The organism is Salinicola sp. CPA57 (genome assembly GCF_003206035.1).
Taxonomy (GTDB): Bacteria; Pseudomonadota; Gammaproteobacteria; order Pseudomonadales; family Halomonadaceae; genus Salinicola; species Salinicola socius.
The window spans coordinates 192,934-306,597 of sequence record NZ_PZJR01000009.1 but is presented as its reverse complement, the minus strand read 5'-3'; the positions used below and the strand labels follow the sequence as shown (position 1 = coordinate 306,597).

The following is a 113,664-nucleotide window of genomic DNA, read 5'->3' as shown; positions in this document are numbered from 1 at the left end:
AGTTCGAGGGCCGACGTTACCGAGTCGATCACCGCCCGCTCCTTGAGGCGGTACGTACCCAGACCGGGCTGCGGCAGAATATGGCGTGTCATCAATGCGCTCTCCTTGAGTTCAACGATCAGCCGAGGCTCGAAGTCGGGCACAGGACACCACGGATGAAAAACGACCTCTTCGAGCCTCGCTCTCAGCACATGCTAGACTGAAGTCCGACTCCCCGCCCGGATCGAGGCATGACGAATACCCAGCCGAGCCACCTTGACAACCGGCCCGTAGGCCAGCATCTGATACTCGTCGGCAACGGCGATTCCCATCTTCACGTCGCCGCCCACGCCGAGCGTCTCGTGCAGCGAGGCGCCCGGGTGACGCTGGTGACGCGACAGGACTTCGCGTTCGCCGACTGGCTCGGCGGCATGCTGGGTGGCGAATGGCAGCTCGATGATGTCCGTCTCCCCGCAGACCGTATCGTTGCCCACGGTGGCGAGCATGTTGCCGCCGAGGTGGTGCAGGTCGACCGCCGGCAGCGTCGAATCACCCTCGAGGACGGCCGGCAACTCGACTACGACTGGCTGTCGCTCGATCTACCGCCCGTGGTCGACGAGCATGCGATCCCCGGCTTCTATACGGCCAAGGGCGTCTTCACCGCCTCCGCCGACGATCTCTGGATACTACGTCAGCGACTGGAGACTCAGCTTGCCGGCGCCACAGGCGACCTGCCCAGTATCGCCGTCATCGGCAATGGACCCACCGCCGTCGAGCTCGCCGCCAACCTGCTGGCGCTGGGCGAGCGCTATGGCCGCCGGCTGACGGTGACTCTGGTCGGCAATGATCGCCGCCCGCTGCCCGGCGCCTGTCAGCGCGCCAATCGCTGGCTATTGCAGCGGCTACATCGTAGAGGGTTGCGGCTGGAGCTGGTCGCAACGGCAACCCGCTACGATCGCAACCAGCTGATTCTGGACGATGGCAGCGGGGTCGACGCCGATCTGCTGCTCGTTACCGAACATCTACGGCCCTCGCCGGGACTGACGCCGTTCGGCCTCGAGACCGACGGGAATGGCCGCATCGCCGTCGGACCCGCCTTACGCAGTCGCGAGGATCCGCGACTGTTCCTGGCACGTGGACTGCTGGCGGATCTTGCTCACCCGCCGACGACCCGCGAGCGAGCCGCCCTGCTGCTGGAAGCATTGGATCAGACGCTCAGCGGGGAATCGCGGACCCTGCGCTACGATCAGTTCGAGCGCTGGAAGGCGCTCAATCTGGGCGATCTTCGTGACATCGCATGGCGCGGCTCGTTGTGGTGCCGCGGTCGTTGGGTACGGCGCTGGAAGCATCGCCGCGACCGCCGCGAAGTGGCGCACTATCTCGGCAACGCTTGACCGCCGGCGCCGTTCCGAGCCGGAATGTCGAGTCGCCAGCCATGACCAAGCAGACCGGCGCAAACGCAAGATCCCGGCACCAGGGCCGGGATCTCCTATTTTGAAGGCGGCTTTTCGCGACCGCCTTGCATAGCCACCTTTCATGACCAGCGCGGCTAACGCTGGCTCCAGCGCGAACCCTCTTACTGACGAACGCCCTCGAGCACGATATACAGCTCGACGCTGTGCATCGGTTCCGGGAAATCGCTCATGTCGATATCGAAGTCCGCCAGATCCAGCGTGGTGGAAGCCTCGAAGCCTTGACGATAACCGCCCCAAGGATCTTCGCCACCGCCGATGTGATCGACCTCGAACGTCACCGGCTTGGTAACACCATGAATCGTGAGGTCGCCGGTCATCTCGGCCTCGTCGCCTTCGTCATCGACGTCGAAACTCGTCGACTTGAACGTGGCCTGCGGAAACTCGCTCACATTCAGGAAATCGCCGCTCTGGATGTGCTTGTCACGCTCGGCATGATTCGTGTCCAGACTGTCCACGTCCACGGTCACGTCGACGCTGGAGTCATCCGGCGACTCGGGATCGTAGCTGAAATCGCCCTGGAACTGCTTGAAGCTACCCAGAATGTACGAATACCCCAGGTGGCTGATCTTGAACTGGATAAAGGCGTGCTGTCCTTCGCTGTCGATCTGGTAATCGGCAGCCTGCGCCTGGGCCAGCGGCAGAGCCGACGCGGCGGCGATCAGCGTTGCGAGTGCGGTCTTTTTCAACATCGTCATGCTCCTTGAAGCGGTTTGAGTCTTCTAGCCAGAAGGTCCAGCCCCGGCGACGGCAGGCACTCGCCAGGGCGGGAGAATGAAACTGTCAGCGGCGTCTGGCCGCGCGGGGAGTGAGCATACGGGTTAGCGTATCCTGGCGATCTACCCAGTGATGCTTGAAAGCTGCCAGTCCGTGACCCGCGGCAAGGACGACCAGCGCCCACGCCGCATACCAATGGATGTCGCCGGCCAGCACCGCCTGATCCGGCAACCCGGACACCAGCGCCGGAACGGTGAACCAGCCGAACATGCTGATGCCCTCGCCTTCCGCCGTGGAAATCAGATAGCCCGAAATCATCACCACGAACATCAGTGCATAGATCAGACCGTGACCCAGATGCGCCGCACGCTGCTCCAGCGGCTTGCCATGGGCGACCGGCGTCGGCTGCAACAGCCGCCACACTACCCGGAAGATGCTGACCAGCAGGACCGCAATACCGATCGACTTATGCCACCACGGGGCCAGATGATACCAATGGTCATAGTAGCCCAGTCCGGTCATCCACCAGCCCAGCGCGAACAAACCGACGATCGCCAGCGCGCTCGACCAGTGAACGACGACGCTGACCCAACCCCAACCCGATCGCGTATTACCCCACACGGCACGTCTCCCTTTCATCTACGCTCAGCATACGGCGTGACCGGCAGGAAGCCAGACCCGATCCGTGAAACCATTGGTGACGAGAGGGAAACAATAAAGCCGTGGCCGAAGACACGCCCAAGTGCCTCGCACCCCAGGCGAGACCGACAGATACCCCCGTCACCAGCGAGCGATCGACGGCACAAGGCGTATTGCTGACTTCGGTGGTAGTGAAGACCTCTTCCGCGACAGCGATGACGCTATTGATCGCCGAAAAAAACAAAGCCATCGAATCATCGATGGCAGTCGTGGACTTACTTATCAAAAATGCTGCTTGTGGACTTCTTGGACACTTTTGCGGCTTTCTTCTCTTTGGCGGTTAGTAGCGGTTTCTTCTTGGCGTTCTTCTTGCTGTCTTGTCCTTTACTCATGGCACTTCCCTCATCGACATGAAGCCAATTTAGCCAGCCGGACAGCTGTGACCACCGACTGATTTCCCAAGCAGCCAAGCTGGCGTGACCATCAGTATGGCCCTAAGCATGACCAATAGATAGGCGCCGTCAGCGAGGGTCCGTCGGTCAAAAACGACGAAGCTCCGGCGGAGATGCCAGAGCTTCATCTGCAATCCAGAACCCACGAGCGCAGGCTTTTTCCAGATCGGCGAAGGCTTGCGAAAAGCCAGGCCAACCCGCTCGGTCGACTAGAGCAGCCTCAGACCTCGCTCGAGATCGGCCTTGAGGTCGTCCAGCGTTTCCAGCCCGACGGCGATACGAATCAGGCCATCGCGGATGCCGGCGGAAGCGCGCTGTTCATCGGTGAGACGACCATGCGTCGTGGTGCCGGGATGGGTGATCGTCGTCTTGACGTCGCCCAGATTGCCGGTGATCGACATCACGCGCGTATTGTCGATGACCTTCCAAGCTGCGGCCTGACCGCCCTTCACCTCGATGCCCATCACCGCCCCGAACCCCTGCTGCTGACGTTTGGCCAGCGCATGCTGCGGGTGGCTTTCGAGACCGCTGTAGTGGACACGCTCGATGGCCGGTTGGGACTCGAGCCATTCCGCCATCGCCTGAGCGCTCCGGCTATGCGCGTGCATCCGCAGGCTGAGTGTCTCCAGCCCCTTGAGGAAAATCCAGGCATTGAACGGACTCATGCACGGCCCGCAGGTGCGCACCACGCCGTAGAGCTGCTCCAGTTCCTCGTTGCGGCCGACCACGGCACCGCCGATCGCCCGCCCCTGCCCGTCGAGATACTTGGTGGCGGAGTGAATCACCAGGTCCGCGCCCAGATCCAGCGGCCGCTGCAGCGCCGGCGTCAGGAAGCAGTTGTCGATCGCCAGCCAGGCGCCATGCCGGTGGGCCAGTTCGGCCAGCGCGGCGACGTCGACCAGCTCGTTGAGCGGATTCGACGGCGTCTCGGCAAACAGCAGCCTGGTGTTGGGCGTGATCGCCGCTTCCCACTGCGCCAGGTCGTTGAGCTCGACATAGCGTGGCACCACGCCGAACTTGGCCAGATACTTGTCGAACAGCGCGATGGTCGAGCCGAACACCGACCGCGAGACGATCACCTCGTCACCGGCCTTGAGCAGCGCCAGCACGGTGGACAGAATCGCCGCCATGCCGGAGCTGGTGGCGACACAGCGTTCACCACCTTCGAGTGCCGCCAGCCGCTGCTCGAACGTGCGCACCGTCGGATTGGTGAAGCGGGAATAGACGTTGCCGGGCTCTTCGCCCTTGAACTTGCGCGCCGCTTCCGCCGCGCTGCCATAAACGAAGCTGGAGGTCGGGAAGATCGGCTCGGCGTGCTCCTGTTCATGGGTACGCTCATGCCCCGCGCGGATTGCCAGCGTCTCCAGGCCTAATGTTTCCGAGCCCGGCGTTTCCAACCCCGGCGTGAGATCGTCGTCAAAACTCATCCAGCAGCTCCTGAAAAACAAGATCCCGTGAGAGCCCGGCGTACGTCTCCGGGCTCAGGTTCGATCGCCTTGGCGATCAGTCGTCTTCACTGTCATTGTGCAGGTCGACGACGGCGTTGAGGCTCTCGCGCCCGGACTTGGCGGCATCGTTACGCGCCGCTTCCAGCGCCGCCAGGTAGTTGTCGTCGACATCGCCGGTGACATAGTGGCCGTCGAATACCGAACAGTCGAAATCGTCGAGCGCCGGATTGACCTCGCGGCACGCCGCCTTGAGATCCTCGAGATCCTGGTAGATGAGGCGGTCGGCGCCAATCAGCTCTCCCACTTCGGCATCGGTGCGGCCATGGGCGACCAGCTCGGTGGCGACCGGCATGTCGATTCCGTAGACGTTGGGAAAGCGCACGGCTGGCGCGGCCGAGGCGAAGTAGACCTTGTTGGCGCCGGCGTCGCGGGCCATCTGGATGATCTGCTTGCAGGTCGTTCCGCGCACGATCGAATCGTCCACCAGCATCACGTTCTTGCCTTCGAACTCGCTGGCGATGGCGTTGAGCTTCTGACGAACGGACTTCTTGCGCTGGGTCTGCCCCGGCATGATGAACGTCCGACCGATATAGCGGTTCTTCATGAAGCCTTCGCGGAAGGTCACGCCGATGTGCTGGGCCAACTCCAGCGCCGTGGTGCGCGAGGTATCGGGAATCGGGATCACCACGTCGATATCGTGATCCGGCCATTCGCGCTCGATCCGATCGCCCAGCTTGCGGCCCATCTGCATCCGGGTGCCGTAGACATACGCGCCGTCCAGCATCGAATCGGGGCGTGCCAGATAGACATGCTCGAAAATACACGGCGTCAGGCGCGGCTTGTCGACGCACATCTGCGTATGGATGTTCTTGTCCATGTCGACGAAGATCGCTTCACCCGGCGCGAGATCCCGCACCAGCTCGAAACCGGCAACGTCGAGTGCGACCGATTCGGAAGCGATCATCACGTCCTGGCCCTCGGCGGTCTGTCGGGTGCCATAGACCACCGGACGAATCCCGTGGGGGTCACGAAACGCCACCAGTCCGAAACCGTTGATGATCGCCACCGCGGCGTAACCGCCGCTGCAGCGCCGGTGAACGCGACGCAGCGAATCGAAGATATCCTCCGGCGTCAGCGTCACCCCCTGCTTGCCCAGTTCATGGGCAAACACGTTGAGCAGCACCTCGGAATCGGAGCTGGTGTTGATGTGACGCAGGTCGGAGGAGAACAGCTCCTGCTTGAGCTGATCGGAGTTGGTCAAATTACCGTTGTGGGCCAGCGTGATGCCGTAAGGGGAATTGACGTAGAACGGCTGGGACTCGGCCTCGCTCGCGGTACCCGCGGTCGGATAGCGAACATGACCGATACCGAGCTGGCCCTGGAGCCGCTTCATGTGACGCGTGTGGAACACGTCCCGCACCAGTCCGTTGTTCTTGCGCAGCAGAAAGCGACCTTCATCCCAGGTCATCATGCCGGCGGCATCCTGTCCGCGGTGCTGCAAAACCGTCAATGCGTCGTAAATCAACTGATTGACCGCTTCATTGGCCATGAGGCCTACGATACCGCACATGCCGCCTTACCTCGCTTGGTCGCACCCCGGTTCAGGGCGCCGGTTTTTCGTTCGGAACGGGGATCGGAATCGTCACCCCTTGCCCATCCTGACTTCGTGAAGAACTGTCTGAAGAGCCGTTTGAAGAATCGGGTGAAGCGCTGGAAGGAAAATTGCTCCGCCCCGGTAACGTCATCGGCAAGTGCCGCATGGCGTCCTCGGCAGCGGACGGATCCACATCCCAGCTCTGGAGCTGAACCACCGCCCATTCACGCAGCGATTCGAACGAAGGCCTCAACTGGGCCTGCTGCCAGGCCTGCAACTGGGCCAACGGCGTCAGGCCGATCACCACAGTGACGATAACCAGAATGGCCCCGCCGCGGGCCAGACCGAAGATCGCCCCGGCGACCCGGTTGAAGAATCCCATTCCGACCCATTCGATCGCCGCGTTGAGCAGCCGGATGATGAATCCGCAGACCATCACCACCACGAAGATGATCAGAACGAACCCCAGTACCAGTCGCGCATCGGGATGCGAGATGTAGGGTTCCAGCAGGTCCGCGATCGGTTTGGCGAATATTCGCGCCGCCAGCAGCGCCACGATCCAGGCACCCAGTCCGAGCGCTTCTCTCACCAGGCCCCGCATGAAACCTGCCAGCATCGATATCGTCAACACCAGCAGGAAAGCGTAGTCGAGCCAGGTCAATGTCATCAGCTACCCGGTTTGCGAATCAGCAGCCCCTGGATATTGGCGGCCTGCTTGAGTTCGGATCTGGCCTTCTCGCCTGCGTCAGACGAAGAGAACGGGCCCACGTAGACCGTGGTCAGGTTGTTGTCCCGTGGCTGCGAATAGGCGGCGAAACCCTGCTCCTTGAGCTTGGCGGCGAGCCGGGTGGCGTTGTCGGACTGACCGAAGCTGCCCACCTGCACGACCCAGCCCCCGTCGCTGCTCGCCGAAGTACGCTCGGGCGTGGAGGACGACGGTGAAGAGGACGACGTCGAGGAAGGCTGCGCCGGCGCCGCCTCGGACGGAGCCGGATTGGATGGGCGGGGCTCGGGCTGGGCCTGTTCGGACTGCGCGATATCGGCAATCGGATCATCGCCACCGCTCGACACCCTACCGTTATCTGACGAGCCATCGCTGCTCTGACCGAACGAATCCTCGCTGCCGGCACCCAGCTGACTGCGCGTATCCGGCTCCGGCACGGGGACGTTACCGGCGCTGCCGCCGTTCTGGTTTCCAGTGCTCTGACTGCCCGCATTCTGGCCGCCATTGGCAGCGACCGATGCCGGCGGCTCGGGCGACTCGATGATGCGCTGGCGCGTTTCGCCACCGTCGATCGGCTGCTCGATGACCATGACCGGTCCAGGTTCCTGCTGTCTCGGTTCGGGATCATCGAACAGCATCGGCAGAAAAATGGCCCCCAATGCGACGAGAATGACCGCCCCGCTGATACGCTCACGCCATCCATACTTCATAGGACCTTGACCTCCTTGGTAGCACCTGGACCTTCGTCACCCGCGCCAGCTTTCAATGCTTCGAGCGCACCGGCCACGGTCAGAAACGAACCGCATACTAACACTTCTTCGTCGGGCGCAAGACGTGGGGCCAGCCAGTCGACGGCCGCTGCCGGCGAAGAGGCCACCGATAACGTCTCGCCGCCGCGGCGCGCGATGGATTCAGCCAATTCTTCACCCGAACGACCACGCGGCCCTTCGAGTCCCACCGGAAGCCATGCATCGACCACGGGCGCCAGCGCCTCGATCAACGCTTCGGCGTCCTTGTCCTTGAGCACACCGAGCAGGCCGATACGTCGCCGAGGCGCCGAGCGCTGCGCCAACCTGGCTGCTACATAGTGGGCAGCATGCGGATTGTGCGCCACGTCGAAGCACCAATTTCCCACCCACTGCAGTCTTCCTGCCAGCCCAACGGTGGCCATCGCCTGGCGAGACTCCGCGGGTTGCGGCATGACGCCGCAAAGCCGGAGCACCTGCAGCGCGACGGCGGCATTGTCCAGCGGCAGCCCCGGATCGGGCAAGCTATCGAGATGATAGCGAGCTCCCTCGGCGGACTGGCCCTGCCAGCGCCAGTCACCGCCTTCGCCGATGGCGTGATCGAAATCGCGGCCGAGCCAATGGGCGACCGCGCCGAGCGTTTCGATACGCTGAGAGACACTGGCGGGTAGTTGACGGCTACCGAGTACCACCGGGCGGCCCTGGCGAAGAATACCTGCCTTCTCGGAGCCGATGATCTCGAGATCGGTGCCGAGGAAATCCGCGTGGTCATGAGCGATTGTGGTGATGACGGCGATATCGCTGTCGATCACGTTGACCGCGTCCAGCCGCCCGCCGAGCCCCACTTCGAGAATGGCCAGCTGGGGGCGGACATCGGCAATCGCCACCAGCGCCGCCAAGGTTCCCGCTTCGAAGTAGGTCAGGCTGACGGGGTCGCCGGCCAGGCGCGCCGCGTCCACCCGCTCGAACCCGTTCACCAGCGTGGCGTCATCGGCTGCCACGCCATCGAAACAGAGTCGTTCGTTGTAGCGCAGCAGATGGGGCGAGGTATAACTGGCCGTGGTCGAGCCGTGGGCGCGGGCCAGCCGTTCGAGCATGGCCACCGTGGAGCCCTTGCCGTTGGTACCGGCAACGGTCACCACCTGCTTCGCGATCGGACCCTGCGTCAGACCCAGCCGCTCGGCGACGATCGCCACCCGTTCGAGACCCATGTCGATGGCGATCGGATGCTGGCGCTCGAGGCGCGCCAGCCAGTCGTTGAGGGGGGCACTCATGAATCGGCGATTCCTCTGACAAATTCTAGCGCGCTGTCTTGGCCGTATCCGGCTCGTCGGCCAGCGGCGAGAAATCATCGCTCTCGTCAACACTGCGACCAACCGCCGGCTGATGCGTCAGCTTGCGCAGAATGCCACCCAGGCGCTCGCGCAACTCGGTACGCGCCACGATCATGTCGACGGTGCCATGCTCGAGCAGAAACTCGCTGCGCTGAAAGCCTTCCGGCAAGGTTTCACGTACCGTCTGTTCGATGACGCGCGGACCGGCAAAGCCGATCAACGCATTGGGCTCGGCCACGTTCAGATCGCCGAGCATCGCCAGCGAGGCCGAGACGCCGCCGAAGACCGGATCGGTGAGCACGGAGATATAGGGAACGCCGGCCAGCTTGAGCTTCTCCAGCGCCGCCGAGGTCTTGGCCATCTGCATCAGCGAGAACAGCGCTTCCTGCATGCGCGCACCGCCGGAGGCGGCGAAGCAGACCAGCGGTATCTCGTTCTCGAGCGCCAGCGTAGCGGCGCGCACGAATTTTTCGCCGACCACGGCACCCATGGAGCCGCCCATGAACGAAAACTCGAACGCCACCGCCACCACGGGCAGGCCATCCAGCGTGCCGCGCATGGCGATCAGGGCGTCGTTCTCGTCGGTCGACTTCTGGGCCGAGGTCAGCCGATCCTTGTACTTCTTGGAGTCACGAAACTTGAGACGGTCGCTCGGCTGAAGATCGCCCGCGATCTCTTCACGCCCTTCTGCATCGAGGAACCAGTTGAGGCGCTTGCGCGCGGTCAGCCGCAGATGGTGCTGACACTTGGGGCAAACGTTCTGGTGTTTCTCCAGCTCGGGGAGATAGAGCACCGCTTCACAGTTCGGGCACTTGCGCCACAGGCCGTCCGGCACGCTGGCGCGGCGGTCGTTGCGCTGGGTGCGGCTCATCGACGGGACGATCTTGTCTAGCCAGCTCATGTCAGGAACGATTCCCTATTTGCCAAAATAGAAAGTAATGACGACAGTCGTCATGAAAACGACTGTCGTGATAACCGCAGATGCCGAATGATACCAAATCGATGGCGACGGCTCAGCTAACCGCATCGCGGTCGAGCGCTTCGCGCATTTCGCCGAGAATCGATTTCAACGCGGCAGGAATGGACGCCGGATCATCGGCTCGTTCGGCAATACGCCCGACCAGAGCGCTACCGACGATCACACCGTCGGCGACACGACCAATGGCCGCCGCCGTCGCCCCATCGCGAATGCCGAACCCGACGCACAGTGGCAGCTCGGTCACCTGGCGCAGCTTGCTCAACTGCTCGCCGACGGCGTCGGCATCCAGCGTAGCCGCACCGGTCACGCCCTTTAGCGAAACGTAGTAGAGATATCCCTCGCCGTGCTCGCAGATCGCTCTGGCCCGCGCATCGGACGTCGTCGGCGCCAGCAGGAAGATCGACTGCAGGCCGTGCGCCGCGAACAGCGCCGCATTATCGCCGGCCTCTTCGGGCGGCATGTCGACCACCAGCACGCCGTCGAGACCGCAAGTCTGCGCCTGTTCGGCGAAGACGTCATAGCCCATTCGCTCGATGGGATTGAGATACCCCATCAGCACCACCGGCGTCTCGCTGTCCCGCTGGCGGAATTCTGCCACCATCTCCAGCACGTGCTGCAACCGCGTGCCGTGCTTGAGCGCTCTCTCGCAAGCCTTCTGGATCACCGGCCCATCGGCCATCGGATCGGAGAACGGCACGCCGAGCTCGATCACATTGGCACCGGCTTCCACGCAGGCGTGCATGAACTCGACCGTATGCGCCGGCGCCGGATCGCCAGCGGTGATGTAGGGGATTAACGCCGTGCGGCCCTGAGCCTTGAGCGTGGCAAAGCGCCGGTCGATGCGGTTCGGTTCGGTTCGGTTCATGTCGGGCCCCGTCAAAATTCGATGCCGTCGAGTTCGGCGACGGTGTGGATATCCTTGTCGCCGCGTCCGGAAAGGTTGACGACGATGTGCTGATCCGGCGACATTTCCCCCGCCAGCTTCTTGGCGTGGGCCAGGGCGTGCGCCGACTCCAGTGCCGGCATGATGCCCTCGACCAGGGTCAGCTCACGGAACGCTGCCAGCACCTCATTGTCGTCCGCCGCCACGTAGCGCACGCGGCCGACATCCTTCCACAGCGCATGCTCGGGGCCGACGCCGGGATAATCCAGCCCGGCAGAGATCGACTGGGTGTCGGCGACCTGCCCGCCTTCGTCGGACATCAGATAGGTCCGGTTGCCGTGCAGCACCCCGCGCGGGGCGTTGGCCGTCAGCGGTGCCGCATGGCGACCGGTGGCAACGCCTTCACCGCCGGCCTCGACGCCGTACATGGCGACGTCGTCATCCTCGACGAACGGATAGAAAAGCCCCATGGCGTTGGAACCACCGCCGACGCAGGCAACCAGTGCGTCGGGCAACCGACCGATCTGCTCGAGCGACTGCCGCCGCGCCTCGCGTCCCACCACCGCGCTGAAATCGCGTACCAGCATCGGATAAGGATGCGGGCCGGCCACCGTGCCGATGATGTAGAAGGTATCGTCGACGTTGGTCACCCAGTCCCGCAACGCCTCGTTCATGGCATCCTTGAGCGTGCGCGAGCCGGACTCGACCGGCACCACCTTGGCACCCAGCAGATGCATGCGATAGACGTTCAGTTTCTGGCGCTGCACGTCCTCGGCGCCCATGTAGATTTCGCACTTCAGCCCGAGCCGCGCGGCAACCGTCGCCGTGGCGACGCCGTGCTGACCCGCCCCCGTTTCGGCGATCACGCGCGGCTTGCCGGACTTCTTGGCCAGCAGCGCCTGGCCGATGGTGTTGTTCACCTTGTGGGCGCCGGTGTGGTTCAGATCCTCGCGCTTGAGCCAGATCTGGGCGCCACCGATCTCGCGCGACCAGCGTTCGGCGTGATAGAGCGGTGACGGTCGGCCGACGTAGTGCTTCAGATCACGGTCGAACTCGGCCTGGAACTCGGGATCGTTCTTGAGACTCGCATAGATGTTCTCGAGCTCTTCGAGGGCGAAACTCAAGGTTTCGGAAACGAAGCGGCCACCGTAAGGCCCGAAATGGCCGCGAGCGTCCGGGAGTTGCGTCAAGTCGTGGAATCGGCTCACGAAGGGACCCTCATGATGTGGCGGTGAATGAACGAGGCGTGCCGGAGTCGGCGCTGGACGACACCGCGTGGAGCGCGGCATTGGCTGCCCGCACACGATCGCAGAAGGCGCGGATACGCCGGGGATCCTTGATACCCTTGCGGCGGGTGTCGTCATCCGGAGATGACGTCACCTCGACGCCACCGGAGACATCGACCGCATAGGGGTGCACCTGCGCCACCGCGTCGGCGACGTTATCCGGCGTCAGCCCTCCGGCGAGAATAACAGGTTTCGCCAGATCCCCCGGAATGCGCTGCCAGTCGAAGGTCTCTCCCGTTCCCCCTGGCACGCCGGGACGGTAGGCATCGAGCAACAGCGCGCCAGCGCCAGCGTAGCTGTCGGCCGCAGCCTGCAGATCGATATCGTCATGCATGCGCAGCGCCTTGATCCAGGGTCTGGAGAAAAGCGCGCAGAATTCGGGTGATTCGTCGCCATGAAACTGTAGCAGGTCGAGATACGGCAGACACACTTCGACATCGGCCACGCTGGGGTCGACGAACAGCCCCACCCGTGTCACGAACGGTGGCACCGTGACGCTCAACGCTGCCAGCGTGTCGATATCGATAGCGCGCCCGCTGCCCGGCCACATCACGAAACCCAGCGCATCGGCGCCACTGGCAACGGCCGCCGCGATGTCTTCACGGCGGGTCAACCCACAGATCTTGATCCTGACGGGGTTCATGGCGTGGTCTCCAGACGGGCCCGAGGCGGCTCGTCGACCACCCGTCCCTCATCGTCGATCCATTTTGGCCAGACCCGGCGACGACGCATCAGCGGGGTATCCGGGATCTCGCCTCGTTCGCCGGTCCAGTCGCCCAGAAACGACAGCAGCTGTGGCCCCACCGGCTCTTCCGGGAGTTCGAAACGTTCGTCGAAGCGCACGTCGACGAAATGCAGGCCGCAGGCCGGTGCCGTCACGTTGCCCAGCCGACGATCCCTCAGCGCCAGCAGTTCGGCGGGATACGCTTCTCCCTCGTCACCCCGTCCGACCGCCACCAGCACGCCGGCGATGTTGCGAATCATGTGGTGAAGGAAGGCATTGGCCTGGACATCGATCATGACCAGTGGCCCGAAACGGCGGACGTCGATGAAATGCAGATGGCGCACCGGCACCTTCGACTGACAGCCGGCGGCACGATAGCTCGAGAAATCGTGTTCGCCGACCAGCGCCTGCGCGGCGCGATGCATGCGATCGGCATCGAGCGGTTCGCGACACCAGGTCACGTTGTGACGCTCCATGACCGGGCGCGTCGGCTGGTTGAGAATGAGGTAGCGATAGCGTCTCGCCAGCGCCGAAAAGCGCGAATGGAAGTCGTCACCGACCGGGACCAGCCAGCGCACCGCGATATCGCGAGGCAACTTGGCATTGGCACCGAACACCCACGCCTTCTGGGTGCGTACGACCGGCGCGTCGAAGTGAACGATCTGGCGCGTGGCGTGAACGCCGCTGTCGGTGCGACCGCTGCAGAGCACGCGCACGGGAGTGGCGGCGATCTTGCTTAATGCCGCCTCGAGCGCACCCTGGACCGAGTCGGCCTGGCGCAGTCGCTGCCAGCCGCAATAGCGCGTGCCGTCGTATTCGACGCCAAGGGCCAGGCGACCCGAGAGCGGCTGGTTATCGTCCTGCCGGGAGAAAAACGCCATCGAAAGCTGTGCAGCCCAAAGTCGTCAGGGGCGACCATTATCCCGATGCGACGGCTGGAATTCCACCTCATCGACATCCCACGCTGCAGGAACTTCCCGTTTTGTGCCACAGGCCCTCGCGGCAGCTGGCGGCGCGCCCTCCTTCGGCGTCTCGAGACCATCGCCCTGGGCGGATGTATCGAAGACGACCTCAGGCCCGCTGCCGGTGGCAGGCTCGGCTGGAGGTGTCATGGCTACCGGCTCCAGCGAAAATGCGGAAAAATCGATAACCGGCATGGCCGACGGCGAGCCGGGAGTCCCCGTCACGAGCGCGGCCAGGGAAGAGGAGTCCGGTGCCGAAGCCGATGTCTCGTTCTCAGCCGCGTCCAGCTCCAGGGCCGGCGCTTCGTAATCGATGCATGACGCGAACAGCGAGGTTGCCGATGGATCGACCGACGGGGTCAGATCGTCATCGAACAACGCCGACATCGGATCGGGGTGATCTTGCACGTCGTTCTGAATCGATGAAGGATGGCGCGGGATCGGGGCCGGGGAAACGAGATCCGGATCGAAACGAGCGGCGGCGGGGTCGGGCCGATCGACCTGCGCCTCGAACAGCGCATCGACGTCTTGTGCAGCCCCCCGCCAAACCGGCTCGGAGGCGACCTCTCCTGTCGCCTCCTGCCAGCTCTCCTCGACGTATCGGGCGCGGTAATCATCGACCAGGGCTTGCCCTTCACGACGCTGCTCGGCTGTGGCGTCGTCACCGAAGCCCGCCAGCGCCTGCTCCAGCGCGTCCATATCGCGCAGCTCCCCCAGTGCTTTCAACAGTCCCAGGCGAAACTGCGCATTCTCCCGATTCGCCAGCTGATCGCGCAGCCAGTCACGCGCTTCGGCGTGACGACCGTACGCCATGTAGATATCCGCCTGGCTGATCGAGACCGAATCCACATCCAGCTCGACAGCCGACCGGCGTAATGGCGTGGACTGACGGCTCGTCCCACGGGGTGATATCTCAACCGCGCCCGACACCGACTCGTCGAGAGATTCGGGGATGCCGGTTTCGCTGACGTCGGGTTCGGCGCGACGACGCCGGCGCTGCCAGACCCACAGCATCAGAAGCGCGATCAGCAACCCTCCGCCGATCCAGTCGAGGTGCCCGAGCAGTCGCTGCCACAGTGACGGCGGCGAAGCGGGAGAGGGATCCGGTGACGCCGCCACCGCCTGGCTGACCACACCGGATGCAGGAGCGTCCGATCCGGGGGCATCCGATACCGATACGGCAACGTCGGCCGTTTTCGACACCACAGGCGATACGCTGCCGTTGGATGCATCGCGCTGTCCGGGCTGGCGATCCGGATCGGCCTCGGCCGACGGCGTATCGACGACTGCCAGCGCCCCCTGCAGCGTATCGCGTTCGCGCCGCAAGGCTTCGATCGTCGCGCGCTGCCGTTCGGTTTCGGCGGTCAGATCGGATAGCCGTTGTTGCAGCATGGCGAGTCTGGCCGCAGCTGGCGCTTCCCCGGAGGATGTCCTGGAAACCGGCGCTTCGGACGCTGTCGACGTCGGGTCCCGCCCCACGATGTCGATGACCGGCCGACCGTCCCTGGTCTTGCGGACGAGCGTCTCGAGCCGGGACGCTGCCTCGGCGGGCGAGATATTGGCCACGGCCGCCAGCGTGGGCACATCCATTGCCACATTGGCGCGCAAGCGATCGATATCGCCATCGACGAACGCCGCCGGGTTGGACTGGAACAGCGCCAGCATCAGCGACTGACGGCTCATGCCGGCCTGCGGCAACAGCGAGGCCGCCAGCGTCGACAGCGAATCGCCGGGGCGAACGGTCACTCGCGAGGGCCACGCCAAAGGAGAGGAAGAGGAAGAGGAAGAAGAGGGAGAGGAAGACGGATGATGCGATACGGGGACTGGAGTCACGCCGTTCGATAACGCATAGGCGCGCGTCAGATCGCGGTCGCCACTTAGCAGCGGTTGGGCGCTGGCGTAATCGACCGGATCGAACAACAGCGACACGGCACGCTGCCACTGCCCTTCCGGCCAGGTCACCACCAGCACCAGATCCAGAAAGGGTTCTCTCACCCGCCGCGGGCTGTCGAGCACGACTGCCAGGCCACCCGCCTGACGCTCGACCGTGGCCGACACCGTGTCCGTGAGCGCGCTGCGCGTCAGTCCGGCCTGGCGATAGGCGGCGTCATCGGCAACGGTCACCGATACCTGCGAGGCCTCGAGGCCACTGTCGTCCGTCAGCGGCAGCACCACATGCAGCGGCCGATTGAGCGAGGACACCTGCCGAGGGTCACCGACGCCGAGCGCGTAAGTCGACGAGGCCAGTAACAGACAGAGCCCGCCGATCATGAGTGTGAGCCATTGCCGCATGGGGTCCTCGCCAACGCATTGGAGTGAGTCTCGACTCCCTCATCGGCGGCACCTCAGCAAACTTTAACAATTTGTAACGATTGGATAACAAAAGGCCTCGCCAGCCGATGCTGACGAGGCCCTTGTCGCTTAAGGCGAACGTAACGCTCCAGGAGAACGTGACGCTTACGCTTGCTCGCGCACGATCTTGAGCATGCGTTTGAGTGGTTCGGCGGCGCCCCACAGCAGCTGGTCTCCGACACTGAAGGCGGTCAGGTATTCCCCCCCCATGGAGAGCTTGCGCAGGCGCCCTACCGGCACGGTCAGCGTACCGCTGACGGCAGCCGGCGTCAGCTGCTCGAGCGTCGCGTCTTTCTCGTTGGGGACGACCTTGGCCCAGTCGTTGTGCCTGGCCAGGCGATCCTCGATCTCGTCGAGCGGCACGTCCTGCCTGAGCTTGATGGTGAACGCCTGACTATGCGAGCGCATCGCGCCGATGCGTACGCAGAGGCCGTCGATGGGAATCGGATTGGCGCCGGTGGCGAGAATCTTGTTGGTCTCGACCCCGCCTTTCCACTCCTCCTTGCTCTGGCCGTTGTCCATCGCCTTGTCGATCCACGGCAACAGGCTGCCGGCCAGCGGCGCGCCGAAGTTGTCGACCGGGAACTCCCCGCCCCGCATGGCGGCGGTGACGTCGCGATCGATGTCGAGAATCGCGCTCGATGGCGTGGCGAGATCGCTGGCGACTGCCGAATGCAGCGCGCCCATCTGCGACAGCAGTTCGCGCATGTGCTTGGCCCCGGAACCGGAAGCCGCCTGATAGGTCATGGAGGTCATCCACTCGACCATGTTGGCTTCGAACAGCCCGCCCAGCCCCATCAGCATCAGGCTGACGGTGCAGTTGCCGCCGACGAAGGTTCTGGCGCCCTTGGCAAGCTGAGCGTCGATCACGTGCCGGTTGACCGGATCGAGCACGATGGTCGACTCCTCCGCCATGCGCAACGTGCTGGCCGCGTCGATCCAGTAGCCTTTCCAGCCCGCCTGGCGCAGCGGCTGATAGACCGCGCCGGTGTAGTCGCCGCCCTGACAGGTGACGATCACGTCCATCGTCTTCAGCGACTCGATGTCGTTGGCGTCCTTCAGCGCCGGCACATCGACGCCGATGTTCGGCCCGGCCTGGCCGGCCTGGGAGGTGGAGAAGAAAACTGGCTCGAGTCCGGCGAAATCGTTGTCGTCCAGCATGCGCTGCATCAACACGGAACCGACCATCCCGCGCCAGCCGACGAATCCGACTTTCAACATAGTGGCGTACCCCGAAGCTTTTTGAATGTCCTGAATCGACACGACGACTCGTTCGAGTCGTCGCATCCTGTCAATCCTGAAAGCGCATTATAGCGCATGGGTCCAGGGCCTGTTCACGCCATACACCGCGAGCCGCGTGGATAGTGTGAACAGGCCTGGCATGCCCGCCCTCACATATCCGCGCTCAGGCCTCGGCGAATGCCGCCAGCACCGCGTCGCCCATCTCGCTGGTGGAGACCTGGCGGGTGCCCGGATAGGCGATATCCGCGGTGCGCAGCCCCTGATCCAGCACCTTGCCCACGGCGCGCTCGATGCGATCGGCCAGCGTCGGTTCGCCCAGCGAATAACGCAGCATCATCGCCACCGACAGAATCGTCGCCAGCGGGTTGGCCAGGCCCTGACCGGCGATATCCGGCGCACTGCCGTGGCACGGTTCGTACATGCCCTGCTGACGCTCGTTGAGCGACGCCGATGGCAGCATGCCGATCGAACCGGTCAGCATCGCGGCGGCGTCGGAGAGAATGTCGCCGAACATGTTGCCGGTCACCACGACGTCGAACTGCTTGGGCGCGCGCACCAGTTGCATGGCGGCGTTGTCGACGTACATGTGCGACAGCTCGACATCCGGATACTCCGGTGCCAGCCGATTCATCACTTCCCGCCACAGCATGGTGACTTCGAGCACGTTGGCCTTGTCCACCGAGCAGAGCTTCTTGCCGCGCTTCTGGGCCATCTCGAAGGCGACGCGACCGATGCGCTCGATCTCGGACTCGGCGTAGACGTAGGTGTTGAAACCGACGCGCTCGCCGTTACGTTCCTCGATGCCGCGTGGCTGACCGAAATAGATGCCACCGGTCAGCTCGCGCACGATCATGATGTCGAGGCCGGAAACCACGTCCGGCTTTAGCGTCGAGGCCTCGGCGAGCTGCGGATAGAGCAGCGCCGGGCGCAGATTGCCGAACAGATTGAGATTCTTGCGCAGCCCCAGCAGGCCCTTTTCGGGGCGCTTGCTCAGGTCTTCCAAGGTGTCCCATTTCGGGCCGCCGACGGCGCCGAGCAGGATCGCGTCCGCCGCCTTGGCTTTCGCCAGGGTGGATTCGGGCAACGGATCGCCCTCGGCATCAAAACCGGCGCCGCCGACCAGCGCCTCTTCCAGCTCGGCGTCCAGACCGGCCTCGCGGCAGGCGTTCAGGATCTTGACCGCCTCGGCGGTAATTTCCGGGCCAATACCGTCACCGGGCAACACCAGAATCTTCTTGCTCATGCAGTTTCCTCAAACATGTTCTTTGGTCGCCCACAGCACCAGCATATCCGTGGTGAAGGAGCCGTCATCGCTGATCTCGAAGGCATCGCGCACTTCCTGACCGACATCGCGCTGCAGGTGGCGAATCGCATCGCGCATCACATCCGGGGTACGCATGCGCTCGATCCAGGTCTCGAAATCCAGGCGCAGGCGCTGACGCGAGCTGGACGTCATCACAAGGCCCGCTTCACCGACCATCTGTGCCCATTCACTCGGGGCGTAGTCGCGCACATGACTGGTGTCGCGCAGCATCTCCACGGTCTGCAGGAAGCTGTCGAACAGCGGCTGCTCGGACGCCGAGACGTCGATGAATGCCGCCAGTCCACCCGGCTTCAACACCCGTCTCGCTTCGCGCAGCGCCAGCCCGACATCGCGCCAGTGGTGCGCGGAGAAGCGGCTGCAAACCACGTCGAAACTGTCGTCCGCGAACGGCAGCGACTCGGCGATGCCCTGCACCGTGCGGATATTGTTGAACCCACGCTCGATGGCCGCCTCGCCGACCACCGCGAGCATTCTCGGCGACAGGTCGTAGGCCACGATCTCCGCCGCCAGATCCGCCAGCTGGAAGCTGACGTGACCCGCGCCGCAACCGAGATCCAGCACGCGTGGCGCGTCGATCCGGGCAACGCGTTCGTGAAGCTGCGCGAACTCTTCACCCTGGGCATGCACTTGACTCGACAGGTAAGCCGCAGCCTGCCCTCCGAACTGGCGCTCGACGACGGCGCTATGGTCGCCGTGACCTGTCACGTCAGACATCCCGGAACAACCAGGGGTTCGCCGGACGATGGCGACTCTCGAAGTCGCGAATGGCCGCGGACTGCTCGAGGGTCAGGCCGATGTCGTCGAGCCCCTCCAGCAGGCAGTGCTTGCGAAACGCGTCGACCTCGAACGGGATCGCCTCGCCACTCGGCGTGGTAATCGTCTGCCCCTCGAGATCGATGTCGAGGCGATAGCCTTCCACGGCCTCGGTCTCCTGGAACAGTCGATCGACGGTGGCCTCGTCGAGCGTGATCAACAGGATCCCGTTCTTGAACGAGTTGTTGTAGAAGATGTCGGCGAAGCTCGGCGCGATCACCACGCGGAAACCGAAGTCATCCAGTGCCCAGGGCGCGTGCTCGCGCGAACTCCCGCAACCGAAATTGCGCCGCGCCAGCAGCACCTGCGCATCGCGGTAGCGCGACTGGTTGAGCACGAAATCCGGATTGAGCGGGCGGCCCGTGGCGTCCTGCCCCGGATAGCCCTCGTCGAGATAGCGCAGCTCGTCGAACAGGTTGGGGCCGAAGCCGGTGCGCTTGATCGACTTCAGAAACTGTTTGGGAATGATCAGGTCGGTGTCGACATTGGCGCGATCCAGCGGCGCGACCAGACCCTGCAGGCGTTCGAACTTTTTCATCGTCTGGCCTCCTTAGGCACTCATCGCATCGGCGCGATCATAGTCATAGCTCCGGACATCCACGAAGTGGCCTTCGATGGCAGCGGCCGCCGCCATCGCCGGACTCACCAGATGGGTGCGTCCACCGTAGCCCTGGCGCCCCTCGAAGTTGCGGTTGGACGTCGACGCGCAGCGCTCGCCGGCGCCCAGCTTGTCGGCGTTCATCGCCAGACACATCGAACAGCCCGGCTCGCGCCATTCGAAGCCCGCCTCGACGAAAACCCTGTCGAGCCCTTCGGCTTCGGCCAGGCGCTTCACCAGCCCGGAGCCCGGCACCACCATCGCCAGTTGAATGTTGTCGGCAACCTTGCGCCCTCTCGCCACCTTGGCCGCCTCGCGCAGATCCTCGATCCGCGAGTTGGTGCAGGAGCCGATGAACACCTTGTCGAGCCGGATATCGGTGATCTTCTGTCCGGCGCTGAGCCCCATGTATTCCAGCGCGCGTGTCATGCCCTGGGTGACGGTTTCATCGGCGGCCGTGGCCGGATCCGGCACTTCGGCGGAGACGTTGACGACCATTTCCGGGCTGGTGCCCCAGGTGACCTGCGGCTCGATCTCGGCGGCGTCGAGCTCGACGATCTTGTCGAAGTGCGCGCCGTCGTCGGAAACCAGATCCCGCCACGCCTCGACCGCCGCAGACCACTGCTCGGCCGTCGGTGCATAGGGGCGGCCCTTCAGATAGTCGATGGTGTTGTCGTCCACCGCCACCAGCCCGACGCGGGCGCCGGCCTCGATCGCCATGTTGCAGATCGTCATACGACCTTCCATGGAGAGATCGCGGATCGCACTGCCGGCGAATTCGATGGCGTAGCCGGTGCCGCCAGCGGTACCGATACGCCCGATGATCGCCAGCACGACATCCTTGGCGGTGACGCCGAGCCCAAGCTTGCCCTCGACGCGCACCTGCATGTTCTTCATCTTCTGGGCGATCAGACACTGCGTCGCCAGCACGTGCTCGACTTCGGAGGTGCCGATGCCGTGAGAGAGCGCGGCGAAGGCGCCGTGCGTCGCGGTGTGCGAGTCGCCGCAGACCACGGTCATCCCGGGCAGCGTGGCGCCCTGCTCCGGCCCGACCACGTGGACGATACCCTGGCGCTCGTCGTTGATCCGGAACTCCTCGATCTCGAAGCTCTCGCAGTTGGCATCCAGGGTCTCGACCTGGATTCGCGACACGTCGTCGAGAATCCCGGCGTTACCGGCGCTGCGCTCCTTGAGCGTGGTCGGCACGTTGTGGTCCGGCGTCGCCAGGTTGGCGTCGCGACGCCACGGCTTGCGCCCGGCCAGACGCAGCCCCTCGAACGCCTGGGGCGACGTGACCTCGTGCAGCAGGTGACGATCGATGTAGATCAGCGCGGAACCGTCGTCGCGCTGGGTCACCAAATGCTGCGCCCACAGCTTGTCGTAGAGCGTCTGGCTTGCCATCTGTGTCATCTCCTCCGTCCCGCTGTCTGACGGGAAACGCCGCATAAATGTCTGCGCCAGCGAATCGCTACGTTGCGCGGTACTCGAAGACTCAACTAACCCTATGTTATGTCTCGTCTCCTGCGTTCCGTGCGCCTTGCGATTCATCTTGCTCGTCGATTTATTCAGCCTTTCCCTACCGCAGCTTGGTGACGTAACGCTTGCGAATCGAGACGTCATGTGACGCCGCGAATGATTGGTTAGCCAAGATACGGCGCCTTTATGCATAAAATCAATTCATCTTGATTATGCTTTGGATTCCATAACAGAATTGAACGATACACCTGACGGAAAACGACGCCATGGACACACAGAGCCTGCAGGCTTTCATCGCGGTCGCCGATACGGCGTCGTTCTCGCTGGCCGGCGAGCAACTGCATCTGACCCAGCCGGCGGTCAGCAAACGGATCGCCACGCTGGAACATCAGACCGGCGCCAGGCTCTTCGACCGGATCAATCGGCGCGTCAGCCTGACCGAGGCCGGCCGGCTGCTGCTGCCCCGCGCGCGGCAGATCCTGCAGCTGGTCGAGGACAGTCGCCGGACCATGAGCAATCTGAGCGGCAGCGTCGAGGGCAGCCTGACGCTCGCCACCAGTCACCATGTCGGCCTGCACCGGCTCCCGCCGATCCTCAAGGCCTTTACCCAGCGCTACCCCGGGGTCGATCTGGATCTGCGCTTTCTCGATTCCGAACAGGCCTATCACGGCGTCGTCGCCGGCGAGATCGAGCTGGCCGTGGTGACGCTGTCGCCGCACCCCAACCCGCAGGTGGAATCGGTCCCGGTGTGGATCGATCAGCTGCGCTTCGTCGCGGCGCCCGAACACCCGCTGACGACGCGCGGCGAGCTGCCGCTATCGACACTGGTGAACTATCCGGCGGTACTGCCGGGGCCGCTCACGTTTACTCGCGACATCGTGGTGGGTTCGTTCAATCGGGCCGGACTGGCAATCGATGTGGCGCTCTCCACCAACTACCTGGAGACGCTGAAAATGATGGCGGGTATCGGGCTGGGCTGGAGCGTGCTGCCGGAGAGCATGATCGACGAGGAGATCGCGGTACTGCCGGTGTCGCATCCGCCCATCGAGCGCCGGCTGGGCTATCTGGTGCACAAGGAGCGCACGCTTTCCAACGCCGGACGCGCGATGATCGCGGAGCTGGAAGGCGCACGCGTGGCACCCGTTGCCTAAGAGCTATTGCCTTTCAGGCCTGACCGAGACGCGGCGTATCGACCCGAACGTCACCGTTCTGGGCACGATGACGCAGCAGATGATCCATCAGCGTCAGCGCCATCATCGCCTCGGCGATCGGGGTGGCTCGGATGCCGACGCAGGGGTCGTGTCGACCTTTGGTCACTACCTCGACCGCGTTGCCATGGATATCGATGGAGCGCCCCGGCTGAGTGATGCTGGAGGTCGGCTTCAGTGCCAGATGGGCGACCACCGGCTGGCCGCTGGAGATGCCGCCGAGTACCCCGCCGGCGTGATTGGAGAGGAAGCCTTCCGGCGTCATTTCGTCGCGATGCTCGCTGCCGCGTTGGGCGACGACATCGAAGCCATCGCCGATCTCGACCCCTTTCACCGCATTGATACTCATCAGCCCATGAGCCAGATCGGCGTCCAGCCGATCGAACACCGGTTCGCCCAGCCCCACCGGTACACCCTCGGCGACGACCGTGATCTTCGCGCCCACCGAATCCTGATCGCGGCGTAGCTGGTCCATGTAGGCCTCGAGCTGCGGCAAGCTGTCCGGATCCGGACAGAAGAACGGATTGTCATCGACGCCTTCCCATCCCTTGAAGTCGATCGCGATGGGCCCGAGCTGACTCATGTAGCCGCGCACCTGAATGCCCTGCCCGGCCAGCCATGCCTTGGCAATGGCGCCTGCCGCCACGCGCATGGCGGTTTCCCGCGCGCTGGAGCGGCCGCCCCCGCGGTAGTCGCGAGTCCCGTACTTGTGGTGATAGGTGTAGTCGGCGTGGGCCGGACGAAACTGCTCGGCGATCCTGGAGTAGTCCTTGGAGCGCTGGTCGGTGTTCTCGATCATCAACCCGATCGGCGTCCCCGTGGTCCGACCCTCGAACACGCCGGACAGAATCCGGACCTGGTCCGGCTCGCGCCGCTGGGTGGTGTGACGCGAAGAGCCGGGACGACGGCGATCCAGGTCGCGCTGCAGATCCGCCTCGCTGAGCTCGAGCCCCGGCGGGCAACCGTCGACGATGGCACCCAGCGCGGGGCCGTGGCTCTCACCGAAAGTGGTGACGGTGAACAGTTTGCCGAAGGTGTTGCCGGACATGCGCGATCCTCAGGAAATGGACGAAAAATTCGGGTTCAGGCCGGACGGGCAGCCGCGAACTGATCGGCGTGGCTATCGAGATCCTCGGCACTGAGCGCAAAGACCCCTTCGCCGCCCCGCTCGAACTCCAGCCACAGGAATGGCACCTCGGGGAAGGCTGCCTCCAGATGGCGCTGCGAGTTGCCCACCTCGACGATCAGCATGCCGCCGTCGTTCAGGTAGCGGCGGGCTTCTCGCAGGATGCGCCGGACGATATCGAGCCCGTCGCGACCGGCGCCCAGCGCCAGGCCCGGCTCATGGCGATACTCCGCCGGCATGGCTGCCAGATCGCGCGTATCGACATAAGGCGGGTTGCTGACGATCAGATCGTAATGCTGCCCCGCCACCCCCTCGAACAGATCGGAGGCCACCGCGCGAACGCGCCGACCGACATCATGCCGTACGATATTCGCCTTGGCGACCTCGAGCGCCTCCACGCTGATATCGACCAGATCCACTTCGCAGGTCGGCAGGTGGAGTGCGGTGGCAATGCCCATGCAGCCGGAGCCTGTGCACAGATCGAGCACTCGCGCCGGAGGCGTCTCGTCGAACCAGGCCGAAAACCCCTGCTCGATCAGTTCGGCGGTAGGCGAACGCGGGATCAGCACGCGCTCGTCGACCTCGAACGGGAACCCGGCGAAAAACGCCTCGCCGAGCAGGTAAGGCAGTGGCCGGCGAGATTCGATGCGGCTACGTACCAGCGAAACGATGCGGCGCCGTTCGAGCCCCAGCAAACGCGCATCGAGCACCGCCGGGTCGATGTCCCACGGCAGATGCAGCGCGCCCAGCACCAGCGCCACCGCTTCGTCCCAGGCGCTATCGGTACCATGACCGAAATGCAGCCGATGGGCGTGGAATTCGGTGGTCGCCCAGCGCAGGCAGTCGCGCACGCTGAACAGGTCTTCGACGATGGCTTCGTCGGTTAGCGTCAGGGTCGACTGCGGTGAGGACATCGGCAGGGCTCGCATCTGGCTGGAAAACGGACGACGATTGTACGCGCAAGGCTCACGCGTTCACAGCCGGCCATGTCATGACGCGCGGAATCGGTTACCCTTCCGCCGCTGAAGGACTCGAGCCCAAGACAGCGATCAGCGAAGGCACAACGGCAATGACCCACTTCCCGGGCGATGACGACGATCGCGCCGCTAGCGCCAAACCCGACAGTGCCTTCCGCGAGGCACTGGAAGCCGCCGGTATCCGGCGGCTGAGGATCAACCGCGCACAGACCGGTCGGCCGCGGCGCAACGCGCTCAACGTCAGCGCACGTCGCGAGGCGGCGGAGCAGGCGCCGCTGCAGACGCAGTCAACGCTGTCGGACGGCGGGGTCGAGGCGGTCACCCCGCACCAACGCCTGGAGTTCTCGATTCCGGATCTGCCGCCACGCACCTTTGCCCAGCTCAAGAAAGGCCACATCGCCTGGGAAGGCGGGCTCGATCTGCACGGCTATACCCTCGACGAAGCGCGCATCGAGCTCGAGTCGTTCATCAACGATGCCATTGCCAACCGCGCCCGCTGCGTGCTGGTGGTCCACGGCAAGGCGCGCGGCTATCGTGGCAGCGGCGCGGACTATCCGGTGATCAAGAGTCACGTCAACGGCTGGCTCAGGAACTGGTCGCGGGTGCTGGCATTCTGCTCGGCGAGCGATATCGACGGCGGGACCGGCGCGCTCTACGTGCTGCTGCGAACGCGCGCCGATTCAAATAGCTAGTGTGGTGTCTCACAAATACCATCCAATAATATCGGTCCCTGGCGCCGCCATGCATCCGATATTTCTTCGCGTTACCTGCGAGACGCCACACTAGGGTTTGTCTGAAAAATCGTCGAGCGAAGGTCAGGCAAAAATCGGCGAAAAGACGGGGTTTACGCGGTTGTAAATGAGTACTTCAAGCCGATTTTTAACGCCGTATGGCCGAGCGCAGGCACTTTTCAGACAAAGCCTGAGACGTCACATGGAGCGCCCATAAGGCGCTGATTGAGCTGCCGAGCGAGATGGCACGCAGGCGGTTATCCAGTATCTCCTTCAACCGTGTCGCTTGGGCGACGATAAAGGCAACGGCAGACGCCCCTGCGGGTCGGCGCTGCTGGCCGGATGTCGACGGCCGTCGACCGGTTCGGCGGCAACGGACGTTCGGTCCCGCTGGCGCTCATGCCGATCCAGGGCCTGAGCGGTGAGATAGCGTCCCAGTTCGATCAGCGCTTCCGCACGGTGAAATTCGTAGGCGCCACAAACACTCTTGGGAACTTCGATCAGAATGTCGGGCGGGTAACCGGCGATCTTGTACTTGGCCAGCGCCGCCTGAGTGATATCGAACGAAGCCAGCATCATGTCGAGCTTGCTCCAGGCGCGCTCGGTCTGGCTCGACCAGCTGACGTTTTCCGCAACCTCCTCCTCGTCGCCGAATGACGACACCATGCCCTGCACTCGCGTCCGCACGTTCCTCACCCAGCCGCTGAAACTCTTGCCTTCGGCTGCGCGCTTGATTTCGCGCGCGTGCTCCTGGGCCGCCTGTTCGGCGGGCAGCAATTCCTCCAGCGTGATCGGCCGGGAGGTCTGCGCCGTGGCGTTGACCGCCAGCACGATATCCGCATCGACCGAGACCGTGGGAATGATCGGGAGCGGATTCAGCAGCCCGCCGTCGACCAGCACGTGACCGTTTTCCTGAACCGGGGTAATGATCCCCGGCACCGCGATGGAGGCACGAATCGCGCGTAGCAAGGGGCCGCTCTGAAACCACACTTCGCGCTGGCGGCTCAGGTCCGTCGCCACCGCGGTGAATGGCATCGGCAGATCCTCGATGCGAATATCCCCGACCAGCGATTCGAGCTTGGTCATCACCTTGCCGGCGCGCATGGCACCCATGGCACTCCAGGTGATGTCGACCAGCCGCAGCACGTCGAAATAGTCGAGCTGACAGACCCAGTCGCGGTAACCCTCGAGTCTGCCGGCCGCATAGACCCCGCCGATCAAGGCGCCCATGGAGCAGCCGGAGATCGAGGCGATTTCGTAGCCGCGCGCCTCGAGCTCCTCGATCACGCCGATGTGCGCATAGCCACGTGCGCCACCACTCCCCAGTACCAACGAGACTCGAGGTTTCATGACACGGGCTCCCCGATTGTCGATCGATGCCAGCTTACGATTTCCGATGCCACCTGCGCCACGCTGACGCGCTCCAGATGCAGATGATGTCCGCCGGAGAGGATCCGTCGTTCGAGTCTGTCGATCCGGCGGCACGCGTCGCCAAGATGCGCGCGCTGCGTCAACACACCGGCGGAGGCCTGCAACAGCAGCACCGGCGCCCGAATGGCGGCAACCGTGGCCAGCATCTGATCCGGTGTCCAGCGCAGCAGCGAGGGATAGACCAGCCGCCGATCGGTGCGCCATTGATAGCGCCCATCCCCTTTTCTGGCGAGATTGCGTTCGACGATCGGGCGGGCGGTGTCGGCATCGATCCGGGTGACCCCACCCCGGACTCGGGCGGTTACGGCATCGTCGAGACTCGCGTAGCCGCCGGCATCGCTGCGCGAACGGCGCCGCGCACGCAATCCCGCTTGCAACTGCGCCACCGTCTCGCCGGGCTCGTTGGTGGTCGAAGCCAGACCGTCGATCAGCACCAACCGGTCGACCCGCTCCGGCGTCGCGGCCGCGATAAGGCTGGCGACACCGGCACCCATCGAGTGGCCGACGAGCGTCGTCGCGTTCAGATTCAACGCATCCAGTGCATCGAGCACATCGGGCACGTAGCCCCATAGCGGGTAGTCGGCATGGGCGCCGCGTAGCGGCGAGTGGCCGTGACCCGGCAGATCCAGCGCCACCAGACGAATGCCAAGCGCCGTGACCAGCGCCGGCGCCAGACGCGAGAAGGTCGCAGCGTTGTCGAGCCAGCCGTGCAATGCCACCCACGTGGGCGCCGCATCGTCACCCCAACTCAGCGCGGCGAGACGCCCTTCCCCCAGGATCATTTCTCGAGCCCTCAAGGGTTCTCTCCCAGCATGTCATCGATCGCCGTCAGGATCGCTCCGCGGGCGGCCTTTGGATGTTCGAACGGAAACATGTGCCCACCCGGTACACAGCGCAGCCGAACGCCCAGCCGCGAGAGCGTGCGCCGACGGCCGGGGGTAAGCAAGTCGGAGTCTTCACCGGCGATGACCGTCAGCGGTACCTGAAGCTTGCGCAGTACCGAGATCAGGTGATCCGGCAGGTGGCGAAACACGGCGGCTTCCGTGCGCGGCGCGAAGAGCAGCCGGGCAGCGCCGCTGTCTTCGTCGAGCGTCGTCGCGCCGGTGACATAGTCGTCCATGGCAGTCTCGGTGAAGCGCTGAAACAGCGAACGCCGACGCAATGATTCGGCCATCGCTTCTCGACTGGACCAACGCTCGCGCCGGCGTAGCGTCTTGCCAGCCGGCGTCACTCGATCGATGAAACCCGTGAGCTTGGCAACTTTCAGCATCCATGCATCCCGCCCCAGCAGCAGCGGCGGATCCAGTGCCACCACGGCGCGGAATCGCTGCGGCGCCTCCGCGGCCGCCATGATCGACAGCACGCCACCCATGGAGTGGCCGACGGCGACGATCGGCGTCGGCACCGAGGCGACAGCCGCAAGATACTCTTCGCGCAAAGCCAGCCAGTTGCGTCCCACCGGGTAACGGGGATCGTGGGCCAGACGTTCCAGCGGATGCAGCTCGAAACGGTCCGCCAACGGTGACAACAGAGTCCGGTAACTGGCACCGGTGAACCCGTTGGCGTGGGCGAAGACCAGAGGATAACGCAGCATCGACATCTGAATTCCCTTAGACTGTCGCGTGTCAATTTCCGGCGATAGATCCTCGCCCCTTCATTCGGGGTCGTCTATTCCCGACTCGACATTCAATACGCCCGTCGGACGCCTGGATCGACCGCGTTCGAAACGTTTGCCAAGCAAGGATTGTACTGTGTCTCGCAACAGATCCCATCGCGATACCCGTCTGCGTAACCGATTATTCTGGGCACTGCTGATTGCGGCGCTGGTGGTCGGCTTCTGGCTCGTGCGCAGCGGAGGCTGAACCATGGGGTTGTTGGCCGCCTTCACCCACACGCTGGAAATCACGCTGCCGGTATTTCTGATGGTCTTTCTCGGCCTGGGCCTCAAACGGCTCGGCTGGATCGATGCGCATTTCATCACCACCGCATCGATGCTGGTATTCAAGGTCACGATGCCGACGCTGCTGTTTCTGAGCATCATTCAGGCCGATCTGGGCCGGGCGCTGCAGCCGGACCTGATCGGCTACTTCATCGGCTATACCGCGATCAGCTTCTTCCTCGCCTGGGCCTGGGCCATCTGGCGCCACCCACGGGTAGAGCGAGGCATTTTCACCCAGGGGGCGTTTCGCGCCAACAACGGCATCGTCGGGCTGGCGCTGGCCGCCGGCCAGTACGGTGATTACGGTCTGTCCGTCGGCGGCGTGCTGGCCGGCGCGGTCATCGTCATCTACAACGTCTTCTCGGTCTTTATCCTGTCGCTCTACAGCGATGAGGTCGACACGGACTTCCGCAGCCTGATCAAGAATCTGGCCAGGAACCCGCTGATCCTGAGCGTGGTGTTCGCGATTCCGGTAGCGCTGTCGGGCATCGAGCTGCCCGGCTGGGTGATGACCTCGGGTGGGTATCTCGCCGGCATGTCGCTGCCATTGGGACTGATCTGCATCGGCGGCACGCTCTCGGTCACCGCGTTCAAGCGCAGCAGCACCATCGCCCTCGACGCCAGCCTGTGGAAGCTGGTGTGGGTTCCCTTGTTCGGCGTCCTGGGCGCGCTTGCCGCGGGGATCCAAGGGCCGGCGCTGGGCATCATCTTTCTCTACCTCGGCTGCCCCGGCGCGGCGGCCAGTTTCGTCATGGCCAAGGCGTTCAAGAGCAACGACAAACTGGCAGCCAATATCATCGTCATTACCACTTTTGCATCGATGTTCACCTTGAGCTTCGGCCTGTTCGTGCTGAAATGGCTGGACCTGGTATAACGCGGGCCATTGATCTCACCCCTGCAAAACGGGCCGCTCTCGCGAGCGGCCCGTTTCATCATCATGCCGCTGATCGCCGCACGGCTGGCGAGATCAGCGCTTGCGTTCGCCGTCGAGCAGACGGCGCAGCTCGAACGGCCTTGCCCTCGTGAACGGCTTCCGACAGTCGCTACGTTCAGACACGGTCCTGATAGGCGGCGTAGTTGTCATAGGCCCGCTGAAGATGACGATACATGGCATCGCGGGCGGCTTCGGCCTGTCCCGAGACGATCGCCTGCAGGGTCTCGGCATGTTCACGCGCGACCCTTTCAAGATAGTAGGAGACCGCTTCCGGATCGAGCTCGACGGAAAGCAGTTTCGTCCGCGGTATCGCGCCCTCATTGAGCTGATCGTACAGCGAGACGAAAAACGGATTGTGGGTGGCCTCGACGATCGCCCGGTGGAAGACATAGTCCTCGTGACGCGCCTGGCTGCCCTTGCTGCAGGCGGTCACGAACTGCTCATGGGCACTCTGCATCGCCGCCACGTCGGCCGGCGTGCGCCGCTCGGCTGCCAGCGCCGCGGCCTGGGAATCGAGCGTCATGCGCATCTCGAGCACGTGCAGGATGTCCTCTACCGTAGTGGCACTGATGCGCCTCGCCGGGAAATGGTGTTCCGGCGCAGAGCGTAGAACACGGGTACCGATACCTCGGCGTGTTTCGACCAGGCCCATCGACTTGAGGTGGGCGATCGCCTCCCGCACCGCCGTACGACTGACGCCGAACATGTCGCACAGCTGGCTCTCGGTCGGCAATTTCTCCCCCACCTCGATACGCCCCTGGGTGATCAGGGCTTCCAGTTGCCGGGCGATCTGACGCGAAAGACTCTCCTGCGAAGAGATGCGGGTTATCTCCCAAGCCTTGGTCTGCTCCATCGTGCTGCCTGCCTTATCGATTTTCTTGACCGACCATGGCGCCTGCGATCACGCGGATGCGGTCGGTACTGTCTGACGTTCGAGACTGCCAGCATAACAGGTCGACCGCGCCCAGCCCTGGGTCACGCTTCGTCGTCGGGATGCCCCAGTGTCACGAACTTGCCACCCTGATAGACGACTGCCGGATCCATCGGATCCTGAGGAGCCTTTGCGGCTTCGGCCTCGACTTCGTTACGCCACGGCGCCGAGCTCTCCTGCGGCGCCCAGCCCAGGAATCGGGCATGACGATTGTCCCACCACTGCTCGGCATTGTCGGAAACGCCGTAGATCACGGTATAGCCCAGCTTGGGCGCAACGAACGCTCGCTCCAGCAGCGCCATGAAATCCTTGACCCCCAGCCACGTCGCCAGCATGCGGGTATCCTTGGGCTTGGGAAAGCAGGAGCCGATCCGCACGCTGAGCGTCTCGATGCCGAACTTGTCGAAATAGAGGCTCGCCAGATCCTCGCCGAAGCATTTGGAAACGCCATAGAGCGAATCCGGTCGACGCGGCACCTGACTGTCGATTCGTGTCGAGCGCTCGTAGAATCCGATGGTGTGGTTCGAGCTGGCAAACACGATTCGGGGCTTGCCCTGCCTGCGAGCCGCCTCGTAAAGATTGTAGGCCCCGATGATGTTGGCCTGCAGAATGCCTTCCCACGGCTTCTCCACCGAGATGCCTCCCAGATGGACGACGCCGTCACAGTCGCTGACGAGCTTTTCCACCGCCGCCGCATCGGCCAGATCGCAGCCGATGAACTCCTCGTGCTTCTCGACGTCGTCGATCGCATCGATGTCGGACAGGCGCACCTGATGCGCCAGTTTCGAAAGATAGGGGCGAATGGCTCGACCGACGCCGCCGGCAGCGCCTGTGACCAGTAATCGATTCAGCACGTTGATCTCTCCTTGTCAGTTTGGACGGCCACGCGTCGATGGCCGGATGTCGAGATATCGGATGATGGGGAGGTCGAACCGCTCCGGTGGCGGATCATTGCAGCAGCTCGGGCAAGGTCAGGGAGATGGCCGGCACATAGGTGACCAGCATCAGCACCACGAACAGCGCCAGATAGAATGGCCAGATGGTCTTGACGGTCTGCTCGATCTTGATCCCGCCGATCGCGCTGCCGACGAACAGACACCCGCCAACCGGTGGCGTGCACAGGCCAATGCCCAGGTTCATCATCATCAGGATGCCGAACTGGATGGGATCCATGCCGAACTGTTGCGCGACCGGCAGGAAGATCGGTGTACAGATCAGGATCAGCGGCGCCATATCCATGATCATGCCGAGCGCCAGCAGCAGCAGATTGAGCATCAGCAGCACGACGATAGGATTGTCGGAGAACGATGTCAGCGCATTGGCCAGGATCTCCGGCACGTTGTAGAGCGCCAGCAGATAGGAAAACGCCGAGGCACAGCCGACCAGAATCATGACCAACGCCGTCGTCTTGACCGCCTGATAGACCGCTTTCTTGAACGAGGCCCAGCGAAGCTCGCGATAGACGAGCCCGGTAATCACGATGGCATAGATGGCGCCGAACGCACCGGATTCAGTCACCGTGAGGATGCCCGAGAGCACGCCGCCGACGATGATCACCGCCGTCAGCAGCCCCGGCAGGGACGCGACGAAACTGATCAACAGCGCATACCAGCCCGGGAAGGGCTCGCCGCCATAGCCGCGCTTGACCGCCACCAGGTAAGCCGCCACGGCCAGCGCGACACACATCAGAATGCCGGGGACGATGCCCGCCACGAAAAGCTGGGTCACCGAAATCCCGCCGCCGGCCGCCACCGCATAGAGAATCATGTTGTGGCTGGGCGGAATCACCACGCCGGCAATGGAAGATGTCACCGTCACGTTGACCGCGTAGTCGGTGTCGTAGCCTTTCTCCTTCATCACCGGAATCAGAATCGAGCCCAGCGCAGAGGTGTCGGCGACGGCGGACCCGGAGATGCCGCCGAACAGCATCGAGGAAGTCACGTTGACCATGCCCAGGCCACCTCGGACACGTCCGACGGCTGCCGAAGCAAAGCGTACCAGACGGGTGGAAATCCCGCCGTGCAGCATCAGTTCACCGGCAAAGATGAAAAACGGAATCGCCAGCAACGAGAACACCGAAATGCCGGAAACGATTCGCTGGAATCCCACGAACAGCGGCAATCCCTCGTAGAGGAACGTCACGATAGACGCCAGACCCACCGCAAACGCGATCGGCGCGCCTACGATCAGTCCGAGAAGAAAGACGCCGAAAAGAATGGCTAGTCCCATGATGTCAGCTCCCTGCCCGGCCGGTTCGCGTGATGCGTTGAATGAGATTGGCCCCGGTGAAGATCACCAGGAGCACGCCACAAGCGACCAGAGGCGCAGCCCGCCAGCTCTCGGACAGCCCGATCATCGGGATCGGCCGGCCGGCGTTGCTGATCATCATCAGCCACCCCTGCCACGCCATGAAGCCGCCGAAAAGCAGTACGAATCCATCGGAGATGGCGTGCATGATCGCCCGCGGAATTCGCGGCGCGCCTTCGCGCAGGAAATCGATACTCAGGTGGGAGTTGAAGCGAACCCCGGCACCGGCACCGAGGCAGGTGATATAGACCACGATCAACAGCGAGGATTGCTCGATCCAGGTCGGCGTATCGTTGAGCACGTAGCGGCCGAATACCAACCAGCCGAACGAGAAAATCAGGAACACTAACAGTACGCCAGCGACGATCAGGCATAAACGCGCCAAACCGTCCAGCACCCTGTCTGACGTCGTGTCAGGATTGGTGGCCGAATCCGGGACGTTATCCACGATGGTTTTCCCTAGTTGATATCGAAGACAAAAGACGAGCCCCTGGCATCAGGGGCTCGTCATGCTTGGCGGGCTTACTGGGTATTGCGGATATCGTCGATCAACGATTCCAGGTCCGGATGTTCCTGGATGAAGGCCTGGTAGATCGGCTCCATCCGCTTCTGGAACGCCGCCTTGTCCTCTACCACGTTGACCTCGACGCCAGCCGCCTCGACTTTCTCGCGGCTTTTCTCTGCCCCTTCTTCCCACAGCTCGCGCTGTTTCTTGGCCGCGTCTTCTGCCGCCGTGCGCACGATCGACTTGTCCTCGTCGGAGAGCGCGTTCCAGCTGGATTTCGCGACACAGAGACATTCGGGAATGATCAGGTGGCCGGTTTCGGAGAAGTACTTGGCAACCTCATAGTGGTTGCTGGATTCGAATGACGGGAAGTTGTTCTCCGCACCGTCGATGACCCCGGTCTTCAAGGACTGGAACACTTCGCCGTAGGACATTGGCGTCGCATTGCCGCCCAGCGCATCGACCATATCCACGTAAAGATCGTTGTTCATCACTCGAAGCTTGAGGCCCTTGACGTCGTCAGGCTCTTTGATCGCATGATCGGTATTGTAGAAACTGCGAGCCCCCGAACCGAACCAGGACAGCGCGATCAGGTCCTTCTCGGCCAGCGCATCCGCGAAGCGCTTGCCGATATCACCATCCATGACGCGATACATCTGATCGACGCTGTTGAACAGAAATGGCAGCGACAGCACGTCGGTTTCAGGCACGATCGGCCCCATCGGCCCCATGTTGAAATTACCGAAATCCAGGGCGCCGCTGCGAGTCTGATCGATGGCATCTGGCTGGTCGCCCAGCACCGCATTGTTATAGATCCGCGGGTTGATTCTGCCGTCCGTCTTCTCGGAAACTTCCTCGTCGAAAAATTTCAACGCCACCGAATTGGGGTAGCCATCCGGATGAACGTTCCATCCCCGCCAGTCTTCCGCATGGGCGGGAAAGGCCGCGACCGATAACGCTCCAGCGACAGCTACAGCGGGTAAAGAGGCGGAAACATGATCCCAGAAACGTTGTGCCATCGTAGGGCTCCCTCGCTCGACTGAAGCGAATTGTGATTGTCGAAACGTAGGATGCCATACATCATACTTGCTCAATATTAGACTTTGGAATCGACGCCGAGCGCCGTTCATGCGAGCCAGAAGCGTATTCGTTGTCGACTTGAGATATTGATAAAACAATGAAACAGCACTTGATAATTCGTAGATCCAGAGCCACCCAGTTACGTTGTGCGATCTCCAACCGCTAGCCTGGGACGTTGACTTCAAAACAAAAAAAGCAGCATCCTGAGATGCTGCCTGGCGCCACAGTAAATACGGATAACGCGACCCGCAACTGCGTGCGCCCGTCAGCGCACCCGTGCCGGGTGTTTTTTCCGTCTGCGCTTTTGTGCTCTCGCGCGACTTCTACTCGAGCACCACGCCTTCTCTACTCGCTACTCGCGCGCCCTCCTACTCGAGCGCATTCTGGTATCGCGCGCGCTCTGGTGTCGCGCGCGTCTAGGGCTTCTTTTCCGCCGGCGTCTCCTCTCGCGTCTTCTCCTGCCGGCTATCCTGCCCCATCTGCGCGTGCGAATGCTGCGGATCTCCGCTCACCCCATAGCGCTCGTCGCAGTCGGCATCCTGCCCGGCATCTTGCGTCTGCAGGCAAGGCTCGGCTGACGCCGAATAGATCGCCACCGTACTGCGCCCGCCGCGCTTGGCGCAGTAGAGCGCTTCGTCGGCCAGTCGCAGCAGGCCGTCGGGGCTTGCACTGTGCACCGGGTAGCTGGCGATACCAGCCGAGAAGGTGATATGGCCCAGGCACATTTCGCCGCGCTTGAGCGGCTTCGCACAGAGCCGCCCCAGCAGACGCTCCAGACGCTCGGCCAGCACCGCCGGCGAGGCGTGGGAGAGCAGCGCGAACTCCTCGCCACCCAGGCGGCAAACGCTCTCGCCGATATGCTGGTGAGACTTGAGCAGCCCGGCCAGGGTCACCAGCACGCTATCTCCGGCATCGTGCCCGAAGCGGTCGTTGACGCGCTTGAAGTGGTCGAGATCGAGAATCGCCAGCGTCAGAAACTCGCCACGTGACTCCGCCCGCCGGCACGCCTGGGCGTAGGCCGCGTCGAAGTGACGCCGGTTGTAGAGCCCGGTCAAGGCGTCGCGATAGGACAACCCTTCGAGCTCCTCGACCAGTTGCGCCAGCTCCGCGGTACGCAGCGCCACCTGCTGTTCCAGCGTCTCATGGGAGCGTGCCAGTTCGCGGTGAATACGATGGTAGCGGTGCAGCGAAATCGCCACGCAGGAGAGTGAGAAGGCCAGCGAGCCGAAGCTCAGCGGTATCGGTTGCCACGGGATGAAGCCATGCGCCACCAGAATATCGGCCAGCAGCAGCGGCGCGAACACCGCAAAGCACAGCACCACGGTACGCTGTGTGCCATCCAGCGCGCGCCATTGCCATAGCGCCAGCACCAGCATGGCCGGCAGTGTTGCCACCAGCAGTCCGTCGAAAATGGGAAAGGTCAGCGACAGATTGACCACGCCGCCCTGAACCAGTCCCACCACCAGCACCACGTAGCCGAGATGCAGCGCCCACAGCCGCTGCATCCAGCACCTCGCGCTGCCCTTGAGCCAGTGGGCCAGGATCAGCGCGGTCGCCACCGGCAGCATGTAGTAGCTGCATGCTCTGACCAGATCCCATCCCAGCGGATTGCCGGCGATCAATTGCCGCGCCGGCGCTTCGGCCAGCAGCATCAGCCCCGAGGCGCCGGCGAACAGCGCAATGGCTCCGAAGCTGCGACGCTCGACCCCGCTGGCGGCGAAGATCGCGGCGAATACCGAAAGCGCCAGGGCCAGCGCGCTCACCGCCACGTCCCAGGCCGAGCGCCGAATGATCTGGCGATAGGCCTCCCCGCGCTCCATCAGGCGCACCTGACCCCATAGACCAATGCTGGTGTAGTCAGAGAAGACGCGCAGGCAGAGGGTCTTCCCGGCGAAGTCGTGGGGCAACGCGATCATGTGCCAGGGCCAGCCGGCAAAGGTGATCTTGCCGCCATCGTCGAAGTCGCCGTGCTGGTAGATGAGCCGGTCGCCGAGGTAGACCTGCGCGATCAGATCGATACTGGAGAGGAACAGCACCGGATCGTGCCATTGATTGTCCGGCAGGCGCAGGCGAAACCACACCTTGTCGCGACCGTTACGCTCCGGAGGGGTGGCGGGAAAAGCAATCGGCTGCCAGCCAGGGCCATCGGCAGTCAGCCAGAGCGGCAGCCCGGCGGTATCCAGCGGTGAATCGCCCCAGCGGTACTCCCAACCGCTGGGTTCGACGCTCGGTATCTCGCCATCGGGCTCGCGCGTGGCCCAGCCCCAGGCCACGAACATGCCGGTCAACAATACGCACAGGCCGGTCACAGTGCCGATCACGCGCATGATGAGCCCCCCCTCGCTCAAGGAAGCTCATAGTGTCATGAAACCAAGCGTCAAGATAAGTATCCAAATGTAATTTATCCACTTCCTCGCTTCTCCTTGGCTTCCTACTCTGACGCCTTTGGCCCGACATCTCCCTGCCCTGCAGGGCGCCCTGCCCTGCGGAAGAACCTAGCTCGCCTGACGCCCGCCTCCGGTTCGTCCCCAGTCACCCAAGCCTCGCGGCCGGTTCAGGTCCCACCGCGCCGGCATGGCGGGCTCAGCGCACCAGCGCCGGACGTTTCGGATCGAACGACCAACCGTCGATCAGGTACTGCATGGCCATGGCATCGTTACGGCTTCGCACGTCGAGCGACTTGTAGAGCGCATGAGCCTGCGCCACCTGAGCCATATCGAGCTTGATCCCGAGGCCCGGCGTCTTGGGTACGCTCAACTTGCCACCGCGGATCGTGTACGGCTCTTCGGTCAGTCGCTGACCGTCCTGCCAGATCCAGTGCGTATCAATGGCGGTAATGTTGCCGGGACACGCCGCCGCCACGTGCGTCATCATCGCCAGGGATACATCGAAGTGGTTGTTGGAGTGCGAGCCCCAGGTCATTCCCCACTCGTCGCACAGCTCACCGACCATCACCGCACCCTGCATGGTCCAGAAATGGCAATCCGCCAGCGGGATATCGACGGCATTGAGCGCCACCGCGTATTGCAACTGCTTGAAATCGGTGGCGATCATGTTGGTTGCCGTCGGCAGTCCGGTCCGCTTCTTGAACTCGGCCATCACCTCGCGCCCGGACCAGCTCTCTTCCTGCCCGCACGGATCCTCGGCGTAGCTGAGAAGATGCTTGATCGGATCGAGAATCCTGACCGCCTCGTCGAGTTTCCACGCGCCATTGGGATCCAGCGTCAGCCGTGCCTCGGGGAAGGCGTCATGCAGTGCTCGGATGCAGTCGGCCTCATCCTCGCCGCGCAGCACGCCGCCCTTGAGCTTGAAGTCCTTGAAGCCGTAGCGTTCATAGGCCGCCTTGGCCAGATTGGCTACCGACTCCGGAGTCAGGGCTTCCTTGCGGCGGACGTCGTCCCAGGCGTCCACCGGATCTTGAGCCTTGGGATACGGCAAATCGGTCTTGTCGGGATCCCCGAGCAGGAACAGATACCCCAGCGCTTCGACTTCATCGCGCTGGCGACCAAAACGTCCCAACAGGTCGGCTACCGGCTGGCCCACCGCCTGACCGTAGAGATCGAACAGCGCCGACTCGATGGCGGTCAAGACGTGAACCGCGACACGCAGGTCGAAGGTCTGCCGTCCTCGCTCCTCGCGTCCGTTACTGGCCAGCAGCAAGCGGGCGCGGTTGAGCGTCTGCTTGAACTCGTTGATCCTGGCACCTTCGACGAGCGAACGGCACTGTTCGAGCCCCTTCAGAATCCCCTCGCTGGAGGGAATCTCGCCAACGCCCTGGTTACCTGCATCGTCTTCGAGAATCAGCAGACAGCGAATGAACCATGGCGCATGGCCACCGCTCAGGTTAAGCAGAAAGCTGTCGTAACCCGCGACCGGCATGACGGTCATTTTGGTCACTTTGGGAAAACTCATATCGCACTCCTCGTACAACAAACTGTCGGGAATTACCCAGCCGATTCCGTATAAAGTTGCCGAGCGATGATCAGACAAGCAAAGACCGACGCGCAAGACGGACCGGGCTGGCGCACCAGTTCACGTGCGTGCCAATGAGGTCTTTCGCGTCGACTTCTAACGCCGCATGACCGAGCGCAGGCACTTTTTCAGCCGCGCTTGCCGAATTCGGCGCTGTCCACGGTCCACTTGCGCGCCTGCTCGGTCAGCGTAATACCCAGGCCCGGACGATCCGGCACGACCATGCGGCCGTCGCGAGTTTCCAGCCGCTCGTTGAACAGCGGCTCCAACCAGTCGAAGTGCTCGACCCACGGCTCGGCCGGATAGGCGGCGGCCAGATGCAGGTGAATTTCCATCGCGAAGTGCGGCGCCAGCTGCAGGCCGGCGGCATCGGCCAGCGTCGCCAGCTTCAGGAACTGGGTAATCCCGCCGATACGCGGCGCATCCGGCTGAATGATATCGGCACTGCGGTGCTTGATCAGCTCCATATGCTCGCCCACGCTCGCCAGCATCTCGCCGGTCGCGATCGGGGTATCAAGCGCGGCGGCCAACGCGGCATGCCCCTCGACGTCGTAGGCGTCCAGCGGCTCCTCGATCCACACCAGGTTGTACTGTTCCATGACGCGACCGAAGCGAAGCGCCGTCGCGCGATCCCACTGCTGGTTGGCATCGATCATCAGTGGCACATCGTCACCGAGATGCTTGCGCACGGCTTCGACACGCTGGAGATCGATCCGCATGTCGGGCTGACCCACCTTGATCTTGACGCCCTTGATGCCGTTCTCCAGCGATCGCGTTGCGTTCTCCTTGACCTCTTCGATCGGCGTATGCAGGAAGCCGCCGGAAGTGTTGTAGCACTGCACGGAGTCGCGATGCGCGCCCAGCAGCTTGGCCAGCGGCAACCCGGCTCGTTTGGCCTTGAGGTCCCATAACCCGACATCGACCGAGGCGATGGCCTGCGTCGAGAGACCGCTCCGCCCCACCGAGGCCCCGGCCCAGACCAGTTTCTGCCACAGTTTGCCGGTGTCGTTGGGATCCTCGCCCAGAATTGCCGGGGCAATCTCCTTGGCGTGGGCGAACTGGCCATAACCGCCGGCACGCTTGGAGTAGCTGAAACCGATGCCTTGATGACCATCACGTGTTTCGATCTCGGTGAACAGGAACGAGACTTCGGTCATCGGCTTCTGACGCCCGGTCAGCACCTTGGCGTCACTGATGGGCGTCGCCAGCGGCAACAGCACGTGAGAAAAACGGATCCAGCTGATGGCGTCGTTAGACATCGGACTACCTCATGGGTGTGGCGGAGAGGCTCCTCTCCCGAGTGACCCGGCACCCTGATGATTGCGCTATCAATCACGGCGTCGAGCAGCGAATGCCAGGAATGTTAGCGCAATCAATTTGTATGACAAAGCATCTGCCACCGAATTACGACCAAAGGATGACGGCGCTTCATCGCGCCACCGACGGATGCACCAACGCGATTCGGATGCTCGTTCAGGTAGTGTCTCGATCGATGATCTCGAAGCCGATATCCAGCGTTTGCCCCGCCCGCTGAAAGGCCGGCAGCGCCATGCGCTGCAGCAGATGCTCGGCCGCACGCAGACCGATGGCAGCCCCATCGATACGGACGGTACTCAACGCGGGAAAGCTGGCAGCGGCATAGCTGCTGTCGCCGAACCCCATGATTGCCAGCTGCCCGGGCACCGACAACCCCCGACTCTGCGCTTCCGCCAGCACGCCCAGGGCGAGAATGTCGGAGCTGCAGACGATGGCATCCAGCGAATGCTGATCCAGCAGTTCGGCACTCTTCTCCCGCCCCCAGGGCATGCTCGAGGGCGTACCGACCTCTCGCAGCTGATACTCCCCTGCCCCCGCCTGCTCCAGTGCCGAGACGAAACCGACGGCACGCCGTTTGGCGCGAGAATCGTCGGCGCTGATGAGCCCGAAGCGACGACAGCCCCGCGCCAGCAGATGCTCGGCCACGGCGCGTCCCACCGCCTCGTGGGAGAAGCCGACCAGCATGTCCAGCGGATCATCGGTCATGTCCCAGATTTCGACCAGCGGCACCTGGGCAGACTTGAGTCGTTGGCGCGTCAATGCGGAGTGGCGACAGCCGGTCAGCACGATACCGTCAGGGCGGCGGCTCAGCACGGTCTCGAGAATCGTCTCTTCCTGTTCCGGCGTATAGCCGACCAGACCCAGCAACACCTGGTAGCCCTGAGGCGCCAGAGCGCCCATTACCGTCTGCACGACCTCGGCAAACAGCGAGTGCGCGACCGTCGGCACCAGCAGCGCCACCAGCCGACTCCGGCTCGAAGCCAGGGCTCCGGCGACCCGATTGGGTACGTAGCCGGTCTCCAGCACCGCCCGTTGCACTCGCAGCCGCGTACCTTCGCTGACCAGTTCGGGCCGATTGAGTGCCCGTGACACGGTCATCGGTGCGACGCCCGCGACTCGAGCCACATCGGTCAATCGCGCGCTCCCGGTCGAACGCGAGGAGCGCGGCTTGTCGTCACTATCATCCATAGTGATGATTACCCATCCGACCGTTCGTGGTGATTGTCAGCCGACGTCCCATCGACACCCAGTCAGGTGTTCGACGCGAAGCATTCGGCATTTTTTGCCGCCGACTTGCGACCAAAGTTGATAGCGCAAACATCCCGCACTACTGCGTTACCATGCTCCCGACCCGCTTTACCGTTCGCGCTGGCAGTCCCGCATCAGGAGGGCGAAACGAAAGCCCTCAACGACGCGCATCCGGCGGCCCAGACATCGGCTTCCAGCAATGCGATACCCGCCGTAGGGAACATTGCCCCCGAGTGGGAGGCGCCTTCGGTAAGGCGCCCGGTGAGCAGCCCGACCAGCGGCATATGGCTGACGAGGATCAGTGGCCGCGAAACGTCGAGCAGGGTCAGTCGTTCGACCAGCGCGCCGACATCGTCATCCGGCGTCACGCCTTCGACCGTTTCGATGTCGCCATCCACGGCATCGGCAATGGCCCGTGCGGTCTGCCGGGCCCGAAGATAGGGGCTCGACCATATCGTCGCGCCGGAGAGAGCTGGACGTGACGCCAGCCATTGGCCGGCTTGCAGGGCCTCCTGCTCCCCGCGCCGGGTCAGCTGGCGGGCGGCATCCGGGCGCCCCTGCCCCGCCTCGCCATGCCTGACGACTGCAAGCCACCCCATCACTCGGAATCCGGCGCCAGTTCATGGGCCCGGGATACCGCTTCCCGCGACAGCATGAACTCGACGTCACTGCTCTGCTCGCTTTCCATCAGCGCCTTGGCCATGTCCTTGGCCGGAACGCCGCCGAACATGACCTGATAGAGCCCCTGGGCCAACGGCATGTAGATATCTTCATGGCGGGCCTTTTCGCACACCAGTTTGACCGTATTGACCCCTTCCGCCACCTGCCCGAGCACTTCGATGGCCGATTCGAGATCGTGCCCCTGCCCCAGGGCGTAGCCGACACGGTAGTTACGCGAAAGCTCCGAGGAACAGGTGACGATCAGGTCGCCGACGCCGGAAAGCCCCAGGAAGGTCATCGGATTGGCACCGAGAGCGACCGCGAACCGGCTCATTTCCGCCAGCGCCCGGGTCATCAGCATGCTGCGCGTATTCTCGCCCATGCCCAGTGCGGCCGCCATGCCGGCGGCGATGGCGTAAATGTTCTTGAGCGAGCCCCCCAGTTCGGCGCCATAGCGATCGTTGCCGGCATAGACGCGGAAATAACTGCACCCCAACGCCGCCTGGACATAGGCACGTGTCACCGGATCGTCGCTGGCGATCACCGTCGCGGTCAAATGCTTCTGGGCGATCTCGGCGGCGAGATTCGGGCCGGACAGCGCGCCGATGTGCGAAGAGCCTGTCTCTTCCTCGATCACCTGGCTCATCAGCTTGAAGCCATCGGCCTCGATACCCTTGGTCGTGCTGACAAGGATCTGCTCGGGCCGCAGATACGGCCGTACCTGCTGCAGCACGGTGCGGAACGCCTTGGAGGGGATGGCGATGAACACCACGGCGGCCTCGGTCACCGTCTCCGCCAGATCGGTGGATGCTACCACCGCCGGATTGATCGAGTAATCGGGCAGGTAGCGACCGTTGCGATGTTCGCGGTTGATCTGTTCGACCAGGGCTTCATCGCGCAACCACTGCCGAACGTCGGCGCCGTTGTCGGCGGCGATGCTGGCAATGGCAGTACCGAAGCTACCCCCGCCGAGTACGGCGACCTGCATGCGTTCTTCTGACCCGTTCTTGCCTGACCCGTTTTTATCGGACCCGTTCCTATCAGACATGGTCGTTCCATTGACGATGAGCGTTGGCGACATTGTAACGAAAAAACGCCCCGAGACGGGGCGTTTAGTAGCATCGTTGTGACGAACCGGAGGGCCGCCGCGAGCCGAGCGTCATCAATCGATCATCGATACCAGCGAATCGATACTGGACCGGGCGTCGCCGTAGAGCATGCGGGTGTTGTCCTTGAAGAACAGCGGATTCTCGATACCGGAGTAACCGGTACCCTGTCCGCGCTTGCACACGAAAACCTGCTTCGATTCCCAGACTTTGAGCACCGGCATGCCGGCGATGGGGCTGTTGGGGTCTTCCTGCGCCGCAGGATTGACGATGTCGTTGGACCCGATGACGATCACCACGTCAGTGCTGGCGAAATCATCGTTGATCTCGTCCATTTCCAGCACGATGTCGTAAGGCACTCGCGCCTCGGCCAGCAGCACGTTCATGTGTCCCGGCAAACGGCCCGCCACCGGATGGATGCCGAACCGCACCTCCTTGCCGGCGTCGCGCAGTTTGCGCACCAGGTCGCTGACCGCATTCTGGGCCTGGGCCACGGCCATGCCGTAACCGGGCACAATGATGACGCTGTCGGCATCGTTGAGCGCGCTGGCGACCCCGCCGGCATCGATGGCGACCTGCTCGCCCTCGATCTCCGCCGCCGGCCCCTGCGGACCGCCGAATCCGCCCAGGATGACGCTGACGAAGTTGCGATTCATCGCCTTGCACATGATGTAGGAGAGAATCGCCCCGGAAGAGCCGACCAGCGCGCCGGTCACGATCAGCAGGTCATTGGAGAGCGTGAAACCGATCGCCGCAGCGGCCCAGCCCGAGTAGCTGTTGAGCATCGAGACCACTACCGGCATGTCGGCACCTCCGATGCCCATGATCAGATGCCAGCCAATGAAGAAAGCCAGCGCTGCCAGTATCACCAGCGTCCAGAAGCCGGCACCGTTGAAGTAGGCGATGGCCAGCACCAGGCACAGCCCGACCGCCGCGGCGTTCAACAGGTGCCCGCCGGGGAGCTTGTGCGGTTTGCCGCCGATCTTGCCGGCCAGTTTGCCGTACGCGACGACCGAGCCGGTAAAAGTCACGGCGCCGATGAACACGCCAAGCACCACTTCGCCCTGCAGGAAAGAGAGCTCCGCTGGGGTCTTGTGTGCCAGGGTCGAGGCAAAAGCCGACAGGCCATCGAAGGAGACGCCGGCTGCCCGAATCGCCATGACGCGAGCGCGCTCCAGCTCGGCATTCCAGCCGATGAAGACCGCGGCCAACCCGACGAAGCTATGCAGCGCTGCCACCAGTTGCGGCATTTCGGTCATTTCTACCTTGCGGGAGAGCCACGCGCCGATCAGCCCCCCGATCAGCATCATCGGGATCATCCAGCCGTAGCCGCCGATCTTCGGGCCCATGGCGGTGAAGATCACCGCGATCGCCATGCCGACGATGCCATACCAGACTGCCCGCTTGGCCTTCTCGTGGTTGCTCAATCCACCCAACGAGAGGATGAACAGGACACTCGCCGCGATCGCCGCGGCGGAAACGAACTCATGTTGCAACATATCGATTCTCCGCGGATCAGGATTTCTGGAACATGGCGAGCATGCGGCGAGTCACCAGGAAGCCGCCGACGATATTGATCGAGGCGATCAGCACCGACAGGCCTGCCAACAGCGCCACCAGCCAACTGCCGGAGCCGATCTGCAACACGGCGCCCAGAATCACGATGCCCGAAATGGCATTGGTCACCGCCATCAGTGGCGTGTGCAGCGAATGGCTGACGTTCCAGATCACCTGAAACCCGACGAAGCAGGCCAGGACGAAGACGATGAAGTGCTGCATGAACGATGCCGGCGCGACCAGTCCCAGCAGCCACATCAGCGCCCCCCCCGCCGCGAGAATGCCGATCTGGCGTTTGCTCTGGGCCAGGAAGGCAGCATGCTCGGCCGCCTTCTTCTCCTCCGGCGTCGGCTGTTTGACCTTCTCCTTGGGCTTGGCAGCCGCGATCGCCTTCACCTTGGGCGGCGGCGGCGGGAAGGTGATCTCGCCGGCATGGGTCACCGTCGCGCCGCGAATGACGTCGTCTTCCATGTCGTGAACGATCACGCCATCCTTCTCCGGCGTCAGATCGGTCAGCATGTGGCGAATATTGGTGGCGTAGAGCAGCGACGACTGTGTCGCCATGCGCGACGGAAAATCGGTGTAGCCGACCACGATCACCCCGTTGTCGGTGACGATGCGCTCATCCATCACGGTCAGATCACAGTTGCCGCCCTTTTCCGCTGCCAGGTCGACGATGACCGAGCCGGGCTTCATCCCCGCGACCATGTCCTCGAGCCACAGTTTCGGCGCGGGACGACCCGGGATCAGCGCGGTGGTGATGACGATATCCACCTCCGGGGCCTGCTCGCGGAACAGCGCCAGCTGTTTTTCGCGGAACTCGGGGCTCGAGGGGGCCGCGTAGCCGCCGCTGCCCGAGCCGTCCTGACTGTCCTCGAAATCGAGAAACAGAAACTCGGCCCCCATCGATTCGATCTGTTCCGCCACCTCCGGACGAACATCGAAGGCGCGAACCACGGCACCCAGACTGGTCGCGGTACCGATGGCCGCCAGTCCGGCAACGCCGGCACCGACGATCAGCACCTTGGCCGGCGGCACCTTGCCGGCCGCCGTCACCTGGCCGGTGAAGAAGCGTCCGAACTGATTGCCCGCTTCGATCACGGCACGATAACCGGCGATATTGGCGGTGCTGGAAAGCGCGTCCATCTTCTGGGCACGCGAGATACGCGGGACCATGTCCATGGCGACAACGGTCGCACCGGTCGCCCGACAGCGCTCCAGGTTCCCCTCGTTCTGTGCCGGCCAGAAGAAGCTGATCAGCGTCTGGCCTTTCCGCAGCTGTTCGATCTCCGCTTCGACCGGCTCCCGAACCTTGATCACGACGTCCGCTTCGCCCCACAGCGCCCTTGCTCCCTCGACGACGCTGACGCCGACGTCACGATAGGCGCTGTCGTCGAACCCGGCGAGTGCGCCGGCGCCACTCTCGATCAGGCACTCATGCCCCAGCTTCTGTATCTGCTGCGCGCTTTCGGGCGTCAGCGCCACTCGCGCCTCTCCCCTGGCGAGCTCCTTCGGCGCCCCAATTTTCATTCGATATTCTCCTGGTGGTCAGCCATGCGTCGAGACTCCTTTCCGTCTGTCGATCAAGCGATCCATCGGTTTGCCAATGACGTAACCCTTCAACGCCCAGTGCCGGAACACCAGGCGGAGAGACCCATCATCAGATTCAAGCCGCGTCGACCGGTACGACAGTTTTCCGGAAAGAAGAGAGTGGAATCAAGCAATTAGGAGAAAAACCAACCCAATCAATATTTTATGACAGGCATAACTAAAGCGTTATATTAAAAAAAGACAACAAGCGTCTGATTTCAATATTAAAAACCGGACACATCGTTTCCGTTATCGCACTTATAACCCATGACTTATCGCTGCCAAATCGCCATGAAAATGCCGGCTGCGGGCACCGGCATCACGCTGTCATGACGAACAGGAGAGGCAGACAGGCGGCGCGTCGGAGGATGGCGCCTCGCTCCAGATCTCCATCCCCGGTCGCTGCAGAAACGGAGACGAGAGCAGCTCGCGGAATGTCTGCAACGGCCTCGCGTCCCCCTGTTCCGCGGCCTCGATCACCTGCTGAGCCAGATGCGTGCGGAGGATATAGAGCGGATTGACCCGCCGCATCGCCGCCAGCCGCTCGGTGTCTCCACGGGATTCATGATTCAAACGTCGGCGATACCGCTCCAGCCAGCTCTCGAGCTCCGGACTCGCGATCTCTTCCGCCAGGGAGAGGCCGCCGACGACATCGCGGTCGCTGAGCGCGCGGAAGCTGCGATGAAAATCGGCCCGCGAGCTTTCGAGCAGCGACAGCCAGTCATCGATCAATTCGCCATCGCTCTGCTGTTCTGTTTCGAGCCCCAGCCGTCCTCGCATCAGGATGGCATATGCCGCCTGCAGCGTCGGCTCGTAGCTATCGAGCATCTCGCGCAGCCGTTCGACCTCGATCAACGGCGTCAACGATTGCCCCAGCACGGTCAGATTCCACAGTGCCACGCCGGGCTGCTGGTCGAAGGCATAGCGGCCGGCCGTATCCGTGTGGTTGGGCGTCAGGTTCGACTCGAATCGATCCATGAAGGCATAGGGGCCATAGTCCAGCGTCAGGCCGAGAATCGACATGTTGTCGGTGTTCATCACCGCGTGGACGAATCCATAGGCCTGCCAGCGAGCGATCAACTCCGCGGTGCGCGTGACCACATCCTGGAACAGTGCCTCCAGCGGCGCGGACTCCTGAGCGAGATCAGGCCGATGACGATCGATGACGTGACGCGCCAGTCGCTCGAGATCCTCGACACGCTGCTGCTGGTAAAGCCATTCGAAGTGACCGAACCTCACGTGACTTTCCGCCAGCCGCAGCAGCGTCGCGCCCGGCTCGACGCGCTCGCGCATCACTTTCTCGCCGTTGACGGCCACCGCCAGCGCCAGCGTGGTCGGGATCTTGAGTCCAGCCATTGCCTCGCCGGCCAGATACTCGCGAATCGAAGAACGTAGCACCGCACGGCCATCGCCGAAGCGCGAATACGGCGTCTGTCCGGCCCCCTTCAGATGCAGATCGACCGGCCCCTGGGGTGTCATTGCCTCCCCCAGCAGCAGGCCGCGTCCATCTCCGAGTGCCGGGTTGTAGGTACCGAACTGATGGCCGGTGTACTTCTGGGCCAGGGGATCCATGCCGTCCAGCAGTCGCTCCCCACCCATCAGCGCGGTCAGACGACCATGATCGATATCATCGGGCTCCAGGCCGAGGCGCGCAGCCCCTCTCGGGCTGATATCGAGCAGCCGCGTACCACCCCAGCGAGTCGGCTTGACTCGGGTGAAGAAATCATCGGGGAAGCGGGACCAGACGTTATCGAAGGTCAGTGCCTCGAGGGATGTATCGCTGACCATGACGGCCTCCTCGGATTGGCAGGAAAGTGGCTGTAGTTGAGTCCACAGTTGAGTCCAGAGTTGAGTCCAGAGTCTAGTCCAACTGGCCGATGACGCACGATCGCCCCAGCGTCGACAGGCCCGTGAATGGCGCCCTGAGTCGGCGTCGCCGAGATCATGGCAAATCGCCGGGAGTGACGACAATCAGGCCGGGCTGCCGCTCACGAAGGCGTTGTCGGCGCCGTGAGTACGGATGAGGTCTCCGTTGGTGCGCAGTAGCGATAGCAGCTGCTGCTGATAATCGGGTGAGGTCGAGTAGTTGTGCAGCGCACCGATCAGCTTTTCGGCGGAAATGGACTTGCCCCTTGCCGCCAACGCCGCTCGCTGCCCGCGAAGTTGCGCATAGGCACGATGGGTATTCAGGTTATGCAGATAGGCACCGACCCCGTCGCGGACGCTATCGAACACCTGAAAACGGCGTGAAGTCCCTTGTTGCGCAATACCGCAACCCGCACGGAAGCATCGCATGCCGAACAGATTGTTGCTGTCCCGGGCAAGCCGGGAGGTGCCCCAGCCGGATTCTTCCACCGCCTGGATCGCCACCATCTCCAACGGCACGGTGTTGACCCGCGCCAGCAGTTCACGGCTGACCTTGGCCGGCTCGCAGTCGACCCCGTAGTCGTCACACAGACGAGACAATCGGCGTTTCTCGTCCGCCGTCATTGGATTGATGCGGCTATGCACACCGACCAGCCAGTTGCGATCGCTCTGGATGCGGGCGTTTTCCGCCTGTACCAACGGCACCAGCATGCTCAAAAAAGCCGCCTTGCGCTTGGGGCCTGCCTTGACCTCGCGCAGATTGGGCAGTTCGTTGATCGGATCCAGCGCGGGGCGTTGAACCTGGCTGTTTAGGGTCGGCAAGGTTTCGGATATCGACTCGGCCTGAGACGCTATCGGGAACGCTGCCAGACTCAAGGACAGGACGATTCCTGCCACCCTTGTTGATGCCCGCTGTCGGCGGTCGGGTTGGGTTCGGTATCGACTGGACCACTGAAGGTGCGGATGACATTGGTGACGAGAGACGCTTCGTCGGTCAAGAAACCACAGGAAGGATCGCGACATGCTCGCTCCCCCGTTGATGAGAAGACGGCAGGTTAACAGCATTTAACCGCAAGGTTGAGGAAAAAACGTGCAAGAACACGCTTTCCCAACGAGCAACGGCCGACCACGAGGGCCGGCCGTCGAGTGCTCATGGGCGGATCACGCGAAGGTGATCAAGCACTTAGCAGGGTGTTGAGACGTTTGACATAGGCTGCCGGATCGTCGAGATGGCCACCCTCGGCGATGACCGCCTGATCCAGCAGAATATGGGCCAGATCGTCGAAATTGCCCCCTTCGGTGCTTTCCAGGCGCGCTACCAGCGCATGGTCGGGGTTGAGCTCGAGAATCGGCTTCACTTCCGGCAACGGCTGGCCGGCAGCTTCCATCATCCGGCGCATCTGGAAGCCCATTTCGTGCTCAGGCAGTACCACGCAGGCCGGAGAATCGGTCAGCCGGTGCGTGACGCGCACTTCCTGGACGTGCTCGCCCAGTGCCTGCTGCACCCGCTTGACCAGATCCTCCTTGGCCTTGGCGCTCTCTTCCTGGGCCTGCTTCTCGGCTTCATCGGCCATATCGTCGAGTTCAAGGTCGCCCTTGGCCACATCCGCGAAGGACTTGCCGTCGAACTCGGTGAGGTGACTCATCAGCCACTCGTCGATGCGATCGTGCAGCAGCAGCACCTCGATCCCCTTCTTGCGGAAGATCTCCAGATGCGGACTATGGCTCGCCGCATTGAAGCTATCCGCGACGATGTAGTAGATCTTCTGCTGCCCTGCCTTCATGCGTTCGACGTAATCGGCCAGCGACTGATCCTGCGTAGTGCTGTCGGTGTGCGTGGTCGAAAAGCGCAGCAGGCCCGCAATCTTGTCACGGTTGGCGTAATCTTCCGCCGGCCCTTCCTTCAGGACATCGCCGAAGGTGTTCCAGAAGGTCTGATAGGCCTCCTTGTCCTTCGCCAGCTTCTTGAGCATGTCCAGCGCACGCTTGGTCAACGCCGACTTCATCGAGTCGACCTGCGGTGACTTCTGCAGCAGCTCCCGGGAGACGTTCAACGGCAGGTCGCGGGAGTCCAGCACGCCCTTGACGAAACGCAGGTAGAGCGGCAGGAAGGCTTCGGCATCGTCCATGATGAACACGCGCTGCACGTAGAGCTTGAGCCCACGTACGCCGTCGCGCTGATAGAGATCGAACGGCGCCCGTTCCGGAAGGTAGAGCAGGCTGGTGTACTCGAGCTTGCCTTCGACCTTGTTGTGGCTCCAGGTCAGTGGATCGCTGAAGTCATGGGCGATGTGCTTGTAGAACGCCTTGTATTCGTCGTCGTCGATCTCGGCCTTGGGGCGAACCCACAGCGCGGTCGCTTCGTTGACGGTTTCCCAGCTGACGGTCTCGCTACCGTCGATCTCGTTACCCTCTTCGTCGCGCGCTTTCTCGACCTTCGGCATGCGTACCGGCACGTCGATATGATCGGAGTACTTGCGCACGAGGTTCTTGAGCCGGAATTCGTCGGCGAACTCCTTGGCATCTTCCTTCAGATGCAGCACGATCTCGGTGCCGCGCGCCGGCCGATCGATGTCGGCGATGGTGAATTCGCCTTCGCCTTTCGAGCGCCACTCGACGCCCTGCTCGCTGTCGGCACGGCGGGTACGCACGACCATTTCATCCGCGACGATGAAGCCGGAGTAGAAGCCGACGCCGAACTGCCCGATAAGCTTGGCATCTTTCTGCTTTTCCCCGGAAAGCTGCTTGAGGAAGTCGGCCGTACCACTCTTGGCGATGGTGCCCAGGTTCTGGATCACTTCGTCACGATTCATGCCGATACCGGTGTCGCGCACGGTGACGGTCCCCGCCTCGGCGTCATGCTCGATCTCGATCCGCAGTTCGGCATCGCCAGCGTAGAGCCCGTCGTTGTCCAACGCCTCATAGCGCAGCTTGTCGCACGCGTCGGCCGAGTTGGAGATCAGCTCACGCAGGAAAATCTCCCGGTTGGAGTACAGGGAGTGGATCATCAAGTGGAGAAGCTGCTTGACTTCGGTCTGGAAGCCTAGCGTTTCTTCTTGAGTGGCAGTGGTCATTGATGGGCCTCTCGAGGCTGTTACGAAATAAAGACGAACAAAATCACGGTGTTCTGCGATATGGGGATGGCTTGAACCATTTCAAGCCGAACCCGAACTCGGCGGCGACTTCTTCACTCGGTGACGCCGTTGTTGCTCGACAACGCTTGATCGACGACGGCGTTCTTAGTCGACGACGACCTTCTCGTCGTCGATGCCCTTCCAGCGCCGGTAGTCCCCCATCGCCCGGTCGACTCGGGTCAGCAGCCAACCCACGATGAATACGTCATCGACCAGTCCGATGATCATCAGAAAGTCGGGGATCAGATCCAGCGGCGACACCAGGTACACCAGCGCCAACGCCATCCAGCCGAATGCCGCCCAGGGAATCGGACGATAGCGACCACGGAAGACATCCATGCACATGGGACCGAAGACCCGAAACGCGCGGCCGATTCGGGACAGCGCGCCACCGCGCTGCTTGAGACGGGAGAGCTGGGTCAGGAAACGCCAAGGACTCATGGTTGGATCTCCGTTGGTGACGCTGGGGGCGAAGAGCGTTCGATCGACGCCGACTGGAGGGTTAAATGGTCACGATCCGACCCGGATTCAATATCATCGCAATCAAACGGCACGATTCGGCTACCAGACGCTATCGTCGAATCATCAAACGGCACTACCCAAGCCGGCCACCATCGGCGACGATGGACGCCAAGAGTCGACAAGGCGTCAGCAAACCTTCGTCGCACACGCCGCCCTGACCGCAGTTGCGGCTCTGGTCGAGGCCATTCGCCGAGCGCGCGTCGCATCGGGCGAGCCGGACGAGCGTGCGACCTGTACCCGCATGCGCTTCAAAGAACAGCGCTTTCAGGAAGAGAGAGACCCAATGCCCGCAATACCCACCCGCAGACGTTGGTTGAGCTGGTGCCTGGCAGGCGCCATGAGCCTCGGCGCAACCGCACAGGCGGCCGTGCCGTCCCAGGGCGTGAATCCCCGCGCCGATCAAGCCATGAAGCAGGCCCTGGACGCCGCCCGGGATCGGCGCTGGAGCGATATCGACCAGGCTGCCATTCAGGATCACGTACTGGCCGGCTACGTGGAGTACCACCGCCTTCGAGCACGGCTTTCCAACGCTTCGGCGGCGGAGGTAAAGGATTTTATCCGGCGTTACGGCGACTCGCCGCTGGCCGACTGGATGCGTGGCTCCGCGCAGACACGTTTCGGTGAACAGGGACGTTTCGACGATCTGCTGGCGATCAGCGATGGTGAACCGTCCAGCGCCATCCGCCAGTGCTACTACTACACCGCACTGCTCGATCGTGAGCCGGCCAGGGCCGCTGAGGGCGGGGAAGCGTTATGGCATGTCGGCGCCTCCCAGCCCGAAGCCTGCGACCCGCTGTTCTCGGCCCTCGAGAAGCGCGGCGTATTGACCGATGAAGACACCTGGGAGCGGATGATGCTGGCCTGGGAGAACGGCCAGAGCGGACTGGTCACCTATCTCCAGCGTGGCCTTGACGACTCCTGGCAGCGCGCCATCGACAGCTTCGACGACGTCCGTGGCAACTACGCCGCGGTGACCCGGATCCCGCTGGATCTCGGCCCCGGGGGTCAAGCCAGCGGCGCGCTGATCGCCGCCGCCATGCACGGCCTGACTCGCGCGGATACCGAAGCGTCACTGGAGGCCTGGCGCAAGATTTCCCCCCATGTATCGATCGGTGAAGATCGTCGCCATGAGATCGAGCACGACCTGGCGTTCTACTCCATGGTCCGCGATGTGGGCAACAATCAGGGCTGGGTCGATACGACGCTGCCGCGCCTCGCGGATGCCGATCTCATCGAGCTGCGTATTCGCAGTGCGGTCACCGAGGGCAACTGGGCCAATGTCGTGCGCTGGAGCGAGGCGCTTGCCCCGGACGTCCGCGCCGAAGCCCACTGGCAGTACTGGCTCGGCCGCGCCAGCGAGGCCCTGGGCGACGACGCCAAGGCGCGCCAGGCCTATCAGCTGGCCGCTCAGAATCGCAGCTTCTTCGGCTTTGCCGCCGCCGATCGTCTCGGTCAACCCTATCAGTTGCAGATGGCCGACACCCAGGTCTCGACGCTACAGCAGGAACTGACCGGCATGCTGCCGGTGGTTCAGCGGACCGAGGCCTTGATGCGAATCGGCGAGGACGGCCTCGCGCGCAGCGAGTGGTTCACCGCAGCCGCTCGCGACACGCCGGAACAGGCCGAGGCGCTGGCCGACTACGCCATCCGCCAAGGCTGGTTCGGCATGGCGATCCAGACCACCATTGCCGCCAAACAGTGGGATGCATTGCCGTGGCGATTCCCGGCCGCCTACCGCGACTCGTTCCTGAAATGGGGTGAAGTCAACCAGGTCGATCCCTACCTGCTGATGGGCATCGCCCGTCGGGAAAGCGCCTTCAATCCGCACGCCATGTCACCGGTCGGGGCTCGCGGACTGATGCAACTGATGCCGGGCACCGCCGATCATGTCGCCCGAGGGCTCGGGATCAGCGCACCCAGCACGGCGGACCTGTTCGAGCCCCAGGTCAACATTCGCCTTGGCAGCACCTACATTCAGTCGATGCTGGCGCGCTACCGTGGCAATCGAATCGCGGCAACGGCGGCTTACAACGCCGGCCCTCAGCGAGTGGATCGCTGGCTTTCGACCGCCCCGCGCGAGTTCGATCGCTTCGTCGAGAGCATTCCGTTCCGCGAGACTCGTGACTACGTGCAGGCCGTGCTGGCGTATCGAGTGATCTTCGAAAGCCTGGCCAAGCGAGGCGATACGCAAGGCGTCGCCATGCTGTCCCAGGCCGAGCGGCAGGGAAACTACGATCCGACGCTGATCGCCCGCAACTGAACCGACGCCGACCTCCCGCCACAAGCGCCCCGATCGCCCTGGATCGACTGTCGATGCCAGGACGGCCGGGGCGATTTTCATGGGAGCGCATGGGTGCGCAGGTCAATCAGAGCAGCCAGACGCCGATTCCGACGCCGCCACCCAGGGTAATCCCGAGGCCGATCAACATCATCAACCCATCGCCGGCCGTGAGCCCAAGCGCCATGATCACGATCGCCAGTGCCGGTATCGCGGCGGCAAACGGCAACAGTTCCAGCGGCATCATCCCGAGCCCGAGCACGACCATCAACAGCGCCAGCAGACGCTGGGTGACATCGCCCATCAGCCAGCCCAATCGAGGCTCGAGGAATCGATCGATTTTCCGGGTCCAGGGCTTGATACGCTGAGTGACGCGATGCCAGCGGTCGTGACTGATGCCGCGCTCGCTCAAGACTTTAGGCAACCACGGACTCTTGCGTCCGAACACCAGCTGGATCGCCATCAATGCAATGAAGATACCGCAGGCGCTGGGCACGCCCGGCACACCGCCGGTCGGCAGCAGCGCGATCAGTGCCGGCAACAACACTACCGGCCCGAATCCCCGAGCATTGAAGGTGTCGACGATGTCCTGCAGCGTGATGGTGTCATCCTCGACCTGACGATCGAGCGTTTCCAGAATGCCGGTAAGCTTCAGTCGCTTCGGCATGCGTCACCTCCTTGTGACAAAAAATGGGTAACCACCCTGCGAAGACGATTTCGCTGTCCGAGCGGGAGCGACCCGAAGCCGCCCGATTACAGGCCGCGGCGTGCGTGCTTCACCGAAATCTGATCGTTGAGGGTCCAGAAATCGTAGAGCACACCCACCAGGAACAGACCGCCTGTGAACAGGTAGATCAGCCCGGTGATCCATTTGCCCATGTACATCCGGTGAATACCGAACACGCCCAAAAACGTCAGCAGTACCCAGGCCAACGTGTAGCTCGTCGGTCCCGACCGAAAGCGCAGGTCGGCCTGTCGATCCATGCTCGGAATCAGAAACAGATCGATCAGCCAGCCAATGCCGAACAGCCCGAGGGTGAGAAACCAGATGGTGCCGGTGACCGGCTTGCCATAGTAAAAGCGATGGGCACCGGTAAATCCAAAAATCCATAGCAGATAACCGATGACCTTGCTGTGAGTGTCGTTGAACCTCAACTCTTGGTGTGTCACGCACGTTGCTCCTGACTCGAGTGATGATTGAACCGAGGGAGCTGGCGCTGCCCCGTCGACTCAAAAGGCGAGCGACAGCTTACCCGAGGTCCCTGCTGCGATATACCGCCGTGCTCCAGGTCCGCGCGACATTCTCCGACACAGGGACATGACAGCCCGCCTCGATTACCGCCAGCGACGGCAGCCAGCGACGAGCGCCGCCATGCCGGACAACGGCACGCGCAGGCACCGGGATGGACGCCGTGACATCCGGCGACGCCGGTCGTCTTTCTCGGGGCAGGTAGCGTCTTGGCTCGTGGCCAATATGACAGCGGCATGTCATCTTCTTAAAAAGCGTTAAGAAAACCATACTGCGTGACGCGATCAGCCCGAAAAAAGGACCGCAGAGGATATAGACGCCCTTGAAAATATTATCTATGGTTCGAAGGCGGGGCATGGGAAACGGTTTTACCTGAAGTCAAGCCGCTGACGTTTGACCCGGTACATCCACCAATGCAACCTCCGTTGCGTCGGTTTGCAGGCAGAATGTCGTCAGTTGTTAGTCGATTTCGTCGAACTCCTCGTGCGCATTCCCCCCTGGTCTTACCACGCATTTCGGGTACTCCCGTGGGGTGCTCGGCTACATCACTATGCACGTTAAGGATATCGACAATGGCAACTGGCACTGTCAAATGGTTCAACGACACGAAAGGCTACGGATTCATCTCTCCCGATGACGGCGGTGATGATCTGTTCGCCCACTTCTCCGAAATTCAGGCAGACGGCTTCAAGACCCTGCAGGACGGCCAGAAGGTTACCTTCGACGTCACACAGGGCAAGAAAGGCCTTCAGGCCGCCAACATCAAGGTATCTGGCTAACCCCAGTCAAAGGGTCTGACTCCGGGGCCACGATCCGGGAGGCTTTCCGCCTTGAACAAAGCCCACCGTCAGGTGGGCTTTTTAGTCACCGGCATTCGGCGCCTGCGAATGCCCGAGCGTAACGGGAGCCGCCAGATCGCTCATGGCTCGCCGATATCTTCGTTCCAGACCTCAGGGCAGGTCGCGATGAACTGGGTCATCAGTTCACGGCAGACGGGATCGTCCAGCACCTCGAGTTCTACACCCCGCTCTCGCAGCAACGCCTCTTCACCGAGAAAGGTACGATTCTCGCCGATCACGACTTTGGGTATGCCGTATAGCAGGATCGCACCACTGCACATCGAGCAAGGCGACAGGGTGGTATAGAGCACCGTCTCACGGTAAACCGAGGCCGGGAGACGGCCCGCGTTTTCCAGCGCATCCATCTCTCCATGCAGAATCGCACTTCCCTTCTGCTGACGTTGATTGTGCCCTCGACCGATGATCTCACCCCGATGGACCAGCACCGATCCGATCGGAACGCCCCCGTTGTCGAGACTGCGCTGCGCCTGTTCGATGGCTGCCTGCATGAACTGATTCACTGTGATCTGCTCCTGTCGCTCTTGATCGATGCTTTCCGATGTCGTTATCGACACCAGCCTCATTCCCGGTTTCACGCCTGGTGCTGTCTGAACAGTCGGCGATCGAAGGGCCAGGCAAGGCAAAACCGGCGAAGACGGGCCGGGTTGGCGTACCAGTTTACGGGGTGTCAATGAGCATTTTGACCGGGCTGGCGCACCAGCCGATTGTTAACGCCGCATGGGCGAGCGCGGTACTTTTCAGACAGTGCCTAACCCGGGTACAGCAACAAAGGGCAGCTCTTTGGTACCACCAACGGCAGGGCACCACGGTCCAGCGATGCACGAAAATGGCCGTAGCGACGCGGCTCGCCGTCGAGATTCAAGGGAAAGGCGCCGTTGCTGTCGAATTCGACCCAGGGCACGCGAAGATACCGCACGAATTCCCCGTCCTGAGGCAGGTTCTCGAGTTCATCGATGATTCGTTTCAGTTCACCCAGCGAGTTGAAGTGGCGAACGAACAGCAGCTCGAGCAGTCCGTCATCCAGTTTGGCGGAGGGCGCCAGCCGTTGGCCGCCACCGGCCTGGCAACCGTTGCCGATCGCCAGCATGAACAGCGGTACACGGGCCTCGTCGTCCGGCCATCGCATGTGCCCTTCGAAGGGCTGATAATTCCACGCTTTCAACATCCCCATCAGCGAATATGCACCGCCGCCCAGCAGACGTTTCAGCCCCACCGGCGTCGAGGTAGTGATCTCGGCACCGAATCCACCGGACGCCACGTTGATGAACGGCTCATCGTCGAGCTTTCCGACATCCACCTGGCGAACGTCTCCGGTGATGGCCAGCGCCAGCGCCTCATGGGGAGTCATCGGCAGATTCAACCCATGGGCGAAGTCGTTGGCGCTCCCCAGCGGCAGAACTCCCATGGCCGGACGCCGCTCGGGCGCCTGCCGCATCAGCCCGGCGACGATCTCGTTGATCGAGCCGTCACCGCCGCCGGCGACGATCCGTGTGGCACCGCCGGCTATCGCGTCGTCCACCAACCCGACCCCGTCACCGCCCTCCCAGGTTACCCGAACCCGGAGGTCATGCCCTTGACGGCGCAGATGCTCGACAGCCTCGCGGATCTCCGGCTGCTGAGCCGATTTACCGTTGAGAATCAACCATGTGCTTTCCTTGCCATGACTGGCCATACCTATTGTTTCCTTTCCTGAGGCCGACCGGATATCGCTGTCGCGCCGTAATCTCTCACGTCATTGCTGCTTGCTGACGGTTTCATTCTAGTCTGTTCATTCTGCCCCGATACCGCTCGCGTTAAACCTCACCCCAACGCAGCGCCTTTCAACATGATGCTGCGCACTCCAGTCTAGCGTAACCGCCGCTGGAACTGGCGAGACGGCAGAAGGCATCAGACCCGTGAAGACCGCTTCGCTGGATGACGTCCCCGGCGATCGACTCATCACCCAGCGGTTTCAGGACGTCCGGCAAGCCGAATTGCCAGGGTCCACATGACGATCCCTCCGAGGCAACAGATCATGGCCAGCGATGTCTGCGGTGCCAACGGCGTCATCAGCAGCAGCGTGGCCAACGTCGCACCGCCGCCCAGCTGGATCGCGCCGAGCAGTGCCGCGGCCGTCCCCGCCCGCTCCGGAAACGGCTCCAACGCCAGGCTCGCCGCGGCACCCAGCACCATCGAGAAGCCGATCGACAGTATCGCCACAGGCCCCATGAAGGTGACTACCGATACCGGTACGGTGCCGTAGAGGACAGCGATCAACAGGCCGCCGCCGATGACGACGACCAGCCCACGCTGCACGGTAGACTCCCTTCCCCACCGCGCCATCAGCCTGGGAACGATAAAGAATGCGACAGTGCTGACCAGGGCGTTACCCCCGAACCACAAGCTGAATATCCACTCCGGCTGGCGTAGACGATCCATCATGACGACCGGTGCCGCCGATACGTAGACGAGTATCGCGGCCATCATGGTGCTGACGAGCACGGCATAATGGAGAAACCGATGGTTGAAGATGATCGGGCGATAACGCGACCAGCGATAGAGACGCTTTTCGACCACCGTTCCGACAGGACGGGTTTCGCCGAAGCGCCAGTACGCGCACAGCCACAGCAGTCCGGCGAACGCCGTCATGAAGGCGAAGTTGCTGCGCCAACCCAGCGCCACGGTCAGTGCTCCGCCCAGCACCGGAGCCAACGATGGCACCAGCGTCAGCGAGCCATTGAGATAGCTGTAGAGCTTGGCACCCTGGCTCGGGGTATAACTGTCGCGGACTGCGGCAAAGGCCACGGTGACGGATGCGCAGGCCCCCAGCCCCTGAAGAATGCGTGACAGGTAGAGCATCTCTATCGACATGGCCGTCATGCCGATCACTGCCGCCGTCATATAGATGGCGACGCCGCCCAGCAGCACCGGACGGCGGCCGAATCGATCGGTCAACGGACCGACCAGCAGTTGCCCGACCCCGACACTCATCAGGAACAGCGTGATGGTCAGCTGCAGCGCAGCGTAGGGCCGCTCGAACTCATCGGCCATGGCAGTCAGCGCCGGCAGATAAATGTCGATCGCCAACGGCGACAGCATGATCGCGCCCATCAGTATCCAGAAAGCCGGACGCTTCTCGCGTGCCTGCATCACCACCTCGCCACCATTTCAGGATCGCCTACTCTATCGGCTGGCAAGGGAATGACAACCATTCTCGACATCAATCTCCGGTGGGCGAAAGCTGAAACTCCAGCAAACGGTCGTGGTCGCGAAGATCGGCGGCCAGCGGCGGGATATACTTTCGATCATGGGTCCGCAGCATCAGGCGGTATTCGAACTGGCGGCCTTCGTCACGAGTTCGATAGCTCAAGCTCTCGACCTTGAACCGATGTGACGCCATCAGATCATGAACCTGTGCCTCGGCCATCACCGCCTGACTATCGAAACGCAGAACGCAGCGGGCAAATATCCGGCTCGGCATGCGTGCCTCCACCACCCGGAACAGGGAGAGGGTCAACAGGGTCACGATGGTGGCCAGCACCGCCGGAAACAGAAAACCGATACCGTAGAGAATACCCAGTACCGAGGTCACCCAGATCGACGCGGCCGTGGTCAACCCTCGAACCGTCAGGCCCTCCTTGAAGATCACCCCGGCTCCCAGGAAACCGATCCCGGTCATGATGCCTTGCGCCATGCGCGTGGGATCCGTGCGAATCGTTGCTTCCGGCACCGCACTGCCCAGCCATTGCCACTGATACATCGTGACCATCATCAGAAGCGCCGACGAGACGCAGACCAGCGCATGCGTGCGAAATCCCGCCGGGCGACCATGGAAGGTTCGCTCCAGGCCGATCAGGCTGCCGGCCAGCCAGGCCATTCCCAAATGCGTCAGCATCGTCCACGATTCCGGCGACATGCTTGGCTATCTCCTTGTCTCATTTGCGACTATCGTTCCAGCATAGCGTTTGCCACTGGCCATCGCAGAGAAACCTGGTGGCCGCTCTTCATGCTTGACGCCCTCCTCCACTCTGACCAAGGAATGCCCGCTTGACTAACCATCACGATCTCACGCCGCCCAGTCGCGTCCGGCAGGAAGACGACGAGCACGACCTGCAACTCGATGGCGAGCATCTGCCCTCGAAGGCGGCGGCCGTACACGAGTACATTCGAGAGGAAGGCGAAAAGGAGCTGAACCGTACGGTATCGGCATTGCTGTGGTCCGCCATTGCCGCCGGCCTATCGATGAGTTTTTCGATGCTGGCGAAAGGCCTGCTGCACGCCCGCCTACCGGATAACGATGTCGGATTTCTGGTCGAGTCACTGGGCTACACGGTGGGCTTTCTGGTCGTGATCATGGCGCGACAGCAGCTCTTCACCGAAAACACCGTGACGGCGGTCCTGCCCGTGATGAGTCAACCTCGGATCGGCAAATTCTTGTGCCTGCTACGCCTCTGGGGCGTGGTGCTGGTCGGTAACCTAGTCGGTGTGGCGGTCTCGGCCTGGGCGATTCTGGTACTACCGATCTTCTCGATGCAGACTCACGAGGCCTTTCTCTCTCTGGGTGAACACATTCTCGAGAATACCCCGATGCAGATGTTCGCCAAGGGTATCGTGGCCGGCTGGATGATCGCGACCATGGTCTGGCTGCTGCCAAGCGCCAGCAGCGCCAAGATCTGGGTCATCCTGATCGTGACCTACCTCGTCGCCATCGGCGGGTTCACGCATATCATCGTCGGCTCGACCGAAGTGATGTATCTGGTCTTCTCCGGTCACGCGAGCTGGGGGGAATACCTGTTCCGCTTCGGCCTGCCGACGCTACTCGGCAACGTCGTCGGCGGCACCTTCATCTTCGCTCTGATCAGCCACGCTCAGATTCGCAGCGATAGCGACAACTGATCGCCGTCAGTCGACGACCGTCACAAAGGGAAAACGCGGACGGGGCGCCAATGGGCGCCCCGTCTGCGTTTCTGCCCCCTATGAACCGTTACAGCGCCCGTTCCGTCTCGCGAGTCGCGCTCGATTCGGTCGTCATCGCCAGATTGATCCCGGCGATGAGCGCCTTGAGCGAGGCACTGACGGTGTCGCTGTCCTCGGCAACGGCACAGACGCGTTGCCCGCCGACGTTGAGCTGGACGAAGGCGATGGCATTGGCCTCACTGTCGCCCCCGAGGGAATGTTCGGCGTAATCGACGATGCCGACGCTGACGCCGGAATGCTTCTGCCACGCATCGGTGAACGAAGACATCGCCCCGTTCCCCTTGCCGGAAAGGCGCAGCGTCTCGGCACCCTGCCACAGGGTCACCTCGATGCCCTCGTCCTGCCCCTTGGAAAGACGATAGTCGGCCAGCGACAGCGGTGACTCGCAGGTGAACCGGTCGAACATGACCTGCCGGATGATCTCGCTGGAGAGTTCGCTGGCCCGCTTCTCGCTCTCCTGCTGCACGTGGGGCGCCAGCGCCAGCATCATCCAGCGCGGCAGGCTGATGCCGTAGTCGCGCTCGAGCAGGAACGCCATGCCGCCCTTGCCGGATTGGCTGTTGACCCGAATCACCGCCTGGTAATCGCGACCGATGTCATGCGGATCGATGGGCAGATAAGCGACCTGCCACGGCTCGTCCGGCCGCTGCTTCTTGAGCGACTTGCGAATCGCGTCCTGATGGCTGCCCGAGAAGGCGGTGTAGACCATTTCGCCGACCCACGGATGGCGCGGATGAATCGGGATGTTGGTGCAGTCGTTGACCACTTCGATGATCTCGTCCGGCCGCGACAGGTCGAGCTCGGGATCGATGCCCTGGCTGTAGAGGTTCATCGCCAACGTGACGATGTCCATGTTGCCGGTGCGCTCGCCATTGCCCAGCAGCGTGCCTTCGACGCGCTCGGCCCCGGCCAGCAGTGCCAGCTCGGCGGAGGCCACCGCACCGCCGCGGTCGTTATGGGTGTGTACCGAGATGATCACGCTGTCGCGCCGGCTGATGTGCTGACAGAAGTACTCGATCTGATCGGCATGATGATGCGGCCCTGCCACTTCGACCGTGGTCGGCAGGTTGAGGATGCACTTGTTGTCGGGCGTCGGCTGCCACACATCCATGACCGCTTCGCAGATCCGCAGCGAGAAGTCGATCTCGGTGCTGGAGAAGCTCTCGGGCGTGTACTCGAAACGCCATTCCACTTCCGGATAGCGTTCGGCGTAGGTCTTGACCCAGGTCGCCCCCTGCACCGCGATATCGACGATGCCGTCACGGTCCATCTCGAACACCCGCTCGCGCTGGACGGTGGAGGTGGAGTTGTAGAGATGGACGATGGCGCGCTTGGCTCCGACCAGCGATTCGAACGTCTTCTCGATCAGATGCTCGCGGCACTGCACCAGTACGGCGATGGTCACGTCATCGGGAATCTGGTCATCCTCGATCAGCCAGCGCACGAAGTCGTAATCGGGCTGACTCGCCGAGGGGAACCCGACCATGATCTCCTTGATGCCTACCTTGACGATCTGATGCCAGAAACGCTTCTTCTGCTCGACGCTCATCGGCTCCAGTAGCGCCTGGTTGCCATCGCGCAGGTCTTCGCTCACCCAGATCGGTGCGTGATCGAGATCACGGTCCGGCCATTGACGATCGAAGGCGGGCACGCGGGGCGCCGGGCGATATTTTCTATGATCAAAGGCGCGCTGGTCGAAAGCAGACATGATGGGATTCCTGAAGATGAAGAACTCGGTTGACGATGGCCGCGGGTGGCGGCCCCGGTGATCGCGGGAGCGGTGGATGACCACGCCGGCTTGGTGGCTGCTTGTGGCAGCGAAAGTCGTAACGGCAGTGACAGTGTAGAACGTTTGCCGCGACAGGTTATTGCGAAAAAACGCGCAAAACGGACTAAATTGGCATAATGTTGCGAAAAAACGAAGAATAGAGGCAGATAACGTCATGCATCCCACCACTCCCCAGATCCTGGACCGATATGATCGGCGCATACTCGAACGCCTTCAGCAGGAGGGGCGCATCAGCAACCAGGAACTGGCCGACCGTATCGGGCTCTCTCCCTCGCCTTGCCTGCGACGCGTCAGGGCGCTGGAAGAGAGCGGCCTGATCGTGCGATATCGAGCCGATGTCGACGCGCGCCCGCTGGGCTATCAGTTGATGGCACTGCTGCATATCTCGATGGATCTTCATACCCCGGAGCGCTTCGATAACTTCGAGCGGCACATTCGCGAGGTGCCCAACGTCATCGAGTGCCTGATCATCACCGGCCAGGCCGCGGACTTTCAGCTCAAGATCCTGGTCCGCGACATGGATGACTATCAGCACCTTCTGCTGCACGTCATCAATCGTATCGAAGGCGTGACCGGCGCCCACACCAGCTTCGTCCTGCGTCGCGTGTTCGAGAATCGACCGATCCCGACCGATCTCATCGCTGCCACCTGAGCGGGTTGCGCTCTTCGCACCTTAGACGATTGCGCAATTGTGGCGGGGGCCACGTCTTGCTATGACTTTGCATGCAAAGTTCATCTTGAAAAATTTTCTAAAAAATAAGCACGCCAAGCGAGGTCATCATGAACCGATCAGTGGCTCCCCGCCGTCTCAGCCTGTTGCTGTCCGCCGCCGTACTGGCCTCGCCACTGGCATGGGCGGATTATCCCGAGAAGCCGATCACGCTGATCGTGCCGTGGGCGGCCGGTGGCGGTACCGACGCGACCGCGCGCATCATCGCCTCCTCCCTCGAGGAACAGCTGGGACAGACGATCAACGTCCAGAATCGTACCGGCGGAAGTGGTGTCGTCGGTCATACCGCGATCGCCAACGCCAAACCCGACGGCTACACCCTGGGCCTGGCCACCGTCGAGGTCGCGATGATGCACTGGCAAGGGCTCACCGACCTGACTTACCAGGCTTTCACCCCGATCGGTCAGATCAATTTCGACTCCGCCAGTCTCTCCGTCTCCGACGACTCCCCTTTCACGGATCTCGAAGACTTCGTGACCCAGGTCAAGGACCAGCCCCGGGGCACCTACAACGCCTCGGGCACCGGGCTTGGTGGTATCTGGCACGTCGCGCTCAATGGCTTCCTGATGGATCAGGGCATTCCCGCCGGAAAGATCACCTGGATTCCCAGCCAGGGCTCGGCGCCGGCCATGACCGAGCTGGCCTCCAACAGTATCGATCTGGTGGCCTCTTCACTGCCCGAGGCAAGATCGATGATCGAGGCGGGCGAGCTTCACAGCCTCGGCGTGATGACCCCGGAGAGGCTGGAGGGTTTCCCCGACATTCCGACTTTCAAGGAGCAGGTCGGAAGCGATTTCACGCTAGGGGCATGGCGTGGCATCGTCGGGCCGAAGGGAATGGACGAAGACGTCGTGGCAACCCTGGAAAGCGCGCTCAAGAAAGCCTACGACAGCGACGCCTATCAGAACTTCATGGCCAAACAGGGTTACGGCATCGTGTGGCGAGATGCGGATGGCTTTGCCCAGTTGATGGCCGAAGACGATGAGAAATTCGGCAAGATCATGGGCGAAATGGGTCTGACGAACTAAGCTCTGTCTGAAAAATCAGCGAGCGATGGTCAGACTAGGCAAAAAATGACGAAAAAGCGGANNNNCAGACAGAGCGTAGATCGTCACGGCTGAGATCGTATAAGGAAACCAATGCCATGCAATTACCATCGAATCCTTTCAAACGCTCGCTCGATGGCACCCCCCGCTATGGTTGCTGGGCCGGGTTCGGCACCGGGTACGCCACCGAGATTCTGGCCACTACCGGCTTCGACTGGCTGCTGATCGATGGCGAGCATGCACCCAATACGGTGCCTTCCGTGCTGGCCCAGCTGCAGGCCATCGCTCCCTATGCCATCGCCCCCGGTGCCTGCGCGCCGGTGGTAAGAACCGTCAATCACGATCCCGCACTGATCAAGCAGTTGCTGGATATTGGCGCCCAGACGTTGATGATTCCCATGGTCGACACGGCAGAGCAAGCGGAGAAGCTGGTGGCAGCGACACGCTATCCGCCGCACGGCTTCAGAGGCGTCGGCGGCGGCCTGACTCGGGCAACGCGCTGGGACAGCGTGGAAGACTATCTGGCTCATGCGCACGAGGAACTATGCCTCGTCGTGCAAGTGGAGTCTCGAACCGGCGTCGATAACGCCGAAGCGATTGCGGCCACCGAGGGGGTGGATGCCATCTTCGTTGGCCCGGTGGATCTTTCCACCGGTGTCGGTCACGCCGGCAACCCCAATCATCCGGATGTGCAAGCCATGATTCGCCACACGCTCGAGGTGACCCACGCCGCCGGCAAGGCGGCCGGCATCCTCGCGCCCGCCGAGGCGGATGCCAAACGCTACGCCCAGTGGGGTTTCGATTTCATCGCCGTTGGCATCGATATCAGCCTGCTGCGTCAGGCCGCCGTGGAGACCATTGCTCGCTACAAGCCGGACACCCCCAGACCGACATCCAGTCTCGGTTACTGAAAGGCGACGCTGGACGTGTCATCTCCGATCCGACATGAGTTCAAAAAAAGCCCCGGCCACATCCTGTGACCGGGGCTGCGCTAGGCCAGTTTTTCTCCACAATACCGACACACCTGGATTGAACCCTCCTTCTTGTCGGCAGCGGATTCTTCTATTTCGACGCTCTGCCCTGCCTCGACAAGACGGAGCGCCACGGCAGATTCGGGCTTGTCGTTGACGCCGGAAGCGTCGACGGAATGAGCCGGAAACAGGGGAACGATTTCGCTTCCCTCCCGGCGCAAACCAATATCCTTGAGCATATGCGGATTCAGGCCCCTCAAGGTGCGCAAATCCCGTTGACGGCGACGAGCCGCTGCAACGCACTGGATCAATTTCCGAACAATCGCTGATAGCTGCATGGTTCCGAACTCCTGTTTGACGGAGGCCGGGCACGAATCGCGGAAAAAAGAGAGGGAGTTTCGTCATTTTCGGCCGCGAAAGGTGTCGCGGCCGGTGATCAACATCAATCCAAGGCGCGCGACTGACAACGTGCTCGCATACCGTGCAGGCGCACGGCATGGGAGAACGATGAGCAATTCGGGCGATGGAAGTTCATCACGATTTCCGAAATCAAATGGATCATTACTGATGTGGGATTATCGAGAAGCATAAGCTCATGCCCTCGATAAATTGATTAAAATCGAGTCATCTACCGGCGTCAACCATCAACAACCAAAAACAGTCGACTTGTCAGTTTTCACGATGATCTTTATTTCCGGATATGAAAAACGCGCTCCGTGGAGCGCGTTCACTATCCGCTTTATCAACCGATTTAACCTTCACGCATAGGTGTTGATCTGTGTCCCAACACTACCGGAAGAGGCGAGCTCGGCCGACGGTGCCACGGAAGACATCAGCTGTTCGATGTGCGAGGCCTGCCCATCCAGAGACTTCTTCAACAGATTGTTCTGCGCTTCCTGGCCCTGATTGAAGTTCTGTAGCGCCAACGCAGTGCCGACGGCGGCATTGACTGCGGTATCCATCGCAAACTCCTTGATCTGAAGGAAAGTCGTACGTCTTTCTGTCTTACGGTTTTTCGATCTTTCGGTCCATCCATCCGGCTATCGGCCGATCCGCTCATCAACTTTAGTCATCGGTGATAGAGTCGACCAGATGCCCATTCACGAGGAAGAGCAATGTCCAAACTCTCGCTGACGAGCGTGATCGCGCTGTCGACGCTGGCCGTCTTGAGCGGCTGCCAGCAGCGCGATGCTTCGTCGCTGGACGCCAGCGCCCAAGAAACCACATTCCACGCCGCGAATTACCCGCTGGGCATGACATATGACACCGAGTTGGCGCGTGTCGATGGCGACGCGTCCAGCTACTTCGACAACGGTGGCTGGCAACTGCAAGACGACGCCCCGGGTGAGCGTTTGGTCGCGCTGACGCTACCCGAGTCGAACGACGTGACGACGGCACTGTGGCGGCTCGGGGCCAGTCGCAACGCCAACGCCGTCGATCGCTGCCTGACGCTGCCAGACAACGCCCAGACCTTGCCATCGCAAGCGACCATTGCGGGCAACGCCTTCACCGCATTCACGCTCGACGACGCCGGCATGAGTCACTTCCAGAATATCGAAGGCTATCGCGCCGTGATCGACGACACCTGTTATGCCGTCGACATGATCGTCCAGGGGGTCAACGGTATGGTTTACGATCCTCCGCGTCAGCCGCCGTTTTCCAAGGAAGAGGCCATGGCCCGATTGCGCTCGATCAATGACGGTATCTCGTTCGACAGCGAATGAGGTTAGCCGCTGATCGACCGTGCCGAGGAGCCACTACCCTACGCCCCCGGGACACCACCGTGGCGCGGCTGCTAGACTTCGACGGCTAGCCCCAAGGATCGGATCACCCTATGAAAACCATTGGAGCCCACGTCAGCGCTGCCGGCGGCGTCGACCAGGCCGTGAGTCGTGCCACCGAGATCGGCGCCAACGCTTTTGCGCTGTTCACCAAGAATCAGCGCCAGTGGAAAGCCAAACCTCTGGAAGAGGCCACGATCGAGGCGTTCAAGGCGGCCTGCCGCGAACAGGGTTTCGGTCCCGCTCAGATCCTTCCTCACGACAGCTACCTGATCAACCTGGGTCACCCCGAGCAGGACGCACTGGCAAAATCCCGCGCGGCGTTTCTCGATGAGTGCCAGCGCTGCGAACAGCTGGGGCTGACACTGCTCAACTTCCATCCCGGCAGTCATCTCAAGAAGATCAGCGAACGCGACTGCCTGGCGCGAATCGCGGAGTCGATCAACCAAGCGCACGCTGCCACGCAATTCGTCGTGGCCGTGATCGAGAATACCGCCGGGCAGGGTTCCAACCTGGGCTTCCGCTTCGAGCAACTGGCGGAGATCATCGACCAGGTCGACGATAAATCCCGAGTCGGCGCCTGCATCGATACCTGCCATGCGTTCGCAGCCGGGTATGATTTGCGCACTGAAGCGGACGCCGTTGCCATGCTCGATGCCTTCGAGAGCGTCGTCGGTGTTCAGTATCTTCGTGGCATGCATCTCAACGATGCCAAGAGTGAATTCGCCAGCCGGGTCGACCGCCACCACAGCCTGGGCAAGGGCAACATCGGGCTGCCCGGATTCACCGCCTTGATGCGCGACGCTCGCACCGATGGCATTCCGCTGATTCTGGAAACCGTCGAACCCGAGATCTGGCCCGAGGAAATCCAATGGCTGCGCGATCAGCAGCGCGCCGATTAACCACTCAGGAAAAGACCTAACCATGGATGGATTCTTCAACTGGCTCGGCGAAGCCATCGGCAACGTGCTTCGCACCATCGTCGACCTGCTTCACGGACTGTTCGGCAGCCTGTGGCAGGCAATGGACGGCTTCGTCGATGGCCTGACGGGCTCGCTCGGCATCGGCAATTCGGTCTTCAGCATCGCCGTACTGGTGATCGGCGTACTACTGCTGATCAGCGGGATACGCGCACTCGTTCGAGGGGGCATTGTCGGTGGCGTCATCGGTTTGCTGCTGGGTCTGATGGTGCTGAGCTGGCTGATTCATTGAGTCGGGTGTCTTCCCGGTTATCACAATCGGCGGGAAGACATGCCTATTCCTGCTGCCCCCCCGCGCCCCCCTTGTCATCTCTCCTTTCGTCTACCACCTTGAAGTCGCAAGGTCACATTGATCGGTGACCGACTGACGACAGGCTCTGTCGTCGCGTCAGACAAGGAGACATCAGGATGAGTCAGTCACTCAAGTCGCAGCATAACGGCGTCGACGTCTACAACCAGTTCATCGGAGGGCAGTGGCTCACTGGTGACGGCGAGTTGCTGGACGTGCTCAATCCCGCCACTGGCGAGGTCATTGCTCGGGCACGGCTGGCCGACGAAAAGCTCGCCGATCAAGCCCTCCAGGCTGCCCAGAAGGCGTTCCCGGCCTGGTCGCGCAAGACCGCCGTCGAGCGCGCCGACTCTCTCTACCGTCTGGTCGAGCTGATCCAGGAGAACCGCGAGCGCCTGGGCCGCTTGATCACCACGGAACAAGGCAAGCCGCTGGCGGAAGCCGACGCCGATGTCGGCATGTGTTGCGATCTGATCCGCTTTGCGGCGGAAAACACCCGTCGTCTGGAAGGCGATATCATTCCCGCGGATGACCCCGACGAGCAGATCTGGATCCAGAAAGTGCCGCACGGCGTAGTGGTCGGCATCACCGCCTGGAACTTCCCCGCCGCCCTGATCGGCCGCAAGCTGGGACCGGCGCTGGCCGCGGGCAACACCATCGTGCTCAAGCCATCGGAAGAGACACCGCTAACCGCCCTGGAGATCGTCGAACTGGCGCGTCAGGCCGGCATCCCGGACGGTGTCGTCAACCTGGTCAACGGCCGAGGCCGCGATATCGGCAACCACCTCATTACCAGCCCGATCACGCAACTGGTGAGCATGACCGGCAGCGTGCGTGGTGGACGCGAAATCAACAAGGCCGCTGCCGAGCATCTCAAGATCGTGCGACTCGAGCTGGGCGGCAAGGCGCCGTTCATCGTGCTCGACGACGCCGACCTCGACCCGGCCGTGGATGCCGCCATCACCTCGCGCTTCAATAACTGCGGTCAGATCTGCACCTGCAACGAGCGCATGTACGTCCAGTCCGGCATCTACGATCGCTTCCTGGAGCGCTTCAAGCAGCGTGTCGAGGCGCTCAAGGTGGGCAATCCGCTCACCGACAAGGATGTCGACATGGGGCCGAAGATCAACGCCGCCGAACTCGACAAGATTCATGACATGGTGAAGCACGCCCAGAGCCAGGGCGCTGAGCTGCTGACCGGCGGTCAACGCTTGACGGGTGGCGAATATGACAAGGGCAACTACTACGCCCCGACGATCCTCACCAACGTCAACAACGACATGGACATCATGAAGCAGGAGATTTTCGGGCCGGTGGCGCCGATCATGAAGGTCGAAGGTTTCGAGCAGGCGATGGCATACGCCAATGACTCGGAGTTCGGCCTGTCCGCCTACGTCTTTACCCAGAACGTGCGCCACCTGATGGCACTGACTCGCGAACTCGACTTCGGCGAGATCTATGTCAATCGTGGCGGCGGCGAATCCGTTCAGGGCTTCCACAAGGGCTATCGCAACAGCGGCCTGGGTGGCGAGGACGGCAAGTACGGCCTCGAAGCCTACGTCAAGAGCAAGACGATGTACGTGCACTACGCCTGATCGACACCGACTTTTCCTGAACTTTCCGCATACGGGCCGCCAATGGCGGCCCGTACTCGTTACCGGCTATCGCCGACTCAACGATGGCAATACATGATCGCGATAACGGCACAGGATGAGCACACCGGCGACGAGCATGACGAGCGCCACGCCCAGCAGGATCGAACCCGCCAGCCGCAACAACGGCAGCGACGCGAAGGAATGGCGATTGGGCGATTTCATCCAACGAGTCTCTCCGTTCGAATCGAAGCACCGCCGATATCGATGCGGATTATCGATGACATGGCAGACATCGGCGACAGAACAGCGGCGGCGATAAAACGAAGCCGCTCACGAGGAGCGGCTTCGGTCACAAAACCCAGCAGGAGGCCGCCATCAGGCATCCGCCAGCGCGCGTTCCACCATCTCATAGACGTTGGGCGAGAGCTTCTCGGCACGAATGCGCTCGAGCTCGGCTTTCATCAGCGCCTGACGCTCGTCGTCGAAACGCTGCCAGCGGGTCAATGGGGTGATGATGCGCGCGGCGATCTCCGGGTTGAGTCGGTTGAGTTCGATCACGACGTCCGCCAGTAGCTTGTAGCCCTCGCCATCGAGCCGGTGGAAGTTGACCCGGTTCTGGGCGAAGGCACCGATCAGCGCCCGCACCTTGTTGGGATTTTTCATCGAGAACAGCGGATGCCCCATCAGGAAGCGCACCCGCTCCAGCACGTCGGCTTGTGGACGAGTGACCTGAATCGTGAACCACTGATCCATGACCAGCGGATCGTGGGCCCACTTTTCGCCGAACGCCTTGAGCGCCGGCTCGGCCAGATCGGTGCGATCGCTGTGAGCCAGCAACGTGAGCGCCGCGCGCACGTCGGTCATGTTGGCGCTCTGCTCCAGCTGCTGCTGCGTCAGACTGACGGCTTCTTCGGTCTCGATGCTCATCAGGTAGGCGAGCGCGACGTTCTTGAGCCGCCGCTGGGCGATCTGCTCCGGTGTCGGCGCGTAGGGTTCGTCGCTCAGGTTGTCCCGATAGACGGCGAGAAAATCGTCGCGCAGCTGATACGCCAGCGACTGACGTACGAACTCCCGCGCGGCGTGAATCGCATCGACATCGACCGTCGGCTGCTGTTCGGCAATATAAGCCTCCGACGGCAGTGTCAGCATTTCCGCCAGCACCGCCTTGTCGTCGCCAGGCTCGTTGAGCAGGCTTCGATAGGCTTCGATCAGGCGGCTATCCATCACCTTCTCGACGCCGTTACGGTGAGCCGCGATCAGATCGTCCAGCGCCAGCAGGGTCAAGCGCTGGCCGGCATCCCAGCGGTTGAAGCCATCGGAATCATGGGTCAGCAGGAATGCCAGTTCTTCACGCGAATAGGGGTAGCGCAGTTTCACCGGCGCCGAGAACCCGCGCAGCAGCGACGGTACCGGTGCCTCTTCGACATCGGTGAACACGAAGGTCTGCTCTGCCTCTCGCAGGTGGATGACGGCATCCTTGCCCAGCTTTTCGCTCTCGCCGTCTTTACCGCTTAGCGTCAAGCTCAGATCGTGGCCGGACTTGGTACCGACCAGACCCAGGCGTACCGGGATGTGCAGCGGCAGCTTTGCGGTCTGACCCGGCGTCGCCGGGGTGCGCTGGGAGAGACGCAGACGATATTCACAGGTGGCGTAATCATATTCGCCGTGGGCATCGATCTCCGGTGTTCCCGACTGGGAATACCAGCGCAGGAACTGATCGAGATCCAGCCCGGATACCTCTGCCATGCAGGCGACGAAATCCTCGATCGTTACTGCCTGACCATCGAAGCGTTCGAAATAGAGATCGCTGCCGCGGCGAAAATCCTCCCAACCCAATAGATGGCGCAACATGCGCACCACTTCCGCACCCTTCTCATAGATGGTCAGGGTGTAGAAGTTGGAGATCTCGATGTAGTGGTCGGGACGAATCGGATGGGCGGTCGGCCCGGCGTCCTCGGCAAACTGCGCGGTACGGAAGAACGAGACGTCCTCGATCCGCTTGACCGGTGCCGAGTTGACGTCGGCGGAGAAAGTCTGGTCCCGGAAGACGGTGAAACCCTCTTTCAGCGAAAGCTGGAACCAGTCACGGCAGGTCACGCGGTTGCCCGACCAGTTGTGGAAGTACTCGTGGGCGACGATGCCCTCGACCCGCTGGAAGGTCGCATCGTTGGCGGTCTGGGGATGAGTCAGAACGGCGGCGGAGTTGAAGATGTTGAGCCCCTTGTTCTCCATCGCGCCCATGTTGAAGTCGTTGACGGCGACGATCATGAAACGATCCAGATCGTATTCGCGACCATAGGTCTCCTCGTCCCACTGCATGGAACGCTTGAGCGATGCCATGGCGTGCTCGGTCTTGTCGAGGTTCTCCGCCTCGACCCAGATCTGCAACAGTACCTCGCGTCCACTCATCGTGGTGTAGTGATCCTCGACCTTTTCCAGACTGCCGGCGACCAGCGCGAACAGATAGCTGGGCTTGGGGTGCGGATCCTCCCAGGTCACGAAATGACGATTGTTGGGCAGCTCCCCCCGTTCCACCGGATTGCCGTTGGAGAGCAGCACCGGCAGCGCATCGCGATCGCCGATCACCGTGGTCGAGAAGGTCGCCATCACGTCCGGCCGATCGGGATAGAACGTGATTCGGCGAAAGCCTTCCGGCTCGCACTGCGTGCAGAACATGCCGTTGGAACGATAGAGCCCTTCCAGCGCGGTGTTGGCATCCGGGTCGATCTCGACCTCGGTATCGAGCAGGAAGCGTTCCGGCACCGTGGCGACGGTCAGCGTCTTGTCGTCGACCGTGAATTCATCGGCTTCCAGCACCTGACCATCGATGGCGACGCTGATCAACTTGAGCTGTTCACCGGCCAGTTCCAGCGGCAGGCCAGTCTCTTTTTCATCGGGGTCTCGCTCGGGATGGCGTTCCACATGCAAGCGCGCCTTGACTCGGGTAGCGGACGGCTCGAGATCGAAGGTGAGCTCGGTATGCGTGACGCGGTACGCCGGCGGCAGATAATCCTTGAGATAGGTCGCTTGCATCTCAGACATGGCAACGCTCCTTGCAGAAATGGGTAGGTCGAATCGACAGCTCGAACCAGTGACGACAGTCAGTAACCCGAGTGGAACGACAAAGCGTGCCGATCGACGATCGGACACTATTCTACCCGCCTCGGCGGAACGATATCGAATCGGGGTCGTAGCTTGGTAAGCGCGGAGAATTCGAGGAATGACAAGGTCAGCGCCGGCCGGCGACTCAACGCCGTTCGGGGGCCTCCTCCGACCATACGCCGCGCACCGGACACTGCAGGCTCGGCAGCGGGCGCGTCACGATCCAGATCGCAAGCGCCGCCAGTCCGACGATCAGGCCGATCTTGAGCGGCCAGAGGGAAACGGTGAACGCGATGACCAGGCACGAAACGCTGAGCATGATCACTGCCATGATCTTGGCGTGCTTGGGAATGGCCCGTTCACGTTCCCAGGACTGGATCGGCGGACCGAAGCGCGGATGGTTGCGAATCCAGTTGGCGAACCGGGGAGAACCTCTGGAAGCCAGCCAGACCGCCGCCAGCATGAAACAGGTGGTCGGCATCACGGGCAGGAAGAGACCGATCACGCCCAGCGCGAAGCTGATGGCGGCCAAGGTGACATAAATGGCATTACGCATGCCGGACATCCCCACTACGGTGTGTCGATAGCGCCACCCGAAGAGGACGCTGGAATGGATAGTGTAAACCAGCCCTGGTCATCCGCTCCAATGTTCGGGCATGGAAAACGCCAATGTTGACGATAGGGAAACCCTCCATTCGCATGACGATGTCTAGCACAGGGAAACGATCGGCGTAGGCTTGCGATATCGCCAACGCCATCCCATGACAGGAGCGCCGATCATGACCACACGCCAGGTACTCTATCTGTCTCACGGATCTCCCGATCTCAGTCTAATCGATCATCCTGCTCGCACTTTCCTGCGAGAGTTCGGCGAGCGACTGCCGAAGCCTCGCGGCGCGTTGATCATCTCGGCGCACTTCGAGACGCCGGGTCTGGTCGTTGGGGGATCCAGCCGTCCTCGCACCTGGCACGACTTCCACGGCTTCCCCGATGCTCTCTATCGAACGCATTATCCGGCTCGCGGCTTGCCCGAAATGGCCAAAACGTTAGTGACAGGGCTCAATAACGAGGGAATCGATACGCTCCTGGATGCCGAGCGAGCGCTCGACCACGGCATCTGGTCGCCACTCTCGTTGCTCTGGCCGCAGGCCGACGTACCGTTGATACCGATCAGCGTACCGATGCAGACCGGTGTGGCAGCCCAATTGAACAGCGCCGCCTCGCTAGGCCGCTGGGCGGAGCAAAACGCGTTCATGCTGATCGGCTCCGGCGCCGCCACCCACAATCTCGGGGATCGACACTTCATCCACGATGCGCCGGATCCCTGGGCGAGGCAATTTCACGACTGGGTCATCGACGTCGCCGCACGCGGCGATCTCGGCGCGATGAAAGATTGGCGGGATGCGCCGAATGCCCGCTACGCGCACCCGACGCCCGAGCACTTTCTGCCGTTACTGATGTGCGTGGGGGCGATGGAGGGCCAGCCTCTCCGGGTGCTTCACGAGAGCTTCATGTTCGGCAATCTGAGCATGCTGGCATTGGGTAGCGAGGTATACAGAAACAGCGATGATATTAAAACCGATGACCTAGGATGAATTTACGGCTTCATGTCAAACAGTAATTACGGAATATTCAAAAGACCTAGTAGCGTTACGGTATGGCTTACCGTGGTTGGCCTCCGTTCGAAGAAACTTGAATGCGGGAAGCTGACATCCCTCCAGATCCACTCAAGTGCATGACAGCCCACAGCAAACACCCATCAAACACTACTTAACAGGCGATCGAACTCTTCCTGCAAGTTCTCATTGGACAGCTGGCTAACCTGCTCACTCTCGACAACGAGTTGTCGTGCACGAGCATAATTTGGTGCCCATATTTTATACCCAACTAGGCCAGTGTCCTTCAGCTTTCTTTTGTTATAAATTGCAAGAAGAGGCTTGTTGAATGCATTGCACATATGAACGATGGAGGTGTCCGGTGAAACGATGACATCGGCCCTTCTGACGATTTCAACTGCGGTACTCACCGTACTCCCTTCCACATACACGATTTTCTCAATACCCATGGCAGAAATCTTCGATTCCATGCCGATAAGAACGACCAGGTCCTGGGGATGATGCCTTTTAATATGATACACCAATTGCTGGACCTGATCAGCAGATAAGTCTTTATCTTTTGAACCCGTCAAAGGATTGATGGCTATCAATCTTTTATAAGTCAAACTGCTTACCAGCGCATCAACTCGAGCCACGGCGTCTGGGTGGATCGGCAAATGATAGCGATAACCATGTTCCTCCGAAGCAAAAAGCCGCAATACGCTACGATGCCGCTCGGTGATATGTCGACTCGGATCAAGAAGTTCAATTGACTTCCGATAAATCGGAAGATCTCCCTTGTTAAAACCAACACTATGTTTCGCTGACAGCTTATGAACAAGCCTGCAGCGTTCATAGGTCACCACATCATCGAAGTCGATGACCACATCAAAACACTCTTGCTGAAGTGGTTTCAAAGACTCACGACGCTTGTAGATAAACACCTTTTCAACATATTCAGAATGGGCCAGCAAATCGGCACAAAGCGGGCCCGTCAAAAGATAAACCTTAACATTTCTTTCAGCAAAAAACCTGATGACGCCGGATGCAACAATCATATCTCCAATTTTATCATCGAGCCTCAAAAGCAATACCTTATTTATATTTTTATAATCAATCTCTTTGTCGCGAGCATAATATTTCGACACCATCAACCGAAGCTTAAAGGCTCTGAAGAATTCCTTTTTCAATCGAACCGCGTTTTTTAAAAAACTCATTTTCTTTCGGCCAGCGGACATGCCACCCTCTCCTGTCATCGTATCGCCTCGCACAATCGTCAAATCAGCGCTGGCCTTCTGGTGGCGGAAGGTAGGAAAAAACCCATCGCCAGGATAATACTATCGGGCGAAAAACCCGCATGCCATGCGGGTTCGGTAGATACGCCACGGCTGGAGCCTGACCGTCGCGTTAGGGATGATTCGGGAAGACGTGCAAGGCGTACCCCTCACTCCCGAAAGTTATCGTACTGCAGTGCCAGGTCCGGGCCATCTTCCCCCTTGAGCAGGGCGATCGCCTGCTGCAGGTCGTCGCGCTTCTTGCCGCTCACACGGACCTTGTCGCCCTGGATCGCCGGCTGCACCTTGAGCTTCGAATCCTTGAGCAGTTTGACGATCGCCTTGGCATCCGGCTGTTCGAGGCCTTGCTTGAGCTTGACCTCCTGACGCGCCTTGACGCCGGAGGTCTGGGCATCCTGGATGTCCATGCAGCGCGGATCGATCCCGCGAGCGATCAGCTTGTTGCGCAGCACGTCGATCATCTGCTGCAGCTGGAATTCGGCGTCCGCCTCGATCGAGACGGTCTCTCCCTCCAGCGAGAAGCTGGCGTCGACGCCGCGAAAGTCGAAGCGGGTCTGGATTTCGCGATTCGCCTGATCGACGGCATTGGTCGCTTCGTGGCGATCGAATTCGGAAACGATGTCGAAAGACGGCATAAATATCAGTCCTCTATCAGGAAATGGGGCCGCGACGCGGCCGGAGTGAGTCGGCGGGCGCCGTCAGTCGGCCAATGGCGCTTCGGCCGCCTCCAGTCGCTTGTCCATCTGCCAGGCGGCACAGCCGTCGGCATAGTAGTCGTCCAGCCAGCGACGCGCATTGAAGCCCATCCGGCGATAGAGTCCCATCGCCACGCGGTTATCCGCGCGTACTTCCAGCAGCAGGCGCTGGCTGCCCCGCTCTCTTGCCGTTTCCTCCAGTGCCTGGAGCAGTTCCCGACCCAGCCCGCTTCCGCGGGCCGCCGGATCGACGCAAAAGGAGTAGAGCCTGGCGGTGACGCTGTTACGGCGGAACAGCAGCGTGCCATAACCGATGACTCGCTGGTCTTCGGCCACCGCCAGCAGATTGGCGGCGTTGGCTCGGGTCAGCAGGTGCGCGAGTTGGCGGCGGCTGAAGCGATCGCTATCGAAGCAGCGTTCTTCCAGTTCATACAGGGCGTCGCAATCGGCGGGCAGGCCGTGGCGAAGGGTGCGGAGCATGCTTGCGCTCTTATCTGGTTCAACGGAGATTTCGGTTTGTCAGGGCCTTGGTTCGTCCGCAAATCCGGCGAATTCGGGAATTGTGTACATCCCGGCTGTCATTCATCTTGAGCGGGCCCGACAGCCCGCCAAATGGGCAATGGCGGAAGCGACCACACCGACGATGGTGAAATTATTTCACGCCTGTCACGACTTGTCGCCGCCTTCACATCATCGCATGCTATTTTGCCTTTAAGCCCCCGGCAGCTTGCCGTATCGACCGCCGACCCCTCGCCGAGAGACGATGTCGGAAAAGGAGCCACCGATTCATGTCACGCCTGCGTATCGTCGTCGACCGCCTTGCCGACTGGCAACCTTACTACCCTTCCGAAGATTTGATCAGCGCCGATGCCTTTCTGGCCCAGCAAGGCGTGACGACGACCGATGACGCCACACATGTCATCAATCTTTGCGCCAATCTCGACTATCTGGAAACCGGCTACTACGTCTCGCTGCTGGCCCAGGCTCGCGATCAGCGGGTTCTGCCCAGTGTGGAGACGCTCAATCAGCTGTCGCGCAAGGCATTGATCGACATGCAGCTGGCGGCCATCGATCCGCTGCTGATGGAACTGAACAAGCGTGGCGTGCTGGAAGGCGACACCTTTTCGCTGCGGGTGTTTTTCGGCGAGTGCCGGGAGCCGGAGTTGCAGCGCCTGGCCCGGCGCCTGTTCGAGCGCCTGCCCCATCCGCTGCTGGAAGCCCGCTTCGAGAAACGCCAGAACGTGTGGCGACTGGCACGACTCAAGCCGTTGGCGTTGACGGCATTGCAGTCCGGCGAAGAAGATCTGTTCGCGACGGCGCTGAACCGCCACTCCACCCGGGTCTGGCGCACGCCGCGCGCTCGTCGTCGCTATCGCTTCGATCTTGCGATCCTGATCGATCCGGAAGAGACGTTGCCACCCAGCAACAAGGGCGCACTCAAGCGCTTCATTCGTGCCGGCCGACGCCTGGGGATCGACGTCAGCCTGATCACGCATCGCGACGCAGGACGGCTGGCCGAATTCGACGCGCTGTTCATCCGCGAGACGACGCGGCTGGATCATCACACCTATCGCATGGCCAAGAAGGCGGAACATGAAGGCCTGGTCGTGATCGACGATCCCCAGTCGATCCTGCGCTGCACCAACAAGATCTTCCTTCACGAGCTGCTGGGTACTCACAAGATTCCCGCGCCTCGCGGACAACTGCTCTACCGCGGCGACATGAGCCGTCTCGACGAAAAGCTCGTCCAGCTGGAATATCCGCTGGTACTCAAGGTGCCCGACGGCGCCTTTTCCAAGGGGGTGGTCAAGATTCGTTCGCGGGAGGAACTGGAGGCGGAAGCGCCGAAGCTGTTCGAATCTTCCGCGCTGCTGCTGCTGCAGGAGTGGCTGCCCACCGACTTCGACTGGCGCATCGGCGTCCTCGACGGCCAGATGCTGTTCGCCAGTCGCTACTACATGGCGCGCGGCCATTGGCAGATCTACGACCACTCCAGCGGCAAGACTCGCAGCGGCGGTTTCACCACTCACGATCTCTCCGAAGTGCCACCCCCGGTGGTCAAGGCAGCACTGCGGGCGACCAAGCTGATCGGCAACGGGCTATACGGGGTCGATCTCAAGCAGATCGGCGAGCGCGTGGTGGTCATCGAGGTCAACGACAACCCCAACCTGGATGCCGGCGTGGAAGACCTGGTACTGAAGGATGCGCTCTATGAACAGGTCATGGCGGTATTTCTGAAGCGCATGGAACGCCAGCTCGAGCGCAAACCGCGCTGACGGTCATCGTCGGAATCAGGCCGCTTCGGTTTCCACCGCGACCTGATAGCCGGTGAACTTGCGCAGGTTGATGACGCCGGTGTCGAGAATCAGGTATTGCCCCTTGAGCCCCATCAGGGTGCCCTCTATCCTCGGCGTCTTGTCGAAATTGAGCGAAACGATCTTGCGCGGCCATTCGAGCACCGGATAGTCGATCGCCAACGGCGGCACATCGTCGATCGTCTGGATGGCATCGTTGCCGAAACGCTGGCGCAACTCGGCAAGCCCGGGTTCGAGTTCGGCCAGCAGACGATCGCGCTCGGCAATCAAGTCGAGCGGTTCGACCTCCCCCTTGAGCATTGCACGCCAGTTGGTGCGATCGGATACCCGTGCCTTGAACAGCGTTTCCACCAACCCGGACTGCTGGCGCGTGTCGACGTCGAGAATCGGTAGCGCCTGGACCGCGCCCTGATCCAGCCAGCGCCCAGGGGTATTGGTACCCCGGGTAATGCCGACCTTGAGACCCGAAGCGTTGGCGAGATAGACCGTATGCGGTCGAAAGCAGTGGCGCTCGCCCCAGGCCGGGTCACGGCAAGTGCCCTGAAAGTAGTGGCAGGTCTCCGGACGCATCATGCAGAGATCGCAATGCGCCAGCGACGAGAAACAGGGGTAGCAGTGGCCCTGACCGAAGCTCTTGCGCGTGGCTCGCCCACATTCGATGCAGTGAATCTTGCCGGTATGATGCAACCGGATTCGCTGACCCAGCCAGCCGTTGAGGGCCAGTCGCTGCTCGCCGGCGCGCAAGGTGTAATCCGCCCGGCCACTCTCCGCCGACAACCGAATATCGAGCTTGCGCAACTGGCCGCTGGCGATCCGATCAGCCTCGAGCGCAGCAGGGGTGTGCACGCTGGCGATCAGTTGATCCATTTGACCGCAGCTTCCTCGGCGGAAGAGTGGCTACCGGAGACACACTCGTTGCGTTCCAGATAACCCACGCGCTGATCCGCAGGCACGTCGTGAATCATCTCGTACTTGATCACCGCTTCCAGGCACAGTTCGGTCTGTTCGGCACTCAACCGGCGACCGTCGGGCCACTTGCGCAACTGAATGGCCTGCTTGAAGTTTTCGTACATCTCCGGCGTCATCTGCGCGACCATGCGGTCGAAATTCATTTCGTTCATTTCTGTCCTCCTGAAGCGTCGTGACCGCCGCCCGACGCGTTGCGGCTGGCAAACCACCCCATGATCAGCCCGATCAGCAACCCGCCCAGATGCGCCTCGTTGGCGACATTGCCGAAACCGAAGGCATCGCCCAGCCCCGTCATGGTAAAGACCATCCAGGCCAGCATGAAGACCATCAGCATCTGGGGCACGAAGAAACCGCTGCCGGGCCGGCGGCGAGACATCAGCCACACGTAACCCAGCAGCGCATAGTCGACGCCCGACATGCCGCCGAACAGGACGGTGCCGGTGACATATTGCGCGAGGTTGGAAAACACCGCCGCGACGACAACGATGATGCCGAGCCGGCGCCAGCCCTGAACCGACTCGACCTGACGGCCGAAATACCATACCCACAGCATGTTGAAGATCAGATGCATCCAGCCGAAATGCAGAAGCGCTGGCGTGAACAGGCGCCAGATCTGGCCGCCGGCCAGGGTATCGGAGACGAGGTCTCCCGGCACCAGCCGCTGGCCCACCACATCGAGCGGCACGATGGTGAGTGCACGGACGATGGCGTCGCCCGCGAATGTCATGGCGAGAAAAATCGCCACACAGACTGCGATCAGACCTGCCGCGAGCGGTGCCTGGCCGAATGCCTGGCCGGTGACGCTGGGCCGGCGGCGCGGCGCAGAAGTCGCCGCCGATGCCTCCAGCTCACCACGCCGCCAGAGCTCGATCAGCCGAGCCGCCGCATCTCGCTGCTCGGGGTCGGCCAGCCACAGCACCTGCAGATCGTCCTGCCGGGTGAAGCGATGACCGACGTGATGCGCCCACAGCGCCTGCCTCAGCGGGCGAGTGTCCAGATCACCGGGCAGTTCGAGGAGTTTGTACATAGAGGACGTCCGACCCGCTTGGCGAGAAAATAGCGAAACACCTGCACCGACGACGCTGGCACCGCGAAGCTCGACACGAATGCCCACGACGCTCGGATCGCCATTCTACAGGCCCAACAAAGAAAAATCCGGCGGGAGGGCCGCCGGATAAGAGCAAGGGATCATTCAAGGGAACACTGACTTTGAGGGTTGCCGTGGGCGGTAGTTCCCGACATCGCCGAAAAAAATCCATCGCCCTCCTGAAATCCGCTGAACCGACCCCAAAAACATCGCCAAATCAGAAACCTGCGCATCATGTAAAAAAATGCAAAAAGAGACCGGTGCCGTGGCCATCTCACCCCCGGATCCCCTCCTGCGACACATCGACCCAGACGAAATGATTGGCGTCGAGCCGACTCTCCCCTTCCCAGCGATAAGCGACCAGTCGACCGTACTTCACTGCGCTGTAGTCGAGACAGGCGATATTCGACCGCGGCAGAGCCGGCACGCCCTTGCACCAGTAATGACCGACGAACAGGGGCGGCGCCGATTCCGGATAGTAGGTCAGCCGCGCACGCTCGTCAGTGCGCAATGGCCGGTCCTCGAGCGCCGGCGGCAGATTGTCGGGCTGAAAGACCACGTCGCCGTAGGTCCGCGGATTCCGACACCAGAAATGGGTGCGAAACGAGCGTCGGGTAAAGCCGTCACCCGAGTGAATCTCCATGCCCGGCGGCAGCGGCAGTTGGGTACCCCGGGTCAGGCGATCCAATATCTGGTGGGCCAGACTGCCATGACGCGTCGATTCGATCAGGAACTCACGGTCGATACGGGCGTTGGGGTAACGCTTCAAAAACGCGGCGACCAAGGAGTCGTCCCAGCACGCATGCACCACCCGCAGGCCATCAAGCTCGAGGCACAGCGGTAATGTCATGAACCAGGAAAGGCAGGTTTCCCACTCCAGCGGAAAGGCGTGGAACTGCTCCAGCGTGCGGCCGATGATACGGTTGTTGCGCGGCGTGTGATCGCGCAGCCATTCGCGTTCGCTGTCGCTTGGCGCGGCATGACAATAGGCCAGCGCATTGGCTTCGTGGTTACCCATCACGATGCGCGCCTCGCCGGCGTCGACCATGCGTTTGGCAACGGACACCGCCAGCCGGATGCTCGGTCCACGATCGATCAGATCGCCTAAGAAGATCACCCGGCGGCGTGGGTGACGAAACACCCCGTCTTCCGCGCGATAGCCGAGTTTCTCGAGCAGCCGGATCAGGCTCTGGCCGCAGCCATGGACATCGCCGATCAGATCGTAGCCGTCGACATCGCTGTCCTGCGCCATGTCAATCTCCCAGCCTGCTGCTCCATCCCAGTTTGGAACGACAGGCTTCGAAGAAACTGTGTCCGCGCGGATGGATCAGCGTCAGACGCTCGGCATGTCGGCGGACATAGAGAACGTCATCGGGCTTGCAGACGACGCGGGTCTGACCGTCGCAGCTGACATGCGGGTAGGCTTGGTTGATATCACCGATATGCACGCGAATCTCGCTGGCGGCATCGATCACGATCGGTCGGCTGGAGAGCGTGTGCGGGAACATCGGCACCAGCGTGATGGCTTCCAGGCCCGGATGCACGATCGGACCGCCACCGGAGAGCGCGTAGGCCGTCGACCCCGTCGGAGTCGCCATGATCAGCCCATCGGAGCGCTGGGAGTAGACGAAGCGGTCGTCGACGAACAGTTCGAACTCGATCATTCGCGCAGCCTTGCCGGGGTGAACGACCACGTCGTTGAGACTGGTGCCGGATCCGATCAGGCGTTCGCCGCGAAAGAGTTCCGCCTCGAGCAGGAATCGACGTTCCGTGTCGTACTGGCCTTCCAGTACCTCGGCAACCTTCTGCTCGACCTCATCCGGGGAGATATCGGTCAGAAAGCCCAGCCGCCCCCGATTGATGCCAAGTACCGGCGTGGCGCTATGGCAGAGCGCACGGGCCGCGCCCAGCAGACTGCCATCGCCACCCACCACGATCACCAGATCGCACAGCGTGCCCAGCTCTCGGCGCTTGGCTTCACTGTGGCCATGGCCGGGCAGCAGCGCGGCGGTGCGATCCTCGATCACCAGATCGAGACCACGACGCTCGAGAAAGATCGTCAGGCGCTTGAGCGTCTCGACGACCTTGTCGCTGCCCAGACGGCCAATTAGACCGATGGTGTTGAACGATTCCATACAGCGTCTCTCTCGCGGCGTGACGGCCGGTCATTATGCTGGCTGCGCTTGCCCTCCAGCAAACGCCGGCCCACGATAGGTCGTACGGCGCACGGTCGCGGTGTGCCGATCGCCCTTGGCAATCGAACAACACAAACTATCATGACTGAGGCTACGTCATGAAAAAGGCTCGGCCAGCTCAAAAAAACGAATTAGTTTACATGCTAACTTCCAAAAATCCTTTATACTTTGGTCGGCCTGGCCAGGGGAATACGAGCAAGCTTAGCCACACCATCGAACTGTTTCGTCGATGTTTTTTGGCCTGATGCAACATCAGAGCAACGCAGACACAATCGCCAGGTGCAACACATCGCTCTCATCAGGAGACAACAACCTCATGTCGCAATCTCGATCATTCAGGGCGGGCATCATCGTGCTGCTGGTGGCCTCGCTTGCCGGGCTCGCCATCTCGCTTTATGCCTACTTCACTCCGCTGACCGGCGTCAACGGCTCACTCGGTGCACTCGCCGTCATTCTTTCGACGATCGCGCTGGTCATCATGACACTGGTCATGGCGCCTCTTTCCTGCCGCAGCGGACGCGTTGCGCTGCGTTTGCTGATTCTGCTGGCGCTCGTCGGCACGGGTTTCGCCGGACTGTTGCTGCATCAGTGGTGGCTGACCGCCGCCATGGTGGTTGGCCTGATCGGCCTGCTCCTGGACATGGCCAGTCCAGCCGCATCCACCACACCAGCCCATTCATGAGGAGCCGATCCATGCCAACATCCCTGTCACCGATGCCGCTGCCCACGCTGAAACTCACCGCACAGCGGTTGGGTATGGCCACGGCATTGGCACTGCTGCTCGCCCCGGTTCCGCTGTTCGCGCAGGACCAGCCGACCGAGTCCGATCAGACATCGGCTCAGAGCGACACTCAGCCGTCGTCCAAGGCGTCGACCTCGTCCGAAGCCGCTGAATCTTCCGAAGCCGCTACGTCGTCCGAAGCCGCCACGTCGTCCGAAACGCCGCAAGCCGGCGATGAGGGGGCGCAGGACGTCAGCGCGGCGGACTCGGGCGATCAGCAGAATGCCAACCGGGCACCGATTCCGCTGGTGCCCGAGACGCCGACCTGGGACAGCTTCCACGGTCAGCTCAATGCCCAGAAGTACAGCCCTCTCGATCAGATCACCGCGGACAATGTCGGTGATCTCGAGAAGGTCTGGGAATTCCATACCGGCGATGTCGCCGATGGGTCCGGCGATACGCCGGCGACCGTGTGGTCGGCCACCCCGGTTTTCGCCAACGACACCATCTACATCGGTACGCCGTTCTATCGCCTGATCGCACTCGATCCGGGTACCGGCAAGGAAAAATGGAGTTTCGACACCAAGTCCTCGCGTGAGGCTCTGACCCAGCCGGTGCTGAAGAACCGCGGTGTCTCCTACTGGGAGGCAGAAAACCCGGTCGCCGGTGAGCCGTGCCAGAAGATCGTCTACATGGGCACCATGGACGCCCAGCTGTTCGCACTGGACGCCGACACCGGCGAACTCTGCAAGGGCTTCGCCGACAACGGCGTGCTCAACGTCAATCAATGGAACGACACCCACGCCGAATGGCCGCTCTCCGTGCTGCAGCCGCCGACCGTGGTCGGCGACCATCTAATGCTCGGCTGGGCCGGCATGGACTGGGCCTACGAACAGGCACCGCCGGGAACGATCTTTTCACTCAACGCCCAGACCGGCGAACTCGAGTGGACGTTCCAGGCGCTTTCCGACGAGATGCGCGAGAAGAGCGGTACCGCCAACGTGTGGACGCACATGTCCGCGGATCGCGAGAACGGCCTGCTCTATCTGCCGGTCTCTTCGCCGTCACCGAACTACTGGGGTGGCAACCGCACCGAAGAGGCACCGCTGGCGACGTCGACCACCGCGCTCGATATCGAGACCGGTAAAGTGGTGTGGTCGCGTCAGTGGGTTCACCACGATATCTGGGACTACGACATCAACTCCGCGCCGACGCTGATGGACATCACCGTCGATGGCAAGAAGATCCCGGCGCTGGTCCAGGCAACCAAGCAGGGCTTCCTGTTCGTGGTCAATCGTCTGACCGGCGAAGACGTCTGGCCGATCGAGGAGCGTCCGGTACCGCAGGGTGACGGTAGTGTCGACGGCGAGGTCTATGCTCCGACCCAGCCATTCCCGACCAAGCCTGCGCCGCTGCTGGATCAATCCGAGAAACCCAAGATCTGGGGTCTCGCCGACGCCGTGGGCGGCGGACAGTGTTCGCGTCTGTGGGATAACCTCTGGTACGAAGGCATGTACACCCCGCCGACCACCAAAGGCGAAGGGGCATTGACCTACCCTGACAGCTCGGGTGGCGTGCAATGGGGCGGCGTGGCTTTCGACCCCGAAACTCAGACCGCCGTCGTCAACACCTCGCATATCGTGCAGTACGTCAAGCTGTACAACCGTGAAGACTACGAGCAGGCGGACAGCGGCTCCGGCAACGAAAGCGGCTTCGCACCGCAGAAAGGCGCGCCGTACGGCATGCGACTCAAGGTTGCGATGAACTGGCTCGGCATGCCCTGCTGGGAACCGCCTTTCGGCGAGCTGGTGGCGATCGACATGCATACCGGTGACGTGAAATGGCGTCGTCCGGTCGGCGCGTCGCAGCAGTTCGGCTTCTTCATGCCGGAAAAATGGGGCTCGCCGACCATCGGTGGCCCGGCCGTGACTGCCGGTGGTGTCGTGTTCATCGGTGCGTCGATGGACGCCAAGCTGCGCGCCTACTCGCTCGAGACGGGCGAGGAGCTGTGGTCCGATCAGGCCGAGGCCCCGGCCGTGGCCAATCCGTCGGTCTACGAGTACAAGGGCCGGCAGTATGTCGCCTTCGTCGCCGGTGGCAACACCATCCTCAAGGATCAGGTGGGCGATCAGGTCGTGGTATACGCGCTGCCAGAGGATTGATCATCTAGTCCGACAATCGACGGACAATGGCGATCATGATCGCGTTGACGGGGTGGGCCTTGGCCCACCCCGTTTTTCGTCGCGAATGATCCATGATGCTCCAGTCATCCAAAAATCAGAACACCTCGCACCTTTCATTCGATCACACTCTCTCTGGATACTCGGTGGATGACCTCTCCACCAACAACAAAGAGGTAACGATCGATGCCCCTCTCTCAACTGCTCAATTGGCGCCTGCATCTGCTGGTCGTCGTGCTGTCGCTGCTCAGCGAATGGATCGGTATCGTCAAGATCCCGCTCGGGCCAGGCACGCTTCTGCTACTGCCGCTGTTCTACGCCTTCGTTCTCGGGGTACTGCTCAACCCGCATCTGTTCGCCGGCACCAAACGATTTCTGCCCGAAAGCGTCAGCCAGGCAGCCACCCCGCTGATTCTGATCTCGATCATGCCGTTCATCGCGCGCTTCGGTTCGACCATCGGCCCCGCCATCGATCAGCTCATCAGCGCAGGCCCCGCCCTGATCCTGCAGGAACTGGGCAATCTCGGCACCATGCTGGTGGCATTGCCGGTCGCGGTGCTGGTTCTCAAGATGGGGCGGGAAGCGATCGGTGCGACCTATTCGATCGCGCGTGAACCCAACATCGCGATCATCTCCGACAAGTACGGCCTCAAGGGGCCGGAAGGCGTCGGTGTGATGGGGGTCTACGTCGTTGGTACCATGTTCGGCACGCTGTGGTTCGCGTTGATGGCCGGCTATCTCGCTTCGCTGGGCTGGTTCGACCCGCGCGCGCTGGCGATGGCCTGCGGTGTCGGCAGCGGCAGCATGGTGGCGGCGTGTTCCGGCGCGCTGGCCGGCGCCATGCCCGATCTCGCCGATGACCTGCTCGCCTTCGCCGGTGCCAGCAACCTGTTGACCTATGCCACCGGGCTTTATGTCTCGCTATTCATCGCCCTGCCCGTCGCCGAGTGGCTTTATCGCCGCCTGGGCGGTCGTCGCCGAGCCGCCAGCACGATGGGCGCCACGGCAGATGAGGATGCGACCGACCTGACCCGCGAAGAGCGCCCCGAAACGGATCTCGGCAAGACCGCCGCCGTGCTGGCCATGGCCTGCGTCGTCGGCTGGATTGCCAATACCATCAACGGCGCCTCGCTGATCGATGCGCTGCCGGGCATGATCATTCTCTACGTCATGACCCTGATCGGTCTGGTCATCACCCGAGCTGCACCGTTCTACCTCCCCGGTGTAGCCTGGGTGTCGCTGGTGAGCATCCTCATGACGCTGCCGTTTTTCCCGGGCAGCGCCTGGATCGTCGATCAGCTCGCCGCAGTCAACTTCCTCGCCATCGTCACCCCGGTTCTGGCTTATGCCGGCCTGGCGCTGAGCCGGCGTGAGTTCAGCATGTTCCGCCAGACCGGCTGGAAGCTGATCATCATCTCGCTGCTGGTATTCACCGGTACCTACGTCGGCTCGGCGGTCGTCGCGCAAATTCTGCTCTAGGCTGAATACCAGAGGTCTTTACCACCGCGCCCGCGTTTGCGGGCGCGCTTTTTGGGAGTTCGACATGAACCAGCTAACCCCCTACCCCGATCCGACGACATTGACCGAATGGCGCCGCGACTTCCACCGCCACCCGGAAATCGCCTTCGAGGAGGTTCGCACCAGCGAGCGCATCGTCGCCATTCTGCGCGAGCACGACCTCGAGCCGGTCACCGGACTTGGCGGTGGCACCGGCGTCGTCGTTACTATCAACGGCAACCGGGGGACGGGGCGAAGCATCGGCCTGCGTGCCGATATCGATGCCCTGCCGATCGAGGAGCTCAACGACATCGACTACCGCTCGACGATACCCGGACGCATGCACGCCTGCGGCCACGACGGGCATACCACGATGCTGCTGGGTGCAGCCTGCGCGCTGGCCAAGAATCCCGACTTCGCGGGTCAGGTGCACTGTATCTTCCAGCCCGCCGAAGAAAGCGAGGGTGGCGCCCGGGTGATGGTCGAAGAAGGCCTGTTCGAGCGCTTCCCGATGGAGGCGGTCTACGGCCTGCACAACTGGCCAGGGCTGGCCGTGGGCGAAGCCGCCGTGCACGACGGGCCGGTGATGGCGGCGTTCGATGTCTTCACGCTCAAGCTGACAGGCCGCGGCTGTCATGCGGCGATGCCCCATCTGGGTACGGACGTGGTGCTCGCCGCCTGCCAGTTGGTGAATCAGTTGCAGGGGCTGATCAGTCGCGAGACACCGCCGCATCAGTCAGCGGTGCTCAGCATCACCCAGTTTCACGCGGGCGATGCCTACAACGTCATTCCCGAATCGGTCGAACTGCGCGGCACCGTGCGCTGCTTCGATGCAACGCTCAAGGCAAGATTGGAAAAGCGGTTTGGCGACGCCATCGATGCCACCGCCCAGTTTCACGGACTCAAGGTAGAACTCGACTACCAGGCGCGCTACCCGGCAACGATCAACACGCCCGAGCACGCCGCGCGCTGCGCCGATATTCTCGCCACGCTCCCCGGCATCGGCAAGATCCACCGCGACATGGCACCGAGCATGGGATCGGAAGATTTCGCCTTCATGCTGGAGCGGTGCCCGGGCGCCTATATCTGGCTCGGTAACGGCGACAGCGCCGCCCTGCATAACCCGGCCTATGACTTCAACGATGCCATCTCCCCTCTCGGCGTTGCCTACTGGCAGGCGCTGGTGAGGCAACTGCTCAGCGACTGATCACGACGGCTTCGACGTCATCCGCCAACGGCTCCTGATGGGGCCGTTGGCGTTGCCCGGGTACCCGGCACCGGCCTGACCGATCAGCGTTTCAATTATACGAACACTCTCCAGCTTTCTTTGCATCACCCGCTCTCTCAATACTGAAAAGCATCCCTGCCGATCCATTCCTCGGCGGATTCGCCGAGCGCTGTATCCGAAAACCCTTCATTCCGACAGTTCTTTCATTCCAACAACAACCCTGGAGAATCTCATGAAAATCACCGTCATCGGTCTGGGTCAGATGGGCGGAAACATGGCGCTGACGCTCCAACGCGCCGGCTTCGACGTCACCGGCAGCGACGTATTCGAGGCGGCGCGCCGGCGGCTTGCCGAGCAGGGCCTCGCCACTGTCAGTCCGGACCAGATCGGCGCCAGTGATGTCTATCTGTTGTCCCTGCCCACCTCCGATCATGTTCGTGAGGTCATCGAGCAGTCACCGGGATTGCTCGGGCTGGCACCCAAGGGCAGCGTGATCGTCGACACCTCCACCAGCGACCCGGTCGTCAGCCGCGAGCTCGCCGCCAAGGTCGCCGATGCCGGGCTCGAGTGGCTGGATGCGCCGGTCAGCGGCGGCCCCAAGGGGGCGGCAACCGGCAGGCTCGGCATGCTTCTCGGCGGGGATATGGCAACGCTCGAACGCGTCATGCCGGTACTCGAGGCGATGTCCGCCAAGCGCACCCACGTGGGCGGCCCGGGCAGCGGTCACGTGGTCAAGCTGGCCAACAACTATCTCTGCGCCGCCAATCTGATCGCCACCGCCGAAGCGGTGACGCTGGCCGCCAAGGCCGGGGTCGATCCGGCGGCGTGTCTCTCCGGGCTCAACAGCGGCTCGGGCAGAAGCGCCATCAGCGAGGTCAACTTTCCCGAGTGGATCCTCTCCGGTCGCTTCGATTCCGGCTTCACCAGCGGCCTGATGCGCAAGGATCTGCGCCTGGCTCGCGACGCCGCCAGCGGTCTCGGTCTCGATCTAAGCCTTCTGCAGCAAGTGGTCGCTGGCTGGCACGCCGACCCTGATCGACCGGCGGATAGCGACGATTTCAATCACATCACCTCACCGATTCTGGCCCAGGCCGACGTTGACTTCTCCCCTTCCGCCGACAGCGACGAGGAAGCCTCCGCATGAACGCATTGAACACTCAGGCACAGCAGGCCTTGCGCCGTCTCCTCGCCCAGTTCGGTTTGTCGCTGGAAGCGGGCGACATGCCCTGCTCCAACTGGATCGATGGGGATCTGGTCACCGGTCAGGGCGATGCCATCACGCTGACCAACCCGGCCACCGGGGAAGAATTGACCACCTATCGCGATGCCGGTACGGATCTGCTGGATCGCGCGGTGGCCGCCGCCACCCGCGCCCAGGTCGAGTGGATGGCGCTGACTGCCAGCGAACGAGGCCGGCGCATGAACGCGGCAGTCCGTCGCCTGGAGGGCCATGAGGAAGACCTCGCCCAACTCGAGAGCGTGGTCGCCGGCAAGCCGATCCGGGACTGCCGGGGTGAAGTCGGCAAGGTCCGGGAGATGTTCGAATACTACGCAGGCTGGTGCGACAAGCAGCATGGCGAGGTCATTCCGGTGCCCACCTCGCACCTCAACTACGTTCGCCACGTACCCTTCGGCGTCGTCGGCCAGATCACGCCCTGGAACGCGCCGATGTTCACCTGCGCCTGGCAACTGGCACCGGCGATCGCTGCAGGCAACGGGGTCGTCCTCAAACCCTCGGAGCTGACGCCGTTCTCGTCGGTGGTGATCGCCCGGCTGATCGAATCCGGTGGCCTGCCCCAGGGGCTGATCAACATCGTCAACGGCCTCGGCCCGACTACCGGCGCGGCGCTGACCGGCCACGACGGTATCCGCAAGCTGGTGTTCGTCGGCTCCCCCGACAGCGGTCGCCTGATCGCCGAAGCCGGCGCCCGCCGGTTGGTGCCGAGCGTGCTCGAGCTTGGCGGCAAGTCCGCCAATATCGTGTTCGACGATGCCAGGATCGACGACGCCGTGGCCGGGGCGCAGGCGGCGATCTTCGCGGCGGCGGGACAGAGCTGCGTGGCGGGTTCGCGGCTGTTGATCCAACGCGACATCTTCGACGCCGTGGTCGAACGCGTCAGCCGCGCTGCCAGCCGGATTGCCGTCGGTCTGCCGGCCGATGAAGCGACTCGCATGGGGCCGCTGCAGAATGCCCGTCAGTTCGAGCGCGTGACCAACATGATCGAACGCGCCAAGGCAGCCGGCGCTCGCGTCGTCACCGGAGGCACGCGCCCGACGGGTCTGCCGGAAGGCGCCAACGGCTACTACCTCGCACCCACGGTCATCGCCGATGTCGATGCCTCGATGGAGATCGCCTGCGAGGAAGTGTTCGGCCCCGTGGTCGTTGCCTTGCCATTCGAAGACGAAGCCGAGGCCATCCGCCTCGCCAACAGCACGCGCTTCGGTCTGGCCGGCGCGGTATGGACGCAGGATCCGGCCAGGGCACATCGTGTCGCCGCACAACTGCGCGCCGGCACCGTTTGGATCAACAGCTACAAGGCGATCAACGTGATGTCGCCCTTCGGCGGTTTTCGCGACAGCGGTTTCGGCCGTTCCAGCGGCCTCGACGGTTTGCGCGAATACACGATCCCCCAGAGCGTATGGGTCGAAACCGGAGCCGAAGCCAGCGTCGCCATGGGCTACGGCAGCGGCCAGGTCTAGAGGCTCTATGACCAGTGAGAGCGGCTTGGGTCGCTCTCTTCTCACCTCGGTCGCTTTCTCTCAATTCGGGTAACATGGCAGCACGACCCGAATCCAGGAAGAGCCCCGCGTGCAGCCATCCGATCTCTGCTATCTCAACAACGCCTCCGTCGGTCTGCAAAGCCCGACGGTATCGGCACATCTACGGGAGTGGCTGGAGGCGGAGATGGCGGCTTATCCGCGCCAACGCCTCGAAAGTGCAATCTGGGACCTGCCGACAAAGAGAACCCGGCTGGCCACCATGATTGGGGCGCCGGAAGCTCAGGTCGCGTTCGGCGCGAGTACGTCTCAACTCATGGCGCAGGTGGTCGGTAGCCTGAACCTCGCCGGCCGGCGTCTGCTGATCGCACCGGGCGAATGGGCGTCTAATGTCGTCTTGCTGCGGCGCCTGGGCGGAGCGCCGACACGCAACATCGAGCTGCTGGCAACCGACGCCAACGGCCAGTTCGATCCGGCCGCTATCGCGAACCAGATCGGCGAGGACGTCGCGGCGATTCTGACGCCCCTGGTCACCAGCATCGAAGGTCGCCGCTATGACGTGGAAACCCTGGGCAACCTGCCTCGGCCAGCGCATTGCCCGCTAATCGTCGACGCGGCTCAGGGGTTGGGGCAGAGCGACATCGATGTGCGTCGATTCGGCTGCGACGTACTTGTCGCCACTACCCGCAAATGGCTTCGCGGCCCCCGGGGAATGGCTCTGCTCTACGTCAGTCAGCTGGCAACGGCCATGATGCAGCCCAATCCGGCCCCGGAGCTGGCGGGATTACGCCTGAACCTGGAAACTCAACGTTTCGACGATCTTCCCCAGGCGCGCCGCTTCGATGCCTCGGACGTCTCCGTCATGAATCAGGTCGCTCTGACAGCGGCGATCGGCGAGCTTCAGCAGATCACGCTGGAGCAGTTGCAGGGACATCTGACGACATTGACCGAGCGGGTCTACGAGCTCGCCCGCGATCGCGGGTTCCGTCCGCTGTTGCAGCATCCCGAGAGCGGCATCGCCACGATCCACCTGCCGGATGCCACCCCCTTGCGGACTCGCCAGAAACTCGATGCGGCCAGCATCGTTGCCAAGGTGTGCGACACGGCCGCCGAACCGCTGAACATTCGGCTGCCGGCGACCGGCTCGCTGTTGAGGATCTCTCCGCATTGGCACAATACGTTGGACGATATCGACCGTGTCATGGCGGCGCTGGATTGAGAGAACGCGGAATTGAGAGCGGTGTTGAAATGAGAAAAAGCGGGGGCGATCGCGTACGCTGTCTCTCCCGAACTGCGATCTTAGGCGATACTGCAGATAACGACACCATCGGATGGAAGGCTCATGAGCTTCGGCATCGATCACCCCTTGCTGGCGGTCAGTGATCTCGATCATGCCGCCCAGGCAGCCCGAGACCTTGGTTTCACCGTCAATGCCCGCCACCAGCACCCGTGGGGAACGGACAATCACCTGCTGTTCTTCAGCAACAACTTCATCGAACTGATGGGGATCGGCCGTCCGGAATGTCTGGATTATCAGGATGACAACGGGTTCCAGTTCGGTCGTCTGATCGAGGCGCGCCTGATTACGGTCGGTGACGGCATCGCCATGGTGGCGCTCGACAGCGACAGCATTCAGCGCGATCACGCCCTGGTCGCGGCGCGGGGCTTCAACGCGGGATGCCCGATCATCTTTCGCCGCATGGCTCACCTGCCCGGCGGCCGCGACGAAGAAGTGAGCGTGGCGCTGGATATCCTGCACGATCCGGAACGTCCCTTCCTGACCCAGTTTCTCTGCCAGCAGTTGCGCCCCGAACTGTTTCGCGTCGATCCGACGCAGGAAGCACATGCCAATACCGCGACGTCGATCGCCGATGTCTGGTACCTCAGCGACGATCCGACCTACGACATCGAACACTTCCGGCGCATTCACGGGCCCAATTCGATCCGAGGTGGCGGCGCCGAATGGACCATTCATACCCATAAGGGCGACTGTCACCTGCTCGACCGCCAGGCGCTGGCCGCCACTTTCCCCATGCTCGGCGATATCGAACCGGAGCCACCGCGAGCCGTGGCACTCACCCTGACCTGCCGTGACCTGAAGGCGGCGATTGCCTGCTGGGAGCGTCACGGCATCGACCATCACCGCCACAGCGAGACTCAGGCCGATATCGCGCCTGGCGTTCTGGGTACGCTACTGCGATTCGAGCAACGCTAGGCAGCGATGCGCGCAGCGCGGACGCTGGCCTGTCAGGGGCGGTGGGAAGCGGAGCGAAATGCCAGCATCCAGGCGCCCAGATGACGCAGCAACTTGAGACTGGCCTGAGGCTGACGCCGCCCTACCCGGGTGATCATATGGGCCTGGGAATTCTGAAACGGCGCCGAGGCCACCGGCAAGGCAACGACACTGCCCGCGGCCAGTTCATGGGCGACCGCGAAACGCGGCAGCAGCGTGATGCCCATTCCCGCCACCACCGCGCGACGCAGCACGGCCATAGAATTGGTTTCCACGGCTACCTGCGGATGCAATCCTGCCTGTACGAACGCCTGATCGACCAGTCGACGTACCCCATGCCCGGTTTTCCATAGTGCCATGGGCGTTTCGCTGAGCCGTTGCAACGAGATCGGCTGCGACTCCCGGGCCAGCGGGTGATCGACGGGACAGATCGCCAGCAACGGCTGACCGCTGGAGGCCCAGAAGCGAATCTGCGGATGCACGCGTTCATGGAACATCAGCCCGATATGCGCCCGATCTTCGACCACGGACTCGATGATCTCGTCGGTACCGGCCTGTTCGATGTCCAGACGGATGCCACGATAACGTTCGGCAAAGGCTTTCAACGGCGCATCGATCAGATCGTTGATGAAACCCTCACCCACCACCAGTGCGATCGTCCCCGTCTCCAGACGCTGATAGGCCTCCAGGCGGGTAATGAAATCGTCATCCAGATCCCCTCGCCTGCGGCAGTAATCGAGCGCCATTTCCCCCACCGGCGTGGGCCTGATCCCTCTCGGCGTGCGTTCGAGCAGCGGTGCGCCGAAGGCGGTTTCCAGCAACGCGATCTGACGGCTGACCGCCGACGGCGCGATATCGAGCCTGGCGGCCGCCTTGCGCAATGAGCCGGATTCGACCGTGACGCGAAAGTAGACCAGACGCTGATGCGGAATATCCATGGATGGCAACCAAAGAACGGGAACTGTTGCCTGGATTAGCCCACTAACTCACCGTGGCGTCAACGCCTCGCCTGTCCGTCGCGAGCTGCTTCCGGCTCGACTTTTGGCACTGGATGCTGGCAATGTTACCCCGGTCGCACTGGAAACCAGCGGCAGCGGTCGTCAATCGGTTCCCTGGCGGGCGCCGACCTTTCCTTCAGGAGTCACCCCATGTTCATCGCCATGAACCGCTTTCGCGTCAACCCCGAACGCACCGAAGAGTTCGAGACCCTATGGCTGGAGCGTGAAACGAAACTCCAAGGCTTGCCCGGCTTCGTCGAATTCCACATGCTGCGCGGCCCCCAGGAGGAAGATCATGTTCTCTACGCCTCCCATACCGTCTGGCGCAGCCGCGAAGACTTCGAATCCTGGACGCACTCGGAAGCTTTTCGTGCTGCCCATGCCAATGCCGGCCAGAGCCGCCGCGAAGGGCTCTATCTCGGGCCGCCCAAGTTCGAGGGTTTCGACGTCATTCAAACGATAGACAACGATGTCCAGGCCGGCTGACCGGTTGAATCGGCGTCTGACGATCGGTGTTCTGCTGGCATGCTGGCTGCTGAGCTGCACGTCGGCGTTGGCCGGGCCACCGCCGACGAAAGCCGAGATAGCGCGACAGAAGGCCGAACAGCTCGAGCAACGGGTCGTCGAGACGGATCGAATCGAACCGGCCCCGGATGCGGCAAGGCTGACGCCGGAGGGCGTGGAGGCCGTCGATCCGCGCGGGCTGGCGCCGCTCGATGATGCGATATCGTGCCTGGCGCGATCGATCTACTGGGAAGCCAAGGGTACCGACCAGCGGGAAATGCAGGCGGTTGCCAACGTCATCATGAACCGGCTGGGGAACCCGGAGTTCCCCTCGAGTCTGTGCGAGATCGTTCAACAGGGCGCGGAGAGCGGCCACTGCCAGTTCTCCTGGTGGTGCGATGGCCGTCCCGACGAGGCCAACGAGCCGGAGCAATACACGGCGGCCAAGGAAGTCGCGCGCCGCGCGCTCAACGGCACCCTGCCCGATATCACTCACGGTGCGCTTTTCTTCCATCACCGCAGCATCTCGCCGGGATGGATGTCGACACTGGTCAGGACGGCTCGCACTCACGAATTCAATTTTTATCGCCAGCCGGGTTAACCGGAAACCTGTATCCATCGATCCAAGATGGGCTCGAGGGCGACGACACGACGACACGACGACACGACGACACGACGACACGACGACACGACGACACGACGACACGACGACACGACCCAGAGGACATCATGCCAGCCGATGCCGAACATCATTCCAGGGCATTCTCGAATCAGCTGGACGCTGACACGCTATGGCCGGCGCTGGTCGAGTCCGCGCAGGGGGCCATGGAGCGAGATCCGTTGCTGGAGGCGCTATATCGTCACCACCTCCTGGAGGTTCCGGATTTCGCGAGCGCGCTGGCACGAATCATCGCCGAAACCCTGGCAACACCGCAGTTGCCGGAGGGGATGGTGCGGGATCGCATCGAAGACACCCTGAAACAGCGACCCGAGATTGCGGTCGCCGCCGCGCAGGATCTGCTCGTACTGCTCCGCGAGGATGCCGCCATCCCCGAGCCCTTCACACCATTGCTGTTCTTCCCCGGTTACCGCGCCGTGCAGTGCCAGCGTGTTGCGCATCAGTGGTGGCAGCAAGGTCTGACCGATCTTGCCAGCTGTCTCCAGTACCGTGTCGCGGCCCAGTTCAGTGCCGATATCCACCCCGCCGCGATCCTGGGGTCGGGGTTATTCGTCGACCACGGCGCCGGCATCGTCATCGGTGAAACCGCGGTGATCGAAGACGACGTCACACTGTTCCACGGCGTCACGCTCGGTGGCACCGGCAAACTCAGCGGCGATCGACATCCCAAGATCCGCCGTGGTGCCTTTTTGGGCGCCGGCGCCACCATCCTGGGCAATATCGAGATCGGAGAAAACGCGCGCATCGGTGCCGGCGCCGTGGTCACTCGCGCCGTTGCCGCTGGTGCAACGGTGATCGGCCCCGCGGCCAAACCACGCTAGGCGATTGCTGATGCGTTCGCACTCGGCATCGGATACCCCGCTCGACGTTTTCCACCCTATGGAGGAACGGCTGCGGCAAGATCTGGCAGCGCTGCGTCAACCCTGGGTCCGCGACATTGCATGGCTATTGCACGCCCCGGACATGGCGACAGTCGACTATCCTGGCCGGCCCACGCTGGCAGAGCTGGGGCTCGATCATGACGATCACAGGCGCGCCTGGCTACGCCGGCAGGAGAGCCGGGAATCGGACTTTCAGGCGCATCGGCTCAAGCGCCGCTGGCAACGCCTGGGCATCTATCACGAGGTGCTCTGGCACTGGATCCTGGATCATGCGCCTCGTACTCGGCTATTGGCGCACAATGTGGCGCTACGCGATAGCGGACAGACCCTGGGTGAGCTCGACCTTCTCTATACATCGGATCGGGTCGGCGATGCATCGCCAGGTCTCGGTGGAGTAGAGATTTTTCACGCCGAGCTGGCGATCAAGTTTTTCCTCGGGCTGCCCGAAGGGCCTGGCGACGAGCAAGATCCCTCGCGCTGGATCGGTGTCGGAAGCTTCGATTCACTGGCCATCAAATGCCATCGTCTTCAGTCCCACCAGCTTCCTCAAGGCCGGTCCCCGGTCGCCGATCGACAGCGACGAGCGTTGGGGGCAGACGGCCCAATGCATCAGCGAACCATCATGCCGGGATGCCTCTATCAGCCGTGGGACCAGCGCCTGTCGCTACCGAGACTGGCCAACGACGGGGCTGAACAGGGGCTCTGGTGTCATCGATCCGATTGGCATGCCTTGAGCCGGCAACTACCTGAAGGCGCAGCGGGTCACCTGCTGGCCAAGCCCCATTGGCTCGCACCGCCAGCAACCGAGCCTATGCCATTGGCGATCCTGGACAATGAACTGGCCCGCCATTTCGACGATCTGGGCAAGTCCGCACACCTGCTGCTGGTCCTGCCGGACGGACGACGGTGCCGGGTTTTCGTGGTCAGCCGCGAGTGGCCGCCAGCGATGCCGTTGCCGCCCCGGAACGCTTCGCCCAGCGCGCATTGAGCCATAGCGAACCGGCCAGGATCAGCGCCCCGATCCCCAGTCGAGTCAGGTCGGCATTCCGGTTCCAGATCAACAGGTTGACGATCAACCCGGCGGGAATCAGAGCGTTGTTCATGATCGCCAGGGTACCGGCATCGACGCGGCACGCGCCCTTGTTCCAGAGGAAATACCCCAGCCCCGAGGCGACCAGACCCAGCCACCCCAGAATCCCCCACTGCAACGGCGTCGCCGGCAACTTTGCCGTATCCCCCAGAAGCCAGAAAGCCGGTACCGCGAGGCATAACGCTCCCAGGTAGAACCAGCCGAAAAGATGGCGGTGCGCCACGTCCTTTGGCAAGCTTCGCGCCAGGTGACGATAGCCAACCTGCCCCAGCGCAAAGCTCATGTTGGCGCCCTGAACCACCAGGAAACCCAGCCAGTAGTGGGAGGTCACGCCGTCGTAACGAATGACCGCGGCGCCTATCACAGCCAACATCGCCACGATCAGAAAGCGTGGGGAGAAGCGTCGCGCCAACAGATCGTCGATAAGCGTGATATAAAGCGGCGTGAAAATGGTGAACAGCAGCACCTCCGGTACGGTAAGCAAGAGGAAGGACTGGTAGAAGAACAGATACATCACGCCGAGTTGCACGCTCCCGATGGCCATCAGCCCCAGGCGCGAGGACCAGCTCAGCGCAACAGGACGCAGAAAAGGCAAGAACATCAAGGTCGCCAGGATGATGCGCGTCATGACGGCAAAGTAGCTGTCGACTTGCCCGGATAGATAGACACCGATCAGGCTGAACGAGAAAGCCCACAGCGCCGTGACACCAACGAGATACGACATGAACGGTCAACCTTGCAAACACGAAAAGTTGACAGCGATTATACGACTAAGATCGATTTTGCCCAAACTTTCGCGCTTTGCGTTCAGCGCAAGGTCAGGTCAAGCCTCCGAAACGGGTTGGAATGGCCAGGGTGAAGGGACGATCGAAGTGGCTCGAGAAGGCTGCAGCATAAGATTGTTCGAGTCCGGCATCTTCACGCTCGATGGCCAGAATCGCGGCGTGCCCATGCGTAACGTCTATCGCTGGGATATCCATGCAGATCGGATCGCCCTTTCTCACGAGCGCCGCGGTGTTGCCGATGCGGTGTCACTGTTCGACCTGGTGATCGACGGCAGTGACGATGACACGCTGGTCAATGTGAAAGCGCATCAATGCGCAGCTGATGCCTACAGTGCGAGGCTCGCGGTGCAACCGGAGGGGTTCGATCTCGAGTGGCGCATCATCGGGCCACGCAAGGACGAGCGGCTTCTCTACCACTACCGCATCCGCTGACACCACGATGATGAGACCGCTGAAACGGCATCGGCTTCCCTGAGGAAGCCGATGAACTCGACACTGAAACGCGTCTTAACGCGTCGCAATGATCCAGATCGCGTGGATGATACCCGGGATATACCCCAGCAGCGTCAACACGACGTTGATCCAGAACTGCAGCCCCAGACCAACCTGCAGGAATACTCCTACCGGCGGCAAGAGAATAGCGAAGATGATGCGAATGATGTCCATATGGCCTCCTTTGCTCAGAACGACATCGTTGTCAGTATTCGACAATCCGTTGCGGTGCCTCGACAACCGGTTTGTCCGCTAGTCGAGGTGGACGAGATGAAGACATCTCGTTGAAAAGTCTTGATTCACCCAACACCAGCATAGCGTCGTTTGGTATTGAGCGCTTCCGCTCATTGCTCGCGATTCGAGGAGTCGTCACGAGCCAGGCGAGTCTTGCTCGCCTTGGCATGAATCGAACGCGAATCGGCGGCCAGCGTTTCGTGATAACGCTCCCAGTCTTCCCAATCGTGGGGCGTGCCACTACGCGGGCCGTGCTCGGCTGCCTCTCGAGCCCGAGCCCAAGCCTTCTCTTCGAGCGACTGCGGCTTGTCTTCCTCCTTGTCGAGAGCGATTCCCTGCCTGGCAAGATAATCTCGAGCGTTCATGATCGGCCCTCCTGGTCGCCATATACGATCCAGGCAAAACGCACTGGGCCGTAGCGATATCGGATAAATGGCGACGACAACCAGACACTTCAAGGCAGCGGCCTACCTCGCTGACGTAAAGATTCCGCGTGCACAGATTTTCCTGCCAGCTTACGTTTATGGCCTATAGTTAGGGGGCATAACGGCTCAGCCACGATCGTGGCTCCGGCATCGTTGTTACCCCGACATAGCTGTTCTCTCGCAAAAGGACTTTGTCATGAGAAAGAATCTGATCACTGCCTCCCTGACCGCAATGCTGCTGATGGGCGCCGCGGGTCACGCGCTTGCCCAGAGCGACGCCATGGAGAAAGCCTACGACGCCAATGAAGAGCCCCTGACCGAGGGTAGTGGGGTTACCAAATCCAACGGCGAGCAGTCTGATACCGCGACAGGTCACAGTCAGGCCGCAGACGAATCGATGGACGCCGTCAAGTCGGAAACCGATGAAACGACGGACGTTCCCGACTCCGACCAACTCGACGAAATCAATGCCGAGGGCCAAAGTGACGCCGCCGGCGAAGCCATCGAAAGCCAGTGACGTCATCGGGGTCGGCAAAAAAGGGGCTTCCGCCCCTTTTCGGTTCGAACGATCCCGTTTGCTACCGGTTCTGCGCACCAGCAGTGATGGAGTGTCAGGAATCCGGCCAGGACGGCCACATGGGACTACAGAGCAGAAACGGTCATCGGGAGGTATGCTTGAATCAATATGCCGTTCGTCATTCTGACATCAACGAAACGCAAGAGGCGCCGGAGTGGCTGGTGGTGGACACGCGCTATGACGACAGTGGCGATGATCACTGGATACAATCACGCCATGCGTTTTCGGAAGAGGCCGAAATGGAAGCCGAACGGCTCAATGGGAACGACACGTCTCCCATCGGCAGTGTTGATTGAGCCTGGCATCCGAACCATGAGACCTTAAGCTCTGTCTGAAAAATCGGCGAGCGATGGCCAGACTAGGCAAAAATTGACGAAAAAGCGGAGTTTACGAGGTGTAAATGAGCANNTTCAGACAGAGCGTACCACGACTCGATAGACTATCGAGAAGTCGACCCATCCAGCTCAGGGGTACGTCATGAAAAAGTTGATCGGCGCCGCCATCGCGAACTGGTTCAGAAAGCCGGAAAACCGCGAGAAAGCCAAACAAACGGCCAAGCAGGCCTACAGCAAATATCAGCAGCGCAAAGGCAACTCGCCAACGGACAACGGTCGCAAACCCCGCTAGAACGGCTGACACCTGGGCGGCTCCCATTCGCCAGGAGGGTTCGCCGCCCATCTGAACATCTTATTTTCGCTCAACCCTCGCCCCTTCCATTCTCGGGTCTACTCCCCCACGAGTCGTTACCGCCGACTGGCGAATGAGATTGTCGTCAATTCAAACGGGCGGCAAACCATCCGAACCATCCAGTCCGGGCCGTCGAGACCAAATTGAGCTCAGATATCCATGAAATTTATCGATCCCTCGCTGGAGGATGGAAATTGCCATTGCTAGTGTAATCATTTAAACATCCAGTTCAGTACTCCATTAGCCGTATCACGCTTGTCGACCATTTATTTTTGCTCGAGGCAATCTCTTACGTGCATCTAAGCCGGTACCCACTGCGTAATCCCGAAGACGGCAGTAGATTAATAGCCATATACTGACGGGAGCTCGTCTATGTCGAATCGCTACTTCGTGCGTATCGTCAATTCCAACATGCCTGATGAACACTTCGTCGTTGCCGATTTTCGTCGAAACGGCGCGTGCATGAACGTCTATTTCAACCGCCCCGCTGCCATGGAAGAGGCGAGATGGTTGAACCGACATCATCACCGACAACAACTCAAGTCCGCACAGTTTTGTGGCCAACACGATTTTCATCTGACGACAACGCTTCCGCCCTCGATAGAACCTGCGGCGTCGATTTCCTTGCCCCCCGACCACGTTACCGGAAATCATTCTCCTGACTCTGAAACCATTGCCGCGCATCCTCCCCCCGCGCAGACGCGCGAGAGTGCGGCGCAGGCCGTCAAGAAGCTGATGACGCAACGACTGGTCAGGTCCTAGGTTGGTAGCCGGATATCACCGTTTGAATCGCTGCCCCGGACAGAAAATCCGGTAGCCCATGGAAGACAGGTGTGATTCTGCTCAATTTATCCGCTCCTCTGCCGTTCATGTATCAATGCGTACCATGAGATGGCGTATCGAGATGGCAGCAGATGGGGTGGGCGATGAGAATGACGGCAAAGGACCGCGCAGCACCTCTCATGACACAAAGAGGTCGAGAACCCAAGCGTGAGAGTCTGGCAGTTCTTGCCGAACGGCACGGGATGCCCCTGAGCACGCTCAAGACACGGCTGAAGAAGCTGATAGACAGGGGAATTGATAGAGAAAAGGCCATTCGCCTGGCCCTCGAACATCCAATAGGTCCGCAAGGACGTCCCAGACTCGAGTCACAATGACTTGGGTGACCGAGGGCGCCATCCAGGTGAGTGGCGCCCTTCCCCATCACTCCGACTTTTGGAACTGGCCTCGACTTCCGGAAGCATCGTCTCAACGGCCGGTGTCTTTGGAAGCATCGCCACCGGGAAGCGCCTTCTCTACCCCGTCGGCGATCTCCTCCTTGACGAATGTCTCCTCCCGCTTTTGCATGTCGGCAGTAAAGTCCGACTTTTTGCCGACAATTGCACCGCATGAGACACAATGGACTTGCTCGTCGGGGGCGTCTCCCGAGGGTACATCCAGCGTCTGCTGGCCACATTTCGGGCACTGAGCATGGGCTTCTGCCATGGCGCGTCTCCTTTCATGAGCGATCACCATCAGCGTAGTCGATCGGCCAGGCGTTCGCGCCCTGCTTCAAGACCAATGACACCTGGGGGCGATCGCTTCAGGCACGACAAAGGCAGCAGGATTGCCAAATCAATGGCTTGAGAAGGGAACGATCGTCGAGAGAAGAGGACTGGCCTGAGATGACCGATGGAGCGGGTGAAGGGAATCGAACCCTCGTCTTAAGCTTGGGAAGCTTCTGCTCTACCATTGAGCTACACCCGCAATGTTTTTGATCGTAAATCCAAAGACTTAGACATGCAAGCGCCATGATCGCCCCCGCATTGGAAATACTTGTGCCATCGCCGGATAAGAGAAAGCCCGGCCGGGCTTTCAATCAGCACGTGCCTACCCTGCTGAAAGGTGCGGCATTGCTCACCGCTTCCATGGCCCGTATTCCGTCACGGGTACTCCTTTCTGTCGCCATCCTTGACGTACAAGCAATGTGACCGGGCTTTCCATATTAGGATTTTTCGTGTCTGGACTTTCCAGTGTCCGGAATTTCGATAATTGCCGGTTCGATAACGGGGGTTCCGATCTCCGACACCTCTTGTCGAGGGATCATGTTCCCGCCAACCGCCATCGCTGCTATTCATGCCCCGTCTTGAATGTCGATCGGCAGAGGTGATGATTTTAATGTAATGGGGGGTTAGGAAACTGACATTGAAGCGTTCGCGTGCTGACCATTTTGCGACAGTAGAATAAACAGATCCACTAACGTGGATTAACTAGGAACCTCTTTTTGGTGTGTTTTTGTAACCTCCATGATAACGCTAGCGCCACTTCTTTTCATACATGACCCGGCGACATCCTTATATTGATTATCCGCACTGACTGAATAGCGAAATGACTTTCCCATCAATAATTCATCTAGCCAATCATATTAATAGACACCGTGAGTGTCGATTTTGACGCAAAAAAATCCCCGACCGAAGTCGGGGAACCAAGGATCTACAACGAAAGGAAATCATAACTCTCCATATTAAACGGCAATAGAGTAGATACTCTGATTTTTGTGTAAGAGATTGCCTACAACGCAAGGGCTAGTCATATAGAAAATTAACCATTTAGACTCAGGAGACGACGTCCCTGACTCGCTCCCAGGCGTGAGCAAGATGTTCACTCAGTGCGCTCACCAGCGCATGCGCTTCCCGCCGCTCGAGCGCGTCGATCATCGATTCATGTTCGGCGACTGCCGCCGCCCATTTCTCCTGCCCTTCATGCCCGATGAATCGCACGCGCTTGAGTTTCGACTGCAGCGATGCATGCACCTGGATCAGTGATTCGTTGTGGCTTAGCGCCACGATGGCGGAGTGAATGCGCTGATTGGTCTTGTAGTAATCGAGTCGATTTCCCTGCCGATAGTAGTCGAGCATCTGATCGTGCAGCTCTCGAACCCCGGCGATCTCCTCGTCACTCGCTTCGGCGCATGCCAGACGCCCCGCCAGCTCTTCGAGGGTACGAATCAGCACCAGCATGTCCCGAATGTCCTTGGCCGAAAACTGGCGGACCGACGCACCGCGCTGCGGCGTCAGGTCAACGAGTCCTTCACTCGCCAGATAGCGGAGCGCTTCCCGCAACGGCGTACGCGATACGCCCAGGCGTTCGCAGAGCGGACCCTCGTAGATGCGTTTACCCGGTTCGAGGTCGCCTTCGATGATCATGTCCCGAAGGTGGCTGGTAATCGCATCATGAAGCGAATGCCGGGTGATCGCGGAACGAGGCGACGACGTGGCGGACGTGGCTGTCTTCTTCATGAATGTGGGACCGGTGATGGAAAGTGGCGCATCGAATGTATCGATTCAGCTTTGGCACGATCAATGATACGCGCTTCGGAATCAGTCTGAAGCCATCATACTGCGCCTGGAACGACCGCTGCTCAATACCAACGTATAATGTATACATTTTTGATTTGAGCGCAATCTCCTTCTCAAAGCGGGCGCTTCAACACGAAGTGCTAACCCAAACGACGAGGAGATACCATGGCTCATTCCCCATCGCGTCACGACGCATCCGAGCTGCCGATCATCGCCCTGGCGATGGGCGACCCCGCGGGCATCAGCGCCGAGCTGGCAGCCAAACTGGCCGCCGATGATGTCGTCAACCGTGCCGCCCGGCTGGTCGTCATCGGCGACCGCCGTATTTTCGACGAAGGCGCCCGCGTCGCCGGTGTCTCACCATCACTTCAATCCATCGACGAGAACCGCTCGCTCACGGATCTCGAATCGACCCCGGTTTTTCTCGACCTTGCCCATCTGGCACTGGAAGACGTCGATCAAGGCAAGGCGACACCGGCCGGCGGCGAGTTCGCCTCGGCCAACTTCCGCAAAGCGCTGGCACTGGCCCATGGCGGCCAGGCGGATGCGGTCTGCTTCACCCCGTTCAACAAGAAAGCCATGCGCTACGCCAACCCGGGCTACGACGATGAAATCCGCTTCGTGGCCGACGCCATCGGCTTCGAGGGCAAGGCGCGGGAGTTCAACATCCTGGACTCGGTGTGGAATGCCCGTGTGACCTCCCATATTCCGCTGAAAGACGTTGCCGCGGCGCTAACGCCGGAATCGATCGTCGACGAGCTGACATTGACGCATCGTTGCCTGCAGCAGGCCGGGCACGATCATCCGCGCATCGCCGTTGCCGGTCTCAATCCTCACGCCGGCGACGGCGGCAGTTTCGGCATGGAAGAGATCGATATCATCGAACCCGCGATCCAGCGCGCGCGCGAACAGGGCATGGATGTCGAAGGCCCCTTCCCGGCCGATACCGTTTTTCTTCGCGCCGTGAAAGAAGGCTTTCACGCGGTGCTGACCATGTATCACGACCAGGGTCAGATCGCGATGAAGATGATGGGATTCGATAGCGGCGTGACGATGCTCGGCGGCCTGCCTTTCCCCGTCTGCACTCCCGCTCATGGGACGGCCTACGACATCGCCGGCCGCGGCATTGCCGATCTCGGCGCCTCGCGCCAAGCGTTGCTGCTGGCGGCACGCATGGCCGGCCGAGCCCGCCAGGCGGCAGCGGACTGAGTTTCAGCCTGTCGGCATCGGCCGGCACGCTGGAGAGCTAGTGACTCATACGAGTCGACCATGGATCACGAGCGATTCGCACAACAGCAATAACGCCATAGATGACAGGAGAAACGCCATGTATACGCTCAAACCGCTTTGCACTCATCAACTCAGGCCGCTGGCCCTGTTCTTCGCCGCACTTACCGTCTCCGGTAGCGCGCTGGCCTGGCAACCGGACCGCCCCGTCGAATTCGTGGTGACATCCGGCGCCGGCGGCGGCACGGACACCTTCGCCCGCACGGTACAGTCGATCATCGGCAAGCATCAGCTGATGGACGAGTCGATCATCGTCTCCAACAAAGGCGGCGGTAGCGGTGCCGAAGGCTATGTCTACTCGGCGTCGTCCAAGGATGACCCCTACAAGCTGACGTTCGGCACCAACAACGAATATCTGCTGCCCGAAGTCGGTGACATGCCCTACGCCGCCGACGACCTCCAGCCGGTCGCGGCCATGGCCATGGACGAGTTCCTGATCTGGGTCAACGGAGACGCCGACTACGCCAGCGCCAAGGAGTTCATCGACGCCGCCAAGCAGAACCCGGGCAAGATGCAGTTCGCCGGTAGCCAGTCCAAGGATACCGATCAGACGCTGGTCAGCATGATCGAGGAAGCCACCGGTACCGAATTCCGCTACGTGCCCTTCAACGGCGGCAGCCAGGCGCTGGTGCAGTTGGCCGGCGGCCATGTCGACGCCAACGTCAACAATCCCAACGAGAACCTGGGCCAGTGGCAGGCCGGCATGATCAAACCGTTGTGCGTGTTCAGCCCGGAACAGCTGCCCAAGGGCGAACCCGTCCATGAGGGCAAGGGCTGGGGGGATATTCCCACCTGTCAGTCGCAGGGGATCGATATCGCCGAATACCGCATGCCGAGAACCGTCTGGTTGCCGGCCGGCGCCTCCGAGGAAGCGGTGACCTACTACCAGGATCTGTTGAAGAAGGTCAGCGAAACCCCGGAGTGGAAGGACTACGTCACTCGCACGGTGCAGACCAGCCAGTTCCTGAGCGGCGATGAACTCAAGCAGTACATCGATGACAACGCCAGCACCGTCAAGAAAGTCTTCGAGCAGGAAGGCTGGAGCGCTTCCTGAACCGACGACGAGCTTCCTGAACCGACGACGTTGTCGAGTGGTTGACCTTGCAGGGCAGCTTCGCGCTGCCCTTCTTTTCCAGAGGGAGGGAACAGCATGACCCACAATGGCATTTCCCGTTACACCATGGAGATCGCCACGGCACTTCTGACCGGCGCCATCGGCATGGCGATCTGCTACGGCGCCTGGCAGGTCGGCACCGGTTGGACGCCGAGCGGGCCGGACTCTGGCTACTTCCCGTTCTGGATCGGGATACTGATCGTCGCCGGGAGCCTCGTCAACCTGCTGCGTACGGTGATCGGCCATCGCCACAAGGATGAAACCTTCCTGGATGCCGCCAGACTCCGATCGCTTGCTCGTTTCACGCTGCCGATCATCGGCTTTGCCATCGTCTCCCTGCTGCTGGGGCTCTATGTCGGCACCACGCTTTACGTGTTTTTCGCGATGCGTCTGCAAGGCCATTACGCCTGGTGGAAATCGCTGGCCAGCGGTATCGCCATCAGCATCTGCTTCTATCTGCTGTTCGAACTCGTTTTCCAGGTGCCGCTTTTGAAAGGCCCGCTGGAACACGCGTTCGGCATCTATTAAGCGCCCGTCTTCCGGAGATCGCACCATGAACAATCTCTCGCTGCTGATGGACGGCTTCGCCACCATCCTCACCTGGAATCACCTCATGATCATGGTGATCGGGGTGATGCTGGGCATGCTGGTCGGCGTGCTGCCGGGCCTGGGCGCGCCCAACGGCGTCTCTTTGCTGCTGCCGTTGACCTTCACCATGGATCCGGTCTCGGCCATCATCCTGTTGAGCTGCATGTACTGGGGCGCCCTTTTCGGCGGCTCCACCACCTCGATTCTGTTCAACATTCCCGGCGAGCCCTCGTCTGTCGCCACGACGTTCGATGGCTACCCGATGGCCCGCAATGGCGAAGCGACCCGCGCGCTGACGCTGGCATTCATGTCCGCCGGCCTGGGCGCCCTCGCAGGCGTGGTGATGATCACCCTGCTGGCCAACTGGGTGGCCCAGTTCGGGCTCAAGTTTTCGTCGCCGGAGTACTTCGCCGTCTACTTTCTGGCGTTTTGCAGTTTCATCGGCATGAGTTCCAGCGCACCCTCTAAGACGCTCGTCTCGATGATGCTGGGGCTGGCTTTTGCCACCGTGGGCATGGATAGCGTTTCCGGCGGCCTGCGACTGACCTTCGGGATTCCCGACCTGGTCAAGGGCATCAGCTTCCTGGTCGCGGTCATGGGCCTTTTCGGTATCGCCGAGCTGATGGTGACGACCGAGGAGGGCTTGAGCTTCAATGGAATCAAGAGCCGGATCCGGATCAAGGATATCCTGCGCACCATGGCTGAACTGCCGCGCTACTGGGTCTCGCTGGTGCGCAGCATTCTGATCGGGATCTGGATGGGTATTACCCCCGCCGGGCCGACCGCCGCCTCGTTCATGAGCCATGGCCTTGCCAAGCGCTTTTCCCGACATCCCGAGCGGTTCGGCAAGGGCGAGCCCAACGGTATCGTCTCGCCGGAAGCCGCGGATCATTCTGCCGGCACCTCTGCGCTGCTGCCGATGTTGGCGCTGGGCGTACCCGGCTCCGCCACCGCCGCGGTCATGATGGGTGGACTGATGATCTGGGGCCTCACCCCGGGGCCGATGCTGTTCGTCACCCGCCCTGATTTCGTCTGGGGCCTGATCGCCAGCATGTATCTCGGCAACGTGGTCGCGGTCATTCTGGTGCTCGCGACGGTGCCGCTCTACGCCTCGATCCTGCGGGTGCCCTTCGCCATCATCGGACCGGTCATCGTCGCGGTGATCTTTACCGGGGTCTACCAGGTCGCCAACTCGACCTTCGATTTCTGGCTGCTGCTGTTCTTCGCCCTGCTCGGTTATCTGTTCAAGAAACTCGACTACCCGGTCGCGCCGCTGGTACTGACCATGGTGCTCGGCCACCGCGCCGAGGAAGCCTTCCGGCAGTCGATGGTCATGTCCGACGGCTCGCTGACCGTGTTCTGGTCCAATTCACTGGTGACCACGATCATGGGGCTCGGCGTACTGATGCTGGTATGGCCGCTGATCTCCAAACTGGTCGGGCTCCGCGGCTGGCGGCAGCGGCTGCACCGCCAGAAGCCGCAGACACACGAGCCCTCCACGCCCGATTCTCGGCACTAAACCCAGGCCCGCGTTCCATTCGAGGACATCGCCCATGCATCTTTCCCACTACCTCGATGGCGGCGACCCCATCCGTTGCTGCGTGCTCGGCGCCGGCGGGTTCGGTCGCAGCTTCGTGGTTCACGCCCGCCATCTGACGACCGTCGACACTCGCATCGTACTCGACCTCGACCCCGATCTGGCGGCCAAGGCGCTGGCCGATGCCGGCATCGAACCCCGTCGGATCCGCCACTGCCGAACGCCGGCAGAGGCCAAGCGCGCCTGGGACGACGGCCACTGGATCGTCGGCGACCGACTGGAAGCCGTTATCGAACTGCCGTTGGACGTCGTGATCGAAGCCACCGGTCACCCCGAGGCCGGCGCTCGCCACGCAGCGCTCGCCATTGAAGCCGGGCACCATGTCGCCCTGGTGACCAAGGAAGCCGACAGCGTGATCGGCCCCGGCCTGGCGGCCATGGCGCATAAACAGGGTTGCGTGATCAGCCCGGTGGATGGCGATCAGCCGGCATTGGCAATCGGTCTCATCAGTTGGGCCGAGACGGTGGGGCTGGAAATTCTGGCTGCGGGCAAATCGAGCGAGTACGACTTCGTCTTCGACGCCACCAGGGAGACCATGACCAGCAACGGTCGATCCGTCGCCGTCCCCGGCTTCGGGGAGCGCTGGGAGCTCCCCGCGGGACTGGACAGCCAAGGCCATCATCAGTGGCTAGCGGATCGCAGTAGAATTGCCAGGGCGCTACCCCAGCATGCGGTGCCGGATCTGTGCGAGATGGCAATCGTCGCCAACGCCACTGGCCTGCTACCGGACCGCCCGGCGCTGCATTATCCCATCGCGCGTATCAGCGAGATTGCCGAGCTGTTCGTGCCGGCTGCCCAGGGCGGGCTGTTGACGCGAACGCCGGCGCTGGAAGTCTTCCACTGTCTGCGCCGCCCGGACGAATTCAGCCTCGCGGGCGGCGTATTCGTGGTCGTACGCGGTCACGACCGCGCCAGTTGGCAGATGCTGGCCGAGAAAGGTCATCTGGTCAGTCGCCGCGGCGACAGCGCAATGCTGCCGCTGCCCCGCCACCTGCTCGGGCTCGAAGCCGCAACCACCCTGCTGGAAATGGTGCGTCGCGGTGTTCCCAGCGGCGTCAGCCAGCCAAGACCGCACCTCGATCTGATCGCGATGGCCCAATCGGACCTGGCAGAAGGCACGACGCTCACCGCTCATGGCCACCACCACAGCATCGATCAGGTATCATCGGCGCTGGTGCCGGCCAGCGCACTCGGCGACGATGCCCCGCTGCCCTACTATCTCGCCGCCAACCGAGTGCTGATGAGACCGGTCCGCGCGGGCGAGCCCATTCGCGTACGTGATGTCGCGATCGACGAAAGCTCATACCTGTGGAAGCTGCGGCAGGCTCAGGACGCCCTGTTCTTCGCCTCGGCCATGTCCGCCAGCGGCATCCCCTCTAACACCGAGTCCTCTACCCTTAAGCCTTCCACCCCTGACACTAACGAGAATCCGAGATGACTTCCGATCTTTCCGACTGGCCGATTGCGGCTGCCATGCTGCCATTTCCCAATCGTCTGCCGGATGGCACTCCACTGCATGAGGCCAGCGCCGAGCAGTGGCAGCCGCTGTTCCAGGAGATTGCCGAGGCAGGCTTCGATCGCGTCGATCTTTCCGACAACTGTTTTCGCCCCGGCGGTATGTCGAATGCCCAGCTCGACGCTCTCGCCAGCGTGATCAAATCGGCGCGGCTCAAGCCCAGCTCCATCTCGGTGGTGCGCGCAAGCGTGATCGACGAACGTCATGGCGACGACCACCTCGCCTACAGCCATCGCTCGCTGGACGCCGCGGCCAGGCTCGGCATCGGCACCGTGTCGATCGGTCTGCACCGCCCCCTGACCGAAGCCCAGCAGCGTCAGCTCTGGTTCTGGACGGTCGAAGGCCACCGCGACGATCCCGACGATCGAGCGCAGTGGCACAAGGCAGTGACACGTATCCGCGAACTCGGCCAGCACGCCGCCGAGCTGGGCATCGTGCTGTCGCTGGAGATGTACGAGGACACCTATCTCGGCAGCGCCGACTCGGCCGTCGCCATGGTCGAAGAGATCGCCCTCGATTCGGTCGGCCTGAATCCGGACATCGGCAATCTGATCCGCCTGCACCGGCCGGTGGAACCGTGGCTCGAGGCTTTCCGCAAGGTATTGCCGTGGTCGAACTTCTGGCACGCCAAGAACTACATGCGAGACGAGGACAGCCAGCGTGGCCACTATGTCGCCTTCCCCGCACCGATGGAGAGTGGCCTGATCAATTACCGTCAGGCGATGAAGCTCGCCGTCGAAGCCGGCTTTCGCGGCGTGATCTGTCTCGAGCATTACGGCGGCGACGGCCTCAGCGTCTGCGCCGCCAATCGGCATTATCTGCGCGACAGGGTCCTGCCCGCCTGCCGCCACGTCACGCCGGGTGCCAGCCGGGTCAGGCAGCCGCGCCAGGAATGATCCAACGTCGCTCACCTCGCGAGCAGCTATGCTGACGCCAACCGATTGCCGCGAGGTTTGCATGAATACCAGCCATTTCGAGCACGCCATCATTGCCCTGAGTTTCCAGTGTCTGCTTTGGCCCCTCGTCGGTCGCTGGGTAGGCGGCTCGCTGATCGTCGCGGTATTCCTGGGACGCGAGATCGCCCAGCACGAGTACGCCGGGGGCGACCCCAATCACGTCGGATATTTTTACGGGCTGTTCCATCACTGGTCGCTGGACTCCAGCTTCGATGTTCTCTCTCCCGCTGCCGCCTGCGCCGTGCTGGCCCTGATCGTTCCTGGTAGCCCGGTATGGCAAACGCTGAAAGACCGCCGAACGAATGCCGTCAGTCGCAGTCAATCGTAAAGAGACTTCCAGGAGATATCCCATGGGACTTCGCTTTCGCCGCATGCTGCGGCTGGCTCCAGGGCTGCGGATTCGGCTCGACAATCATGGCCCGACGCTCTCGATCGGCCCTCGCGGCGCCCACCTGAACGTCAGCCGACACGGCATTCACAGCCATGCCGGAGTACCCGGTTCAGGGGTCTACCACCGGCAAGCGTTGTGGGAAAGAACATCACGGGCGGGTAAAACCGGCAAGAAGAAGCGCTAACCGGCCGCGCATCAAAAAGCCCCGGCCCGAAGGCCGGGCAAGTACGCAGGGGATTGTCCCCAGCGCCATTATCGATCGGCAGGGTCGGAGCAGGAGACTGAATTATCTGATCAATCCGAGGGAGATTGCAGGATCGTCGCCGCGTCATCCAGAGCGAATTCGAGCCCCATGTCGACATGCAGCGCGGTCGTATCATAGAGCGGCAGATCGCAATCCTGCGGTCGGAGCAGCAAGGCGATCTCGGTACACCCCAGAATCACACCCTTTGCGCCCTGCGCCTGAAGCCTGGTGACGATCTCCTGATAGACCCGTCGCGACGATTCGGTGATCACGCCATGCACTAGTTCTTCGAAGATGATTCGGTGAACGCTATCCCGATCTTCCCGAGACGGCACCAGGCAGGAAATGCCATGCCCGTCGAGTAGCCGGCCTCGATAGAAATCCTGTTCCATCGTGAACCGCGTCCCCAGCAGGCCGACCTGATCGATGCCAGCGGCACGCAATCGTGAACCGGTGCCATCGGTAATATGGAGAAACGGAATGCTCAGTGCCGACTCGATCGCACCGGCCACCCTGTGCATGGTATTGGTCGCCAGCAACAGACACTCTGCGCCAGCGGCCTCGATCTGACGGGCCGCTGTCGTCAGCGTCTTTCCCGCTTGATCCCAATCACCGCTCTGTTGCAGCGCCTCGATCTCGGCAAAGTCGACGCTGACCATGGCGATCTTCGCCGAGTGATACCCGCCAAGACGGTCACGCACGCCCTCGTTGAGCAACCGATAATAGCTCTGCGTGGATTCCCAGCTCATGCCGCCCAGTATGCCGATGGTCTTCATTGCGATGCCTGCTGACCATTACTCGAATTTTTATAGTACAGGCGTTGGCGTCGTTGCTGGAACCCGTTTGCAACGGCGGATTTTCCTTCCTCCCTTTGAACATCATTCCAGGCATGAAAAAACCGGCTGCTGAGAGCCGGTTCTTTTCAATTCGGTGGCGGAGGGGGGATGGGCGTCGCTACGCTCCCCCGCCCGGCGCTACGCGCCTTGGCTCGAACCGGAGGGTTCTCATCCACACCCCCTCACCAATGCCTCATTCCAGGCAT

General features: G+C 62.0%; 110 protein-coding genes and 1 tRNA gene (1 of these 111 only partly in view). 42 read left to right on the top strand and 69 right to left on the bottom strand.

Going from position 1 to position 113,664, the window contains the following annotated elements:
* Positions 1-92: the start of a 2,5-didehydrogluconate reductase DkgB gene (gene dkgB / locus DOM36_RS11300; RefSeq protein ID WP_110643134.1), read on the bottom strand. It extends 721 nt beyond the left edge of the window; only the first 92 of its 813 coding nucleotides appear in the window; it begins with the start codon at positions 90-92; the stop codon falls past the left edge of the window.
* A 138-nt stretch (positions 93-230) separates the two neighbouring features.
* On the opposite strand from dkgB, the gene DOM36_RS11295 reads away from it, so the two are divergent.
* The gene (locus DOM36_RS11295) at positions 231-1,373 is read left to right on the top strand and encodes an FAD-dependent oxidoreductase (RefSeq protein WP_110643133.1); all 1,143 of its coding nucleotides are present in this window, start codon (positions 231-233) and stop codon (positions 1,371-1,373) included.
* A 182-nt stretch (positions 1,374-1,555) separates the two neighbouring features.
* Here the strand turns inward: DOM36_RS11295 and DOM36_RS11290 are convergent, their stop codons facing one another.
* Entirely contained in the window at positions 1,556-2,143 is a 588-nt protein-coding gene (locus DOM36_RS11290) for a YceI family protein (protein ID WP_075569078.1), read from the bottom strand.
* Positions 2,144-2,234: 91 nt separating this feature from the next.
* Positions 2,235-2,789 (bottom strand): cytochrome b, encoded by a 555-nt coding sequence (locus DOM36_RS11285; RefSeq protein WP_110643132.1) that lies wholly within the window; start codon positions 2,787-2,789, stop codon positions 2,235-2,237.
* Positions 2,790-2,890: 101 nt separating this feature from the next.
* Between DOM36_RS11285 and DOM36_RS20315 the strand changes: the two genes are divergently transcribed.
* Complete coding sequence (locus DOM36_RS20315) at positions 2,891-3,151, top strand: hypothetical protein (RefSeq protein ID WP_162618358.1); 261 nt, start codon at positions 2,891-2,893, stop codon at positions 3,149-3,151.
* 317 nt (positions 3,152-3,468) lie between these two features.
* Here DOM36_RS20315 and DOM36_RS11280 read toward each other — a convergent pair whose 3' ends face one another.
* From DOM36_RS11280 to leuC, 16 genes are all read right to left on the bottom strand, one after another.
* Entirely contained in the window at positions 3,469-4,686 is a 1,218-nt protein-coding gene (locus tag DOM36_RS11280) for an O-succinylhomoserine sulfhydrylase (protein WP_110643131.1), read from the bottom strand.
* 76 nt (positions 4,687-4,762) lie between these two features.
* Positions 4,763-6,277, bottom strand: a complete 1,515-nt coding sequence (gene purF, locus DOM36_RS11275; protein ID WP_075569075.1) for an amidophosphoribosyltransferase — start codon at positions 6,275-6,277, stop codon at positions 4,763-4,765.
* A 31-nt stretch (positions 6,278-6,308) separates the two neighbouring features.
* A complete protein-coding gene (locus tag DOM36_RS11270) occupies positions 6,309-6,968 on the bottom strand; it encodes a CvpA family protein (RefSeq protein ID WP_083941528.1) in 660 nt (219 codons plus the stop codon).
* Positions 6,968-7,735 carry an SPOR domain-containing protein gene (locus tag DOM36_RS11265; RefSeq protein ID WP_110643130.1) on the bottom strand — a complete coding sequence of 256 codons (768 nt, stop codon included), beginning with the start codon at positions 7,733-7,735 and terminating at the stop codon, positions 6,968-6,970. The genes DOM36_RS11270 and DOM36_RS11265 overlap by 1 nt, the downstream gene beginning before the upstream one ends.
* Entirely contained in the window at positions 7,732-9,045 is a 1,314-nt protein-coding gene (locus DOM36_RS11260; protein ID WP_075569073.1) for a folylpolyglutamate synthase/dihydrofolate synthase family protein, read from the bottom strand. Before DOM36_RS11260 ends, DOM36_RS11265 begins: the two co-directional genes overlap by 4 nt.
* 25 nt (positions 9,046-9,070) lie before the next feature.
* On the bottom strand, positions 9,071-10,006 hold the full coding sequence (accD, locus tag DOM36_RS11255; protein ID WP_232823800.1) for an acetyl-CoA carboxylase, carboxyltransferase subunit beta: 936 nt from the start codon (positions 10,004-10,006) through the stop codon (positions 9,071-9,073).
* 112 nt (positions 10,007-10,118) lie between these two features.
* Entirely contained in the window at positions 10,119-10,949 is an 831-nt protein-coding gene (gene trpA / locus DOM36_RS11250) for a tryptophan synthase subunit alpha (protein ID WP_110643129.1), read from the bottom strand.
* A gap of 11 nt (positions 10,950-10,960) precedes the next feature.
* On the bottom strand, positions 10,961-12,175 hold the full coding sequence (trpB, locus tag DOM36_RS11245; protein WP_075569070.1) for a tryptophan synthase subunit beta: 1,215 nt from the start codon (positions 12,173-12,175) through the stop codon (positions 10,961-10,963).
* 10 nt (positions 12,176-12,185) lie between these two features.
* Positions 12,186-12,896, bottom strand: a complete 711-nt coding sequence (locus DOM36_RS11240) for a phosphoribosylanthranilate isomerase (RefSeq protein WP_110643128.1) — start codon at positions 12,894-12,896, stop codon at positions 12,186-12,188.
* Positions 12,893-13,858, bottom strand: a complete 966-nt coding sequence (gene truA, locus DOM36_RS11235) for a tRNA pseudouridine(38-40) synthase TruA (protein WP_075569069.1) — start codon at positions 13,856-13,858, stop codon at positions 12,893-12,895. The genes DOM36_RS11240 and truA overlap by 4 nt, the downstream gene beginning before the upstream one ends.
* Positions 13,859-13,882: 24 nt before the next feature.
* Positions 13,883-16,231, bottom strand: a complete 2,349-nt coding sequence (locus tag DOM36_RS11230) for a FimV/HubP family polar landmark protein (protein WP_110643127.1) — start codon at positions 16,229-16,231, stop codon at positions 13,883-13,885.
* A 165-nt stretch (positions 16,232-16,396) separates the two neighbouring features.
* Complete coding sequence (gene asd / locus DOM36_RS11225) at positions 16,397-17,512, bottom strand: aspartate-semialdehyde dehydrogenase (RefSeq protein WP_075569125.1); 1,116 nt, start codon at positions 17,510-17,512, stop codon at positions 16,397-16,399.
* 184 nt (positions 17,513-17,696) lie between these two features.
* Positions 17,697-18,776: a 3-isopropylmalate dehydrogenase gene (gene leuB / locus DOM36_RS11220; protein WP_075569067.1), complete on the bottom strand. Its 1,080-nt coding sequence runs from the start codon at positions 18,774-18,776 to the stop codon at positions 17,697-17,699.
* 9 nt (positions 18,777-18,785) lie between these two features.
* Positions 18,786-19,571, bottom strand: coding sequence for a class I SAM-dependent methyltransferase (locus DOM36_RS11215; protein WP_110643126.1), 786 nt, complete (start codon positions 19,569-19,571; stop codon positions 18,786-18,788).
* Positions 19,564-20,208, bottom strand: coding sequence for a 3-isopropylmalate dehydratase small subunit (gene leuD, locus DOM36_RS11210; protein ID WP_075569065.1), 645 nt, complete (start codon positions 20,206-20,208; stop codon positions 19,564-19,566). Before leuD ends, DOM36_RS11215 begins: the two co-directional genes overlap by 8 nt.
* 12 nt (positions 20,209-20,220) lie before the next feature.
* Positions 20,221-21,669, bottom strand: a complete 1,449-nt coding sequence (gene leuC / locus DOM36_RS11205) for a 3-isopropylmalate dehydratase large subunit (RefSeq protein ID WP_075569064.1) — start codon at positions 21,667-21,669, stop codon at positions 20,221-20,223.
* 341 nt (positions 21,670-22,010) lie between these two features.
* Between leuC and DOM36_RS11200 the strand changes: the two genes are divergently transcribed.
* Complete coding sequence (locus tag DOM36_RS11200) at positions 22,011-22,895, top strand: LysR family transcriptional regulator (RefSeq protein ID WP_075569063.1); 885 nt, start codon at positions 22,011-22,013, stop codon at positions 22,893-22,895.
* 13 nt (positions 22,896-22,908) lie between these two features.
* On the opposite strand, the gene aroC is transcribed toward DOM36_RS11200, so the two are convergent.
* Positions 22,909-24,000: a chorismate synthase gene (gene aroC, locus DOM36_RS11195; protein ID WP_075569062.1), complete on the bottom strand. Its 1,092-nt coding sequence runs from the start codon at positions 23,998-24,000 to the stop codon at positions 22,909-22,911.
* 35 nt (positions 24,001-24,035) lie between these two features.
* On the bottom strand, positions 24,036-24,992 hold the full coding sequence (gene prmB, locus DOM36_RS11190) for a 50S ribosomal protein L3 N(5)-glutamine methyltransferase (RefSeq protein WP_075569061.1): 957 nt from the start codon (positions 24,990-24,992) through the stop codon (positions 24,036-24,038).
* Positions 24,993-25,147: 155 nt separating this feature from the next.
* On the opposite strand from prmB, the gene DOM36_RS11185 reads away from it, so the two are divergent.
* A complete protein-coding gene (locus DOM36_RS11185; protein WP_110643125.1) occupies positions 25,148-25,747 on the top strand; it encodes a Smr/MutS family protein in 600 nt (199 codons plus the stop codon).
* Between the two features lie 312 nt (positions 25,748-26,059).
* Here DOM36_RS11185 and DOM36_RS11180 read toward each other — a convergent pair whose 3' ends face one another.
* The 3 genes from DOM36_RS11180 to DOM36_RS11170 are packed head-to-tail and all read right to left on the bottom strand — an operon-like array spanning position 26,060 to position 28,817.
* Positions 26,060-27,136, bottom strand: a complete 1,077-nt coding sequence (locus tag DOM36_RS11180; RefSeq protein ID WP_110643124.1) for a patatin-like phospholipase family protein — start codon at positions 27,134-27,136, stop codon at positions 26,060-26,062.
* The gene (locus DOM36_RS11175; RefSeq protein ID WP_232823799.1) at positions 27,133-28,014 is read right to left on the bottom strand and encodes an alpha/beta hydrolase; all 882 of its coding nucleotides are present in this window, start codon (positions 28,012-28,014) and stop codon (positions 27,133-27,135) included. The genes DOM36_RS11180 and DOM36_RS11175 overlap by 4 nt, the downstream gene beginning before the upstream one ends.
* Positions 28,011-28,817, bottom strand: coding sequence for an alpha/beta hydrolase (locus tag DOM36_RS11170; RefSeq protein WP_075569057.1), 807 nt, complete (start codon positions 28,815-28,817; stop codon positions 28,011-28,013). The genes DOM36_RS11175 and DOM36_RS11170 overlap by 4 nt, the downstream gene beginning before the upstream one ends.
* Before the next feature lie 265 nt (positions 28,818-29,082).
* On the opposite strand from DOM36_RS11170, the gene DOM36_RS11165 reads away from it, so the two are divergent.
* The gene (locus tag DOM36_RS11165; protein WP_110643122.1) at positions 29,083-30,030 is read left to right on the top strand and encodes an AEC family transporter; all 948 of its coding nucleotides are present in this window, start codon (positions 29,083-29,085) and stop codon (positions 30,028-30,030) included.
* A gap of 175 nt (positions 30,031-30,205) precedes the next feature.
* On the opposite strand, the gene DOM36_RS11160 is transcribed toward DOM36_RS11165, so the two are convergent.
* The 17 genes from DOM36_RS11160 to DOM36_RS11080 form a co-directional block, all read right to left on the bottom strand.
* Positions 30,206-30,943 (bottom strand): FadR/GntR family transcriptional regulator, encoded by a 738-nt coding sequence (locus DOM36_RS11160; RefSeq protein ID WP_110643121.1) that lies wholly within the window; start codon positions 30,941-30,943, stop codon positions 30,206-30,208.
* A gap of 122 nt (positions 30,944-31,065) precedes the next feature.
* On the bottom strand, positions 31,066-31,875 hold the full coding sequence (locus tag DOM36_RS11155) for an NAD(P)-dependent oxidoreductase (protein WP_110643120.1): 810 nt from the start codon (positions 31,873-31,875) through the stop codon (positions 31,066-31,068).
* Positions 31,876-31,969: 94 nt separating this feature from the next.
* Complete coding sequence (locus tag DOM36_RS11150) at positions 31,970-33,250, bottom strand: TRAP transporter large permease (RefSeq protein WP_075569053.1); 1,281 nt, start codon at positions 33,248-33,250, stop codon at positions 31,970-31,972.
* A 4-nt stretch (positions 33,251-33,254) separates the two neighbouring features.
* The gene (locus DOM36_RS11145) at positions 33,255-33,776 is read right to left on the bottom strand and encodes a TRAP transporter small permease (protein ID WP_075569052.1); all 522 of its coding nucleotides are present in this window, start codon (positions 33,774-33,776) and stop codon (positions 33,255-33,257) included.
* Between the two features lie 74 nt (positions 33,777-33,850).
* Positions 33,851-34,852 (bottom strand): TRAP transporter substrate-binding protein, encoded by a 1,002-nt coding sequence (locus tag DOM36_RS11140; RefSeq protein WP_110643119.1) that lies wholly within the window; start codon positions 34,850-34,852, stop codon positions 33,851-33,853.
* 477 nt (positions 34,853-35,329) lie between these two features.
* Entirely contained in the window at positions 35,330-37,261 is a 1,932-nt protein-coding gene (locus DOM36_RS11135) for a GGDEF domain-containing protein (protein WP_157958628.1), read from the bottom strand.
* Positions 37,262-37,496: 235 nt separating this feature from the next.
* Complete coding sequence (locus tag DOM36_RS11130) at positions 37,497-38,825, bottom strand: enolase C-terminal domain-like protein (RefSeq protein ID WP_110643117.1); 1,329 nt, start codon at positions 38,823-38,825, stop codon at positions 37,497-37,499.
* A 188-nt stretch (positions 38,826-39,013) separates the two neighbouring features.
* The gene (locus tag DOM36_RS11125; protein WP_110643116.1) at positions 39,014-40,144 is read right to left on the bottom strand and encodes a mandelate racemase/muconate lactonizing enzyme family protein; all 1,131 of its coding nucleotides are present in this window, start codon (positions 40,142-40,144) and stop codon (positions 39,014-39,016) included.
* Between the two features lie 214 nt (positions 40,145-40,358).
* Positions 40,359-41,327 (bottom strand): LacI family DNA-binding transcriptional regulator, encoded by a 969-nt coding sequence (locus DOM36_RS11120; RefSeq protein ID WP_232823806.1) that lies wholly within the window; start codon positions 41,325-41,327, stop codon positions 40,359-40,361.
* 257 nt (positions 41,328-41,584) lie between these two features.
* Complete coding sequence (gene sixA, locus DOM36_RS11115; protein ID WP_075569046.1) at positions 41,585-42,049, bottom strand: phosphohistidine phosphatase SixA; 465 nt, start codon at positions 42,047-42,049, stop codon at positions 41,585-41,587.
* On the bottom strand, positions 42,049-43,098 hold the full coding sequence (locus tag DOM36_RS11110; RefSeq protein ID WP_110643115.1) for an NAD(P)H-dependent glycerol-3-phosphate dehydrogenase: 1,050 nt from the start codon (positions 43,096-43,098) through the stop codon (positions 42,049-42,051). Before DOM36_RS11110 ends, sixA begins: the two co-directional genes overlap by 1 nt.
* Positions 43,099-43,272: 174 nt before the next feature.
* Complete coding sequence (locus DOM36_RS11105) at positions 43,273-44,715, bottom strand: NAD(P)(+) transhydrogenase (Re/Si-specific) subunit beta (RefSeq protein ID WP_110643114.1); 1,443 nt, start codon at positions 44,713-44,715, stop codon at positions 43,273-43,275.
* A gap of 16 nt (positions 44,716-44,731) precedes the next feature.
* Positions 44,732-46,303 carry a Re/Si-specific NAD(P)(+) transhydrogenase subunit alpha gene (locus tag DOM36_RS11100; protein WP_075569043.1) on the bottom strand — a complete coding sequence of 524 codons (1,572 nt, stop codon included), beginning with the start codon at positions 46,301-46,303 and terminating at the stop codon, positions 44,732-44,734.
* A gap of 387 nt (positions 46,304-46,690) precedes the next feature.
* A complete protein-coding gene (locus DOM36_RS11095; RefSeq protein WP_110643113.1) occupies positions 46,691-48,151 on the bottom strand; it encodes a protein adenylyltransferase SelO in 1,461 nt (486 codons plus the stop codon).
* A 183-nt stretch (positions 48,152-48,334) separates the two neighbouring features.
* The gene (locus tag DOM36_RS11090; RefSeq protein WP_157958627.1) at positions 48,335-49,105 is read right to left on the bottom strand and encodes a glucosaminidase domain-containing protein; all 771 of its coding nucleotides are present in this window, start codon (positions 49,103-49,105) and stop codon (positions 48,335-48,337) included.
* 299 nt (positions 49,106-49,404) lie between these two features.
* Positions 49,405-51,303: a molecular chaperone HtpG gene (gene htpG / locus DOM36_RS11085; RefSeq protein ID WP_075569041.1), complete on the bottom strand. Its 1,899-nt coding sequence runs from the start codon at positions 51,301-51,303 to the stop codon at positions 49,405-49,407.
* A 165-nt stretch (positions 51,304-51,468) separates the two neighbouring features.
* Complete coding sequence (locus DOM36_RS11080) at positions 51,469-51,804, bottom strand: DUF1232 domain-containing protein (RefSeq protein ID WP_075569040.1); 336 nt, start codon at positions 51,802-51,804, stop codon at positions 51,469-51,471.
* Here DOM36_RS11080 and DOM36_RS11075 point away from each other — a divergent pair.
* The gene (locus DOM36_RS11075) at positions 51,803-54,145 is read left to right on the top strand and encodes a transglycosylase SLT domain-containing protein (protein ID WP_232823798.1); all 2,343 of its coding nucleotides are present in this window, start codon (positions 51,803-51,805) and stop codon (positions 54,143-54,145) included. The genes DOM36_RS11080 and DOM36_RS11075 overlap by 2 nt on opposite strands.
* 106 nt (positions 54,146-54,251) lie before the next feature.
* Here DOM36_RS11075 and DOM36_RS11070 read toward each other — a convergent pair whose 3' ends face one another.
* The gene (locus DOM36_RS11070; RefSeq protein ID WP_110643111.1) at positions 54,252-54,830 is read right to left on the bottom strand and encodes an exopolysaccharide biosynthesis protein; all 579 of its coding nucleotides are present in this window, start codon (positions 54,828-54,830) and stop codon (positions 54,252-54,254) included.
* Between the two features lie 86 nt (positions 54,831-54,916).
* Positions 54,917-55,333 (bottom strand): TM2 domain-containing protein, encoded by a 417-nt coding sequence (locus tag DOM36_RS11065; protein ID WP_075569038.1) that lies wholly within the window; start codon positions 55,331-55,333, stop codon positions 54,917-54,919.
* 651 nt (positions 55,334-55,984) lie between these two features.
* Between DOM36_RS11065 and DOM36_RS11060 the strand changes: the two genes are divergently transcribed.
* A complete protein-coding gene (locus DOM36_RS11060) occupies positions 55,985-56,191 on the top strand; it encodes a cold-shock protein (protein ID WP_071232112.1) in 207 nt (68 codons plus the stop codon).
* Between the two features lie 140 nt (positions 56,192-56,331).
* Here the strand turns inward: DOM36_RS11060 and DOM36_RS11055 are convergent, their stop codons facing one another.
* From DOM36_RS11055 to DOM36_RS11040, 4 genes are all read right to left on the bottom strand, one after another.
* Positions 56,332-56,772: a nucleoside deaminase gene (locus DOM36_RS11055; protein ID WP_075569122.1), complete on the bottom strand. Its 441-nt coding sequence runs from the start codon at positions 56,770-56,772 to the stop codon at positions 56,332-56,334.
* A gap of 248 nt (positions 56,773-57,020) precedes the next feature.
* Complete coding sequence (yegS, locus tag DOM36_RS11050) at positions 57,021-57,944, bottom strand: lipid kinase YegS (protein ID WP_110643109.1); 924 nt, start codon at positions 57,942-57,944, stop codon at positions 57,021-57,023.
* 266 nt (positions 57,945-58,210) lie between these two features.
* Entirely contained in the window at positions 58,211-59,401 is a 1,191-nt protein-coding gene (locus tag DOM36_RS11045; protein ID WP_075569036.1) for a multidrug effflux MFS transporter, read from the bottom strand.
* 70 nt (positions 59,402-59,471) lie between these two features.
* Positions 59,472-60,167 carry an MgtC/SapB family protein gene (locus tag DOM36_RS11040; RefSeq protein WP_075569035.1) on the bottom strand — a complete coding sequence of 232 codons (696 nt, stop codon included), beginning with the start codon at positions 60,165-60,167 and terminating at the stop codon, positions 59,472-59,474.
* A 131-nt stretch (positions 60,168-60,298) separates the two neighbouring features.
* On the opposite strand from DOM36_RS11040, the gene DOM36_RS11035 reads away from it, so the two are divergent.
* Positions 60,299-61,147, top strand: coding sequence for a formate/nitrite transporter family protein (locus tag DOM36_RS11035; RefSeq protein WP_075569034.1), 849 nt, complete (start codon positions 60,299-60,301; stop codon positions 61,145-61,147).
* Between the two features lie 88 nt (positions 61,148-61,235).
* Here the strand turns inward: DOM36_RS11035 and DOM36_RS11030 are convergent, their stop codons facing one another.
* The gene (locus DOM36_RS11030; RefSeq protein ID WP_075569033.1) at positions 61,236-62,936 is read right to left on the bottom strand and encodes a 2-isopropylmalate synthase; all 1,701 of its coding nucleotides are present in this window, start codon (positions 62,934-62,936) and stop codon (positions 61,236-61,238) included.
* Between the two features lie 235 nt (positions 62,937-63,171).
* Here DOM36_RS11030 and DOM36_RS11025 point away from each other — a divergent pair, with 235 nt between their 5' ends.
* The 3 genes from DOM36_RS11025 (at position 63,172) to DOM36_RS11015 (ending at position 65,704) form a co-directional block, all read left to right on the top strand.
* Positions 63,172-63,669 carry an Lrp/AsnC family transcriptional regulator gene (locus DOM36_RS11025; protein WP_075569032.1) on the top strand — a complete coding sequence of 166 codons (498 nt, stop codon included), beginning with the start codon at positions 63,172-63,174 and terminating at the stop codon, positions 63,667-63,669.
* 128 nt (positions 63,670-63,797) lie between these two features.
* Positions 63,798-64,775 (top strand): tripartite tricarboxylate transporter substrate binding protein, encoded by a 978-nt coding sequence (locus tag DOM36_RS11020; RefSeq protein WP_110643108.1) that lies wholly within the window; start codon positions 63,798-63,800, stop codon positions 64,773-64,775.
* Positions 64,776-64,891: 116 nt separating this feature from the next.
* A complete protein-coding gene (locus DOM36_RS11015; RefSeq protein ID WP_075569030.1) occupies positions 64,892-65,704 on the top strand; it encodes an HpcH/HpaI aldolase/citrate lyase family protein in 813 nt (270 codons plus the stop codon).
* Between the two features lie 80 nt (positions 65,705-65,784).
* Here DOM36_RS11015 and DOM36_RS11010 read toward each other — a convergent pair whose 3' ends face one another.
* Together DOM36_RS11010 and DOM36_RS11005 are read right to left on the bottom strand one after the other, a co-directional pair.
* Positions 65,785-66,102: a DUF1127 domain-containing protein gene (locus DOM36_RS11010; protein ID WP_075569029.1), complete on the bottom strand. Its 318-nt coding sequence runs from the start codon at positions 66,100-66,102 to the stop codon at positions 65,785-65,787.
* A 420-nt stretch (positions 66,103-66,522) separates the two neighbouring features.
* Positions 66,523-66,726: a hypothetical protein gene (locus tag DOM36_RS11005; RefSeq protein WP_075569028.1), complete on the bottom strand. Its 204-nt coding sequence runs from the start codon at positions 66,724-66,726 to the stop codon at positions 66,523-66,525.
* A 153-nt stretch (positions 66,727-66,879) separates the two neighbouring features.
* Here DOM36_RS11005 and DOM36_RS11000 point away from each other — a divergent pair, with 153 nt between their 5' ends.
* The 4 genes from DOM36_RS11000 (at position 66,880) to aldA (ending at position 70,409) form a co-directional block, all read left to right on the top strand.
* On the top strand, positions 66,880-67,488 hold the full coding sequence (locus DOM36_RS11000) for a hypothetical protein (RefSeq protein WP_110643107.1): 609 nt from the start codon (positions 66,880-66,882) through the stop codon (positions 67,486-67,488).
* 110 nt (positions 67,489-67,598) lie between these two features.
* On the top strand, positions 67,599-68,447 hold the full coding sequence (gene nfo, locus DOM36_RS10995) for a deoxyribonuclease IV (protein ID WP_075569026.1): 849 nt from the start codon (positions 67,599-67,601) through the stop codon (positions 68,445-68,447).
* A gap of 22 nt (positions 68,448-68,469) precedes the next feature.
* Complete coding sequence (locus DOM36_RS10990) at positions 68,470-68,757, top strand: hypothetical protein (RefSeq protein ID WP_110643106.1); 288 nt, start codon at positions 68,470-68,472, stop codon at positions 68,755-68,757.
* 176 nt (positions 68,758-68,933) lie between these two features.
* Positions 68,934-70,409: an aldehyde dehydrogenase gene (gene aldA / locus DOM36_RS10985; protein WP_110643105.1), complete on the top strand. Its 1,476-nt coding sequence runs from the start codon at positions 68,934-68,936 to the stop codon at positions 70,407-70,409.
* 66 nt (positions 70,410-70,475) lie between these two features.
* Here aldA and DOM36_RS20085 read toward each other — a convergent pair whose 3' ends face one another.
* From DOM36_RS20085 to DOM36_RS10975, 3 genes are all read right to left on the bottom strand, one after another.
* Positions 70,476-70,631, bottom strand: coding sequence for a hypothetical protein (locus DOM36_RS20085; RefSeq protein WP_157958626.1), 156 nt, complete (start codon positions 70,629-70,631; stop codon positions 70,476-70,478).
* A gap of 153 nt (positions 70,632-70,784) precedes the next feature.
* Positions 70,785-73,451: an aminopeptidase N gene (pepN, locus tag DOM36_RS10980; protein WP_110643104.1), complete on the bottom strand. Its 2,667-nt coding sequence runs from the start codon at positions 73,449-73,451 to the stop codon at positions 70,785-70,787.
* A gap of 205 nt (positions 73,452-73,656) precedes the next feature.
* A complete protein-coding gene (locus tag DOM36_RS10975; protein ID WP_341864693.1) occupies positions 73,657-74,067 on the bottom strand; it encodes a YbaN family protein in 411 nt (136 codons plus the stop codon).
* A gap of 223 nt (positions 74,068-74,290) precedes the next feature.
* Here DOM36_RS10975 and DOM36_RS10970 point away from each other — a divergent pair, with 223 nt between their 5' ends.
* A complete protein-coding gene (locus DOM36_RS10970; RefSeq protein ID WP_157958625.1) occupies positions 74,291-75,106 on the top strand; it encodes a class III extradiol ring-cleavage dioxygenase in 816 nt (271 codons plus the stop codon).
* A 164-nt stretch (positions 75,107-75,270) separates the two neighbouring features.
* Here DOM36_RS10970 and DOM36_RS10965 read toward each other — a convergent pair whose 3' ends face one another.
* From DOM36_RS10965 to rimI, 3 genes are all read right to left on the bottom strand, one after another.
* Complete coding sequence (locus DOM36_RS10965; RefSeq protein ID WP_157958624.1) at positions 75,271-76,344, bottom strand: glycosyltransferase family 9 protein; 1,074 nt, start codon at positions 76,342-76,344, stop codon at positions 75,271-75,273.
* Positions 76,345-76,550: 206 nt separating this feature from the next.
* Positions 76,551-77,036 carry a YajQ family cyclic di-GMP-binding protein gene (locus DOM36_RS10960; RefSeq protein ID WP_075569019.1) on the bottom strand — a complete coding sequence of 162 codons (486 nt, stop codon included), beginning with the start codon at positions 77,034-77,036 and terminating at the stop codon, positions 76,551-76,553.
* A gap of 63 nt (positions 77,037-77,099) precedes the next feature.
* The gene (gene rimI, locus DOM36_RS10955; RefSeq protein WP_075569018.1) at positions 77,100-77,576 is read right to left on the bottom strand and encodes a ribosomal protein S18-alanine N-acetyltransferase; all 477 of its coding nucleotides are present in this window, start codon (positions 77,574-77,576) and stop codon (positions 77,100-77,102) included.
* 308 nt (positions 77,577-77,884) lie between these two features.
* Here rimI and DOM36_RS10950 point away from each other — a divergent pair, with 308 nt between their 5' ends.
* Complete coding sequence (locus tag DOM36_RS10950; RefSeq protein ID WP_075569017.1) at positions 77,885-79,372, top strand: RimK family protein; 1,488 nt, start codon at positions 77,885-77,887, stop codon at positions 79,370-79,372.
* A gap of 15 nt (positions 79,373-79,387) precedes the next feature.
* Here DOM36_RS10950 and DOM36_RS10945 read toward each other — a convergent pair whose 3' ends face one another.
* The 5 genes from DOM36_RS10945 to DOM36_RS10925 all read right to left on the bottom strand — a co-directional run bounded on the left by DOM36_RS10945 (position 79,388) and on the right by DOM36_RS10925 (position 83,602).
* Positions 79,388-80,278, bottom strand: a complete 891-nt coding sequence (locus tag DOM36_RS10945; RefSeq protein WP_083941519.1) for a DUF2797 domain-containing protein — start codon at positions 80,276-80,278, stop codon at positions 79,388-79,390.
* Positions 80,266-80,532, bottom strand: a complete 267-nt coding sequence (locus tag DOM36_RS10940; protein ID WP_075569016.1) for a DUF1315 family protein — start codon at positions 80,530-80,532, stop codon at positions 80,266-80,268. The genes DOM36_RS10945 and DOM36_RS10940 overlap by 13 nt, the downstream gene beginning before the upstream one ends.
* Positions 80,529-81,407, bottom strand: coding sequence for a rhomboid family intramembrane serine protease (locus DOM36_RS10935; protein ID WP_110643101.1), 879 nt, complete (start codon positions 81,405-81,407; stop codon positions 80,529-80,531). Before DOM36_RS10935 ends, DOM36_RS10940 begins: the two co-directional genes overlap by 4 nt.
* Before the next feature lie 334 nt (positions 81,408-81,741).
* Positions 81,742-82,719: a metallophosphoesterase gene (locus tag DOM36_RS10930; RefSeq protein WP_075569014.1), complete on the bottom strand. Its 978-nt coding sequence runs from the start codon at positions 82,717-82,719 to the stop codon at positions 81,742-81,744.
* 1 nt (position 82,720) lies between these two features.
* Complete coding sequence (locus DOM36_RS10925; protein ID WP_075569013.1) at positions 82,721-83,602, bottom strand: NAD(+) kinase; 882 nt, start codon at positions 83,600-83,602, stop codon at positions 82,721-82,723.
* Between the two features lie 376 nt (positions 83,603-83,978).
* On the opposite strand from DOM36_RS10925, the gene DOM36_RS10920 reads away from it, so the two are divergent.
* The 8 genes from DOM36_RS10920 (at position 83,979) to DOM36_RS10885 (ending at position 94,221) form a co-directional block, all read left to right on the top strand.
* Positions 83,979-84,344, top strand: a complete 366-nt coding sequence (locus DOM36_RS10920; protein WP_075569012.1) for a hypothetical protein — start codon at positions 83,979-83,981, stop codon at positions 84,342-84,344.
* Between the two features lie 11 nt (positions 84,345-84,355).
* A complete protein-coding gene (locus DOM36_RS10915) occupies positions 84,356-86,545 on the top strand; it encodes a pyrroloquinoline quinone-dependent dehydrogenase (protein ID WP_232823797.1) in 2,190 nt (729 codons plus the stop codon).
* Between the two features lie 204 nt (positions 86,546-86,749).
* On the top strand, positions 86,750-88,042 hold the full coding sequence (locus DOM36_RS10910) for a DUF3100 domain-containing protein (protein ID WP_075569011.1): 1,293 nt from the start codon (positions 86,750-86,752) through the stop codon (positions 88,040-88,042).
* A gap of 64 nt (positions 88,043-88,106) precedes the next feature.
* The gene (locus tag DOM36_RS10905; RefSeq protein ID WP_075569010.1) at positions 88,107-89,267 is read left to right on the top strand and encodes a M20 aminoacylase family protein; all 1,161 of its coding nucleotides are present in this window, start codon (positions 88,107-88,109) and stop codon (positions 89,265-89,267) included.
* 253 nt (positions 89,268-89,520) lie between these two features.
* Entirely contained in the window at positions 89,521-90,432 is a 912-nt protein-coding gene (locus DOM36_RS10900) for an NAD(P)-dependent oxidoreductase (protein WP_075569009.1), read from the top strand.
* Positions 90,429-91,988, top strand: a complete 1,560-nt coding sequence (locus DOM36_RS10895; protein WP_110643100.1) for an aldehyde dehydrogenase family protein — start codon at positions 90,429-90,431, stop codon at positions 91,986-91,988. Before DOM36_RS10900 ends, DOM36_RS10895 begins: the two co-directional genes overlap by 4 nt.
* A gap of 109 nt (positions 91,989-92,097) precedes the next feature.
* On the top strand, positions 92,098-93,225 hold the full coding sequence (locus tag DOM36_RS10890) for an aminotransferase class V-fold PLP-dependent enzyme (protein ID WP_075569007.1): 1,128 nt from the start codon (positions 92,098-92,100) through the stop codon (positions 93,223-93,225).
* A 123-nt stretch (positions 93,226-93,348) separates the two neighbouring features.
* Positions 93,349-94,221: a VOC family protein gene (locus DOM36_RS10885; protein WP_110643099.1), complete on the top strand. Its 873-nt coding sequence runs from the start codon at positions 93,349-93,351 to the stop codon at positions 94,219-94,221.
* Between the two features lie 32 nt (positions 94,222-94,253).
* On the opposite strand, the gene DOM36_RS10880 is transcribed toward DOM36_RS10885, so the two are convergent.
* Entirely contained in the window at positions 94,254-95,177 is a 924-nt protein-coding gene (locus DOM36_RS10880; RefSeq protein WP_075569005.1) for a LysR family transcriptional regulator, read from the bottom strand.
* A gap of 210 nt (positions 95,178-95,387) precedes the next feature.
* Between DOM36_RS10880 and DOM36_RS10875 the strand changes: the two genes are divergently transcribed.
* The 4 genes from DOM36_RS10875 to DOM36_RS10855 all read left to right on the top strand — a co-directional run bounded on the left by DOM36_RS10875 (position 95,388) and on the right by DOM36_RS10855 (position 98,289).
* Positions 95,388-95,723, top strand: coding sequence for an antibiotic biosynthesis monooxygenase (locus DOM36_RS10875; RefSeq protein ID WP_075569004.1), 336 nt, complete (start codon positions 95,388-95,390; stop codon positions 95,721-95,723).
* A complete protein-coding gene (locus tag DOM36_RS10870) occupies positions 95,707-96,342 on the top strand; it encodes a cell wall hydrolase (protein WP_110643098.1) in 636 nt (211 codons plus the stop codon). Before DOM36_RS10875 ends, DOM36_RS10870 begins: the two co-directional genes overlap by 17 nt.
* 128 nt (positions 96,343-96,470) lie before the next feature.
* Positions 96,471-97,241 carry a serine O-acetyltransferase EpsC gene (gene epsC / locus DOM36_RS10860; protein ID WP_110643096.1) on the top strand — a complete coding sequence of 257 codons (771 nt, stop codon included), beginning with the start codon at positions 96,471-96,473 and terminating at the stop codon, positions 97,239-97,241.
* Between the two features lie 10 nt (positions 97,242-97,251).
* Positions 97,252-98,289 (top strand): DUF1853 family protein, encoded by a 1,038-nt coding sequence (locus DOM36_RS10855; protein ID WP_110643095.1) that lies wholly within the window; start codon positions 97,252-97,254, stop codon positions 98,287-98,289.
* Here the strand turns inward: DOM36_RS10855 and DOM36_RS10850 are convergent.
* Entirely contained in the window at positions 98,225-99,115 is an 891-nt protein-coding gene (locus DOM36_RS10850) for a carboxylate/amino acid/amine transporter (protein WP_110643094.1), read from the bottom strand. The two genes, DOM36_RS10855 and DOM36_RS10850, sit on opposite strands and share 65 nt — an antisense overlap.
* On the opposite strand from DOM36_RS10850, the gene DOM36_RS10845 reads away from it, so the two are divergent.
* Positions 99,114-99,608 (top strand): DUF6314 family protein, encoded by a 495-nt coding sequence (locus DOM36_RS10845; protein ID WP_198651262.1) that lies wholly within the window; start codon positions 99,114-99,116, stop codon positions 99,606-99,608. The genes DOM36_RS10850 and DOM36_RS10845 overlap by 2 nt on opposite strands.
* Positions 99,609-99,683: 75 nt before the next feature.
* Here DOM36_RS10845 and DOM36_RS10840 read toward each other — a convergent pair whose 3' ends face one another.
* Positions 99,684-99,842 (bottom strand): YqaE/Pmp3 family membrane protein, encoded by a 159-nt coding sequence (locus DOM36_RS10840; RefSeq protein ID WP_075569000.1) that lies wholly within the window; start codon positions 99,840-99,842, stop codon positions 99,684-99,686.
* A 170-nt stretch (positions 99,843-100,012) separates the two neighbouring features.
* Positions 100,013-100,267, bottom strand: a complete 255-nt coding sequence (locus tag DOM36_RS10835; protein WP_110643092.1) for a hypothetical protein — start codon at positions 100,265-100,267, stop codon at positions 100,013-100,015.
* A 256-nt stretch (positions 100,268-100,523) separates the two neighbouring features.
* Here DOM36_RS10835 and DOM36_RS10830 point away from each other — a divergent pair, with 256 nt between their 5' ends.
* From DOM36_RS10830 to DOM36_RS10820, 4 genes are all read left to right on the top strand, one after another.
* Entirely contained in the window at positions 100,524-100,844 is a 321-nt protein-coding gene (locus tag DOM36_RS10830) for a hypothetical protein (RefSeq protein ID WP_075568998.1), read from the top strand.
* Between the two features lie 158 nt (positions 100,845-101,002).
* Positions 101,003-101,200, top strand: coding sequence for a hypothetical protein (locus tag DOM36_RS10825; protein WP_144076822.1), 198 nt, complete (start codon positions 101,003-101,005; stop codon positions 101,198-101,200).
* Positions 101,201-101,381: 181 nt separating this feature from the next.
* The gene (locus DOM36_RS20310; RefSeq protein WP_167369276.1) at positions 101,382-101,531 is read left to right on the top strand and encodes a hypothetical protein; all 150 of its coding nucleotides are present in this window, start codon (positions 101,382-101,384) and stop codon (positions 101,529-101,531) included.
* 432 nt (positions 101,532-101,963) lie between these two features.
* Positions 101,964-102,353, top strand: a complete 390-nt coding sequence (locus tag DOM36_RS10820) for a hypothetical protein (protein ID WP_075568996.1) — start codon at positions 101,964-101,966, stop codon at positions 102,351-102,353.
* Positions 102,354-102,839: 486 nt separating this feature from the next.
* Here DOM36_RS10820 and DOM36_RS10815 read toward each other — a convergent pair whose 3' ends face one another.
* From DOM36_RS10815 to DOM36_RS10805, 3 genes are all read right to left on the bottom strand, one after another.
* On the bottom strand, positions 102,840-103,076 hold the full coding sequence (locus tag DOM36_RS10815; protein ID WP_110643091.1) for a hypothetical protein: 237 nt from the start codon (positions 103,074-103,076) through the stop codon (positions 102,840-102,842).
* Positions 103,077-103,263: 187 nt separating this feature from the next.
* A tRNA-Gly gene (locus DOM36_RS10810) sits at positions 103,264-103,337 on the bottom strand.
* 848 nt (positions 103,338-104,185) lie between these two features.
* The gene (locus DOM36_RS10805) at positions 104,186-104,869 is read right to left on the bottom strand and encodes a GntR family transcriptional regulator (protein ID WP_075568917.1); all 684 of its coding nucleotides are present in this window, start codon (positions 104,867-104,869) and stop codon (positions 104,186-104,188) included.
* 225 nt (positions 104,870-105,094) lie between these two features.
* On the opposite strand from DOM36_RS10805, the gene DOM36_RS10800 reads away from it, so the two are divergent.
* The 8 genes from DOM36_RS10800 to DOM36_RS10765 all read left to right on the top strand — a co-directional run bounded on the left by DOM36_RS10800 (position 105,095) and on the right by DOM36_RS10765 (position 112,562).
* Positions 105,095-106,138, top strand: coding sequence for a 4-hydroxythreonine-4-phosphate dehydrogenase PdxA (locus DOM36_RS10800; protein ID WP_110643090.1), 1,044 nt, complete (start codon positions 105,095-105,097; stop codon positions 106,136-106,138).
* A gap of 118 nt (positions 106,139-106,256) precedes the next feature.
* Positions 106,257-107,270 carry a tripartite tricarboxylate transporter substrate binding protein gene (locus DOM36_RS10795; protein ID WP_075568915.1) on the top strand — a complete coding sequence of 338 codons (1,014 nt, stop codon included), beginning with the start codon at positions 106,257-106,259 and terminating at the stop codon, positions 107,268-107,270.
* Positions 107,271-107,366: 96 nt separating this feature from the next.
* Positions 107,367-107,858, top strand: a complete 492-nt coding sequence (locus DOM36_RS10790; protein WP_110643089.1) for a tripartite tricarboxylate transporter TctB family protein — start codon at positions 107,367-107,369, stop codon at positions 107,856-107,858.
* Positions 107,859-107,883: 25 nt separating this feature from the next.
* Positions 107,884-109,437, top strand: coding sequence for a tripartite tricarboxylate transporter permease (locus DOM36_RS10785; protein WP_075568913.1), 1,554 nt, complete (start codon positions 107,884-107,886; stop codon positions 109,435-109,437).
* Positions 109,438-109,471: 34 nt separating this feature from the next.
* Entirely contained in the window at positions 109,472-110,953 is a 1,482-nt protein-coding gene (locus DOM36_RS10780) for a flagellar biosynthesis protein FlgA (protein ID WP_110643088.1), read from the top strand.
* A complete protein-coding gene (locus tag DOM36_RS10775; protein WP_110643087.1) occupies positions 110,950-111,927 on the top strand; it encodes a sugar phosphate isomerase/epimerase family protein in 978 nt (325 codons plus the stop codon). The genes DOM36_RS10780 and DOM36_RS10775 overlap by 4 nt, the downstream gene beginning before the upstream one ends.
* A gap of 61 nt (positions 111,928-111,988) precedes the next feature.
* A complete protein-coding gene (locus tag DOM36_RS10770) occupies positions 111,989-112,315 on the top strand; it encodes a hypothetical protein (protein ID WP_110643086.1) in 327 nt (108 codons plus the stop codon).
* 22 nt (positions 112,316-112,337) lie between these two features.
* Positions 112,338-112,562 (top strand): DUF4236 domain-containing protein, encoded by a 225-nt coding sequence (locus DOM36_RS10765; protein ID WP_157958622.1) that lies wholly within the window; start codon positions 112,338-112,340, stop codon positions 112,560-112,562.
* A 110-nt stretch (positions 112,563-112,672) separates the two neighbouring features.
* On the opposite strand, the gene DOM36_RS10760 is transcribed toward DOM36_RS10765, so the two are convergent.
* Positions 112,673-113,398 (bottom strand): aspartate/glutamate racemase family protein, encoded by a 726-nt coding sequence (locus DOM36_RS10760; protein ID WP_110643084.1) that lies wholly within the window; start codon positions 113,396-113,398, stop codon positions 112,673-112,675.
* Between the last annotated feature and the right edge of the window lie 266 nt (positions 113,399-113,664).

Bases quoted from the DNA above. Each gene is read 5' to 3' on its own strand.
- DOM36_RS11295 (WP_110643133.1), top strand. From the start codon at position 231: ATGACGAATACCCAGCCGAGCCACCTTGACAACCGGCCCGTAGGCCAG.
- DOM36_RS11290 (WP_075569078.1), bottom strand. From the start codon at position 2,143: ATGTTGAAAAAGACCGCACTCGCAACGCTGATCGCCGCCGCGTCGGCT.
- DOM36_RS11280 (WP_110643131.1), bottom strand. From the start codon at position 4,686: ATGAGTTTTGACGACGATCTCACGCCGGGGTTGGAAACGCCGGGCTCG.
- purF (WP_075569075.1), bottom strand. From the start codon at position 6,277: ATGTGCGGTATCGTAGGCCTCATGGCCAATGAAGCGGTCAATCAGTTG.
- DOM36_RS11270 (WP_083941528.1), bottom strand. From the start codon at position 6,968: ATGACATTGACCTGGCTCGACTACGCTTTCCTGCTGGTGTTGACGATA.
- DOM36_RS11265 (WP_110643130.1), bottom strand. From the start codon at position 7,735: ATGAAGTATGGATGGCGTGAGCGTATCAGCGGGGCGGTCATTCTCGTC.
- DOM36_RS11260 (WP_075569073.1), bottom strand. From the start codon at position 9,045: ATGAGTGCCCCCCTCAACGACTGGCTGGCGCGCCTCGAGCGCCAGCAT.
- accD (WP_232823800.1), bottom strand. From the start codon at position 10,006: ATGAGCTGGCTAGACAAGATCGTCCCGTCGATGAGCCGCACCCAGCGC.
- trpA (WP_110643129.1), bottom strand. From the start codon at position 10,949: ATGAACCGAACCGAACCGAACCGCATCGACCGGCGCTTTGCCACGCTC.
- DOM36_RS11240 (WP_110643128.1), bottom strand. From the start codon at position 12,896: ATGAACCCCGTCAGGATCAAGATCTGTGGGTTGACCCGCCGTGAAGAC.
- truA (WP_075569069.1), bottom strand. From the start codon at position 13,858: ATGGCGTTTTTCTCCCGGCAGGACGATAACCAGCCGCTCTCGGGTCGC.
- DOM36_RS11230 (WP_110643127.1), bottom strand. From the start codon at position 16,231: ATGCGGCAATGGCTCACACTCATGATCGGCGGGCTCTGTCTGTTACTG.
- asd (WP_075569125.1), bottom strand. From the start codon at position 17,512: ATGTTGAAAGTCGGATTCGTCGGCTGGCGCGGGATGGTCGGTTCCGTG.
- leuB (WP_075569067.1), bottom strand. From the start codon at position 18,776: ATGAGCAAGAAGATTCTGGTGTTGCCCGGTGACGGTATTGGCCCGGAA.
- DOM36_RS11215 (WP_110643126.1), bottom strand. From the start codon at position 19,571: ATGTCTGACGTGACAGGTCACGGCGACCATAGCGCCGTCGTCGAGCGC.
- leuD (WP_075569065.1), bottom strand. From the start codon at position 20,208: ATGAAAAAGTTCGAACGCCTGCAGGGTCTGGTCGCGCCGCTGGATCGC.
- leuC (WP_075569064.1), bottom strand. From the start codon at position 21,669: ATGGCAAGCCAGACGCTCTACGACAAGCTGTGGGCGCAGCATTTGGTG.
- DOM36_RS11200 (WP_075569063.1), top strand. From the start codon at position 22,011: ATGGACACACAGAGCCTGCAGGCTTTCATCGCGGTCGCCGATACGGCG.
- aroC (WP_075569062.1), bottom strand. From the start codon at position 24,000: ATGTCCGGCAACACCTTCGGCAAACTGTTCACCGTCACCACTTTCGGT.
- prmB (WP_075569061.1), bottom strand. From the start codon at position 24,992: ATGTCCTCACCGCAGTCGACCCTGACGCTAACCGACGAAGCCATCGTC.
- DOM36_RS11185 (WP_110643125.1), top strand. From the start codon at position 25,148: ATGACCCACTTCCCGGGCGATGACGACGATCGCGCCGCTAGCGCCAAA.
- DOM36_RS11180 (WP_110643124.1), bottom strand. From the start codon at position 27,136: ATGAAACCTCGAGTCTCGTTGGTACTGGGGAGTGGTGGCGCACGTGGC.
- DOM36_RS11170 (WP_075569057.1), bottom strand. From the start codon at position 28,817: ATGTCGATGCTGCGTTATCCTCTGGTCTTCGCCCACGCCAACGGGTTC.
- DOM36_RS11165 (WP_110643122.1), top strand. From the start codon at position 29,083: ATGGGGTTGTTGGCCGCCTTCACCCACACGCTGGAAATCACGCTGCCG.
- DOM36_RS11160 (WP_110643121.1), bottom strand. From the start codon at position 30,943: ATGGAGCAGACCAAGGCTTGGGAGATAACCCGCATCTCTTCGCAGGAG.
- DOM36_RS11150 (WP_075569053.1), bottom strand. From the start codon at position 33,250: ATGGGACTAGCCATTCTTTTCGGCGTCTTTCTTCTCGGACTGATCGTA.
- DOM36_RS11140 (WP_110643119.1), bottom strand. From the start codon at position 34,852: ATGGCACAACGTTTCTGGGATCATGTTTCCGCCTCTTTACCCGCTGTA.
- DOM36_RS11130 (WP_110643117.1), bottom strand. From the start codon at position 38,825: ATGAGTTTTCCCAAAGTGACCAAAATGACCGTCATGCCGGTCGCGGGT.
- DOM36_RS11125 (WP_110643116.1), bottom strand. From the start codon at position 40,144: ATGTCTAACGACGCCATCAGCTGGATCCGTTTTTCTCACGTGCTGTTG.
- sixA (WP_075569046.1), bottom strand. From the start codon at position 42,049: ATGGGGTGGCTTGCAGTCGTCAGGCATGGCGAGGCGGGGCAGGGGCGC.
- DOM36_RS11110 (WP_110643115.1), bottom strand. From the start codon at position 43,098: ATGCAGGTCGCCGTACTCGGCGGGGGTAGCTTCGGTACTGCCATTGCC.
- DOM36_RS11105 (WP_110643114.1), bottom strand. From the start codon at position 44,715: ATGTTGCAACATGAGTTCGTTTCCGCCGCGGCGATCGCGGCGAGTGTC.
- DOM36_RS11100 (WP_075569043.1), bottom strand. From the start codon at position 46,303: ATGAAAATTGGGGCGCCGAAGGAGCTCGCCAGGGGAGAGGCGCGAGTG.
- DOM36_RS11095 (WP_110643113.1), bottom strand. From the start codon at position 48,151: ATGGTCAGCGATACATCCCTCGAGGCACTGACCTTCGATAACGTCTGG.
- htpG (WP_075569041.1), bottom strand. From the start codon at position 51,303: ATGACCACTGCCACTCAAGAAGAAACGCTAGGCTTCCAGACCGAAGTC.
- DOM36_RS11075 (WP_232823798.1), top strand. From the start codon at position 51,803: ATGGTTGGATCTCCGTTGGTGACGCTGGGGGCGAAGAGCGTTCGATCG.
- DOM36_RS11080 (WP_075569040.1), bottom strand. From the start codon at position 51,804: ATGAGTCCTTGGCGTTTCCTGACCCAGCTCTCCCGTCTCAAGCAGCGC.
- DOM36_RS11070 (WP_110643111.1), bottom strand. From the start codon at position 54,830: ATGCCGAAGCGACTGAAGCTTACCGGCATTCTGGAAACGCTCGATCGT.
- DOM36_RS11060 (WP_071232112.1), top strand. From the start codon at position 55,985: ATGGCAACTGGCACTGTCAAATGGTTCAACGACACGAAAGGCTACGGA.
- yegS (WP_110643109.1), bottom strand. From the start codon at position 57,944: ATGGCCAGTCATGGCAAGGAAAGCACATGGTTGATTCTCAACGGTAAA.
- DOM36_RS11045 (WP_075569036.1), bottom strand. From the start codon at position 59,401: ATGCAGGCACGCGAGAAGCGTCCGGCTTTCTGGATACTGATGGGCGCG.
- DOM36_RS11040 (WP_075569035.1), bottom strand. From the start codon at position 60,167: ATGTCGCCGGAATCGTGGACGATGCTGACGCATTTGGGAATGGCCTGG.
- DOM36_RS11030 (WP_075569033.1), bottom strand. From the start codon at position 62,936: ATGTCTGCTTTCGACCAGCGCGCCTTTGATCATAGAAAATATCGCCCG.
- DOM36_RS11025 (WP_075569032.1), top strand. From the start codon at position 63,172: ATGCATCCCACCACTCCCCAGATCCTGGACCGATATGATCGGCGCATA.
- DOM36_RS11020 (WP_110643108.1), top strand. From the start codon at position 63,798: ATGAACCGATCAGTGGCTCCCCGCCGTCTCAGCCTGTTGCTGTCCGCC.
- DOM36_RS11015 (WP_075569030.1), top strand. From the start codon at position 64,892: ATGCAATTACCATCGAATCCTTTCAAACGCTCGCTCGATGGCACCCCC.
- DOM36_RS11010 (WP_075569029.1), bottom strand. From the start codon at position 66,102: ATGCAGCTATCAGCGATTGTTCGGAAATTGATCCAGTGCGTTGCAGCG.
- DOM36_RS11005 (WP_075569028.1), bottom strand. From the start codon at position 66,726: ATGGATACCGCAGTCAATGCCGCCGTCGGCACTGCGTTGGCGCTACAG.
- DOM36_RS11000 (WP_110643107.1), top strand. From the start codon at position 66,880: ATGTCCAAACTCTCGCTGACGAGCGTGATCGCGCTGTCGACGCTGGCC.
- nfo (WP_075569026.1), top strand. From the start codon at position 67,599: ATGAAAACCATTGGAGCCCACGTCAGCGCTGCCGGCGGCGTCGACCAG.
- DOM36_RS10990 (WP_110643106.1), top strand. From the start codon at position 68,470: ATGGATGGATTCTTCAACTGGCTCGGCGAAGCCATCGGCAACGTGCTT.
- aldA (WP_110643105.1), top strand. From the start codon at position 68,934: ATGAGTCAGTCACTCAAGTCGCAGCATAACGGCGTCGACGTCTACAAC.
- DOM36_RS20085 (WP_157958626.1), bottom strand. From the start codon at position 70,631: ATGAAATCGCCCAATCGCCATTCCTTCGCGTCGCTGCCGTTGTTGCGG.
- pepN (WP_110643104.1), bottom strand. From the start codon at position 73,451: ATGTCTGAGATGCAAGCGACCTATCTCAAGGATTATCTGCCGCCGGCG.
- DOM36_RS10975 (WP_341864693.1), bottom strand. From the start codon at position 74,067: ATGCGTAATGCCATTTATGTCACCTTGGCCGCCATCAGCTTCGCGCTG.
- DOM36_RS10970 (WP_157958625.1), top strand. From the start codon at position 74,291: ATGACCACACGCCAGGTACTCTATCTGTCTCACGGATCTCCCGATCTC.
- DOM36_RS10965 (WP_157958624.1), bottom strand. From the start codon at position 76,344: ATGTCCGCTGGCCGAAAGAAAATGAGTTTTTTAAAAAACGCGGTTCGA.
- DOM36_RS10960 (WP_075569019.1), bottom strand. From the start codon at position 77,036: ATGCCGTCTTTCGACATCGTTTCCGAATTCGATCGCCACGAAGCGACC.
- rimI (WP_075569018.1), bottom strand. From the start codon at position 77,576: ATGCTCCGCACCCTTCGCCACGGCCTGCCCGCCGATTGCGACGCCCTG.
- DOM36_RS10950 (WP_075569017.1), top strand. From the start codon at position 77,885: ATGTCACGCCTGCGTATCGTCGTCGACCGCCTTGCCGACTGGCAACCT.
- DOM36_RS10945 (WP_083941519.1), bottom strand. From the start codon at position 80,278: ATGGATCAACTGATCGCCAGCGTGCACACCCCTGCTGCGCTCGAGGCT.
- DOM36_RS10940 (WP_075569016.1), bottom strand. From the start codon at position 80,532: ATGAACGAAATGAATTTCGACCGCATGGTCGCGCAGATGACGCCGGAG.
- DOM36_RS10935 (WP_110643101.1), bottom strand. From the start codon at position 81,407: ATGTACAAACTCCTCGAACTGCCCGGTGATCTGGACACTCGCCCGCTG.
- DOM36_RS10930 (WP_075569014.1), bottom strand. From the start codon at position 82,719: ATGGCGCAGGACAGCGATGTCGACGGCTACGATCTGATCGGCGATGTC.
- DOM36_RS10925 (WP_075569013.1), bottom strand. From the start codon at position 83,602: ATGGAATCGTTCAACACCATCGGTCTAATTGGCCGTCTGGGCAGCGAC.
- DOM36_RS10920 (WP_075569012.1), top strand. From the start codon at position 83,979: ATGTCGCAATCTCGATCATTCAGGGCGGGCATCATCGTGCTGCTGGTG.
- DOM36_RS10915 (WP_232823797.1), top strand. From the start codon at position 84,356: ATGCCAACATCCCTGTCACCGATGCCGCTGCCCACGCTGAAACTCACC.
- DOM36_RS10910 (WP_075569011.1), top strand. From the start codon at position 86,750: ATGCCCCTCTCTCAACTGCTCAATTGGCGCCTGCATCTGCTGGTCGTC.
- DOM36_RS10905 (WP_075569010.1), top strand. From the start codon at position 88,107: ATGAACCAGCTAACCCCCTACCCCGATCCGACGACATTGACCGAATGG.
- DOM36_RS10900 (WP_075569009.1), top strand. From the start codon at position 89,521: ATGAAAATCACCGTCATCGGTCTGGGTCAGATGGGCGGAAACATGGCG.
- DOM36_RS10895 (WP_110643100.1), top strand. From the start codon at position 90,429: ATGAACGCATTGAACACTCAGGCACAGCAGGCCTTGCGCCGTCTCCTC.
- DOM36_RS10885 (WP_110643099.1), top strand. From the start codon at position 93,349: ATGAGCTTCGGCATCGATCACCCCTTGCTGGCGGTCAGTGATCTCGAT.
- DOM36_RS10880 (WP_075569005.1), bottom strand. From the start codon at position 95,177: ATGGATATTCCGCATCAGCGTCTGGTCTACTTTCGCGTCACGGTCGAA.
- DOM36_RS10875 (WP_075569004.1), top strand. From the start codon at position 95,388: ATGTTCATCGCCATGAACCGCTTTCGCGTCAACCCCGAACGCACCGAA.
- DOM36_RS10870 (WP_110643098.1), top strand. From the start codon at position 95,707: ATGTCCAGGCCGGCTGACCGGTTGAATCGGCGTCTGACGATCGGTGTT.
- epsC (WP_110643096.1), top strand. From the start codon at position 96,471: ATGCCAGCCGATGCCGAACATCATTCCAGGGCATTCTCGAATCAGCTG.
- DOM36_RS10855 (WP_110643095.1), top strand. From the start codon at position 97,252: ATGCGTTCGCACTCGGCATCGGATACCCCGCTCGACGTTTTCCACCCT.
- DOM36_RS10845 (WP_198651262.1), top strand. From the start codon at position 99,114: ATGAACGGTCAACCTTGCAAACACGAAAAGTTGACAGCGATTATACGA.
- DOM36_RS10850 (WP_110643094.1), bottom strand. From the start codon at position 99,115: ATGTCGTATCTCGTTGGTGTCACGGCGCTGTGGGCTTTCTCGTTCAGC.
- DOM36_RS10840 (WP_075569000.1), bottom strand. From the start codon at position 99,842: ATGGACATCATTCGCATCATCTTCGCTATTCTCTTGCCGCCGGTAGGA.
- DOM36_RS10835 (WP_110643092.1), bottom strand. From the start codon at position 100,267: ATGAACGCTCGAGATTATCTTGCCAGGCAGGGAATCGCTCTCGACAAG.
- DOM36_RS10830 (WP_075568998.1), top strand. From the start codon at position 100,524: ATGAGAAAGAATCTGATCACTGCCTCCCTGACCGCAATGCTGCTGATG.
- DOM36_RS20310 (WP_167369276.1), top strand. From the start codon at position 101,382: ATGAAAAAGTTGATCGGCGCCGCCATCGCGAACTGGTTCAGAAAGCCG.
- DOM36_RS10820 (WP_075568996.1), top strand. From the start codon at position 101,964: ATGTCGAATCGCTACTTCGTGCGTATCGTCAATTCCAACATGCCTGAT.
- DOM36_RS10815 (WP_110643091.1), bottom strand. From the start codon at position 103,076: ATGGCAGAAGCCCATGCTCAGTGCCCGAAATGTGGCCAGCAGACGCTG.
- DOM36_RS10805 (WP_075568917.1), bottom strand. From the start codon at position 104,869: ATGAAGAAGACAGCCACGTCCGCCACGTCGTCGCCTCGTTCCGCGATC.
- DOM36_RS10800 (WP_110643090.1), top strand. From the start codon at position 105,095: ATGGCTCATTCCCCATCGCGTCACGACGCATCCGAGCTGCCGATCATC.
- DOM36_RS10795 (WP_075568915.1), top strand. From the start codon at position 106,257: ATGTATACGCTCAAACCGCTTTGCACTCATCAACTCAGGCCGCTGGCC.
- DOM36_RS10790 (WP_110643089.1), top strand. From the start codon at position 107,367: ATGACCCACAATGGCATTTCCCGTTACACCATGGAGATCGCCACGGCA.
- DOM36_RS10785 (WP_075568913.1), top strand. From the start codon at position 107,884: ATGAACAATCTCTCGCTGCTGATGGACGGCTTCGCCACCATCCTCACC.
- DOM36_RS10780 (WP_110643088.1), top strand. From the start codon at position 109,472: ATGCATCTTTCCCACTACCTCGATGGCGGCGACCCCATCCGTTGCTGC.
- DOM36_RS10775 (WP_110643087.1), top strand. From the start codon at position 110,950: ATGACTTCCGATCTTTCCGACTGGCCGATTGCGGCTGCCATGCTGCCA.
- DOM36_RS10770 (WP_110643086.1), top strand. From the start codon at position 111,989: ATGAATACCAGCCATTTCGAGCACGCCATCATTGCCCTGAGTTTCCAG.
- DOM36_RS10765 (WP_157958622.1), top strand. From the start codon at position 112,338: ATGGGACTTCGCTTTCGCCGCATGCTGCGGCTGGCTCCAGGGCTGCGG.
- DOM36_RS10760 (WP_110643084.1), bottom strand. From the start codon at position 113,398: ATGAAGACCATCGGCATACTGGGCGGCATGAGCTGGGAATCCACGCAG.